We start from the raw sequence: 113,305 nt of genomic DNA on the forward strand, positions 1-113,305 counted from the left end.
CGGGTGAGCTGTATCTGGGAGGGGTGGGCTTGGCGCGCGGGTATCTGAACCGCCCGGGCCTGACCGCCGACCGCTTCATCGCCGACCCGGACGGGCAGGGCGGCAGGCTGTATCGCACGGGCGACTTGGTGCGCTGGATGGGGGAGGGGCACCTGGAGTATCTGGGCCGCCTGGATCATCAGGTGAAGATCCGTGGCTTGCGGATTGAATTGGGTGAGATCGAGGCCGCTCTCTTGTCACAGCCGGATGTGGAACAAGCGGCGGTGCTGGCGCAGGACGGTCCATCGGGCGCGCGGTTGGTCGCGTATGTCGCACCGGCGGCAGTGGATACCGCCGCGCTGCGAAGCGCATTGTCGGCAGCATTGCCCGATTACATGGTGCCCGCAGCCTTCGTCACATTGGATGCTCTGCCGGTCAACGCCAACGGCAAGCTGGATCACAAGGCCTTGCCCAAGGCAGAGTTCGCCGCCAGCCACGGCTACGAAGCGCCCGAGGGCGCGGTCGAAACTGCCCTTGCCGCCATCTGGTCGCAAGTACTGGGCGCGCCGCGGGTGGGCCGTCACGACAACTTCTTTGAACTGGGCGGCGACTCGATACTCAGCCTGCAAATCGTGGCGCGCTTGCGCCAGGCAGGGTGGCAGATCACGCCGCGCCAGGTGTTCGAGCGGCAGACCGTGGCCGATCTGGCCGCCGTAGCTGCGCAGATGCAGGACGTTTTGCCGCACAACGCGGTGCGTCACCGGACAGCGCAGTCACTGGCCGACTACCCAGATGCGCCGCCGATTGCCGAGCTGGGCTGGGATGCCGCCGACGTCGAAGACGTGTACCCGCTGTCGCCCACGCAGGAAGGGATGCTGTTCCATACGCTGGAGGCGCCAGGCACGGGGCTCTATGTGAACCAGTTGAGCGTGCGTATCGACGGAGTGGACGGTGATCGGTTGGCCGATGCGTGGCGGGCCATGGTGGCGCGCCACCCGGTGCTGCGCACGGCATTCCTGTGGCGCGCGGGCATGAAGCGCCCCTTGCAGGCGGTGCTGAAAGCGGCGCACCCCGACATCATCCGTGAAGATTGGCGCGACCCACTGGCCGCCGGTGATGCCGACGCCTATGCGGCCGCTGAACTGGCGCGCCAGATGGACTTTGCGCAAGCGCGCTTGGCGCGGGTGGTATTGATCCGGCTGGGGCCTGACGGCTATCAGCTGATATGGACCTATCACCATCTGCTGCTGGACGGATGGAGCGCGTCGCGCTTGATCGGTGAATGGCTGCGGACCTACGGCGGCGAGTCGCTGCCGGCGGCGGGCCCCGGCTATGGCGACTATGCCCGTTGGCTTGGCGAGCAAGACCGCCCTGTTAGCGAGCACTTCTGGAAAACCGAGTTGGCCGCGCTTGACGGCCCGACGCTGCTGGCACGGGCGGCGGAAAGTATCGTCGCGCCCGATGTGCGCGTCGAGACCGGAGACGGCCCCGCGACAACCCCGTACGCAAAGATCTACACCCGCCTGGACGCCTGCGCCACGCAGGCGTTGCGCGCCTTGGCGCAAGCGCAGCGCGTCACGCTGAACACCGTCATCCAGGCAGCGTGGGGCATCGTTTTGCAACGCTACACGCAGCAGGACACGGTGGTGTTCGGCGCAACCGTTGCCGGCCGTCCCGCCACGCTGGCGGGCGTCGAGGACATTCTGGGCCTCTTCATCAACACGCTGCCCGTGCCCGTCAGCCGGAACCCCGCGCAAACGGTGTCCGCGTATCTACAGGCCTTGCAGCGGACCAATCTGCGCCTGCGCGAACAGGAGCATGCCGCACTGTCGGATATCCAGCGCTGGGCGGGGTCGTCGGGCCGCCCCTTGTTCGACAGCATCGTGGTGTTCGAGAACTACCCGGTCGACGAGACCCTCAAGCGCAATGAACGCTATGGCCTGCGCTTCGGCCCGGTGGCGGGGTCTGGGCTGACGGGTTACGTCATGGACTTGCAGGTTGTGGCGAATCAGGAATTGGAGATCGAGTATTGCTACGCGCGCGCCGCGCTTGGCGATGCGATGGCGGAGGGTCTACGCGCACAACTGGAACATGTGCTGGCGCAAATGCAGGCGGCGCCATCGCGCCCGGTGGGCGAGCTGACCTGGTTGGACGCCGCACGGCAAACGGCCTTGGACCAGTGGTCCGTGGACCCGGATCAACCCGTTATCGCGGCGGGCCGGCACGGCTTTGTGCATGAGCAGATAGGCGCACATGCGCTGGCCCGTGGGCAGGCATGCGCGCTGGCGCTGGGCGAGGCGCGCATGCGCTATGCGGAATTGGACCTGCGCGCCAACCGTCTGGCCCAGCGCCTGGTCCGCCTTGGCGTGCGGCCCGAGTCGCGGGTGGGCGTGGCGATGCCGCGGTCACTGGATACCGTGGTGGCCTTCCTGGCCGTGCTCAAGGCAGGCGGCGCGTATGTGCCGTTGGACCTGCAGCATCCGGCCGAACGGCTGGCCTATGTGATCGATGACAGCGGCATGTCGCTGGTGATCACCGGCGCCGAGCCCCCTGGCCATCTGCCGCGCCGCGCGGGCGTACAGACGCTGGCCTACGAGGCGGCCGCCGTGGCGGACGAACCGCCGCTCGCCCCCCACGTGGCGCTGTCGCCCGACAACATGGCGTACGTCATCTACACATCGGGGTCAACGGGCAAGCCCAAGGGCGTAGCCGTCACGCACGGCCCGCTAGCCATGCATTGCCGGGCGACGGCGCGCATCTACGGCCTGACGCCCGATTCGCACGAGCTTCTGTTCATGTCGTTCTCGTTCGATGGCGCGCATGAACGCTGGTTGACCGCGTTGACCACGGGCGCCGAACTGGCGGTGCGTGGCCCTGACTTGTGGACGGCAGAGCAGGCGCTGGACGCGCTGCGGCGGCACCAGACAAGTCATGCCGCCTTTCCGCCGGCATATCTGAACCAGATGGCGGAATGGGCGGCCGTGCAAGGCGATGCGCCGCCGGTCGATTTGTACGTGTTCGGCGGCGAAGCCATGCCTCGCGCCGCCTACGAGCGCGTGCGGCTGAATCTGCGGCCCAACTGGCTGATCAATGGCTATGGCCCCACAGAAACCGTGGTGACGCCCTTGATCTGGAAGACGCCCGCCAACGCAAGTTTCGACTGCGCCTATGCGCCGATCGGCAAACCAGTGGGTGCGCGCGCCGTCTACGTGCTGGATGGCGATCTGCAACAAGTGCCTGTCGGCCACCTTGGCGAGCTTTACATCGGCGGTTACGGCGTGGCGCGGGGCTATCTGGGCCGGCCAGGGCTGACGGCGGATCGCTATGTGGCGAACCCGTTTGGCGAACCCGGCACGCGCATGTACCGCAGCGGCGACATCGTGCGCTGGATGGGCGATGGCAATATCGAATACGCGGGACGCGGCGATCATCAGGTGAAAATCCGCGGATTCCGGATCGAGCTGGGCGAAATCGAAGCGCGCATCCTGGCGTTGGACAGCGTGGCGGAGGCCGCGGTGCTGGTGCACGAAGACGCGGGCGGCAAAAAGTTGGCGGCCTATGTTGTGCCGGCGGCGGGCAAGGGCGCAGGCCTCGCGGCCGAGCTGCGTAGCCAGTTGGCCGCGCAACTGCCCGACTACATGGTGCCGGCGTCGTTCAGCGTGCTGACCGCCTTGCCGCGCCTGATCAGCGGCAAACTGGACCGCGCCGCCTTGCCCGCGCCACAGGCGGGCATGCAACGCGACTTCGTCGCGCCCTCGACCGAGCCGGCGCGCGTGCTGGCGAGCATCTGGCAGGACGTGCTTGGCGTGGACCGGGTGGGCCAGACCGACAACTTCTTCGAGCTGGGCGGCGATTCCCTGCTTAGCCTGAAGGTGCTGGCGCGGGTGCGGGCGTTGCGCCATCCCGAGCTGAGCTTCACGCTACGCGACCTGATGCAGCGGCCCAGCATTGGCCAACTGCTGCGCTTGCATACCGCCGAACCGGCGACGCTGTCCCTGCCCACACCGCTGAATGGCGGGCAGGGCGCGGGCGCGCCATTGTTCTGCGTCCATGCCGGCATGGGAACCTTGTTCGACTATCAACCGTTGGCCCGGCGCCTGAACGGCGTGCGGCCGGTCTATGGGCTGCCGTGCCGCATGCTGCACGATCCGGCGCATCGCGATGTGTCGCTGGAACGCATGGCAGACGATTACTGCGCGCAGATCCAGGCATTGCAGGACCAGGGGCCGTATCATCTGGCCGGCTGGTCCCTGGGCGGCACGCTGGCCGCGCTGGTCGCCGCGCGCCTGGAAGCGCAGGGGCAACAGGTGGCGTATGTGGGGCTGATCGATCCTTATGTGCCGGGTATCGGCACGGACGCGCTGCGGGATTGGCGCGACGACCTGCGCCACTTTACGGCGGTGGTCGCGCCCGGCGCGCAGGTGTCGCCCGAGAGCGCCGTAGCGCCTGCCGCCGGTCATCCCGACGAGCCGATCTCGTTGGCGGCCGTCCAGGCGCGTCTTGAGCAATATCTGGCCACGGCGGACTCCTTGCAAGGCTATGCGGGCATGGGCGCGGCCGAGCTGGCGCGCATCTTCCTGGTGGCGCGCGCATTGCAAGCCTTGTCGTTGCAGACGGCGACGGTGGACGCGGTGCGGGCGCCGGCGCGCTGCTGGTGGACGCCGGCACGCGACGTCGTGCAGCGGCAGACACTGGCCGCGCAGTTGGGCCAACCGGCGCTCGATAGCCAGGACATCGACACCGACCACTACGGCATCATCCGCGATGCGCGCATGCTGGATCAGATGTTGGCCCATCTGTCGGCGCTGGACATGGCAATCGCTGTATGAAGAAAGGGGTCACGGCCGTTGTCGCGGCCGTGACCCCTTTGGGGATGGCGTATCCAGAACGCCGGAACGTTTCGCGCGATCAGGCGCCGTCGGCAGCCTGCTTGAAGGCGGCAGCCAGCGCGCGGGCCAGATCAGCGCGCAGGACGGCCGTTTGTTCGACGATGTTCCCCAGCCGTGCGAAGTCATGCACCATGCCCGGATAGATATCCAGGCGCGTCGCAACGCCCGCCTGTTGCAGCCTGCGCGCGTACGCCGTCCCCTCGTCGACCAGCAGGTCGCATTCGGCCAACGCAATATGGGCGGGCGCCACACCGCGCAGGTCGGGGTGCGCCAGCGGCGCAAAGCGCCAATCGTCTGCATCTTCGGGGCGGCTCAGGGCGTTGGCGAACATCCAGTCCAAGGTCGCGGCCTCAAGCAGATGGCCGGTGGCATAGCGCTGTTTGGACGGGAAGTCGTTGCTGGCGCTGGTGCACGGATACAACAGCAGCTGCAACAGCGGCGCCACGCCACCGGCGTCGCGCGCATGCAGACTCAAGGCGGCGGCGAGCGAGCCGCCGACGCTGTCTCCGCCCACGGCAAGGCGGCCGGGCCGCCAGCCTAGCGGCGCGTCAGGCCCCAGCAGCCACGTCCAGGCATCCAGCGCGTCCAGGTAGGCGGTCGGAAAGCGGTGCTCTGGCGCGCGCCGGTAATCCAGCGCCAGCACCGCGCAGGGCGTCAGCGCCGCCAGATCGCGGCACAGGGAATCGTGGGATTCCAGGCCACCCAGGCAATAACCGCCGCCATGCAAGAACAGCAGAAGCGGCAAGTCGGAGCCGCCCGCCGCGCCGGGCCGGTACAGGCGCGCGGGCAGGCGTGCGCCGTCCCGGGCAGGCACCGCGAAGTCTTGCGCCAAGACACGCGGGTCGCCCGGCGCGTCCAGCATTGGCGTGGCCGCGTCATAGTCCGCGCGCGCCTGCGCGATGCCGACCTCGTGCATGGGCGGGTTGCCGGCCGCCGCCACCAGGTCCAGAAAGGCGGCCAGCTCGGGATGTGGCGCGCCCATCATCACCAGCGGTACGCCACCGAGGCGATCACCGTGCGTTCCAGGCCGTAGCGGCAGTTCACCGTGTTGTTGCGGCAGACCACCGTTTCCTTGTTGAACAGGTTCGTCGCGTCAACGGCGAAGCGCCAGTTGCGCAGTTGGTAGTGCAGGCCGGCATCGACCATGAACGACGAGCCGTTCTCGATGGTGTTGGCGACATCGGCGTAGGTCTTGCCCAGGTAGCGCACGCCGACTCCCATGCCCAGCCCTTGCAGCACGGTGTCGGGCAGCGTGTAGTTGACCCAGGCAGAGGCCATGTGGCGCGGCGTGACGATGGGCGTGTTGCCCACTTCGGCCGGGTTGTTGCTCTTGTTCACCTTCACGTCATTCAAGGTATACGACGCCACCACGTCCAGCCCGCGCATCAGATTGGCCTTGCCTTCCAATTCGATGCCACGCGACTCGATCTCGCCCGTCTGCACGCTGAAGTTCGTGTTGCGCGGGTCGGGCGTGAGCGCATTGCGTTGCGTCAGGTCAAACACCGACAGCGCGACCAGGCTGTTCGAGCCCGGCGGCTGGTACTTGATGCCGAACTCGTACTGCTCGCCCTTGGTGGGCTTGAACGGCGTGCTGTCCATGCTGACGCCGCTTTGCGGCAGGAACGACGTGGAATAGCTCACGTAGGGCGTGATGCCCGAATCGAACAGGTAGGCCAGCCCCATGCGCCCGGTGAAGGCGGTGTCCTGCTGGCGCACGGTGTTGTCGGTCAGCCGGTTGTTGCTGGAGCTGCGCGCCCAATCCTGGCGCGCGCCCAGCGTTACCACGACCTTGTCAACCCTGATCTGGTCCTGCAGGTACACGCCCAACTGCCGGTTCACATCCTTCTGGTCGATGATGGTGTTGGCGGCGGACGGGTAGGGGATGTCCTGGTCGTAGACCGGGTTGTCCAGATCCAGATTCGGCGCAAGGCCCTGGCGATACCATTGCTGACCGTCCTGGAACTTGTAGTCCAGGCCCGCCAGCACCGTGTGCGAGACACGACCCAGGTTGAATTTGTATTCAGCCTGGGTGTCGATGACGACGCCATCCATGCTTTCCTTGGACACCAGGGCATAGCGGCTGATGGTGTGGCCGTCGGCCAGCAGGCGCAGGTTGTAGAGGTCGCGCTGGTCCAGCTTGCCGTGCTGGTAGCGGGCATTCTGGCGAAGCGTCAGCGCGTTGTTGACACGGTGTTCAAGCAGGTAGCCGATGGCGTATTGCTTGCGGTCGTACTTGTTGAAGCCGTAGTCGCCCACGGGTACGTGCGTCGGGTAGACCGGGCGGGATTCTCCATCCGTCTGGTCATGCTGGTAGCTTGTCAGCAGCGTGAAGCTGGTGTCGGAATTTGGCCGCCACGTGAACGCCGGCGCGATGTAGCCCAGGTCGTCGGGGTAGCGATGATCGCTGTCGTACTTGACCTGCGTACCGCCGTTGCGAAGGATCCCGGTCAGGCGGTACAGGTACTTGCCTTCCTCATCGATCGGCCCGCCGAAGTCGACCGCGGCCTGGCGCCGGTCGAAGTTGCCGCCCTGCAGGACGACTTCACCAAAAGACTCAGCGGTGGGGCGCTTGGTGACACGGTTGACCAATCCGCCCGGGGCGATCTGGCCGTACAGCACGGACGACGGGCCACGGATGACCTCCACGCGTTCCAGCGCGTACGGATCGGTGCGCGCGCGGATCTGGTCGTACGGTATTTGGCTGAGGCCGTCGCGGAAATCGCCCGTGATCTTGGCGTCAAAGCCGCGCAGCACGATCCAGTCATTGCGAACCTCGGCGCCGCCGAAGTTGCTGATCTGTACGCCGGGCACATATTGAATTGCTTGCGACACCGTCTGCACGCCACGGTCCAGCATCTCTTGTGCGCCCACCACCGAGACGGACTGCGGAATCTCCCGCAGCGCGGTCGGCGTCTTGCTGCCCGTCAGTGTTTCTCTTGCCACATACCCGTTCACCGGGCCGGTGGCAGCGTCCAGCGCGTCAGCGCGGACGTTGATGGCGGGGAGGGTGGGCGTGGTGCTGTCGGAAGCCTGTTGCGCCTGGGCCGGCGCGCCGATGGCCAGCCCCAGCAGCAGGGGATAGCGCAGTTGGCGGAGCGCGCGCGCGCGCGGTGTGATGCGAGGTGTTTTCATGGTCTTCTGTGCAATGTCGGGCACGACGAGGAGCCCGTTGTTTTAGGTTTGACTGCGGTTGGTGCGAAAGATCGCTTCCCCTTGGGCATGCAGCGCGGCCCTGAGGGAAGCGGAAAAAATATCGAAGACGCGATCGATCTGGCGCGCGGTGATGATCAGCGGCGGCAGGAAGCGGACGACGCTGCCGTGGCGGCCGCCCAGTTCGATAATCAGGCCGCGGCGCAGGCACTCGGCCTGCACGGCGCTGGCCAATCCCGGCGCGGCGGGTTGGGGCATGCCGGCGGGAAGCGAAGGCTCCACCAGTTCCACGCCCAGCATCAGGCCACGGCCGCGCACATCCCCCAGTTCGGGGTGGTCGCGCTGCAATTGCAGAAGCAGGCCGGTCAGCCGTTCGCCCATGGCGTGGGCATGGTCGGCCAGGCCTTCCGAGCGCAGCACGTGCATGGTGGCGGACCCGGCCGCCATCGCCAGTTGGTTGCCGCGGAAGGTGCCGGCGTGCGTGCCGCTTTCCCACTGATCCAGGCTGTCGCGGTAGACCACCACCGCCATCGGCAGCCCGCCGCCGATGGCCTTGGACAGCACCACCACGTCCGGCTCGATGTCGGCGTGTTCGAAGGCGAACATGCGGCCGGTGCGGCCGAAGCCGGACTGGACCTCGTCCAGGATCATGGGCACGTCGGCTGCACGCGTCAGCTCACGCAGGCCTTGCAGCCATTCCAGCGGCGCCGGGATGACGCCGCCTTCGCCCTGGACGGCTTCCAGGATCATGCCGGCCGCAGGGGGCACACCGCCTTCCGGATCGTTCAGAACGGTGCTGATGTACCGCAGCCCGGCTTGCACGCCGGCGCCGCCCCGCAGCCCGAAGGGGCAGCGGTACTGGTAGGCGTAGGGCAGGAATTGCACGCCGGCCAGCGGCGACCGCAGCGACCGCTTGGGCCGCACGTTGCCCATCAATTGCAGCGCGCCTTGCGTCATGCCGTGATACGCACCCTGGAACGCAAGAATGTCCGCGCGGCCGGTTGCGGTCTTGACCAGCTTGAGGGCCGCTTCGATCGCGTCGGCGCCCGTCGGACCGCAGAACTGGATCTTGGCGTTGCGCGAGAAGTTCGCGGGCAGCAGGTCGAACAAGTCCCGCATGAAGCGGTCTTTCACGGGCGTGGTCAGGTCCAGCGTCAACAACGGCAGGTCCGCGTTCAGGGCCGCGCCGATGGCTTCGGTTACCGCTGGGTGGTTATGCCCCAGCGCCAGTGAACCGGCGCCGGCCAGGCAATCAATGAACACGCGGCCTTCAATGTCTTCGACGTAAATTCCCTTGGCCCGCTTGAGCGCCAGCGGGATGCGCCGGGGATAGCTGCGCGCATCGGACTCACGCTGCTCCTGGTATTGCAGCAACGTGTTTCCCGCGAGCGTGTAGGGGGCCGCAAGCGCATCGTGCTGACGCGCCAGATCCTGATCCGCCTGCGCGGCGGTGGGGAAGTAAGCCATGGTGATACGCCTTCAAAAAGGTCCGCGCGCAACGGGCGTGAACCGGTGAATGGGCAAGACGAAGCCGGGTCAGCCCGCCAGCGCGGCGCGACGTTCCCGTTGCGGCCTTTCCACTGCGTCGCCCGGGCTGCCCGCGCGCAAGGCATTGCCGATTTCCTGCGAACGGATGGCCAGGATGGACAGCAGACTGTCGCTGATGCCGTGCGTGGTTTCGCTGCCGCCTTGCACATAGATGGCGGGCTTTAACCGGGCGTCGGCGCGCAAGCGGTAGTGGCGATCGATGGCGTGGTCTTCCAGGTAGGGAGCCAGCGGGGCCAGCAGCTGTTTATGGTGGTCGCGGACGTAGCCTGTCGCCAAAATCACCGCGTCATACCTGACGACTTCGCTGCGGTGCGTATCGCGGTCGAACAAGGTCAGCGCAACGCTTTGCCCGTCGCCATCCACGCCGTCCACGACTTCCACGGCATCGACCTGGCAACGGCGGCGCAACTGATGGCGCGCCTGGCGGGTCACCTGTTGTTGGTAGAACACGTTGTAGATGCGTTCGATCAACTCGACGTCCGGCGCCGAATAGTTCGTATGCCAAGCCTCTGACAGCAACCCCGCGCGTTCGGCGGGCGGCCGGCTGTAGATGTAGTCGGTGTGCTCGGCGTTGAAGATCTCGTTCATGTAAGGGCTGTCGTCGGACGGGCGCAGCGCCCGCCCGCGCATCAGCAGATCGACCTGGGGCCGATCCGGGTGCTCGTGCAGGTTCATGAAGATTTCAGCGGCGCTCTGGCCCGCGCCCAGCACTGCGATCCGGCGCGGATGCGCGATCTTGCCGATGGCCGAAAGATACGAGCTGGTGTGAAAAATGCGTGGCTCGTCGCGCCAGGCCAGGAACGGTTCGGGAATGTGGGCCTTGCCGCCCACGCTCACGACCAGGTTGCGCGCCAGGCGTTCGCGGACCCGGCCTTGAGCGTCGCGTGAGCGCACCCGTAGCAGCGGCACCGTGTCGCCGACGGTTTCGGGCGCCACGTCGAACACGTCTTCGCCATAGGCGCAGCGGTCCGAGAAATGACCGGCCGCCCACGCCAGATAGTCGTTGAATTCGTGCCGGCTGGGGAAGAACGTCTTCAGGTTGATGAACTGCTGTAAGCGGCCCTGGCTGTGCAGGTAATTCAGGAACGTGAACGGGCTAGCCGGGTTGCGCAGCGTGACCAGGTCCTTCAAGAACGAGATCTGCATGTGCGTGCCGTCCAGCATCATGTGCGGATGCCAGGCAAAGCACGGCTGTTTCTCAAGGAACAGCGGCAACAGGCCCGAATCGCCGCCATAGCGTTCTTCCAGGGCGATGGCCAGGGCGATGTTGGACGGGCCGAAGCCAATGCCGATCAGATCGTGTACTTGCATGGACACCTTCACTGCGTCAGGGATTGGGCGGGGACGCGGCGTGCGTCATGCGCCTCGGGGTGCGCCAGCTTGCTGCCGTCGGGCGCGCGTGGCAGCCAGAACCGTTCGCCGAAGAATCGTTCACGCGACAACGTGCCCAGCATGGCGCGCTTGTGCGGAAAGTCGAATTCCTTTTCCAGCGCGTAGCCGCTGCGGGCCAGATTGCGGATCATCTTGACGTTGTCGGCGCGCGGTTCGATGACCAGGCGTTGGGTGCGCACATCGTCCAGCAGCAGGTAGTGCGAAATCGAAGGCAGCCAGGCGGGCACGAAGGCAGGGCCGCGGCAGGAGGCTTCGCCGATCAGCACATGCCAGCCACGGTCGAAGTCTGCCGCGTTGCAGAAGGGGGCAATACGGTCTTCGCGCGCCCAATAGGTTTCGAAATAGCCGAACGGCACGTTGTCCAGGCAGCCGATGAGCGCGAGCGTGTGCGGGTCGTCGGCCTGCTTGCGCAGATAAGCGCGGTGCTTGTCCAGGTCGCCTTCCTCTTGCCAGAACTCGGCGACGACGGGGTCGTTCATCCAGCGGTTCAGGCGCACCGCGTCCAATTCTTCCGTCGCCACCCGAAACGACAAGGTGGCTGACAGCCAGGGGATGGCCCGGCGGTAAACCACACCCGTCGGCTTCGGGGGACGGCGAGGGTGACGGCGTTCGCCCGTCATCACATAGTCCAGCGGATACGCGGGCGCTGCGCCTCGCGGCAGCCACGACGCGGCAAGCTGCCAGAACATGCTGGCCTGCACCGTCTGCGTGCCGTGCGCGTCCGGCACCAGCAGGCCGGCCTCTTGCAGGGCGCGGGCTTGCGGCAGCGGAGCGCGCAGGGTCAGGTGCGTGGCGAAGGGCAGTTGGGAGAACGCCGATTCGATGGCAGCCATCAGTTCGTTCGCGTCAGGATCGCCTGCGCACGGGCCCAGCCATTCAAGACGCGGCGGTTGCGCGTCCGCGCTGAGATTCCACCGGGCGATTGCCGCGGCGCGTTCATGGTTTTGAGTCATCGGCACGAACCTTCGTCGGAATGATTGGCCGCAGGCGCTTGCCTTGCGGTCCATGCTCTTATTTCTAGACGAATGAGAATCGGTGCTGTTTAGTCCCAACTGCAAAATTCCCGGTGGCCGGGGCGGATATGGCGAGGAAGGGGCGCTAGGCGCCGCGCGTCTCGCGGGTGGGCCGATTGGGTGCGGACAGCGGGCAAAGATCGCAATACCCGTGGCCGGGCAGCATGTAGTACAGGCAGCAGCGGCGAAGCAGGGCGCGCGCGCGCGGGCCTTGTGGCGTGTCGCGCAGCACCTCGCGCGGGGCGCGGTACATCGGGTTGGGTTCGCCACGCCACAGGGGCGCGTCGAGCAGCAAGGCGCGGTCTTGCGCCAGTTGGGAGTTGCCCGGCATCGCCTGCATTAACTGCGACAACGTCAGGTCCAGATAGCGCGCCACGTTTCCCCAGGTGATCTTCGGGGACAGCCGCGCGCATTGCGCCAGCCGCGTCGCCAGCGGTTCCAGGTGTTCATGCAGCAAAGGCGCATAGCGTGCGTGAGTGTCACGGCCTGGCTGCGCCTGGCCGTCATGCGGAATCAACAGGCGCAACACCGCGCCGTCGCCATCAAATTGCGGCTTGACCTGGCGCGCCGCCGTGGGCAAGACGCGCTGCAGCACGCTGGCCGCTGCGGCAACGGGCGGCAGCAGGCGCCAGAAATACGTCAGCGTCCATACCGAGGCGACCGGGGCCAGCGCCGCCGCACCGAAATGCCGCGCCTGCCGGGCCAGGATGAGAGGCAGGGCTTCGGCGTCTTCAAGCAGTTGCGCCACCGTGGGCTGTCCGCAAGCGTTCTCGCCCGCCAGCGCCACCCCATCGCCATGCGCCGCCCAGTCGCCGGGAAACAGGGGCGCCAGCACCGGGATCATTGTTGAATTCCCCCGGAGCGTGCCCGCGCACAGCGATCACGGTCCAGGCGCGAGGGCGGTGTGGCAGCGGGCAGGGTGAGGGCGCAGTCCATCCCATACAGACGAACCGGCTCGACAAAAATTTAGCCCTGCATGCAGCGCGGCATGGCGCCGCCTAAACATCCGCCAGGCTGCTTCGTCTTCATAAGTTGAGCGCAGGCATCTACGTCGAGGAATTCGGTTGATTACCCATCTGATCAGGCACTCCAAAAAACTCCTGGCGCTTGCATCGTTTACCTGCGTGTGCGCCGGCCTCTTCAGTGTGCTGCTGGTCATGCAGATCAACATCGCCCTGACGGCCGACGCCACCGAGCGTCCGCGCCTGGCCTGGATCTTTGCGCTGACGGCCGTGCTGGCGATGCTGGCGCGAATGGGCTCGGCGCTGCTGTTCGAACGGCTCAGCCAGCAAACGCATGCTGACTTGAGACGCTACATCACGGACCGCGCGATGCAGGCGGACTTTGCGCATCTGGAACGGGTGGGCGCCGACCGCATCCAGTCGGCGCTGACTGAGCACAGCGCCAACGTGGCCCAGTACTTCGTCAGCCTGCCCGCCATTCTGAACAATGCCGTCGTGGTCGCGGGTTGCTTGGTGTACATGGCGTTTCTGTCGTGGAAGGTGTTTCTTGTGGCGGTGCTGGTGGTCGGCCTGGGCTCGCTGGGCTATCACCTGGCGCATTTGCGCGCGATCAAGCATCTGGAGGTCGCGGCGCGCGAACAGGATCAGCTGTTTGGCTACTTTCGCGCGGTCAGCGCGGGCGCCAAAGAGCTGCGGCTGAACCGCGGCAAGCGTTCGGCGTTCCTGGCGGACATGCTCCATCATTCGATCGAGGCGGTGCGCCGCGCCCGCACGCGCGGCATGTCCATCTTCGTCGTATCCGCCAGCTGGAGCAATTTCCTGGTCTACGCGTTCATCGGGCTGGTGTTGTTCGGGCTGGCCGGCAACCAGCCCGGCCAGGAACGCGTGATGACGGGCTTTGCGTTGCTGTTCCTGTACATGGTGGCGCCGCTTGAGGCCTTGCTGTTGAACATTCCGCGCGCCAACCTGGCGAAGGTGTCCGCCGGCCGTATCCACGACATCGTAGGCGGCATGGTGGCCTCGGAGCCCGCCGCCGGCGAGCTTACGCCCGCCGCCGCGTCGCCCCGCATTTCGCTGCACGAGGTCACCCACAGCTACTACCACGAACAAAGCGACTACATCTTTCAGTTGGGGCCGATCAACCTGTCGTTCGAGCCGGGCGAAATCGTCTTCCTGGTGGGCGGCAACGGCAGCGGCAAGACCACGCTGGCCAAGCTGCTGGTGGGACTGTATCGCCCGGAATCAGGCGAGGTGAGGGTGGATGGGGAGCCGGTTGGTGACCACAACCGCGACCGCTACCGGCAGGCTTTCTCGGCGATCTTTGCCGACTTCCACCTGTTTGACCGCCTGCTGGAAAGCGGCCGCGACGATGTCGACGACGTCGGCAACCGCTGGCTTGAGCGGCTGCATCTGCAACACAAGGTGCAGGTGCGCGATGGCGCCTTCAGCACCAGCGCGTTGTCGCAGGGGCAGCGCAAGCGCCTGGCGCTGGTGGCGACCTACCTGGAAGACCGGCCCTTTGTGGTGTTTGACGAATGGGCGGCGGATCAAGACCCGCTGTTCAAGGAAGTCTTCTACCGGGACCTGCTGCCAGAGCTACGCAATCGCGGCAAGACGGTGTTGGTCATCTCGCACGACGACCGTTATTTCCCGCTAGCCGATCGCATCGTGTACATGGAAAGCGGCCGGCTGGTATCGGGCGCGGCGCTGGCTGCCTGAGTTGTTTATACGAATCGCATAATGTGCATTATGTAAAGTAAAAGATCTAAGCGCGAACCCAAGAACACGCAACCCGCGCCGCGCAGGCGTGGGTTGCGGGATCACTTCCCTGGTTGGCATCTATGAGTCAGGCGTCCAGCCTTTAGGAACGCGCGGCTTTTCAATCTGGGCGAAATGGCAGATGGCATCGGCAATGCCGGAAAAATCGATGCCGCCGAACTGGCCAGCCCGCGCCAGGCTGAAGGACTCGTGCACGGCGGCAGCCACTGGCATCGGCACCTTCGCGGCGTGCGCGGCGGCCACGATCAGCGACATGTCCTTGTGCGCCAGATCAATGGTGAACCCCGGTGCGGTGTCGCCCACCAGCACCTTGTTGGGGAAATTCATCCTTAACTGCCCGTTCGAGGCAGACGTGCCGTACAGCACTTGCAGCGTCTTGGTGATGTCCAGCCCGAAGCGCTGCGACAGCGCCAGCGCCTCCGCGTTCACCTGGCACAGCGTGACCGCCACGTAGTTGTTCACCAGCTTGGTGCGCCCGCCCGAGCCCACCGGGCCGCAATGGTAGGTGGTGGTGCCCATGGCGTCGAGCAGCGGTCGGACCCTGACGAAATCGGCCTCGCTTGCCCCCACCATGAACAGCGATTCGCCCCGGTCGGCGTGCTCGGCCAGGCGCCCCACTGGCGCGTCCACCACGGTCATCCCGACCGTCAACGCCTGCTCTTGAAGGCGATCGGTTGCCAGCGGGTCGATCGTGCTCATATCCAGCAGCAGGCTGCCTTGGGCGGCGTTGGCGAAAACCCCGTCGCTTCCGAGTGCCACCTGCTCGACTTCCTTGGACGAAGGCAGCATCGTCACGATGATGCCGCACTGCCCCGCTACGCCCGCCACGTTGGCGCCCGCCGTCGCGCCCGCCGTCACCAGCTCATCCACGGCCTTTTGGTTGATGTCCAGCACCACCAGTTGGAAGCCCGCGCGGCGCAGGTTCAGCGCCATGGGCTTGCCCATCCGTCCCAAGCCGATAAAACCGATCTTTTCCATGCCTGTCTCCTGCCGGCGCCTGTTGCGACGCCGGATCGTGCTGCGGTTAATGGATCAATAGCCGATGTAGGCGGTCTTGGTGGACGTGTAGAAGTCGACTGCGTAGCGCCCCTGCTCGCGCGGTCCGAAGCTGGAGGCCTTCACCCCGCCGAACGGCACGTGGTAGTCCAGGCCGGCGGTGGGAAGGTTCACCATCGTCAAGCCGCTGCGCACATTCAGCCGGAAATGGTTCGCCAGCTTGTGCGAGGTGGTGCAGATGCCCGACGACAGGCCAAAGGGCGTGTCGTTGGCGACCTGCAAAGCCTCGTCATAGCCGGACACGCGGATCACGGCGGCCACCGGGCCGAAGATCTCTTCGCGGTTGATCCGCATGGCGTTGTTGCTGTCGGTGAACAGGGTCGGCCGCAGGAAGTGGCCGGCGGTAGGCGTATCGACCCGCTTGCCGCCTTCGGCCAAGGTCGCGCCTTCGCCACGCCCGAGTTCGATGTAGCCCAGAATTTTGTCCAACTGCGGCGCGTTGATGACCGGGCCGATCTGGGTGGCGGGGTCTCGCGGGTCGCCCACCACAAGCTTGCGCATCCGCGCGGCCAGCGCCTCGACGAAACGGTCATGGATGCCCTCCGCGACGATCAGCCGGCTGCTGGCCGTGCAGCGCTGGCCCGCCGAATAGAAGGCGCCGTTCAGCGCGCACTCCACGGCCACGTCCAGGTCGGCATCGTCAAGCACCACCAGCGGATTCTTGCCCCCCATCTCCAACTGCACCCGGATCATGTGTTCGGATGCCACCGTGGCGATCTTGCGGCCGGTGGCGACGCTGCCCGTGAAGCTGACGGCATCCACGCCTTCGAGCAGCGCGCGTCCGGCCGCCGCCCCTTCGCCGTTGACCAGATTGGCCACGCCGCCAGGCAAGCCGGCGCGTTCAAGAATATTGAACAGTTCCCAAGCCGCGCCCGGTGTGTGCTCGGACGGCTTGAGCACCAACGTGTTGCCGAAGGCCAGCGCGGGCGCGATCTTCCAGGCGGGAATCGCGATTGGAAAATTCCATGGTGTGATCAGCGCCACAACCCCCACCGGGTGGCGGCTGATCTGTACGCCGATGTCCGGGCGCACGGACGGCAGGTTCTCGCCGCCATAGCGCACCGCCTCCCCGGCGAAAAACTGGAAGATCTGCCCGGCGCGTACGACCTCGCCCTGCCCCTCGGCCTGGGTCTTGCCCGCTTCGCGCGACACCAGAGCGCCCAGTTCCTCCTTGCGCGCCAGGATCTCGTTGGCGGCGCGAAACAGAATGTCGCTGCGTAACTGCGTCGTGCTGCGTTCCCAGGCGGGCGCGGCGGCGCGGGCCGCCGCTACCGCCTGCCGCATCTGCGCCTCGCTGGCGCAGGCGTATTGACCGATCACGTCCTGCGGGTCGGCGGGGTTCAGGTTCGCCAAGGTGGCGTCGCCCTCCACCCACGCGCCATCGATGAAATTCGCTTTTTGCATCACTGTCTGCTCCTTGTCATGAATCGTTGAAGGATCATGCATGGCCACCCTTGCCCTTGCCCAGCACCGCCTCGCGAAACCGCGAACGCAGGTAGGGACCGTCGCGCGGCGGCAGGCTGCTGGCCTCTGGCGCTGCCGCCACCTTCAGCACCACGCATTGCAAGCCTGGCTGATACAGGCCGGGAATTCTCTCGTCCAGCTCGCGCCCGTTGCGCAGCGTGACGCTATCGGCAATGCCGCACGCGCGGGCAATGCCGGCAATGTCCACGCCGCGTCCCGAATGGGCGGGCTGCATGCCGGTTTCGCCGTAATGTTCGTTGTCGATCACGATGATCTTCAGGTTCGACGGCGCGCGCACACCGATGGTCGCCAGCGATCCCATGCCCATCAGCATCTCGCCGTCGCCAACAAAGGCCAGCACCTGGCGTCGCGGCTGCGCCAGCGCCAGGCCCAGGGCCGCCATGCAGGCGCCGCCCATGGCACCCCACACGTAGAAATTCCTGTCGTCGTCGCCGGCCGCCGAGGTGTCGTAGGTGGGATTGCCCAGGCTGGCCACCACCAGGGCATCGCCGCGTTGCTCAAGTATGCGGGCCACGGCCGCCCGTCGGTTCATTGTCGCGCTCGCGTTCATATCGCTTGCCTCGTCCTACTTGTTGAAGTTCTTGATGCCAAGAATGCGTTGGGAGATCACGACAGCCACCGCCCGGTTCGAGTTGAACGCCAACAGGCTCGCGGCGCGAACGGTTTCGGGCACATCGTCGCCCTGCTCCACCCGCTGCACGAATACGCCGGCGCCGCGCAGCGCGGCCTCGGTGGATTGGCCCATGGGGCATTGCCATGGATTGAACTCGCCCCATTCGCCACGCATGGTGATGAGGCAAAGGAGCGGCATGCGGCATTCCTGAATCAACGCCAGCATGTTGATGCAGTTGCCCACCCCGCTGGACTGCAATAACAAGACGCCCTTGGCGCCGCCCAGCCAGGCGCCACCCAACATCGCCACGCCCTCTTCTTCCGTGGTCAGGGAAATTGCCTCCACGTCCGGATCCGCCTCGAACAGCTTGATCAACTGGCTATGCCCCGCGTCCGGCACATACGCCATCTGCGTGATGCCCGCCTCCTTCAGGTTCTGATAGACCATTTCGGGCCAACGCTCTGCCATGATTCGTTTCCTCTGGTGTGTGGATGAAGACCTGCTTGCGGGGCGAGCCGGTTGTGGCCGGCCCGCCGCCCGCCGCGCTCAGATTCTTGCGTTCAGCTTGCAGATGCCGGGCTGGGTGGGCGCATAGGCCTCCTCGCCTGGAATGGTGGCCACCTTCTTGTAGTAGTCCCATTCGCCCTTGGATGCCGAGGCCGACTTGACCTGCATCAGGTACATGTCGTGCACCATGGCGCCGTCGGCGCGGATATAGCCCTTGGTGAACATGTCGTCGATGGGCATGGACTTGAGCGCATTCATGACGGCGTCCGAGTCCGTCGTTCCGGCGCGCTCCACGGCTTTCAGGTACGTGGTGACAGCGGAATAGTCGCCCGCCTGGAAGGTGGTGGGCATCTTCTTGTTGCGCGCGTAGAAGCGCTGGCTGAATTCGCGTGAACGGTCGTTCAGGTCCCAGTACCAGCCGTCGGTCAGGTACATGCCGGCGGTGGTGTCCAGGCCCAGGCTGTGGATGTCGGTAATGAAGACCATCAGCCCGGCCAGCCGCATCTTGTCGCTTATCCCGAATTCCTTGGCGGTCTTGATCGAGTTGATCAGGTCTCCGCCGCCATTGGCCAGACCCAGCACCTGCGCCTTGGACGCCTGCGCCACCATCAGGTAGGAAGAGAAGTCCGACGTATTGAGCGGATGGCGCGTCGATCCCGTGACCGAACCGCCGCTGGCCCGCACCACATCCATGCTGGCTTTTTCCAGCGAATAGCCGAAGGCATAATCGGCGGTCAGCATGAACCAGCTCTTGCCGCCCTGCTGCACCATGGCCGCCGCCGTGCCGCGCGCCTGCGCGGACGTGGAATAGGTGTAGCGCACCGTGTAGGGCGTGCAGGCTTCTTCAGTGAGGCTGTCGGCCCCCGCGCCCGCGCTGATGAAGACCTTTTTCTTTTCGGCGGCAATCGTGCTGATCGCCAACGAGGCCGATGAATTCGAGCCGCCGATCACCAGGTCCACCTTGTCCTGGTCCCACCATTGGCGCGCGCGGTTCGACGCGATATCGGCCTTGTTCTGGTGGTCGGACGCAAGAACCTCGATAGGCTTGCCCAGCACCTTCCCGCCGAAATCCGCGACCGCCATGCGAATGGCGTCCAGCCCGCCCGCGCCGTCGAAATCGGAATAAGGTCCGCTCATGTCGGTGACGAAGCCGATCTTCACCTTATCGTCTTGAGCGCTTGCCCCCCCTGCCCCACACATGCCGACTACCGCCAACGCGACGGCACCTAACACTTTCGTACTGGTTTCCACGTCTTGTCTCCTCGCTATGTCGGCTTTGCCGCAGGATCGCCAAAGCCATCTCTTTTTTTAATAATATAGCTACACACAATCTATTATTAGCATATCGTTAACCCGTACCATGGGGCCCGACAGTGGCCCTGCCTCCCTATAATCCGGTTTTCTCACACTGCCCCCACACACCATGGATCTGCGCCAGATCGAGTGCTTTCTTTGCCTGTACCGCAACGGCGGCATGACGCGCGCCGCGGCCGAATTGGGAATTGTCCAATCCGCGCTGAGCACGCAACTGGCCAAGCTGGAAAAGACCTTGAAGGTCCAGTTGTTCGAACGCTCCAGCCGCGGCGTCACGCCCACGGCCGCGGGCGCCGACCTCTACAAGATGCTGTTGCCGCTGTCCAAAGAAGTCGAAAGCGTGCGGCAGCGCATGCTGGACCTGAGCGGCGACACGTCGGGGTTGATTCGCGTGGGGACGGTGCCGTCGCTGGGCGCCAGCATCGTGCCGCGCGCCCTTTCCGTTTACACCGCCGAAAACAAAGACGTCACCATCCGTTTGACGGAGGCCTACAGCGCGGGGCTGGTGGAGCGGCTGGATGCGGGCGAACTCGATGTCGCCATCGTCAATCTGATCCAGCCGGTGCGCAGCCTGGAGACCACACCGCTGGTCAGCGAGGAACTGGTGTTGGTCACGGCGTCGGACAGCGCGCTGCGCAACGTGGAATTCGCCGATCTTCCCATCGGCGCGCTGATCGTGCCGTCACTGGGCCAGGGCTTGCGCGCGATCATCGATCCGGTCTTGAAGAAGCGCAGCCTTGCTGCACGCCCGCGCCTGGAGATGGACGCTTTGACCCCCACGCTGGAACTGGTCAAGTCGGGCGCATGGGCCACCATCCTGCCCATCAGCGCCATCGCGCACGAACTCGACGCGGGCGCCCTGTCGGTGCGGCGCATTCATGCTGACATGCAACGCCAACTGGTGGTGGTGAACCATCCGCGCCGCCCGCTGAGCCTGGCCGCGCAACGCTTCGTGGCGGCACTCTCGGCCGAAGCGCACGACGCCGTATCGCGCGCGCAGCGCTTCATGAAATCGCTCAAGGGTCGAAAATAGGCGCGGCTGGGTCAGCGGGTCGGTGTCGACAACAGGGTGCGCACGTAGTCCAGCGCCGATGCGGCGCTGTCGGTTCGCAATGCATCCTGCCCGATGCGCGCAGACCAGTAGGATTCGGCGCCAGCAGCCCGACGCCATTCCCGAAGACGGCGCGTGTAGAGCTGCAGATCGTATTCCTCGGTAACGCCAATGGCCCCGTGGACGGCGTGCGCGATGTCGGCCACCATGACTGCCGCTGCGCTGGCACGTGCCTTGCCCACGGCAGCCAGCAAGGGGCTTGGCGCCCAGCTGTCGCTTTGAAACGCCAGTTGGGCCGCCATGCGCGTCGCCCAGATCTGTTCAACCAGAATGCTGAGTTGCTGCTGCACGGCCTGGAACCTTCCGATGGGCTTGCCGAATTGCGTTCGTTGGTTCGCGTAGTCCAGGGTCAGTTCAAGGATCCGTTCCATTGCGCCGCTTATCAGGCCGGTGTAGGCGAGCGCGGCCAGTTCGGGCAGACCAGGCAATGCACCACCATCAACCGTGTTTGGTGATATGGCTGACTGAGATGGCGCAGCCGATACCACGCTGCCGGCACCCGTCGGCCAGGACAGGTCCGCGCTCAAACTACCCTGACCGCCAGTCGGTATGACGCTGGCTTGGTCTACAGGCAGCAAGTGAATGCCACGCGCGTCCGCGGCCAGCATCCATTGCGCCACGCGGCCCCAAGGCGCCGCGGATAACGTCAGGCGGTCGTCCTGAGAACTCAATCCGAACGGCGCAAGGGCGATGGGTCCGTCCGGCGGGGCATGGCCGCCTTCCCGCAGCCAGGCGCGAGCCAGCACGGTATCGGCCAGCGGCGCGGGCACGGCGTGGCGTCCAGCCGCATGGATCACGGGCAGGATGTCTCCCAGTTGCAAACCCGCCCCGCCGTCTGCTTCGGCTACCAGCGCGTCCAGAAACCCCGCGTCGTGGCAGGCTTGCCACGCGGTCTGTGCCGACTGTCCGCGTTCGACTGCACGCACGACGGCGGGCGTGTAGTGCTGGGCAAACAGCCGTTCTGCGGCATCGCCAAAAAGATGGTCCACGTAATGCTCCTTATCTCAGGCCCAGGCCACGCGCGATGATGCCCCTCAGGATTTCCCGCGTTCCACCGCGCAGCGAAAAGGTGGGACTGACTTGTTCCAGATAGGCCAGGGTTCGCAGCAAACTTCCCGGCAGAGGGCATTCGGGCGCTTCTCCCAGCGCTTGTGCAATCAGTGCGGGAATGCGTTGTTCGAGTTCGGTGCCCAGATCTTTGACCAGCGCGGCTTCGGTCGCAGGGCTGCGGCCCTGTGCCAATTGGCCAGCGACCGCAAGCGACATTGCGCGAAGTACGGCGAGCTGCGACAGGATCTCGCCCATTGCGACATGGGTGGTTTTTTCCTGCCCGCCCTGTGCGCGGCAGTGCGCCAACCAACATTCCACCAGCGCCATGCTTGAGTACAGACGCTCGGGGCCGCTGCGCTCGAACGCCAATTCCGCATTCACTTGTTGCCAGCCCGCGCCTTCGTCGCCGATCAAGGCGTCAGGCGGAAGTGCCACGTTATCAAAAAACACTTCCGAGAAATGCGCGTCGCCCGCCAGATCCACGATGGGACGGATCGTCACGCCGGGCAGCGACAGGTCAACGATTAGCTGCGATAAACCCTGATGGCGATTGTCGGGCGTTCCAGAAGTGCGCACCAGCGCAATCATGTAGTGCGATCGGTCCGCATTGGTCGTCCAGATCTTGCTGCCATTCAGCCGCCAGCCGCCCTCCTTCAAGGGCTCGGCGCGCGTGCGGATGCTGGCCAGATCCGATCCAGAGCCGGGTTCGCTCATGCCGATGCAGAAGAACGCCTCGGCGCGGCAGATACGCGGCAGATAAAACTGGCGTTGTGCTTCCGTACCGTACTTCAGGATCAAGGGGGCACTCTGGCGATCAGCGATCCAGTGCGCGGATACCGGCGCGCCCGCGCCCAGCAGCTCTTCGGATAGCACGAAGCGTGCGAAATGCCCGCGCGCCTGTCCGCCGTATTCGCGCGGCAATGTCAAACCCAGCCAGCCACGCTCGGCCAGGCGCCGGCTGAAGGCGGCGTCGAAGCCCATCCACGAGCGCGCGCGCTTTTCGGGAGCCATGCCTTGCAGTTCCTGATCCAGGAATAGACGGATGTCGTGCCGCAAAGCCTCATCCTCCGCGGGCAAGTGGGTCAGTTCAAGCGTGTCAATCATGTTGCATCCCGTTGAGCGTCAGATGGGCTGTGCCGGTCAATCCAGCCGTACGTTGGCGGCCTTCACCACGTCCTTCCAACGGTTGATTTCGGCGCGAATGTAGTCGCTGTATTCGCTAGGGGTTGAGCCCAATGGTTGCGCGCCCTGGGCCTGCAACTGCTTGAGCAGCGCGGGTGATTGCAAGGCTTTGCGGATCTGTGTGTTGAGGGCATTGACAATATCGGTTGGCGTTCCGGCGGGTACCACCATGCCTTGCCACGCGCCCATTTCGAAATCAGGCACTACCGTTTCGGCCAAGGTGGGCGTATCCGGCAACTGCGGGCTACGAGCCTTGCTGCTGACCGCCAGCGCGTTGAGCTTGCCGTCGCGCACGAAGCCCAGCGAGTCGTTCAAGGTGTTCGTCATGAACTGCACTTGGCCACCGACCAGGTCTGTCATGGCGGGCGCGCTGCCGCGGTAAGGCACGTGTACCGCGTCAATACCCACCGAACGCAAGAACAACAGAGCGCCCAGGTGCGTGACGTTGCCAGCGCCGGCGGACCCGTAGGAAAGCTTGCCGGGGTGAGCCTTGGCGTAGCTGACGAACTCACTCACGTTCTTGACTGGCAGGGACGGATGCGCGAGCAGCACGAGGGGAATGATTGCGGTTGAGGAGACCGCTTCGAAATCCTTGACCGGATCAAAAGGCAGGTTTCGGTACAGATTGGGGCTCAGCGCGATTGATGAGGTGTTGTACAGCACCGTATAACCGTCAGGCTTGGCGGCCGCGACATATTGCATCCCGATGTTGCCGTTGGCGCCGCCCTTGTTTTCCACCACGAAGGTCTGCCCCGTCTGGTCCGCCAGTTGCTTGGCAAGCACGCGGGCCACCAAGTCGGTGGGGCCGCCAGGCGGGAAAGGCACGACGACAGTTACCGGGCGTTCCGGCCACGCGGCTTGCGCGATCGGAGCGACGCAGGCGCAGATAATGGCTGCCAAGGCAGCCGTTGTACGGATAATGGTTTTCATGTTGTCTCCTGGTGTTGTCGTTGTTTTGGGGTACTACTTGAGCGTCCGGACGTCAGGCCGGTCGGCCCGCCAACATCCGGGTGGCGGTGTACGTCATCACCCGCTTGTCGTGCTGGTTGTGCACGTCAATCGTTGAATTGACCACCGCGCGATTGTGCTGCGACGTGGGACGTATGCCGGTGACTTCCACTTCGGCCCAAATCGTGTCGCCAGCCACGACCGGCGCCAGCATCTTCTTGTGCACTTCCAGCAAGGCCAAGCCTGTGCCCTGCACCATGCCTTGCATTAGCAGACCCTCTATGAGGCCGTAAGTGAGCGCGCCAGGTGCGGGCCGGCCCTGAATGGCGCCGCGGTCATAGGTGGCGTCGATAAATATCGTTTCCAGCATGCCGGTGACACTGATGAAATTAACGATGTCGGTCTCTGTCACAGTGCGGCGAAACGTACGAAAACGCTGACCCAGCCTCAGGTCCTGCCAGTAGTAGCCTTGGCCCAACATGACGGGCAAAGTGGGATCGTTCATTACATGTTCTCCGGAGGGGAAAGGGACGCTGGCGCGGTGGCAGCGTCGTGGGCGGCGCCGCTGCTTAGCAGGCGTGCGATGTGATCGGGGTCCAAGCCTGCCTGGCGCAAGACCTGCCGCGTATGCTCGCCCAGCCGTGGGGGCATCGTTGGCGGCACGTGCGAATGTTGTAAACGCACAGGGTTGCGAACAAACTGATAGCGGTGGCCAGCCGCACTTTGCAGCGGTACAAAAAAATCCACGCTACGAAGGTGCGGGTCCTGTTCCAGGTCTTCCAGCCGATTGACCGGCGCCGCGGGAATTTCCAGGCGCTGGCACAGGGCCAACCAATATGCGTTGTCGTGGCGAATCACGATGCCACCTACCCGTTCGTACAGTTCATCGATATGGCGGGTGCGCGCGGCAATATCGGCAAAGCGCGCGTCCTGGGCCAGTTCGGGGTGGCCAGTTTCGTTGAAGAAGCGCTGCCAGTGCGCATCGGTATACGGCATCATGCAGAGGTGGGCGTCGGCGGTCTGGTAGGGGCGTCGCCACGGCGCCAACGCGCGCGGGTAGCCCGCGGGCCCTGGCTCATCGCACAGGTGGCGGCCATAGAAGTGCTCTACCAGCAGATAAGAGGTCATCGACTCGAACATGGGCACTTCCAGTTGTTGTCCGCGACCGGTGCGCTCACGCTGGAAAAGCGCGGCCAGGATGGCGTGCGCGCCAATCAACCCACAGGTTTTGTCAGCCGCGATGGTGGGCAGGTAGCGCGGCGTGCCGCCTTGCCGCTGCGTAATGTCGGCCACGCCCGCCAGCCCCTGCACGATGTCGTCGTAAGCCGGCATGCCCGCGTATGCCCCACCCTCGCCAAAACCGTAGAGACCCGCGTAGATCAATCGGGGATGACGGGCACACAGGGTTTGAGGATCCAGTCCCAGGCGCGCCATCTTGGCTGGCCGCATGCTGTGCATCAGCACGTCGGCGTGATCCAACATTTTCAACAGCGCATCGCGGGCGTCGGGCTGCTTCAAGTCCAGCACCACGCTGCGCTTGTTCCGATTGATGCCTAGGAAAATGGCGGCCAAACCGTCTTCCTGGCATGGGCCGGTGCGGCGGGTAGAGTCACCTCCGGGCGCCTCTATCTTGATCACATCGGCGCCGTAGTCGGCCAATATCTGAGAGGCATACGGGCCAAACACGACGGAGGTCAGGTCCAGCACACGCACACCGGCCAGTGCGCTGCGTTCGGAGTCAATTAGGCTAGTCATTCGTAAATCCTAATCACCCGAAACATAATCGTCTAATATCGCGTCGCTATAGTTCGATATAAGATTTGTTATGAGCCTGGACCTTCGACAGTTGCGCCAATTCATCTCCATCGCTGAACTTGGCAGCTATCGCCGCGCCTCTGAAGCGCTGCGCATCGCCCAGCCGGCCCTATCAGTGTCGATACAGAAACTGGAACACATTGTGGGTGTGCAGCTTCTTGAACGCGGTGCCAAGGGCGTGTCTTTGACTGCGGCTGGCGCCGCCTTGATGGAGGATGCGCGCCGTGCGCTGTTCCATGCGGACCAGGCGCGGCAATCGGCGCGGCGCGTGGCGCTGGGGGAATTGGGCCGGTTGCGCCTGGGATTCGTGGGCTCGGCAACTTATATGCTGCTGCCGCGCTACCTTCCGACCTTTCGCCACCGTTACCCCGACGTCGAATTGGAACTGCGCGAGGACAGTACCGTGCGCCTGGCGGAAATGCTGCGGGCCAATGAGATTGACGCCGCGCTGGTGCGTGGGCCATTGGCCGAAGACCCATCGCTGTCGGCCTGGGTCGTCGAGCGCGACAGTCTGATCTTGGCACTGCCAGCCGCCCATCCCTTGACCGGCGGGCGGGTGGCGCTGCAGTCTGTGCGTTCAGAGCCATTCGTGATGTACGCACCGGATAAGGTGCCCGGGCTGAACGGCGTGACGCAGGCACTATGCCGCAAAGCGGGTTTCTCGCCGCGCATCAGCCAGGAAGCCATCCAGGTGCAAACCGTGGTGAGTCTTGTCGCCAGTGGCCTGGGCGTGGCCCTGGTGCCAGGTGTGACGCGCGCTTATTCCACGCCACATGTCGAGTTTGTGGACCTAAGCGATGAAGACGCCTATGAAGCCCTGGCGATTTCGCTGGTGACTCACCACGATACCTCTTGTGCACCGGTGCTGAAATTGCGAGATGTGATGCTCTCGATGGACGAGGATTGCAGCTGACCCGGCCGTGCCGCATTCCAGTCTGAAAAAACTGACCCCCTACGCATTTGGCATATGTCGGAAAACAAATGTTTCCCGACGGGCATTTTCACCGCTTGAATGCCGCAATTGGGCAATCCCACCCCATGGCGAATATGGCAGCATCGCCAGACGGGTATGTAAACATCAATCACCTGCTAGCAGCAGCGACCCTAAACACCGCCCCAGCAGCCGGTTTCCCATTGACGCAGTGGTCAACATCGTCGCCGCCCTCACATTTTGCTGGATAAGCAGCTCGCCACCGAAGGCGACAAGATCGCTTGCGGGAGTTGCCAATCTATGGGCTCCATCGTCTGCATCGGCCCACGCATCCCCGAATATTACGAAGGGCGGCAAGTCGCGCTGGAAGGTGACTTGTGCGCTTGCCGGTGTCCTGGTCCTCCCAGACTGATACCCAGTCAGAGGGTGCGTTTTCAGAATATCGAAGGAAGTTATGCGACCGCTGTGGGCGGTAGCTTCGGAGGAATACCGGCATTTGCCTCTCCCGCAAGTTCGTCGAAAAAACCCATGAACCGTCGAGGCATGAGTTTTGTCGAGAGGTCTGCTGCGAAACTGAGGGGATGGCCGAGCCGCATCTTCATGCCAGGTGATTTGAAAGAAATGTTGGAAGCGTCAGATATCAAGCAACCGTACCGAGTCCAATCGCATGGCAGCAGGCCCTAACACCAAATACGTCGTCGGACTAACTGCCGCAGCGATCACAGTGATAGGTATCGCTACGGCAGCGCATTTCTTTAAGGAAAAATCCATGGACCGAAAGTTCGCATTTCGTACTACTGAACCCTTGTTGATTTCCGCACCCAACGATGAGACCAATCACCATTTATTGCCTGTCGGCACGGTGATATACCACCAGCAATCTTTCGCTGAAGGACACAGTACTTACCTTGTCGAGTTGAACTATAAAGGAACCCCTCCAGCGGAACGCATTGACAGTATGGCCGGCGCAGAAAGTGCGCTTTGGGCCTTCCCGATACCAAAAGCTGACCTGCAGAAACTTATCTCAGACTATCCACTGACGCGCGAAGAACTTGCGGCGTTATTGAAAGCCAGAAAAGTATCCCGTGACGAATTAGCTCAAATCGTTCGCGAGTGGAAGGACTAATTTCGGCGATGTAGCCCGAGCCGTTGTCGGTTAGCCACTCAATGGGGTGAGGCGGTTTCAAGGTGCCACCGAAGCGGCTTTCAACGGCGGCCAGCATCACATCGCGGACGATGTCGCCGCTGTGCCCCGCAGTGGTGGTCGCCCAGCTCAACGCTTCGCGATCGCAACAGTCCAGCGCAAAACCCGATAAATGCGTTTGGCATTCACGGCAGCCTCGCTTCACTGGTCGTCCTCTGGCAACGAGGGTGAGCGCGCAATCCACTTTCGGGATTTCATGACGTCGACCGCCTCCCGCAGGATTTCGTTCTCCATCGTCTTCTTGCCCAGCAATCGCTGCAGTTCACGGACCTGGGCCAGCGCCTCCGACAGTTCTGAAGCAGGCACCACCTCCTCTCCCGAACTGACCGCAGACAGGCTGCCGTTCTGGTACAGCTTGCGCCAGCCAAACAACTGATTCGGGTTGATGAAATCGCACGGCGTAATCCCCTCGCACAACCGCTGCTTGCCTCGGCTTTAGCCGCCTGCTACCATCGCAACGCTTTTCGGAGATGGCATTCCTCCGTTAACCGCCGCGTTCTGTTCACCGCGGCTGATGATGCCTACAGATCCCTGGTCTTGCCGGGGCTGTGGGCTTTTTTTGCGTCCTATGGCTGCGCGGATCAGGGGGTTTCTTGTCCCTCGACTCCTGATCTTATGCCGCGCTCAACCCGTCTGGAACAACTGGATCTCCTGCCTTATATCGGCAAGTGGCTGGTCCTGTCCTTCATCGTCGCCTGCCTGGCCGGCAGCGCCTCCGCCTTTTTCCTGCATGCACTGGATTGGGCGACTTCCACCCGCGAAGCAAACCCCTTGTTGATCTGGCTGTTGCCGTTTGCCGGCTTTGCCGTCGGTTGGTGCTATCTACGCATGGGCCGGCCCGTTGAGGCCGGCAACAACCTGATCATTGACGAGATCCACGACCCCAAAAAGGTCATTCCCCTGCGCATGGTGCCCATGGTGCTGGGCGGCACGGTGGTTTCGCATCTGTTCGGCGCCTCCGTCGGGCGCGAAGGAACCGCGGTACAGATGGGTGGCGCGCTTGCCGACCAACTCACGCATGTGTTGCGCATGCGTCCCGAAGACCGGCGCATCATTCTCATGGCGGGTATCGCCGCCGGTTTTTCCTCTGTCTTTGGCACGCCATTGGCCGGCGCCATCTTCGGGCTGGAGGTGCTGGCAATCGGCCGCATGCGTTACGACGCGCTGTTCCCGTGCGTGGTGGCCGCCATCGCGGCCGACCAGATCGGTCTGCTTCTAGGTGTGCACCACACGCATTACTCGGTGCTGGAGATTGCTCCCTTGGGCCTGGTAAGTGTTCTGAGCGTGGTGCTTGCCGGCATTCTGTTCGGCTTGATCGGCATGATCTTCGCCAACAGCGCCCACGCAATCGGCGGCTTCATGAAGCGGCATGTGTCCTACGCGCCGCTGCGGCCATTCATTGGCGGTGTCGTCGTGGCGGTGGCGGTGTGGGCGCTTGACGGCTACCGCTATATAGGCCTGGGCATTCCGTCCATTGTGCAGGCCTTCCAGCAACCGGTTGCGCCTTGGGATTTCCTGGGCAAGCTTCTGTTCACGGTGGCTTCGCTAGGCTCGGGCTTCAAGGGCGGGGAGGTCACCCCCCTCTTCTACATCGGCGCCGCGCTTGGCAATGCGCTGGCGCCTCTTTTGCATCTGCCCTTTTCGATGCTTGCGGGTCTGGGATTCGTCGCCGTGTTCGCGGGCGCCGCCAACACCCCAATCGCCACCATTGTCATGGCCATCGAGCTGTTCGGCCCGGACATCGCGCCATTTGCCGCCATCGCCTGCATCGCCGCGTACCTTTTTTCCGGTCACAGCGGCATCTACGCCGCGCAGCGTGTCGGCCATTCCAAGCACCGGGTGTTGCCCGAAGGGATGCGGCTATCGGAACTGGGGGCATACCGCAAGCAATTGCGGCAGAAAACCACGGCTAACGCTCCTGAAAAGTAAGCCTGTACATTCCGAACTTCGACCTGAGTCAATAAGGGTCCGCCGCCTTTCCGACCCGTCTGATCGCCAGCCGGATCTGCTTTTCGATTTCAAGTACGGCGAACAGCACGACGCCTATGCCGACAATCAGCGCCCCATCCCGTAGTGGCACGGGCTCGGTCTCGAAGATGGCCTGCAATGGCGGCAAGTAGGTCACGGCAAACTGCGCGGCGGTCACGGCGATGACCATTGTCCAGACCACCTTCGTGCCCGCCACCGCCTTCCATGTCAGGGATGTCCCGTAGATGTTCCGGATGAAGAACAGATGGAAGATTTCCATGACCACCAGCGTGTTGAACGCCATGGTGTGCGCCAGCGCCATCGAATGGCCCTGCAGGCTGGCATAGTGAAAAACCCCGAACACAGCCAGCAGGAACAAGGCGCTTACCAACACGATGTGCCAGGCCAGTTCGCCGCCAATCAACGGGGTGTCGCGGGCTCGGGGCGGGCGGCGCATGGTGTTTTCTTCGGTGGGTTCAAAGGCCAGCGCCAGGCCCAGCGTGACGCCGGTCACCAGGTTGATCCAAAGAATCTGAATAGGCGTCACGGGCAGGCTGGTGCCGGCCAGCAATGCCACGATCACCGTCAGGGCCTCGCCGGTATTGGTGGGCAGCGTCCAGCTAACCACCTTCTTGATGTTGTCGTAGACGGTACGCCCCTCTTGCACCGCGGCGACGATAGACGCGAAGTTCTCGTCCACCAACACCAGTTCCGCCGCTTCCTTGGCGGCTTCGCTGCCCTTCTCTCCCATCGCGATGCCTACGTCGGCGCGCCGCAGCGCCGGGGCGTCGTTGACGCCGTCGCCAGTCATCGCCACGATCATGCCTTGTGATTGCAGGGCCATGACCAAGCGCAATTTATGTTCGGGGCTGGTGCGGGCGAAGATGTCGCAATCTTGCGCCGCCTGGCGCAACGCGGCGTCGCTCAGGCCGTCCAGGTCGGCGCCGGTGAGCACCGTGCGGGCGTCTTGCAGGCCGATCTGTGCGCCGATGGCGGCGGCGGTCTTGGCGTGGTCGCCCGTAATCATCTTGACACCGATGCCGGCCGCGCGGCAGGCGCGCACCGCTTCGATGGCTTCGATTCTTGGTGGGTCGATCATTCCCACCATGCCCAGCAGCGTCAAGGTTCCGTCGACATCGCGGTTTTCAAGCACGGTGTGCGTGGGCTTCACGGCGCGCACCGCAACACCAAGCAGGCGCTGGCCGCTGGCGGCGATGCGGTCGGATTCGGCTTGCCAATAACGCGCGTCCAGGGGCTCCACCCCGCCCTCGGCCGCGCGCTGATTGGCGCACATGGCCAATATCCGTTCCGGCGCACCCTTTACATAGATGAAGGCTTGCCGTTCATGGTTGTGGCACAGCGTTGCCATGAAGCGCGTCTGGGAATCGAAGGCAATGGCGTCCGTGCGCGTCCAGCCTGCCCTGAGCTTCTGCACATCCGCCCCGGTTTTTTCTGCAAACGCCAGCAGCGCGCCCTCCATCGGGTCGCCCTCCACCGCCCAGTTGCCGCGGTGTTGCCGCAACGCCGCATCGTTGCACAAGACACTGGCGCGCGCCAGCTCCTGCAACACCCCATGGCCTTGCGCATCCACCTGCCTGCCGTCAAGCAGGATGCGCCCTTTCGGGTCGTAGCCCACGCCGTCAAGCGTCAGCACATGGCGCCGGGCCAGGACCGTGGCCACGACCATTTCATTGCGGGTCAAGGTGCCGGTCTTGTCCGTGCAGATGACAGACACCGCGCCGATGGTTTCGATGGCGGGCAGCCGCCGCACGATGGTGTTGCGCCGGGCCATGGCCTGCACGCCGATGGCCAACGTAATGGTCAGCACGGCCGGCAGCCCTTCGGGAATTGCCGCCACCGACAGTCCGACCACCGCCATGAACAGCTCGGTGAATTCGTAACCATGGACGAAATAGCCATGCACCAGCAGCAGCGCCGCGATGGTAAGAATCAAGGCGGTCAACCATTTGCCGAACACATCCATCTGCTTGACCAAGGGCGTGGCCAGCGCCTGAACCGTGGATAGCAGCGTGCTGATCCGCCCAATTTCCGTGCGCAAGCCCGTGGCCACCACGACGCCTCTGCCCTGCCCGGCCGCCACCAGCATGCCGCAGTAGGCCATGGCCGAGCGGTCGCCCAAGGCGGCATCCATGGCGACGGGGGCTACGTGCTTTGCCACCGGCACCGATTCACCGGTCAGCACGGCTTCCTGCACCCGCATGGAATGCGCGGACAGCAGGCGCAGGTCCGCGGGAACGCGGTCGCCGGCCTCCAGCAGCACGATGTCGCCTGGCACCACCGCGTCGCCCGCGATGCTGCGGCGCTCGCCGTCGCGCAGCACGTTCGCGCGCGGCGCCAGCATCTGGCGGATCGCTGTCATTGCCTTCTCCGCCTTGCCTTCCTGCAGAAAGCCGATGATGGCGTTGGCCACGACCACGGCCAGAATGACGCCGGTGTCGACGCCATGCCCAAGCAGCGCGGTGATGGCGGCGGATCCCAGCAACACGTAGATGAGCACGTTGTGGAACTGCGCCAGAAAGCGGCTGACCATGCTGCGCTGGCGGGCAAGCGGCAGCCGGTTGGGGCCGAAGGTGGCCAGGCGGGACTCGGCTTCGGCCTGGTCCAGCCCGTTTGGGGTGGCCTTGAATGCGTCCAACACCGTGGCGCCCGCCTGGGCGTGCCAAGGTTGGGCGGGGTGGGGTTCCTTCAAGGTGTCTTGCATGGCTGGGTTTCCTGTGCCGGGCGGCATGCCAAGCATCGCACGGCCTGTTTGAAAAAGTTTGATGTGGATCAACACCTTGCTTCGGCGCTGCGTCATGCTGGCAGCAGGCGGGTAGACCTGTCACCCGCCGCCTACTGTGCCCTTTGGAGACACCATGAAGAACGTACTCATCCCCGTCGACGGTTCGGAAAATTCCCTGCGGGCCGTGCGCTACATGATTGATCACGTACGCGACTATGGTCCCTGCACCATCCATTTGCTGAATGTGCAGCTTCCCATCGTGTCCGGCACGGTACTGACCTTCATTTCGGCGGCCGATCTCCAGGATTACTACGAAGACGAATCCAAGACCGCGCTGGCGAAGGCCAAGGACGCCCTGGATACCGCTGGCGTCATGTATCAGGCCGAGCTTCGGGTGGGCAACGTGGCCGACACCATCAAGGCTTACGCCACCGAACAGCATTGCGACCATATCGTCATGGGCTCACGCGGGCTGGGCGCGGCTGGCAGCCTGCTGCTGGGCTCGGTGGCGATGAAAGTGCTGCACACCATTCACATCCCGGTGGTGCTCGTCAACTGACAGGCGGCCAGTCCGCGCGCCCTCTTCCCCTTCTGCTGCTTTGGGAGATTCATCATGTACGAACGTATCCTGGTGCCCATCGATGGAAGCGCCACCTCTCAGGTGGGCTTGAAGGAAGCCATACGATTGGCGCAATTGACGCAGGCCAGCCTGCGCGTGATTCACGTCGTTGACGAGCTTTCTTTTGCGTTGACCGCGGACGCCTATCGCTATCACGCGGGTGAACTGCTGGATGTGACACGCAAAAACGGCGCCAAGCTGCTCGAGGCCGCGGTGGGCGCGGCGCGCGCGGCGGGTATCGATGCCGACAGTGTGCTGTACGAGAACCTGGACCGGACGGTGCACCAGCGCGTGCTGGACGAAGCCGACAACTGGGACGCGGAGCTGATCGTGATGGGCACCCACGGGCGGCGCGGCGTGCGTCGGGCGGTACTGGGCAGCAGCGCCGAGGCCATCGCACGCGGCGCGACGGCGCCCGTGCTGCTGGTGCGTGCCCCGGATGGAACGTCCTGAGCAGCCTGCCCCTAGTCCAGTTCCACGGCCTCACCCTGCTCCACGGCGCGGCATCGCCAGCCCAGCTCGTCCTTGATGCGCAGGCGCAGCGCGTCCGCCGCCGCCGGTTCGCCATGCACGATGTAGGTTTCTTTGGGGGGCCGGGTGAAGCCGCGCAGCCAGCGCAGGATCTCGTCGGTGTCGGCATGGGCGGACAGCATCGACAGGTTGTCCAGCTCTGCCCGAACCGGTACGTATTCACCATGTATCTTGACACTGCGGGCGCCATCCAGCATGGCCGCCCCACGGGTTCCCACCGCCTGGAAGCCCGCAAACAGAATGGTGTTGCGCGGATCGCTCACGAAGTGCTTCAGGTGATGAATGACACGCCCGCCCGTAGCCATGCCGCTGGCCGACACAATGATCTTCGGCATGGGGGAACGGTCCAGCGCCTTGGACGCTTCCACATCGCTGACGCAGGTGGCCACGCGATACGCAGCCTGGGCGTCGGCGGGCGGCAGGCGTTGGTCGGCGCTGTGCTGCAGATAGGTTTCCACGGCGGCGCTGGCCATCGGGCTGTCAAGGTAGACGGGCAGGTTTGCCGGGATGCGGCCGCTGGTTTTCAGGCGGTGCAGGTGCAGCAGCAATAGCTGCGCACGGCCCACGGCGAACGAGGGAATGATGATCGTGCCCCCGCGCGCGATGGTGCGGCCGATGATGTCCGCCAACGCATCCAGCACGTCTTGCGTGCCATGCAGCCGGTTGCCATAGGTGGATTCCAGCACCAGGTAATCCGCCTCTTGCACTGGGTGGGGCGGCGGCATCAGCGGGTCGTCGTAGCGGCCCAGGTCGCCGGAATACACCAGCCTGCCGCCGTCGTAGTCCACCTGCACTACTGCCGCGCCCAGGATGTGGCCCGCGCGCGTCAAGGTAAAGCGCAACCCCGCCGGCAAGGCCTGGGGCGTATCAAAGTCCACCGGGCGCAGGGCGGCAATGGCGCGGTGCGCGTCGGCAATCGTGTACAGAGGCAGCGCGGGCTGGTGCCGGGACAGGCCGTGCCGGTTGAGATAGTCGGCATCCGCCTCCTGCAGATGCGCGCTGTCCAGCAGCAGGATGCGACATAGGGCAAGCGTGGCCTCCGAGCAATAGATGGGCCCACGAAACCCTTCGCGCATCAGCCGGGGCAAGTAGCCGGAATGGTCCAGGTGCGCATGCGACAGCACAAGCGCTTCAATGTTGCCCGGCGGTACGGGAAACGGCGCCCAGTTGCGCAGGCGCAAGGGTTTGACGCCCTGGAACAGGCCGCAATCCAGCAGCACCTGCCGCCCCTGCACCTCAAGCAGGTGCCGCGAACCGGTGACGGTGCCGGCAGCGCCCAGAAAACGCAATCTTGGCTTGGGTGGCATGGTTTTTCCTGATGAGGATGGCCCGTGCAGCGTCGCACGCGGTGGGCGGGTCCGGGTGCAAACATGCGCCATTGCTTGACCAAAATCAAGATGGGCCGCGCCCGCCGGATCAAGATGGAACCATAGAGCCGGACGCCGGAACGCGGATTCCGGCACCCAGGAGAAACATCATGCTGGCTAGCGATCTGATGACCCGAGACCCCTTCTGCGTCAGCGCAAAAACCCCGGTATCCACCATTATTCGGGCCATGCTGGACAAGAACATCAGCGCCGTCATGATCACCGGCGACAACGGCCAGTTGATCGGCCTGGTCAGCGAAGGCGATCTGGTGCGCCGCCAAGACAGCGAGCATCAAAAGAAATGGGACCACTGGCTGTCGCTGCTGGCCGAAGGCGAGGCGCTGAACCTGGAATTCCTGCACAGCCTGCAACTGGGCGAGCGCACCGCCGCAACCGTCATGAGCAGCCCGGTCATCACCCTGGACCACACGGCGCACCTGTCCGAGATTGCCGACGTCATGCTCAAAGCCGGCATCAAGCGGGTGCCCATTACCCGCGACGGCAAGCTGGTCGGGGTGGTCAGTCGGCGCGACATCCTCCGCGCCCTGCTGGCGCAGGAAGCCTGAGCATGCTCCATGAACAAGGAACCGCCATGTCGTCGCGCACAGGCATCGTTTTCTATTCGCGTTCGGGAACCGGGCGGTCGGTAGCGCAACGGCTGGCCAGTTTGTCCGGGTGGCCCGCTTGGGAAATCCGCGACGCCCAGCCCCGGCTTGGCTTGCGCGGCGACCTGCGCTGCGTGGTCGACAGCGTGTTCAAGCGTAGCCCGGCGTTCCGCTATGACGGCCCGCCGCTGGACGCGCTTGACCATGTCATTCTGATCGCGCCGGTATGGATGCGGTCGCTGGCGGCGCCCATGCGCGCTTTTCTGCAAGACCAGGCTGCGTTGCTGCCGGCCTATTCCGTGATTTGTGTCATGTCGGGCTTTGGGGGCTTTCGGGCGGTGGACGACATCGCCACCCTGACCGCCAAGCAACCACAGTCCGTCCTGCTGCTGAAGCAATACGATGTGCTGGCCGAGGAATGCGATGCGTCCCTTTGCCGCTTCAGGGAACAGATCATCGCCCTGTAGATTCCCTGGCAAATGTGTGCTGCAATAATCGGCAGTTGTTCCACGCAGCCACGGCACAGGGCAACCCAATGCGATGAGAAATTCGTCCAGCGCTCCCCCGCTAGTCGACATTATTCAGTCCGCCACCGAGCCGATCATCACGGTCGATGAACAGCAGCGCATCGTGGTGTTCAACGCAGCCGCTGAGCGCGTGTTCCTACGCGACGCCGCCTGCCTCATCGGCGCCAGCCTGGACATCCTGATTCCCGTGCGGTTCCGCGCGCTGCACGCCAAGCACGTCAGCCGCTTTCAGGACACCGGCATCTCTGACCGCCAGATGGGCCTGGGCGCGCCGCTCTGGGGTTTGCGGGCAAACGGCGAAGAGTTTCCCATGGAAGCGTCGATTTCTCAGGCCCGCACGGAATCCGGCGTATTTCTTTCCATTTTCCTGCGAGACATCACCGAACGGCAACGCATCGATCAGGCGTTGCGCGCGTCGCGCGATGAACTTACCCGCCTGTCCAACGCCTTGCTGCATGTGCGTGAGCAGGAAAAGAAGCACATCGCCCGTGAACTGCACGACGACCTTGGCCAGAGCCTGACGGCGCTGACCATGGAACTGTCGCAGTTGGAATCCAGCTTCGGCACGAACGACTCGCCCGCCCGCGAGCGCGTGCGCGTCATGCGCGGCCTGGTCAAGAGCACGTTCACATCGCTGCGGCGCATTGCATCCGATCTGCGGCCCGTCATGCTGGACGACCTGGGCCTGGCCGCCGCCGTCGAATGGCTGGTGGCGAATTTTGTCTCGCGCTATGGGATTGACACCGAAGCGCATATCGACGTCGACCCCAACGAGCCTTCAAAGCGGGTGGCCACCACCCTCTTTCGGGTCGTGCAAGAAGCCCTGACCAACATCGCCAAACATGCGCAAGCCACAAAAGTACTGGTGCGCCTGTCCTGTACCCAGAACCATTGCACGCTGACCGTGCAGGACAACGGCGTCGGCACCACCCCCGACAGCATTTCCAAGAAGCTGCCCATGTCGCTGGGCTTGCAAGGCATACGCGAGCGCGTGCGCTTGCTGAATGGCGAGGTCACCATCACCACGCGTAAACAGGGCGGGTTCCGTCTGGAGGCCAGGATGCCCATCCATCATCCGGATCTGCCAGGGGAAATGAATTGATCACCTTGATGCTTGCCGATGATCACACCTTGCTGCGGGAAGGCCTGCGGCGTCTGCTTGAACAGGCGGGCGACATCCAGGTGGCGGGCGAAGCGCGTGATGGCTCGGAAGCGCTGCGGCAACTTGCCGTGCGGTCCTGGGATCTGCTGGTGCTGGACATGTCGATGCCGGGCCGCGACGGGGTGGGCCTGATCCGCCAGATAAAAACCGAGTTCCCGGCCGTGCCGATCCTGGTGCTGACGATGCACGGTGAACAGCAGTACGCGGTGCAGGCGATCAAGGCCGGCGCGGCGGGCTACCTGACCAAGGACAGCGCCGCCGACGAACTGGTGCAGGCGGTGCGCCAGGTGGCCGCTGGCGGGCGCTACCTGAGCCGCTCGCTTGCCGAGAGCATTGTCTTCGAACGGCATGGCGACATCAGCGGCCAGCCCCATCTTTCCTTGTCGGACCGGGAGTTGTCCGTGTTCCGATACCTGGCCTCGGGGCTGAATAATTCGGACATCGCGCGCTTATTGTTTTTGAGCATCAAGACGGTCAGCACGTACAAAGGCAGGATCCTGGTCAAGATGCAATTACGCAACCAGGCCGACCTGGTGCGCTACGCCATCAAGCACCGCCTGTTCGACGAGCAGGACGGCCCGGGCCCCCTGTAGGAATGCGCCTACAGCCGTAGGCGATTTCGCGCCGAATCTGGCGGGCTGCGCTGATAGTGCCGGCCTGGATGATCGGGCACACTCGGCGTTGAAGCGTGCGCGATGGCCCGCAACGCCTTCTTTCTGACCCGCAGCCATCTTCATCGGAAGTGAGGTGCAGGCATGGAACATTCCCCTATTCCCCGCAGCGGCGTCGACACGTCGCGCAACGCCAACCATGACGGCCCCGTGCGCGCACCGGGCGATTGCGACGCATGTGGCATGGTCCGGATCTGCCGCGCCGGTCCGGCTAACGGCGCCTGGTCGCTGCATCACTCGCCGACTTACGCGTCGCCGCTGCATCAAGCCACGCGCAACTGGCGGCTGGTGCACCGGGGCGAACCCGTTTACCGCGCGGGCGATCCCTTGACGAATCTGTACTACTTGCGTGCCGGGTCCGCGAAGATCCGTGTGACCAACCCATCAGGCTCCGAGCAGATTGCCGCGTTTCCGATCTCGGGCACCTTGCTTGGGCTGGACGCCATCGCCACCGGCACCCACGAATGCGACGCCATCGCCTTGGAAGATTCGCTGGTGTGCGTGCTGCCGTTCAACGAACTGATGTCGCAGTGCAGCTACGACCTGGCGGCCACCAAGGAACTCAACCGGCTCATTGCCCAAGAGGTCAATCAGTTTCGGCGCCTGCTGACGGCCTTGGGCTGCATGACGACCGAGGGCCGGGTGGCGCGCTTTCTTGTGAACCTGTCCGAACAGATGGCCGCCAACGGTTATTCGGCGCGCGAGTTCACGCTGAAAATGAGCCGCGAAGACATCGCCAACCATCTTGGCATGACGATCGAAACCGTATGCAGAACGTTCGGACGGATGCGCACGGCCTCGCTGCTCACCGTGAAAGGACGCAACCTGCAGATACGCAATCTGGAAGCCTTGAAGAAAGTCGGCAGCGTTTAGCGTCATCCGCGCCGGCGGTTCAGCTCAGCCGGATCGCCAGCGCGGCCAGCGTCACGGCAAGCACTGGCAACGTCAGCACAATGCCCACCTTGAAGTAGTAGCCCCAGGAAATCGTCATGCCCTTGCGTTCCAGCACATGCAGCCAAAGCAAGGTGGCCAGGCTGCCGATTGGCGTGATCTTCGGACCCAGGTCGCTGCCGATCACATTGGCGTAGATCATCGCTTCCTTCACCACGCCGCTTGCCTGGCTGGCGTCGATGGACAACGCACCCACCAGCACCGTGGGCATATTGTTCATGATGGACGACAGCAGCGCCGCCATGAACCCCGCGCCAAACGTGGCCGTCCAGATGCCCTGCTCCGCCAAGCGCGTCAGTAGGTCTGCCAGGTACTGGGTCAGACCGGCGTTGCGCAAGCCATACACCACCAGATACATCCCCAGGGAAAAAATCACGATCTGCCATGGCGCCTCGCGGATGACCTTGCGCGTGCTGATCCGATGGCCGCGTCCGGCCACCAGCAGCAGAATCGCCGCGCCCAGGGCCGCCACCGCGCTGACCGGCACGCCCACCGGCTCCAGGCCAAAGAAGCCGACCAGCAGCAATGCCAGCACCGCCCAGCCCGACCGGAACGTATTCAGGTCATGAATGGCCGCGGCGGGCGGCTTGAGCTGGCTTTCGTCATACCGTCGCGGAATGCGCGTGCGAAAGTACAGAAACAAGACGGCCAGCGATGCCAGCACGGCCACCAGGTTCACCGGCACCATCACTGCCGCGTACCGGTTGAAACCGATATCGAAGAAATCGGCCGACACGATGTTCACCAGGTTCGACACAATCAGCGGCAGGCTGGCGGCGTCGGCAATGAAACCCGCCGCCATCACAAAGGCCAGGGTGGCGCCGGGGCTGAAGCCCAGGGCCAGCAGCATGGCCATCACGATCGGGGTCAGGATGAGCGCGGCGCCGTCGTTGGCGAACAGCGCCGCCACCGCCGCCCCAAGCAGCACGATCAACGCGAACAAGGCGCGGCCGTTGCCCCTGCCCCACCGCGCCACGTGCAGCGCCGCCCATTCAAAGAAACCGGCCTCGTCCAGCAGCAGGCTGATGATGATGACGGCGATGAACGTGGCCGTGGCGTTCCAGACAATATTCCACACCACGGGAATGTCAGACACCTGCACCACGCCCGCGACCAGGGCAAGCACCGCGCCCAGGCTGGCGCTCCAGCCGATGCCCAGGCCGCGAGGCTGCCAGATGACCAGGATCAGGGTCAGGATGAAGATCGATAGCGCTGCGAACATGGGGGCGTCTCGTCAGGCCGCGGGCGTATCGGCGCCGATCTGCTTCAGCTCCCGGTGTATGGCGGCCTTGTCCAGCGTGGCCAGGGGCAAGTTGGCAAAGATGCTGATACGCGCCGAGATCTGGCGGAAGACCTTTTCAAAGACGCGGCGGCGTTCGTCTTCCGTTCCCACGGCCGCTGCCGGGTCCTCGAAACCCCAATGCGCCGAAATGGGTTGGCCGGGCCACACGGGGCAAACCTCGCCAGCGGCGTTGTCGCATACCGTGATGATGAAATCCATTTGCGGCGCATCAGGCAGGGCGAACTCATCCCAGCCTTTGCTGCGCAGGGTGTCCGTCGGATAGTCCAGCACACTGACTTTTTCGATCGCCAGCGGATTGACGGTCCCACCGGGATGGCTGCCCGCGCTGTAAGCGCGAAAGCGGCCCTTGCCCACCGTGTTGAGAAGCGCCTCGGCCATGATGCTGCGTGCGGAATTGCCGGTGCAGAGAAACAGTACGTTGTAGACCTTGTCAGTCATGATTCGGGCTCATTGGTTGAAGTGGCGTTACTGGCGGTGGGCAGGTCGAAGGCAACACGCCTTGTCCGGGATGGACAGGGGTTGCCGCCGCCGTCTTCGGCCAGGCACGCCAGCATAAAGCGAAAATTTCAATAGTTCAACAATTGTTGTAGTATTCGCCACATGGATAAAAACACTGCGGTCATCGTCTTCGAATCGCTCGCTTCGGGCGTGCGGCTGGACATCTTCCGGCTGCTCGTGCGGGCGGCGCCCGGCGGCTGCGTGGCCGGCCAGATCGCCACCGAACTCAGCTTGCCGCCCACCAACCTGTCGTTCCACCTGAAGGCGCTGACGCAGGCCGGCCTGCTGACGGTTGAGCAGGAAGGCCGTTACCTGCGCTACCGCGCAAACACCACGCTGATGTACGGACTGGTCGATTACCTGACCGCCGAGTGCTGCGCCGGAGTCGCTTGCGCGGAACCGCCCATGGATGAGGGGCGCGCGCGCGTCATGACATTGGCCTCGTCTGCTAGCCGGGCCGATGTGCTGATCGTGGGCGCTGGGCAAAGCGCGTTGGCGCTGGCCTATTTCCTGAAGCGAAGCAAGCTGGATGTGGTCTTGCTGGACGCCAACCCGCAACCCGGTGGCGCCTGGATCCATGGCTGGAACTCGTTGCGGCTGTTTTCCCCCGCGCAATGGAGTTCCTTGCCGGGCTGGCCTATGCCGGCCATGCCTGGATATCCCGGCCGAGACGAGGTCGTCGATTACCTGTCGCGATATGAAAGCCGTTATGGCTTCAATGTGCACCGCCCTGTGCGGGTGAACCGGGTACGCAAGGAGGCATCCGAATTTGTCGTTGAAACCGACCAGGGCGTTTGGCGCAGCCGTGCCGTCGTCAGCGCGACGGGCACCTGGAGCAAGCCCTACGTGCCCTCGTTCGAGGGGGCTTCCGATTTCCAAGGCACGCAGGTGCATTCCGCGCAATATCGGTCCCCGGCGCCCTTCGCCGGTCAGCGGGTGTTGATCGTGGGCGGTGGCAATTCCGGCGCGCAGATTCTGGCCGAGGTGTCCAGCGTGGCGGAAACCACCTGGGTGACGCAGAGCAAGCCTTTATTCTTGCCCGATGACGTGGACGGCCGCGTCCTTTTCGAACGGGCCACTGCGCGCTGGCAGGCGCTGCAGCAGGGCAAGCAAGCCGACGACCTGCCCGGTGGTTTTGGCGACGTCGTCATGGTTGCGTCCGTGCGCGAGGCCCGAGAACGCGGCGTGCTGCACTCGGTTCGGCCGTTCTTGCGATTTACGCCCCAAGGCGTCGTCTGGCCGGACGGGACCGAGTCCAAGGTTGACGCCGTCATCTGGTGTACGGGCTTCCGGCCGGCCCTGGATCATCTGGCGCCGTTGCACGTCATCAACGCCGAAGGCAAGGTTGCGCTGGCCGGAACCCAGGCGTCGGCAATGCCGGGCTTGTGGCTGCTTGGGTATGGCGAGTGGACGGGGTTTGCGTCCGCCACGCTTGTCGGCATCATGCGCACGGCCAAATCCACGGCGCTTGAAGTGGCCGCGTATGTTGAGGCCAACCCGCGCACGCCATCCCCCTTGGTTCCCTCCTCTACTGAATCCTCTTCTTCACTTCCGACTTAACAGGACACCATGAGCTCCGTCACCATCTATCACAACCCCAAGTGCGGCACCTCGCGCAACACCTTGGCGCTGATCCGCAATGCCGGCGTGGAACCGCAAGTGATCGAATACCTGCAAACCCCGCCCGACCGCGCAACCCTGGTTGACCTGATCTCGCGCGCTGGGCTGTCGGTACGCGACGCCATCCGCCAAAAGGGCACGCCCTATCTGGAACTGGGCCTGGACGACGCCTCGCTCACCGACGACGCCCTGATCGACGCCATGCTTGAACACCCCATTCTGATCAACCGCCCTTTTGTGGTGACGGCCAAGGGAGTGCGGCTGTGCCGGCCGTCTGAATTGGTGCTGGACATTCTGGAACAAGCGCAGCGCGGCGCCTTCGTCAAGGAAGACGGCGAAGCGGTGATCGACGAGAACGGACAGCGCCTGCGCTAGAAAATGCGATGGCCCACCGCCCGATGTCCCAGCAAGCCGCCTCCCCCGACAAAGCGCATGGTTTGGTGACGGCGCTGGGCATCGGGCAAATCTGTTCTTGGGGCTCGCTGTATTACAGCTTTCCCCTGATCGCCGAAGCGATGGGCGCCGAACTTGGTTGGAGCAAACCCGATCTCTACGGCGCGGCAACGCTGGGGCTGATGCTGGCGGCGCTGGCGGCGTACCCGGTGGGCGTGGCGGTGGATCGGGGTTACGGCCGCTGGGTGATGGGCTTGTCTTCCCTGGCGGCGGGCGGTTTGCTGCTGCTTTGGTCACAGGTGACCTCGCTGCTGGCCTTTTACGTGCTGGTGGGCGGCATCGGTGCACTGCAGGCCGCCACGCTGTACGAACCCGCGTTTGCCGTCGTCGCCCGCCGCGTTGGCCCCGGCCATTCACGCGCCGGCATCACCGCGTTGACGCTGTGGGGCGGCTTTGCCAGCACGGTGTTCATTCCGCTGGTGCAATGGCTGCTGAACCATTGGGGCTGGCGCGATGCGCTGATGGTCTTGGCGGCGGTCAACGTCTTCATCTGCGGCAGCGCCTATCTGCTGTGCATCTCACCCACGCGTGACGCCAAGCCCGCTGGCGACGCCACGGCGGACGAACAACGCGCGCGTAACCGACTGGCGGTGCGAGACGCGCTGCACCGCCCCGTCTTCTGGGCCTTGCTGGTGTCGTTGACGGCGTATGCGGCGGTTTTTTCCGCCTTTACCTTTCATATGTATCCGCTGCTGCGCGAACGCGGCATCGATACGGCTTCGGTGGTGCAAGCCATTGCGTTGATCGGGCCGGCTCAGGTGGCGGGGCGGATCGTGATCAGCCTGTTCGCGGCACGGGCCTCGATGCGCGCGGTCGGCACGGCGGTGGTCACGATTTTTCCGCTGGCTTTCGGCGCACTGGCTTTCCTGCGGGCCGACTTCCTGACCGTGGCGGCGGTGTGCGTGGTGTACGGCGGGGCCAACGGCATTTTCACGATCGTGCGCGGCATGGTGGTGCCTGAAATGCTGAGCCGCCACGCCTATGGCGCAATCAACGGCTTGCTGACCGTGCCCATGACTTTCGCGCGGGCCGCCGCGCCGGTGGGCGCCGCCGCCTTGTGGGCGCTTGGGTCTTCTTACGACACGGTGCTTGGCGCCATCGTGGCGGTGGCGTTTGTGCTGGCCGCGAGCTTCTGGCTGGCCGCCTGGATCAGCCGCCCCAGGCTTCAATTGATTTAAGTTATTTGAGTAGAGAACATTGCCATGACGACGTATTCCCCCCCTTCACCCCCCTCCCCTGCGGAATGGGATCTGCCCAGCCTGGACGATGCCTTGCTGGATGTGCCCAGCCATGAAAAGCTGGCGCTGGAAAACGGCGCCACGCATCCGCCGCGCATTCTGCTGCTGTACGGCTCGCTGCGCGAGCGCTCGTATAGCCGCCTGCTGACGGAAGAAGCCGCCCGCATCCTGACCCGGCTGGGCGCTGAAACCCGCATCTTCGACCCCCGCGGCCTGCCGCTGCCCGACGGCGCGCCCGCCGATCATCCCAAGGTGGCCGAACTGCGTGCGCTGTCGCTGTGGTCCGAAGGCCAAGTCTGGTGCAGCCCGGAACGGCACGGCACGCTGACCGGCGTATTCAAGAGCCAGATCGATTGGCTGCCGCTGGAAACCGGCAGCGTGCGCCCCACGCAGGGCCGCACGCTGGCCGTCATGCAGGTGTCGGGCGGATCGCAATCCTTCAACGCGGTCAACGCGCTGCGCGTGCTGGGCCGCTGGATGCGGATGGTGACCATACCCAACCAATCGTCGGTAGCCAAGGCGTTTCAGGAATTCGACGAGGCCGGGCGCATGAAGCCGTCTTCCTACTACGACCGGGTGGTGGACGTGATGGAAGAGCTGATCAAGTTCACCCTGCTGGTGCGCGACCGCAGCGACTACCTGACCAATCGGTACAGCGAACGCAAGGGCATGGCGGAAGAGGCCGCGCGCCTGGCGCGCGCGGCGATGGACCACGAGGCGGTGGCGCCGTAGCCGCTGCCCGGGGCTATCCGGCGCGTGGCGTGCCTGCTTCTGGCAGGATGTGTTGCGGCTTGGCGCCTTCCCGATTCAAGCGCGAAACCGCCGCCGACCGGGGTCCGGCCGAGGCACGGCGGCGATCAGGTCGCGGGTATAGCCGTGCGCGGGCGCCTCGAATATCTGATCGCACTCACCTTCTTCAACCAGCTCTCCCGCGGCCATGATCGCAACCCGGTCGGCAATGTGCCGGACCACGCCCAGGTCATGCGAAATGAACAGATACGTCAGGCCGGTTTCGGCTTGCAGGTCGGCCAGCAGGTCCAGAACCTGCGCCTTCACGGACACGTCCAGCGCCGACACGGCTTCGTCCGCGACGATGAAGCGCGGCTCCAGCGCCAACGCGCGGGCGATGGCGATGCGCTGGCGCTGCCCGCCCGAAAACTGATGCGGAAAGCGCTTGGCGTGGTCAGGCTGCAGGCCCACGCGCGCAAGCAGGGCAAGCATCCGCGCATGCCGTTCTTCGGGCGTGTAGAGCTTGTGGATGACCAAGCCGTCCATGATCGCGTCGCCCACGGTGCGGCGCGGATTCAGGCTGGAGTACGGATCCTGGAAGATTGTTTGCACCTGGCGCCGAAACGACAGCAGCGACGCCCCTGACAGTTGCTGCACGTCGTGCCCGGCCACCCGGATCTTGCCGGACGATGGCCGGACCAGGCCTGCAATGCAACGCCCCAGCGTGCTCTTTCCCGAACCCGATTCTCCCACCAGCGCCAGCGTGGTGCCGGGCGCGATCGACAGGCTTACGCCACGCACCGCCTGCACCACGCGTGTCGGTTTACCCAGGAGCGAGCGACCCACGACGTAGTCTTTCGTGACGCCTTCGGCGTGCAGGATAGGGTTGTTCATCGTGGCGCTCCTTCAATGACGGGGCGAGGCGGCCCCAGGCGCCGCGTCGGGTCGCGCGGGGCGTCCACATTGGGTACCGCCGCCAGCAAGGCCTGCGTGTAAGGATGGCTGGGATGACGAAAAATCTGCAAGACAGCGCCCTCTTCCACCACCCTGCCGGCCTGCATGACGACCACCCGATCGGCAATCTCGGCCACCACGCCCAGATCGTGCGTAATGAACAGCACCGCCGCGCCCGTTTCTGCCTGCATGGAGAACAGCAGTTGCAGCACCTGCGCCTGCACCGTCACGTCCAGGGCGGTGGTGGGTTCGTCGGCGATGATCAGCTTGGGCGTTAGCGCGCAAGCGATGGCAATCATGATGCGCTGGCGCATGCCGCCCGACAGTTCGTGCGGATACGCCTTTGCCCGCTGCGCCGGGTCGCGAATGCCCACACGGTCCATCAAGGCCACCGCCAGGTTCCAGGCTTGCTTACGGCCCATGCCCGCTTCATGGATGCGAAGCACTTCGGCAATCTGGTCGGCCACGCAGCGTCCGGGGTTCAGCGCGGTCATCGGTTCCTGGAACACCATGGCCATGTCCTTGCCGCGCAACGCGTCCATGTCCGACTCCGATGCGCGCAACAAGTCGTGGCCGTCAAACCGCAGCTCGTCCGCGGCCACCCGGCCGGGCGGGTCCACCAGCCCCATCAACGAAAAGCCCGTGACCGACTTGCCGGAGCCGGACTCACCAACCAGGCAGACGACTTCACCGCGCCGCACGGTCAGGTCCACGCCCCGGACCGCGGCGACCACGCCTTGGGCAGTATCGAAGTTGACGCTCAGGTTGCGAACCCTCAGCAGGGCTTCGGCATCACGGTTCATCGTTGCAGCTCCGGGTTCAGCACGTCTTGCAGCCAGTCGCCCAGCACATTGACGGCCAGCACGGTAAAGAACAGGGCCAGAGCCGGTACCAGCACGGGCCACGGGTTGGTGTAGAGATAGTCCTTCAGCGACCCGACCATCTGCCCCCACGACGGCACGGGCGGCCTGACGCCCAGGCCCAGGAAGCTCAAGCCCGCTTCCAGCAGCATGGCAAACGAAAACGTGAAGGACGCCTGCACCGCGATGATCGAACGCATGTTGGGCAGCACTTCGTGCCAGATGATCCAGCGGCTGCCCGCGCCCAACGAACTCGCGGCCAGCACGTGTTCGCGCGCTCGGATGCCGCGCGCCACGCCCCAGGTGACCCGGGCGAATTGCGGAGCGTAGAGCACGCCGATGGTGGCGACCAGTGTCGGCAAGTTGCCGCCAATGAACGCCAGCACCACCAGCGCCACGAAAATCTCGGGGAGTGACACGAAGACGTCCACCACGCGGATGGCCGCGGCTTCCATGCGCCGGCCCAGGAACGCCACGCCCACGCCGATCGTCACGCCCAGGACGCCCGCCAGCAGCACGGCGGCGCCCGCCACCGTCAATGAAACCCGAGCGCCGTACACGGCCCGCGACAGCAGGTCGCGCCCCAGTTCATCGGTGCCCAACCAGTGTTTCCACGATGGCGAGGCCAGCAGGTTGGCAGCATCGATCTGATACGGGTCCGCCAGGCCCAACATGGGGCCGAAAGCGGCGCCCATCACCAGCACGATCAAAAACCCAAGCGCCAGGCGGACGGACCCGCCACCGGAATACGTTCTTAGCAATGCAATCATGTGGATGGCCTGCGGATGCGGGGGTCAACCAACCCCTGCGCCAGGTCGATGACCAGGCTGATCAGGATGAAGATGGCAAAAATGGCCAGCAAACACCCCTGGATCACGGGGTAGTCGCGCGAAAATGCGGCGCTGACCAGCAAGGAACTGAGTCCGGGCCAATCAAACAGCGCTTCGATAATGACCGTGCCGCCCAGCAAGTTGCCCGCCCGGATGCCCACAATGGCAATCACGGGCACCAGCGCGTTGGGCAGTGCGTGCCGGAAGATGGCCTTGCCGCGCGGCAACCCTTTGGCGCGAGCCAGCTTGACGTAGTCGCGGCCCATCACGTCCGACAGGCTGGCGCGGGTCATGCGGGCAACGACGCCCATGAAGTTCAAGCCGATGGTCAAGGCTGGCAGGATCAGCGCCAGGCAATGCTGCAGCGGATCGTCGGCGAACGACACGAAGCCCGACGAGGGCAACCAGCCCAGCCCCAGACTGAACACCAGCACCAGCAGAATGCCCAGCACGAATACCGGCGCCGAGAATCCAGCCACGGCCAGCACTGATGCCATCACCCCCGCCAGCCGGCCCCGGGCGCGCGCCGCGATGATCCCCAGGGGCACGCCCAGCAGCACGGCCACCAGCAGGCCGACGCCGATCAATTCCAGGCTGCGTGGAATGCGCCGCGCCAGCTCGTTGGCCACGGGTTCACCAGTGCGTAGCGACACGCCCAGGTCGCCGTGCGCCAAGGCTCCCGCCCAGTGCGTGAACTGCGTGGCCAGAGGCAGGTCCAGGCCTAGCTGAGCCCGCACGCGGGCCACGGCTTCCGGGTCGCTGCCGGCCTGGTCGCCCAGCATGATGGCGACCGGGTCGCCGGGCAGCAGATGGATGGCGATGAACACCACGCCTGTCGCCAGCGCCAGTGTGATCAGCGCTGAAGACAGCCGTCTTAGCAGGAAAGGCAGCATGCCGATGCGCTCAGTTCAGCCACATGGTGGGCAGCGAGATGCCCGGGCTGCTTTCGCTCAGCGCTCCGCCCAATTGCGTATACCCGCGCACCTTGCGCAGATAGCCTTGCGCCTGTTCACGCCAGTTCACGAAGGCCCAGGGGCTGGTGTCGAGAATGCGCTTTTCCACTTGCGCATAGACCGGCTGGCGCGCCTTCGGGTCCGTCAGCGCGCGGCCTTCCGCCAGCAGCTTTTCCAGTTCGGGGTCACGGTAGCCGATGGGCTTGGCCCAGTAGCTGGAATCGCCGCCCAGGTAATAGGCATAGGCGTCGGGGTCAGGCAGTTTGACCGACACGCCGTAGATCATGGATTCATAGTCGCCGCGATTCTTGCGTTCTACCAGCGTGGCCCATTCCACCGGTTCCAGCTTGAGATTGATGCCGGCTTCTTTCAAATTGGCCTGCACCACCTGGGCCATCGTCGTATAGATGCCCAAGCCTTGAAAGACCACCATCGAGGCGTCCAGTCCGTTGCCGTAGCCGGCCTCGGCCAGCAGCGCCCTGGCCTGCTTGACATCGCGCTTGTAGGTGCCGTCCAGCGCCTTGTTGTAGTAAGGCGAGTCGGTGGGCGTGGGCGCGCCATGGATGGGTTGGCCGTGGCCGAAGAAAGCGGCCTTGGACACGGCCTCGCGGTCGATGGCGTAGGACACCGCGCGCCGCACGCGGGCGTCGTCGAACGGTTTTTTGCTGGTGTTGAACCAGACGCTCATGAAGGCGCCTCCCGCCATGTCGATCTTCATGCCAGCGTTGCGCCGCAACGCGTCGATGTCCTTCCAGGGCACGAAATCAATCATGTCCAGCGATCCGCTGCGCAGCGCGTTGACGCGGGCATCGTCGCTTTTGATCATGCGGAAGTCGACGGCGTCCAGATACGGCTGCCCCGCCACAAAGTAAGCGGGGTTGCGAGCCAGGCTGGCTCGCACGGCGGGCTCGTAGGCCTTGAGCTGGAAGGGGCCGGTGCCGTTGGCGGCAAGCTTCAGATTGGCGCCGCCTTCCACCCATTTGCGCGAGACGATGGCCGCTTCGGGCAACGCCAGTACGCCCAGCAGCGTGGCGTCGGGCGACGGCTTTTCAACCTTGACGGTGGCCGGGTCTACGACGGTAACTTTCATGCCCAACAGGTTGGCGCGCAGCGTTGCGCCCGTGGCCGGGTCCAGGATGCGGTCCAGCGAGAACTTCACGTCGTCCGCCGTGAGCGGCGTGCCGTCCTGGAATTTCACGTTCGGGCGCAGGTGGAAGATGATGCTGCGCGCATCGGGCTGTTCCCAGCGTTCGGCCAGACGCGGCACGACGGCGCCCGTTTTGTCGTAGCCGGCCAAGGGGCTGTAGAGCGATTCGATCAACACCTTCCAGGCGCTGCCGCCGTAGACATGTGGGTCCAGCGACACCACTTCGGACACCGTGCCGTAGCGCAGCGTACCGCCCTGCTTTGGCGTGTCGGCGGCCTGTGCCCCGGCCATGTATCCCAGCAGCGCGCAAGCGCCCACGCGCAGCGCCATCCGGCGCCAGGTTTGTTGCATCGTCATTGTTTTCCCCTTGCTCATGATGGTTCGGTTTGCCGGATGCGCGCCCCGATCAGGGCAGTGCCTCGACCAGCCGATCGATTTCACTGGAATCGTTGTAATACGAAGGCGAAATACGCAGGTTGCCGCCGCGCACCGCCAGGTCCACGCCCGCGTCGCGCAGCCGCATCGATAGTTCTTGCGCATCATGGCCCGCATGCTTGAAAGACAAATTGCCCGACGCTTCGCCCGGGGCGCGCGAACTGACAATTTGATAGCCCTTTTTCTGCAAGGCCTCGCTGGCGTAGTCGGTCAGCCCCAGAATGTGCGCTTCGATGCGGGCCGGCGTCAGCGCCAGTTGGATGCGCACCGCGGCGTCCAGGCCCCAGATACCGGTGAAATTCGCCAGCGCTTCTTCGAAACGGCCGGCATTGGGCCGATATTCCAGCAGGTAATGCATGTGGTCTTCGGTGCTGTCCACGCTGTGATAGCCCACGCTGGGCGGGTCCAGCAGTCCCAGCACGCTCTTGCGGCAGTAGAAGTAACCGGTGCCTATCGGCGCCAACATCCATTTGTGGCCGCCTACCGCCAGGAAGTGGATGCCCAGCTTTTCCACATCCAGCTCCAAGGAACCGGCCCACTGGATGGCGTCCAGGTTCAGGTACACGCCGCGTTCATGGCACAAGTTGGACGTGGCCTCAAGGTCTTGCCGAAAGCCGTTGGAAAATTGCACCGCGCTGATCGAAACCAGCCGTGTACGGTCATCCATGAGCTTGCGGATGTCGTCCACCAGGATGCGGCCGTTGCGGTTCTTTACCCAGCGTATCGTCACGCCGCGCGCTGCCAGTTTCATCCAGCAGTACACATTGGAGGGGTACTCGATATCGGCCAGGATCAGGTTGTCGCCGTCGCGCCAGGGAAAGCCATTGGCCACGTTGACCAGGCCTTCGGTGGTGTTTTTGACATAGGCGATTTCGTCGCGGTGGGCCCCGATCAGGCGGCCGATGCGCGTTTTGATGGTCTCTTCGGCAAAGCGGCACCAGTCGGGATAGGCGTTGCGTCCGTTGTCGCGCACGTCTTCCATGAAGCGGTTCACGGCGGCGACCACCGGCAGGCTCAGCGCGCCAATCGAGGCATTGTTCAGATACGCCCGCCGCTGCTTGATGGGAAACGCGTGCCCCACGTTGCTCCAGTCCAGCTGTTCGATGCCATTGCGGTCGCCGGGAAACAGGGCGGCGGGTTCGCCCAGGGAAACCGCCTTATCTAGGATGTTCACGCCGTGCCTCTTTCATTGAAGGTGGGATGATCCTAAGATTGCCGGAATCCATGCGTCAATTTCGTTTGCGGTATCGATGCATGCGCTTTTGTAATGGGTTATACCCTTGTCGCCAGCCTGCCCTATGGAAGACGCGGGCGGGCCGGGTTGGCGTCCCTGCGTGTGTTCTCCTCTCTTTCGGGTTTCTCCCTATGCGATTGAACCGTTTGCAAGCCCTGCGCGCCGTCCTGGAAACCGGAAGCGTGACCGAGGCCTCGCGCCGCGTCCACCGAACCCAGCCGCAGATCAGCCGGCTGATATCGGCGCTGGAAGAGGAAGTGGGTTTTTCGCTGTTCCTACGCCAGGGACGCGGCCTGATTCCCACGCAGGAGTGCCTGCGCTTCTACGAAGGCAGCCGGCATATCCTGGCGGGTTTTGATGAGGTGTCGCGCATTGCCGATTCCATCCGCAATCAGCAAGACGCCTGGTTGCGCATCCTGACGCAGCCCTACTTCGCCTATAGCGTGACGCCCCGCGCCATTGCGGAGTTCTCGCGCAGCCACCCGCGCGTTCGGATATCGCTGGAAGTGCGCTCGCGCGTGGATGTGGGCTTGTGGATGTCGGGACAGCAATTCGACCTGGGGCTGGCGGCGCTGCCCATCGACTTTCCGGGTATCCGCTCGCGCCCCTTCGCCGACGTGCGGCTGGTGATCGCCATGCCGCAAGGCCATCGCCTGGCCGCCAACGCCGTGCTGACGCCGGAAGACATCAAGGACGAACCCTTTATTGCGCTGCGCCCGTTTACCCTGCTGCGGCAGCGTACCGACGATTTGATGGAGAAATACCGCTTGCCTTTGCGCTTGGTGATGGAGACGTCATCGGGGCAGTCCGCGTGCCAGTTGGCGGCGTTGGGCGTGGGGATTGCGTTGGCGGATCCGATTCTGGCGGCCAATGTGCCGGGTATTGTGCTGCGAGACTTTGAACCCCGGCTAAGCATTCCTTACGGGTTTTTACTGCCCAGCAGCTATGCGCCGTCGGAACAGGCGCGCGAATTCGCGCGCCTGTTCGTCCGCATTGTTAAAGAGACCGCGCCGGACAGGGTGCAATTGCTTGCGTCGTCACTCGCGGATGACGACGATGGGCTGCTGGACTGAAGCCGTCGGAGGCCGGTCCCACGCGCCTGTCCGCCGCCAGGCGCTTCTTAATCAATCGCCGCGCCCGCGGTTTTCACGACCTTGCCCAGGCGGGTGTATTCCTCGGCGCCAAAGTCCTTCAAGGTCTGGCGCGTGGTGGGCGACGGGATGGCGCCGCGCGACTCCAGCGTCTTCTTCACATCGGGCCGTTGCAGGGCCTTGTTGACGGCGGCGTTCAGCTTGTCCAGCACGGCGGGCGGTGTGCCCTTCGGCGCGTACAGGCCGTCCCAGGCGAAGAACTCGTAACCCTTCACGCCGGCTTCGTTCATCGTGGGTATGTCGGGGTTGGACGCCACGCGCTCGGGCGTGGTGACGGCCAGCGCGCGCAGTTTGCCGGCGGCGATCTGGCCCGACACATTGGGCATGACATCGATCAGGAACGAGATGCGTCCGCCCAACAGGTCGGTCATGGCCGCGCCGCCGCCCTTGTAGGGGATGTGCATGACCTGGATGCCCGCCATCTGCTTCAGCAATTCACAGGCCAGATGCGACGACGTGCCATTGCCGGCAGAGCCGCAGGTCAGTTCGCCGGGGTGGGATTTGGCGTAGGCCAGCAGTTGGTCCAGCGACTTGAAGCGGTCGTCGGTGCCGTTCACGACCAGGGCCGCGGCAATGACGGTAAAGCGCGAAATCGGCTCGAAGTCGCTGGGTTTGTAGCCGGGTGATTTATACAGCCAGTGGTTGGTGGCCTGCGTGCCGTTGGTGCCATAAGACAGTGTGTAGCCGTCCGGGTTGGCGCGCGCCGCAATGGACGTGCCGATGTTGCCGCCCGCGCCGGGGCGGTTTTCCACGATGATGGATTGGCCCAGTTCGCGCGACAGGGGCTCGGCCATCAGCCGCGCCAGCGTATCGCCGCCGCCGCCCGCCGCAAACGGCACCACCAGCGTGATGGCGTGGGTGGGCCAGTCGGCTTGTTGCGCCAGCACGCCAGCGGATGGCAGCGCGGCGCTGGCGGCAGTGGCCAGGCAAATCAAGGTCTTGGATAGTTTCATGCTTGTCTCCTGTGGGGATAGTGTGCGCGCGCCCGCTTGGGTTGTAGGTGTATCGGGCGCGTGTTTTTTTTGCGAGCGTTGGGGGTCGTGGATGTGCGAGGTCAGGGTTCGGGATTCGGGTCGCGGTTGGGGGAATCAGACGAAGCGGCAGCTCACCGAGCCCAGTGGGCCGTAGTCCACGTGGAAGGTGTCGCCGGCCTGGGCAAAGACGGGCCGGGTGAACGAGCCGCCCAGAATGATCTGGCCGGCTTCCAGGGTCACGTCGTGTTCCGCCAGCTTGTTGGCCAGCCACACGACACCGTTCGCCGGGTGGTTCAGCACGCCCGCCGCCAGGCCGGTTTCTTCGATGACGGCGTTGCGCGACATCATCGCGCCCACCCAGCGCAGATCCATATCGCCCACGCGCACCGGGCGCCCGCCCATCACCACGCCGGCATTGGCGGCGTTGTCGGCAATGGTGTCGAACACCTTGCGCGGGCGTTTGGACTCGGGGTCGATCTGGTGCGAGCGGGCGTCGATGATTTCAAGCGCGGGAATCACGTAGCGCACGGCGTCCAGCACGTCAAAGAGCGTCACGCCGGGGCCGCGCAGCGGGCGGTCCAGGATGAAGGCCAGCTCGACTTCCACGCGCGGCACGATGAAGCGATCACGCGGGATCTCGGCGCCGTCGGCAAACAGCATGTCGTCCAGCAGCGCGCCGTAATCGGGTTCATCGATCTGTGACGACAACTGCATGGCGCGCGAGGTCAGCCCGATCTTATGGCCCACCAGGCGGCGGCCCGACGCAATCTTGTGCGCGACCCAGGCGCGCTGGATGGCGTAGGCGTCGGCGATGGTGATGTCGGGATGGTCCAGCGACAGTTGCCGCACCTGCGTGCGGCGCTGCTCGGCCTCATCCAGCCGCAGCGCCAGTGTTTTTATGGTGGTGGCGTCCATTGATGTCTCCTTGGGGGTGAGTTTTTTGTGTTTCCGGTGGGCGTTGCCGGTCACTCGGGCGGCAGATGGCGGCGGCTGCTTTTGTCGGCCAGGCGCCAACCGTCTTGCGTGGCGACCAACACGTCGCGGCATTCGCGGATGGAAACCAGGCGGGGCGCCCCACCCTGCTCGTGCGGCACGCTGTCGTAGGCGGTCAGGAAATAGCCGACCGTGGCGCGAGATGGGTTGCCGTTTGGCCTGCGCTCCGTGTCGCCCGCAGGGCCGCTCGCTTGCTCGACCGCCTCCAGGCGCAGGTTGGTGATGACATGGCAGGTGCTGCGTTCAGGCGCGCGTGCGTTCAGCGCGGCCAGCACTTCTTGCGGGCCGCATAGCCGCTTGCCCTGGCGCATCCAGACGCCCTCCGGCGCCATCAGGGCGGCGGCGGCGGCGTGCCGGCGGGTGTCCAGCGCATGAAAAAACGTCAGCACCACCGCTTCGCAAGCGGCCTTGGTCTGGTCGGCGTACAGGGCTTCTGAAGCATGTTCCATGGTTGTGTCGTGCCTCCTTAATTGATTTGGGCCTTGGCCAGCGGCACGTCTGGCCGCTCTAGCAATGCCGGGTCCACCACCGCGCGTTGCGCGATCCATTTGCGCAGTTGACGCAAGTCTCGCGCGGCGTTGACGGCCACACCGGCCACGACGCGCCCGCTGGCGTCCAGCGCCACCGACAGCAAGGCACGGGCATCCGCCTGCGGACGCAGCACTTCGCTGGCCGCCAGCGCGGGAAAGCCCACGATCTGCACCATGGCGTCGTACTGCTCGGACCAGACCGCGCCGCTGGGCAGATACGGCGTCGTCTCGCCCAGCGCGCACAGCGCCGCCGCCGTGCCCTGGTCTTGCGCGTTCTGCCACGATTCCAGGCGCACCGCGCCGCCGGCGTCGGCATGCACCGACACGGCGACGTCGCCCGCGGCATACACGTCCGGCGCGGACGTGCGGCAAAACTCATCGACCAGCACGCCGCGCTGGCAGGCAATGCCCGCCTCGCGCGCCAGCGTGTCGTTGGCTTGCAGGCCCACGCCCAGCACCACGGCATGCGCCGCGATCCGGGTGCCGTCGGCCAGCTCGGCCACGGGCCGCCCGTCTTCTTGCGCATGGACCGCAAGCAGGCTGGCGCCCAGTCTTAGCTCCACCCCCGCCGCCGCATGCAGGGCAGCCAGGTGCGCGGATACGCCGGGTAGCACGCTACGGGCGCACAGCCGGTCGGCCTGTTCCAGCACGGTGACCCGGGTGCCGGCCTGGCGCGCGGTGGCGGCCACTTCCAACCCGATCCAGCCGCCGCCCACAATCAGCACATGCTTGTCCGGACCCAACTGGGCGCGCAGGCGCAATGCGTCGTCGCGGGTACGCAGCACGTAGACACCGGCGTGGTCGATGCCCGGCAACGGCGGCACGACCGGGCGGCCACCCATGCACAGAATCAGTTTGTCGTAGGCGATTGACGCGCCATCGGACGTGTCCACCTTTTTGTCGGCCAATCGCAAGCGCGTGGCCGCCACGCCTGGATGAAACGTCACGTTCAACGACGCCAGCCGCTCGGCCGAAAACAGTTCGGTGCTTTCCGGCGGCGCGTGGCCGCCTAGCACGGCCTTGCTCAAGGGCGGGCGTTCATAGGGCGCGTGCGGCTCGTCGCCCAGCAGCACCACGCGGCCGGCGTAGCCGCGTTCGCGCAGGGTGGCGGCGGCCCAGCCGCCCGCCTGCCCCGCGCCCACGATGACGATCGCGTCCGAGTTCACGCGGCTTCCGCCTTCAGGTAGATGGTGTCGGTCTCGACCCGCACCTCGTAGCGGCGCAGGTCGGTCGTGACCGGCGGGCATTGCGGCTTGCCGGTGCGGATGTCGAACACGCCCTGGTGCAAGGGGCATTCGATGGTGCCGTCTTCCAGGTAGCCATCGGCCAGGCTGGCGTTGCCGTGCGGGCAGCGGTCCTGGGTGGCGCAGATGTCGTCGGGCAGCTTGTACAGGCAGACGGCCTCGCCTTCATGCACGACGCGCAGCGTGCCGGTGTCGGGTGAAATGTCCGCCACCAGCGCAACGGGTTTCCAGGTGTCCATGATTACAACCCCATCGCCTTGCGGTAATAGTCATAGAACGACCGGATCAGCACTTCGGTCACCATGTAGTCGGCCGGTTCGGTGTCGCGGCCGCCCATTTCCACGATGCCGCGCGCCTCGGGGTAGCCGGTCACGCCGATCTGCACCTGGTTCAGCATTTCGCTGTCGTCCATCGACACGAAGCCGGCCGGGCCCAGCAGGTTGGCGTGCTTCAAGCGCAGCCGGGTCATTTCTTCATCGTCGTCCTCGTAGCCGTAATAGGTAAAGACCAGTTCGTGCTCGGTGGGGCTGCGCGGAATGACGTGGCGGGTTTTCAGGGAATTGGCCTGGATGCCGAACTGCGCGGCCGGGAAGACCCAGGCGCCACCCACGCGGCCCCGGTTGAACTCGGCGCGCGGGGTCACGGTTTCCAGATCCAGCAATTCCAAGTCGTCACGGAAGCGGCTCATTTCCGTGGTGGCCTCGGTCTTCTTCTTGCCTTCGTTGTGCGAGACCATCACGCTGTGCGCGCCGCCGCCCGTGGGAATGCATTCCGACTTCGAATCCGCGCGCCACAGGCCGAAGGTGATGTAGAAGGTGTGCAGCAAGGTGGCGTGGTACGGGTCCTTCAGGTTTTCCAGGTACATCTTCCAGTTGCTGGGGATCAACTGGCGGCTGTAGCCCAGCAGCTTGAGCGGCTTGCCCGGCAGCATGTGATCAATTTCGGCCAGCACTTCCGGGCCGCAATAGTCTTCAAAGCTGGGCGCTTCTTCGGAAAACGTGGCCCAGATGGAGCCGCCCCGGTTCACGCTGCGCAGCTTGCGGATGCCGTTCTGCTTGGGATCGAAATCGCGCGGCATGCCGCCCTTGCCCATGGCGCCGCGCCGAAACGGCACGCCTTGCAGGTTGCCGTGCAGGTCGTAATTCCATTGGTGATACGGGCAGGTGAAGTCGGTGACGCGGCCGGTGTTCTGCCAGCAGATCTGCGCGCCGCGATGCGCGCAGCGGTTTTCCAGCACGTTCACGTCGCCGGTTTCGGTGCGCACCATGATGACCGGGCGGTTGCCGATCCAGTTGCGCTTGTAGCTGCCGGTTTCGGGCACTTCGCATTCCAGGCCCACGTAGTTCCAGGTCTGGCCGGCGAAGAACACGTCCATTTCCTTTTGGAAGATGGCGGGGTCGGTGTAGACCCAGTTGGGGATGCGCGTATAGCCCTCTTTGGGCCAGCGGCGTTCAAGATGGATGGGGGCCGTGGCGGGCGTGTCCAGCACGGCGGAATCGGAACAGGTCATGGCTTTTCCTTCAAGCAGATTCAGATGGGCACGATCAGCGACGTGCGCACGCGGTAGTTGTCGTACACGCAGTCGCGGCGGCTGATGGCCAGGCCGTCGGGGGTGACGCGCAGCACGTCCAGATAGCGGCCCACCATGTTCAGGCTGGGCTCGCGGTCGGACAGCGACTCCATGATGGCGAAGTTGGCTTGCGACACGATGTGGTCGCCCTGCACTTCCATCACGCGCACGCCGCTGATGAAGTGGCGCAGCGAACGCGGTTCGAACATGGTGGTTTCGCGCAGCGCGGTCACGCGGTCGCGCACCATGTTCTTGTTCATGCAATAGATCAGGCCCAGCGGCAGGCCGGCGTCGTGGTTCTCGCGGGACAGCACGCGGTAGTGGCAGTCTTCGGTGAAGAAGTCGGGCCACTCTTCCAGCCGCCCCTCGTCCAGGCAAAAGGCGTAGTCGTCGTAGAAGTCGCGCAGTTGCGCGCGCAGGGCCGGGGCGTCGGTCAGGTCGGTCAAGGTCATGGTGGGTCCGGAGTTCGTTTCGGGTATCGGCGCGGCTTGCTTCAGGACGCGGCCGCCAACTGCGCGCGGTTGCTTTCAAAACCGCTCTGGCTGCCCAGCGCCAGAATGGGTTCCTGCATGCGCTCCTGCCAGATCAGCGATTCCATGGCGATTTGCAGCGGGTGGTCTTGCACCGTCAGCGCGGACGTGGTTTCAGTGCCGGAATGGTGCGAATGCATGGCCCAGCCGGGCGCGGACAGGATCAGGTCGCCTGCCTTCCAGTCCAACCGCACGCCGTTGACCTTGCTGTAGCCGTTGCCGCGCAGGTAATAGTTGATGGCCGACGAGCTGTGCCGGTGCGGCACGTGGTGGTTGTCCGGCGGCGACGACGAAATGGTGGCGAAGAAGCTGTGGGTGGTGCCGATGCGGCGTTCGGTGGCCGGGTTGTACAGCACGAACAGGCGGCGGCCGTTGTAGCCGCGCGCCATGTCTTCCACGGTGGGCAGGTAGCGCGACACCGCCTGCCAGGGCCAATGCAGCGCCTTGGATTCCAGCACGTCAATGTCGATCAGCCATTCATAGCCCATCAGCCACGCGCCCTCGGGCGTGATCTGTTCGCGCAGCGCCAGGTCGCGCGAACGCGCGGCGTCGGGCGCGCGCGGCGGCACGGGCTTGGTGTTGGCGTCGGCGGGCGGCACGTCGCCGTCGAACTCTTCCACGTAATGGATTTCCAGCTTTTCCAGCAAGGGCGCGTTCGAATACGACAAGCGCACCCAGGGCGTCTTGCCTTCGTTGCGGTACGAATGCACCTGCATGGCGGGGGTGTTCCAGACGTCCCAATGGCCCACGCGGATGTCGCGGCCGGCCACGGTGGCCACGCCCTCGCCGCTGATACAGATCTCCAGCATGTTGGAGTTCTTGCGCAGGTTGTAGGTGCGTTCGCCGGGGTTGACCACGTTGATGGTCACGTCGGTGCCCGGCGCCAGGCCCAACCCGGGCGCGGTGGCTTCGGGGTGCGTGATGAGCGAGGCGCGGCGGCCGTTGTCGGGCCGGGGCGCGTCAATCAGCCGCGCGATTTCCAGATCGATGTCCTCTTTCGGGATCACGATGGACGGCCATTTGTTTTGTTCGCGGGGGCTGGCCCCGCTGACGTCGACGAACATGCTTGTCTCCTCTTGCTTCCGGCGCTTGCCGAATGTCTTGTTGAACGTTGTTTGGACTCAGTGATCTGGCTTCAGACTTCAGGGCTGCGACAGCAGCAGGTTTTCGCGGGTCTGCGGCGGCAGCGCCACGCCCAGCCCGTGGTCGCGGGCGTGCTCGTACACCACGCGCGCCATCGCCAGGTCAGACAGGCCCATGCCCATGCCCTTGAAGATCGTCAGCCGGGCGTCGTCCGGGCGCGATTCGCCGGCCGCCAGCAATTGGCCCAGCACCGACACGCCCTGCCACGGCGCGCCATCGGCGCCATAGCGTTCACGCAATTCGCGCGAGCCCTTGCGAGCGTTTTCCAGGTCGTCCACCACCACGCGGTCGGCCAGGCTGAATACGTCTTGCGCGAATTCCGCCTTGGCGGGCAGGATGGCGCCCACGGCGTTCAGGTGCCGACAGTTGGCCAGCATGGCCGCGTCCACGAAGGGTTCGACGGCGCGCGTGATCAGCGTGACGATCTCGGCGTCGGCCAGTGCGTGTTCCAGGCTGGGAGACGCCTGGATATCAAAGGCGTACTTGCCCGCCACGCTGGCCACGAAGGCCTGGCGCTTTTCCGGCGTGGGGCTGTAGACCCGCACCTGGCGCAAGGGGCGCACCGCCGCCAGCGCCGCCAGTTGCGTGACGGCTTGCGGGCCCGTGCCGATCAATGCGGCGCGGGTGGCGTCGGCCGGCGCCAGGGTGCGCGTGGCCACGCCGCTGATCGCCGCCGTGCGCAACATGCCCAGCGCGCGCGCTTCGATAATGGCGCGCAGCGTGCCCGTTGCCCCATCAAACAGGCTGAACAGCGACCCGCCGCCCGCCTTGGTGTGCACCCAGGTCTTGAAACCCGCGTAGCCGCCCGGCCCCGTCTGCACGGAACCCAATGCATGCATTGAGCTGCCGTCGCCCCAGGTGGCCAGCGTCTTGGGCAGGTTGCGCGCTTCTTCGCGCGCCTGCGCCACCAGCATGTCTTGCAGCGCGTCGATGGCGCGCTGGATGTTCAGTGCCGAGACCACGTCCCGTTCCGTCAGATACCGCAGCGCCTCAGCCATGCGCGTCTCCTTGTTGGCGGGCGGGTTCGTCCGCCACCGTATTGACCAGCGTGCCGATGCCGGGGATGTCGACTTCCAGCGTGTCGCCCGCCACCATGAAGCGCGGCGGCTTGCGGCTGGACCCCACGCCTTCGGGGGTGCCGGTGGCGATGATGTCGCCCGGCGACAGCGGCGTGAACGCGCTGATGTAGGCGATGAGTTCGGGAATGGGAAAGATCAGGTCGGACACGTCGCCCTGCTGCATCAGCTCGCCATTCAGGCGCGAGATGACCTGCAGGCGCGCGGGGTCGCCCACTTCGTCAGCGGTGACCAGCCAGGGGCCAATGGCGCCGCTGCGCTCGAAGTTCTTGCCGGGCGTGACTTGCGCGTTGTGCTTTTGGAAGTCGCGCACCGAGTTTTCGGCCATACAGGTGTAGCCCGCCACGTGCGCCAGTGCGTCTTGCGCGGCAATGTGGCGCCCGCCCCGGCCGATCACCACCGCCAGTTCGCCTTCGTAGTCGAAACGGTCTGACGCGCGCGGCTTCCAGACGGCTTCGCGATGGCCCACCACGCTGTCGGCAAAGCGCGCAAACAGCGATGGGTGCGCCGGCAGGTCGCGGCCGGCCTCGGCCACGTGCCGACCGTAGTTCAGGCCCACGCAAAGGATCTTGCGCGGCGCTGGCACGGGCGGCAGCCATTGCAGGCCGGCCAAGGGCCTACAGGGCATGCCGTCGGCGCGGGCCGCGCCGGCGATCTCGTCCACGCCCGCTTCCAGGCCGGCGATGACGTCGGGCCATACGTGGGTCAACACCACGACGTCGCTGTCTCGCACGACGCCCCAGGCGTTACGCCCGGCTTCCACGAAGCTGATCAGCTTCATTCCTGTCTCCTGTGCTTGCGGCCATAAAGCATGCATCTGGTGATTCCGTTGCATGCATTCGGGGGCTTATTTGCCTTCCTACCGCTGTTTTTCCGAATTATTGCATGCAATTTTGATCAATCGCAAGGCCCGTTCGTGTTTTTATTGACCGATTGCATGCAATTTTCTAGGTACACTGGAGCCCCTTTCAGACACGTTTCAGCCGACGCCCTGCTATGGCCGCACAGATCGATAAAGTGATTTCCGAACTTCGGGACATGGTGCTTTCGGGCGTTTTGCAACCGGGGGAACGGGTCGTGGAACTGCAGTTTTCGGCCCGCCTGGGCGTGTCGCGCACGCCGCTGCGCATTGCGCTGACCGAATTGGAAAAGGAAGGCCTGCTGGAACGCCTGCCGTCGCGCGGGTTCCGGGTGCGGGCGTTCACCGTGGATGAAATTGGCGATGCGGTGGATGTGCGCGGCGTGCTGGAAGGCATGGCGGCGCGGCTGCTGGCCGAGCGCGGCGCCACACCCGAGGTGTTGGAACAACTGTCGCAAGCCGTGGAAGAAGGACGCACGTTGTTGGCGCCCGCGCGGCGCGACCCGAACACCACGGTGGATGCGCGTGCCTGGGGCCAGATCAACCGCCGGTTTCATGAAATTCTGTGCGAAGCGGCGGGCAACCGCGCGCTGCTGTCCGCGCTGGAACACAACAACAAGACCCCGCTGGCGGGGCCCGCCGCGCTGACGCTGCCGTCTACCCCTTCTCTCCTGGAAACGCCCTTTGTGCTGCGCGCGCAGGCCGATCACGAAGACCTGCTGCGCGCCATCACCCGGCGTGAAGCGGTGCGCGCGGAAAACCTGATGCGCGAACACGCTTACCGCAGCCGCGAAAACAAGCGGGTGTTGCTGGAATCGCTGCGCGGAAAGCTGTCGGCGCAACCGCTGTTGGCTGACCACAGCGCCTAGCAATAAGACGTCCGAACGGGTCCAAAACCGCCCGGGCACGGCGGTTGCTGCGTGCTGGCTGACGCCGCACGTTGGCGGCACCTTCCAAGGTTGCCAAGATGCCCGACATTGCCGAAATTTTTGCGTTGCAGGCCGGATTTGCCGAGATGTTCATCCGCGGCACCACCATGTACTGGGTGCTGTACGCGCTGCTGCGCCTGGCGGGCAGGCGCGATCTGGGTTCGTTGGGAGTCGCCGACCTGTTGGTGCTGGTCTTGGTGGCCGACGCGGGCGGCAATGCCATGTCGGGTGACTCGTATTCGATGGGCGACGGCATCATCGTGGTCACCACCATCGTGGGATGGAGCTTCCTGCTGGACCGGGTGGTGTATTACGTGCCCGCATTGCAGCGGTTTCTGGAGCCGCAACGCATCTGCCTGGTACGTAATGGCCGCATCATCGTGTCAGGCTTGAGAAGCGAACACATCAGCCGTGGCGAATTGATGGAACAGCTGCGGCTCAAGGGCGTGGGAAACCTGGCTAAGGTGAAACGCGCGTACCTGGAATCCACGGGCGAATTCAGCATCATCAGCGCCGACGAAGATATCCCCCCTGCCCATTCCACGTTGGAAGAAGACAAGGACCCCGACCCCTGCTGAGCTCGGCGGCATCTTCCTAGGAACGCGGATTGCTGGGGTATGCGTGGATCAAAGCTATCCATGTGTAATCAACGGCGCACCGCGCCACTCTTGGGAGACGTACATGAAAACTCGCACCCTGACTGCCGCCCTGCTTTCGGTGTCCGTGCTTGGCGCCGGCAATTTCGCCGTGGCGCAACAAACCGCTCCGACCACAACTCCTTCCACGGGCGCACCCGCTTCGCCCACTACGCCCGCCCCCGGCGCGCCCGCCGGCCAGATGGCGGCCGAGTCCAAGCTGGACAGCAACGACCGCGACTTTATTGAAAATGCCGCGCAGTCCGGGCATATGGAAGTCGAAGGCAGCAAGATGGCCTTGGAAAAGTCGCAGAACGCCGAGGTGAAGAAGTTCGCGCAGCAGATGATCGACGACCACACCAAGGCCGGCCAACGATTGGCGAGCCTGGCCAAGAGCAAGGGCGTTGAAGCCCCCACCGAACCGTCGTTGATGCAGAAAGCCAAGCTGAAGACGCTGGGCCTGCGCGATGAGGGGTTTGACGAGGCCTATGCCGAAGGCGTGGGCGTGTCGGCCCACGAAGATGCCGTGAAGCTGTTTGAACAAGCGTCAAACGAGGTCAAGGACCCCGAGTTGAAGCAGTTCGCCACGGAAACGCTGCCCAAGCTGCGGCAGCACTTGGAGATGGCCAAGACGCTGGAGCAAAGCGTAAAGAACGCCAAGCCGAAGTAAGCATTGGCGGCAAGCAAAGGCTGGACGGCCCGCACTAGCCGCAGGCCGCCACCAGAAAGACCGGCACGGTCTGCCAGATGACCGCCAGGGCCGACAGCAAGCACAGCGCAGCGGTCAGCCAGACGTGGAAGCCGTCCAGGCCCCACTCCCTGACCCGCCTGGCTTGCCGCGCGGCGATAAGGGCCATGGCGGCCAAGGCCAGCGCCGTGCCGGCAAGTATCAACCACGATGACAGCGGCAGGCCCAATGCGGCCATGGCCAACGTAGAGCGTGGCCGCGCGCAGCCCAAGGCATTGACGATGTAGATGGCCAGGAAGTGCACCATCCAGATGGCCGGGCCGGCGATCAGGAACAAGAGATCGGTTCCGAATGGCGTCTTCTTCGTCTTCGTGGTGTTTCCGGTGTCCCCGGTGTTTGTGGCGTCGACCGCTTTGATGTTTTTCATGGCGCTACCCCGTCATCCGGGGAAAGGCGTGTACCAACCCCAGCCCCAACAAACCCTGCGCAACGGTGTAATGCCACATCATCATGGTGGTGTCGTAGCAGGCGCGCCGGGTATAAGACAGCCTGCCCGCCACCGAGCGCGACACGGTGAATACGCCCATGGTGCCGGCGATCAGCGCAAAGAAACCCTGCAAGCCGGCGATGGCGTAGACGGCAGCCGTATAAGCCGACGCCTGAGGCCGCAAGCCCTGGGTCCAGTGCCCGTGCAATTGCACCGCGGACGCCGCCATCAACAACGCCACGCCAAGCAAGATGCCGACCCGAACACGGCCCTGCTGCCCGTGGCGCAACCAGTTGCCGCAGCAGGCAATCAGCACACTGGCTCCCAGCAATAGACCGGCCGACAGCACGGCGCCACCGGGCGCGGCAAGGTCGGCCACCCGGGGCCAGACCTCGGGCGACGTCGTCCACAAAAACAGATACGCGAAACACAGCGAACCAAAGATGCTGGTGCAGACGATCACCAACAGCACCATGGCCCAGCCGTAATGGGACGCCATGCCGGAACACGCCATGGGCAGGCGCAGCCCCGCCCCGATGTCAACGGGCGAATGGTCGGGGCCGGTGTCGGCGTCCCACAGCCATCGCCATATCGACACTACCGCCAGCACCCCGCAGGCGCCCGCCAGCGCATGCATCTTGAAGGTCAGCAACAGGAAAAAGCCCGCCGTGCCCAAGGCCGCCAACAGCGGCGCCCAGCCCGGACCGGGCAGCGGCAACACATAGTCAGGCTGCGCTTGCGTGGCGCTGGTCACCAGCGTAGAACGCTGGCCCGCCGGGGCGTTGGGCAGGAAGTAGCGGCCAGCGGCGACGTCGCGCGCCAGCCCGGGTTGGTCCCACAAGGGTTCCCGTGAACTTACCCAGGGAATGCTGCGCAGGCCGTAGCGGCCATTGGGCAGCCATTCCAGCGTGCCCGCGTTCCACACGTTGCCAACGCCCTGGCCGCTGCCGGGCCGGAAGTTGCGCGCCAGGTCCCACAAAAACACCAGCACGCCGGCCGCGATCAGGTAGGAACCCACGGTGGACACCATGTTCAACAGTCCCCAGCCCTGGCTTTCGGCATAGGTGTATACGCGCCGGGGCATGCCGGCCAGGCCGGTGAAATGCATGGGAAAGAACGCCACGTTGAAGCCCACGAACATCAGCCAGAACGCCCAGCGCCCCAGCCGTTCGGACAAGGCGCGCCTGCTGATCAGCGGCGCCCAGTAATAGAACGCCGCGAACAGCGGGAACACCATGCCGCCGAACAGCACGTAATGCAGGTGGGCCACGATGAAGTACGTGTCGTGCGCCTGCAAGTCGAACGGAATGACGGCCACCATCACGCCGGTCAGCCCGCCCAGCACAAAGATGAAGAAGAAGCCAAGAATGAACAGCATGGGCGATTTCAAGGGGCGCAGGCGCACTGCCGCCGCAATGGTGGCGATCCACGCGAAGACCTGGATGGCGGTGGGTACCGACACCGCCATGCTGGCCGCCGACGCAAAGCTCAAGGACAAGGACGGAATGCCGGTGGCGAACATGTGATGCACCCACAGGCCAAAGCTCAGGAACGCGGTGCCCACCACGGCCATCACCACCAGGCGGTAACCCACCAGCGGCACGCCCGTCATGGCGGGAATCATCATGGACACCATGCCGGCGGCCGGCAGGAAGATGATGTAGACCTCGGGGTGGCCAAAGAACCAGAACAGGTGCTGCCACAGCAAGGGGTCACCGCCGCGCTGCGTGATGAAGAACGGCATGTCGAAGGCGCGTTCCAGCTCCAGCAAGGCGGTGGCGACGATGACGGCGGGAAAGGCAATGATGACCATGCCGCAGAACACCAACATGACCCAGGCGAATATCGGCATCTTGTCCAACGTCATGCCGGGCGCGCGGGTGCGCAGGATGCCCACGGCAAGCTCGATGGCGCCCGCGATGGCGGAAATTTCGATGAAACCGATGCCCAGCAGCCACAGGTCGGCATTCATGGCGGGCGAAAACTGCGTACTGGTCAGCGGCGGATACATGAACCAGCCGCCGTCGGGCGCGAGCCCCACGAAGATGCTGCAGAAGAACACCAGCCCGCCCACCGCGTACGCCCAATAGGCATAGGCCGACAGCCGGGGAAACGGCAGGTCGCGCGCGCCCAGCATGTTGGGCAGCAGCAGCACGGCCACGGCTTCCACTGCCGGCACGGCAAACAGAAACATCATCACCGTGCCGTGCATGGTGAATAGCTGGTTGTAAAGCGCGTGGCCGATCAAGTGGCTGTCGGGCGCGGCCAACTGCGTGCGCATCAGCAGCGCCAGGACGCCCGCCAGAAGAAAAAACAGAAAGGCGGTGCCGATGTACAGCAGTCCGATGGAGGTGTTGTTGACCACCGTCAGCGCGCGCCAGCCGGTCGGCGCCTTCCACACGCGTTGTAGTTCGTCGAATTCGCTGTCGGGACGCGGCGCCGGGTTGGGCAGCTTGGGCGACAGCAGCACGCCCGGCTCGGGCGCGGGGGGCGTGGCGGTGCCGGGGGACGTGACGTCGTCGCTCACTTCAGGCTTTCCAGGTAGTGGGCCACGGCGCGCAGATCCTCGCCCGGCAGTTGATCAAAGGACGGCATGGGGTTGCCGGGCTTGATGTGCTGGCTGCCGGCGATCCAGCCCGCCAGCGCGCCGACATTGTTGGGCAGCACGCCCGCCGCCAGGGACAAGCGGCTGCCTACGTGCGTCAGGTCCGGTCCCTGCGTGCCGGCCGCCGACGTGCCGCGCACGGTGTGGCATTGGGCGCAAGCCTGCTGGAACAGACGCGCGCCCTGGCGCAGCGTGGGGCCGGCGTCGGACAGCGCGGGCGCGGCCGGCTGCGCTTGCGCGCTCCGCCAGGCCTGGAATGCGTCAGGCGCCATGGCCTGCACGTCGAACTTCATATTGGCGTGCTGCGCGCCGCAATACTCCGCGCATTGACCGGTGTACCTGCCCGCCCCCAGCGCGCGCACGCGCAGGCGGTTGACGTGGCCGGGAATCATGTCCAGCTTGCCGCCCAGTTCGGGTATCCAGAAACTGTGAATGACGTTGTCAGACTTCAGCACGAATTCCACCCATTCCCCGGCCGGTATGCGGATGTCGTTGGCGGTTTCGAACACGGGCTTGCCCGCTGCATCCAGATAGCGCACCCGCCACCACCAGAGCTCGCCGGTGACCTCGATGCGGGTAGCCGCCGTCGCCCCCGCGCGCGCCATGGACGACGCCGTGCTCAACACGTACACCAGCAACGCGGTCAGGGCCACCACGGGAAAGGCGATGCCCGCGCCCACGATCAGCGACGGACGCGACAAGCGCCGTCGCAACGACATGGGGCCGAACAGGGCCACGGCGATCAACGCGGCCACGGCCAGGAATATCACCGTAGCGCCAATGAACAGCACGCTGCTGATGTCGGCCACACCGCTCGCGCCCTCGCCTGCTGGCGGGGCGGGCAGGATGGCAGGCGCACGTTCGGCCGAAGCCGGCAGCACGGCGGCAAGCGCGTAGGAAGGAGTGGCGGCCATGTCGGCCGTCAGCATGTGGCGTGCCTGAAAGACGGTGCCCGGAGCACTGGGCGGCCAGGCATGACAGGAACATAGAACAAAGAGCAAAAAGCAGATCGCTGGGAACCTGGAACAGGAATTAAAGACCAGGGAACAAGACTTGCTGAGCCGCCCGGTCTGGAGGTGAAACCCCGTGCGTACCGCTGCCCGACCCGTTTTCATGCTGTTTGGCGCCGCCACGCTGTCATTGCTGGCCGCGTGTGGCGACGAGCGGCCGGCGCTTGCGCCGAACCTGACGGCCGCCGCCCTGCCCGAGCGGGCCGACGCTGTCCGAGGCAGGCAGTGGATTTCGGAATATGGCTGCCTGGCCTGCCACGCCGTGCCCTCGATACGGGGGCCGGCTTCGTCGGTTGGGCCGCCCCTGGGCAATGTGGGGCGGCAAGCCTATCTGACTGGCCTGCTGCCCAACACCCCCCAAAATCTGGTCCGCTGGCTGATGGACCCGCCCGCCATCAATGCGCGCACCGCCATGCCAAACGTGGGCTTGAGCCAAGCCGAGGCCGAGGACATCGCCGCTTTTCTGTTGTCCCTGCCCGAGTCGCCGGAGCCATCATGAGACGTTGGAAACGTATCGCCGCGTGGTTGCTTGCCGCCCTGGCCGCGTCCGGCGCGGCGCTGGGCACGGCGGTCATTTATTTCGGGTGGTACGACGTCAGCGCCACTGGCCCGCATACCGTGCCGGTTCATGTGTTGCTGGACGTGGCGCTGACACGGTCGGTCAAGGTGCGCTCGGCCGACATCGACGTGCCAGATCTGGACGACGCTTCGCGCATTCAGCGCGGCAACGCCTTGTACCGCGCCCATTGCGTGCAATGCCATGGCGCGCCTGGCCTGGCGCCGGAACCCTACGCGCTGGGCCTGAACCCGGCGCCCGCAGCGCTGGTGGGCACGGCCCGAGAGCGCCCCGCGGCCGAGATATTCTGGATTACCCGGCACGGCATCAAAATGACAGGCATGCCCGCCTGGCAGTACCGGCTGACGGACGCGCAGATCTGGGACGTGGTGGCCTTCATGCGGGTGCTGCCCACGCTGTCCCCCGAGCAATATCGCGAGGGGGGAAACGACGCGCCGCGCGCGGCTCCATCCGAGGCTCAGTCAGAAGGGCCTTCCGAGGCTCCCTCCGAAGCCATGCGCTTGGGCGACGCCATGGCCGGGCGGGACGCGCTGCAGCAGTACCTGTGCGTGACCTGTCACGCCATTCCCGGCGTGCCCGGCGCCCGCCACCACGTCGGCCCGTCGCTGGCCGGCATGGCGGATCGTTCCCGCATCGCCGGCGTAGTGCCCAACACGCCCGACAACATGCAGAAATGGCTGCTGGACCCGAGGCAGATCAAGCCGGGCTCGGCCATGCCCAACTTGGGGCTGCGCGAACAAGACGCGCGCGACATCGCCGCCTTCTTGCAGACGCTTTCGAACCTTGACTAGGCCACATCCGTCGCCAGTGAGCTAGCCCAGGCCAGCGCCGCCGGGCCTGGGCATGCATGGGCCAGCGCCACGGCACTAGGCATGGGCCAACGCGTCGGCAGCGCTGGCAGGCAGCGCGTCCAGCCCCACTTGCAGCAGCTTGCGGTCGCGCAGCCGCAAGGCCGTCAGCACGCCGCCCGTGACGCAGCCGGTGTCCAGACAGGCCACATCCCGGCGCACCAACAAGCCCAGGGTGGCCCAATGCCCGAACAGGATGGGCGTGTCCGTGCAGCGCCGTTCGGGCACGTCGAACCAGGGCAAGGTGCCTTGCGGCCAGTGACCGGGCGTGGCGCGGGCGCCCAGCGCCATGGCGCCATCGCGTGTGCACAGCCGCATGCGGGTAAAGGCGCCCACGATGAAACGCAGCCGCTGCGCGTCATGCAGCTTGGCGCTCCAGGCGCGCGGCGAACCGCCGTGCAAGGCGTGCATCGTGTCGCGCCAATGTTCGCCGCGCAATGCGTGCTCGGCCTCTTGCGCCAGGGACTTGGCGGTGGCGGTATCCCATTGGGGGTGGATGCCGGCATGCGTCAGCACATGGCCAGCCTCGATATGCATCAACGGCTGCCTGCGCAGCCAGTCCAGAAGATCGTCCACATCGGGCGAGTTGAACAGATCGCCAAGCGTGTCCCGCCTGCCGGGGCGCATGCTGCCCGCCGCGATTGCCAGCGCCCGCAGATCGTGATTGCCCAGCACCACGGTGGCGCGAGTACCCAACGCCCTAACGCGGCGCAGCGTCGCGGCGGACGCCGGGCCACGGTTGATCAGGTCCCCGACGAACCACAAACGGCATTCAGGTTCGTCCGCGATCTCGGGACGCGCCAGCAGCGCGTCCAGAAAATCCGCGCAACCATGCACGTCGCCAATCGCCCAGATTGACGGGGCGCGCGGTGATGGTGGCTGATCCATGTGTGGCCCCTGCTTCGTGTCATATCAGGCGAAATCGCCCTCGCCCGGCATGATGGGGCCGTCCGCGGGCTTGGAGGCGGCGCTCATGGCGTACCGGCTATTCCCGACCGCCGCCAATGGCGGTGTTGCCGGCCTGTGGCGTGCTGGATCCCTTGCCCGCAACCCGGATGCGATTGTCCACGTCCTGTACGCCCGCGCAGGCATCGGTGCAGTCTTCGATGCGATGCTTGGTGCGGCGGTCGGGCGCGGTGCCTTCCAGCGTTACCCGGCCGTCGGCCACGCTGACCGACACGTCGCTGACGTCCAGGCCGCTGTGCGCCAGGTATTCGCAGACGTTTTCACGCACGCGTTCGTCGGACCGCGTATAGCCCTTGGGGTCCGTCCGCACCGAGCCCCGGTCGCGCCAGGCGGTAGGCCCGCGGTTGTAGCCGCCGCGTTCCGCGGTTTCAAACGACATGCCAAGTTCGTCGCCCCCTCGTGGGCGGTCGCCGTAATAGCCTCCTTCTTCGTCGCCGTAGGACGTGGGGCCGGAATAGGACGGGTTGCGCGAACCATAAACTTGTTCGCGCTGATAGGACGGGTCTTCGTTGCGAAAACCGCCATAGCTGCTTTGGCCGGGGTCGGCGCTGCGGCTGCGCAGGCCGCCCCGGGTTTCGCGCGTGCCGGGGCCCGGGCGATTGCCTTCCCCTTGGTAGCCGAAGGACGGCGCGGGATCGTGCCAGGGTTCCTGGTCGCCCATGTTGCGGGCTTGGCGCCGTTCGGAATCGGCATCGCGATGGGAGGCGTCCCGATAAGGGTCGCGGGAGGGATCGCGATAGAAATTGCCGCCGGCGCGTCCGCGTTGATGGGCCTGCCGATGCGGGTCACCCCGCCCGGCGTCGCCGCCGGGATCACGTTCAAAGTCGTCGTCGTAGCGGGGCGAGTACCTGGGGTCACGGTTCATTGCGTGTCTCCTGTGTAGAGTGGACCTGCCTTGTACGCAGCAAGTCGTGTGCCGCCGATGCGGGCCGGGCCATGAACGGGATGCATGGGCGCGCGGCGGGCAACGTCCGGCACTTCTTACAACGGCGGTAATAAGTAGCAGGTCGCCCCGCCAGCCGTGCATCGTAGGATGGGTGAAGCGCGAGATACCCAGAAAAAGAACCCATGCATAGTTCGCGCGCAACCCATCAAGCAGCCGCGAATGCCACGCAAACCCAGTCACTACGCCAAGGGACCACGTCCTTTTCCATGGGGGCTGATGGGTTACGCGCGATACCCACCTTTTCCTGGCCACGGCCATCCTCGCGCTGCACCCACCCTACGGAGTGTTGGCAATTGCGCCCAATAGCACCACGCTGCCTTCCACACATGCGGCCAGGGCTTGGCCGTCTTCACGTCCTGCCTCGACACTGACCGCGTAGCCGCCCGTGAATGCCGAAAACGCGGGCAGGACGGTCATGCCGGGTCGCAACCAGAATGCGGGCCAATGGCGCGGCACGCCGCGCAGCCGGGTTGTGGGGTGCACGTGTCCGGCAATGACGTGGCGGCCCTGCGGATCGGGCTGCGGCAGATGGCGGAATACAAAGGGGCCATCGACATGCGCTTCGCCCAGTTGTTGCATACCCAGCGCCGCCCCCTCCAGCGCGCGGTCGTGGTTGCCCGCCAGCACCGCCACATGCAGCGCGCCATGGGCATGCCGCCATGCCGCCCAATCCTCACGCCAGCCCGCTTGCGACATGGGGCCATGCAGCACGTCGCCCACCACCCATAGCTCGCGCGCGCCCGTGTCATCCACCAGGCGCGTCAGACGGTCCAGGTCGGCCTGGGTGGCGCCGCGCGGCACGGCGATGCCCGCCTGGCGGAATACATGGCTCTTGCCCAAATGCAGGTCGGCAATGATCAAGCGCGCGCGCGCCGGCCAATACAAGGCGCGCTGGCCCAGCAGCAGCACGGTCTCTCCCGCCAGGCGGACGGCCAGGGTGTCGTCACCCAATCCGGGCATAGCGCTGCTCCAATTGCGCGGCCGCGCGCTTGACCCGCGCCTGCCAGCTTTCCGTGCTGAGTTGCCCGCGCAGGCTTTCGGTCCATAGCGGAAACGACAAGGGCGTCAGTGCGCGGGGCTGGCACAGGTCCAGCGCGCGCGATTCGCAATCCTGCAAGGCCGCCAGCAGGCGCGGCGCTTCCAACTGCTGGTCGAACACTTCGCGCTCGGCTTGCGCCAGCAGCAGGTGGCCGGGGTCGTAGCGGCGCAGCACGTCGTAGAGCAGGCCGCTGGACGCCTGCACCTGGCGCAGCGAACGCGCCGCCCTGCCCGGCAGCGACGGCGTGAGCAAGCCCGCGACGCGCGCAATTTCGCGAAACTGCCTGCGCGCGAGCTCGCCCAGGTTGACGCCATCGCGCAAGTCGGCGGCCATGTTCTCGGGGCTGAGCAGTTGACGCAGCAGTGCGTCGTGCAGATCAGCCGGTTCGGCCAGGGTCAGCATCAAGCCGTAATCATTGACCGTATAGGAAAAGGTATTGGCCTGAAGCCGGCCCCAGCGCAGCGCGACCATGGCGGCCATGCCTTCATGGACGGCGCGGCCCGCGAACGGGAACAGGAATACGTGCATGCCCCGGCGGGTGGCGATGCGTTCGGCCAGCAGCCGGCCGGGCGCCGGCAGCGCGCTGGCTTCGCGTTGAATGCGCAGCAAGGGTTCGACCGCGCGCATTTCAGGGTGGCTGCCGGGTTCCGCATACAGGCTTTGCACTTCGCGCGCCAACTGCGTGGACAGCGGCATGCGCCCACCCTGCCACGTTGCCACGGGCCCATCGCCCCCCTTGGCCCGCCGCACATAGGCCGTCATGCCTTCCAGGCGCACCAGTTCCAACGTGCGTCCGGAAAACTGGAAGCGGTCGCCCGGCCGCAGCCGCGCCAAGAACCCTTCTTCGACCGAGCCCAGCCCGCCGCCCCGCAGATATTTGACCGACACCGCACCGTCAGCCGTGATGGTGCCGATGGACAAGCGATGGCGCAGCGCGATGCGGCGGTCGTGCACGCGGTAGCAGCCGTCATCGTCTTTTTCAACACGGCGGAATTCCGGATAGTTGGACAGGGCGCGGCCGCCCTGCACGATGAAGTCCAGCACCGCCTGCCAGGTGGCCGCGTCCAGCTCGGCATAGGCATGGGTGCCGCGCACCTCGTCAAACAGCGCGTCGGCCTTGAAGCCGCCACCCAGCGCCAGCGTCACGGCGTGCTGCGCCAGCACGTCCAGACTGCCACGCGGCGGCGGCCGCGATTCGATTTCGCCGCGCGCGATGGCCTGGCGCGCGGCGGCGTATTCGATCAGTTCCAGCGCCTGCGCGGGCACGCACAGCGCATGGCCGGATTCGCCCGGACGGTGTTTGGCCCGCCCTGCCCGCTGCAACAGCCGCGCCACGCCTTTGGGACTGCCCACCTGCAGCACCTGGTCCACCGCCGGAAAGTCCACACCCAGGTCCAGGCTGGACGTTGCCACCACGCAGCGGATGCTGCCATCGCGCAGGCCTTGTTCGGCGCGGGTGCGCAGCGCCGGATCCAGAGAACCGTGGTGCAGCGCCAGCGTGGCCAGGTCTTCGGGCCAGATCGATTCCAGCGCGCGGTGCCAAAGCTCGGCCTGCGCGCGGGTGTTGGTGAACAGCAGGCTTGCGCGCACGTCGAACAGCCGCTTGTACACGCGCGGTAACTGAGACAGGCCCAGGTGCCCGGCCCAGGGCAGCCCGCCGCTGCGCTCGGGCAGCAAGGTCGACAGGGTCACCTTACGCGGCCGCGCACCCGCCACCAGTGCGCTTTGCGGCCGATGCGGCAGCAACACATCTCGGGCTTCGTCCAGATTGCCCAGGGTGGCCGACAGGCCCCAGGTGCGCAAGGCGGGCGACAAATGGCGCAGCCGGGCCAGGCACAGTTGCAGCAGCACGCCGCGCTTGTTACCCAGCAGCTCATGCCATTCATCCACCACCACCGCGCGCAGCGCCCGAAAGCGCGACGAGGCATCCGCGTACGACAACAGCAGCGCCAGCGATTCCGGCGTGATGACCAGCACGTCTGCCTTGCCCTGGCGCGCCAGCCGCTTGTCGCGCGCGCTGGCGTCACCCGTGCGCAAGGCCACCGTCCAGCCCAGGCCCAAATCACTTGCCGTCTGGGCCAAGGCACGGCCGGTGTCGGTGGCCAGGGCGCGCAACGGTGTCACCCAGAGCACCCGGGGGCCTGCACCGTTTGTGGGCCGCGCCATGTCCGGGTTGGACAAGGCTTCCAACACCGGCCCGCCGAAGGCCGCCAAGGTCTTGCCGCTGCCGGTGGGCGTGTGCAGCAAGCCGGATTCGCCCGACAGATAGCGTTGCCAGGTCTCGCGCTGAAACGCCGCCGCCCGCCAGCCGCGCGCCTTGAACCAGGCCGCCAACGGCCCGTCCCAGCGGCGCGCGGGCCGGATTGTTGTGGGGGCCATCGCCGACTTGCTGTCGGGTTTGCTTGCAGGTTTGATCGCGGTGCTCATCGCGCCAGCGCCTTCAGCGTGTCCAACTGGTCGGCTTCGGCGGCGGGCTTGTCGCGCCGCCATCTGAGGATGCGCGGAAAACGCACGGCCACGCCGGACTTGTGGCGCTTGGACAGATTGACGCCTTCGAAGCCCAGCTCGAACACCTGCACCGGCTCCACCGAGCGCACGGGGCCGAAGCGCTCGCGCGTGTGGGCGCGCAACCAGCGGTCGAGTTCCAGGATTTCCTTGTCGTCCAGCCCGGAATACGCCTTGGCGATGGGCACCAGCGCATCGCCTTGCCACAGGCCGAAGGTGTAGTCGGTGTACAGCGTGCTGCGGCGGCCATGGCCGGACTGCGCATACAGCAGCACGGCGTCGATCGTCAGGGGGTCGATCTTCCATTTCCACCAATCACCACGCCTCCGCCCACTTTGGTAGCTGGCGACGGCGCGCTTGAGCATGAAGCCTTCCACGTCGCGCTCGCGCGATTCCATGCGCAATTCAGCGGCGGCTTCCCAACTGCCTGGCGCCAGCGCGGGCGACAGCGACAGGCGCGGGTCGGGATGGCGGCGCAGCAGTGCTTCCAGCATGGCGCGGCGTTCGGCCTGGGGCCGGTCGCGCAGGTCGGCGCCGTTCAGTTCCAGCAGGTCATAGGCCAGCATGCGCACGGGCGCATCGGCCAGCCATTTGGGGCCGGGCTTGAGCCGCTGGATACGGGTTTGCAAGGCGGAAAACGGCATGGGTCCCAAGGCGTCTTCCTGCCAGGCCAGCAGCTCGCCGTCGAACACAGCGTCCACATCCAGCGCCTGGGCGGCGGCCTCGACTTCCGGGAACCGGCCGTCCAGCCGTTCTTCGCCGCGCGACCACAGCGCCACTTCGCCATGGCGACGGATCAACTGGGCACGGATCCCGTCCCATTTCCATTCAATCAACCAATCGTCAATCGGCCCCAGCTTGGCCGGCTCCCCTTCCAGCGGCGAGGCCAGGAAGAACGGGTAAGGCTGCTGGCGGTCGCCGGGCAGCGCTTCGGTGCTGAGCAGATCGCGCAAAAAGGCGGGGCTGGGCGTCCACGCGCCCAGCATGCGCTGCGCGATGCGGGCAATGGGCACGCCCGACATCTCGGCCAGCGCCTGCTGCACCATGCGCTGAGACACACCCACCCGCAGCGCTCCCGTCAGCATCTTGTTGAACACCAGGCGCTGGTCGAACGGCAGGCTGCGCCAGGCCGTCACGATGATGTCGCGGCGCTCGGCTTCATCGCGGTTAGCGGTGGGCAGCAACACTTCTTCGATCCAGTCCGCCAGGCCGCGCTCGGGGGGTGTTTCATCGACGCGAGGATTCAGGTCCGGCATCAGCAAGGCCAAGGTTTCGGCCAAGTCGCCCACCTGGTCATAGCTGGCGTCCACCAGCCATGGCGGCGTGCCGGACGCGGCGGCGGCCCAGGCGCGCAGCTCGGCCACGCCCGCGATCTTGCGGCGCGCGCCGCTGATTTTTCCGCCCGCCAACAGATACAGCGCCCAGACCGCGTCGCGCGGCGGCGCATCGCGAAAGTACGCCACCAGCGCCGCGCGCTTGTCCAAGGTGGCGGTGCTACGGTCCAGGTCCTGGTACAGCGCCGCGAATCGCTTCATGCTGGGCTTGGCCTCCGTGTCAATCGTCTTCGCCGTATTGGGTGGCCAGCGTTTCGGCCGTGGTCCCCGCCTCGTTCAGCGTGCGGACCAGGGCGTCGGTATCGCCATGCGTGGCGATGACGCGGCGCGCGCCCGTGTCGCGAATGGTGTGCAGCAGGGCTGGCCAATCGGCATGGTCCGACACGACAAAGCCCCGGTCCATGTTGCGACGCCGACGGTTGCCCCGCAAACGCATCCAGCCCGACGCAAAGCCATGCTGCGCCTGGCGGAATCGCCTGAGCCATGCGCTGCCCGCGGCCGAGGGCGGCGCCAGGATCAGTTCACCGGCGAAGCCCGATCCGGACGCGGTCGGCGCGCCGTCGGCGTCGATGACCAACTGCGTGTCGGCCATGTGGATGCCCGCCTGCCGGTAGACGTCGACACCGGCTGCGATGGCGCCGTGCAAATAAACGGGCCGGTCTATCCAGGGCGCCAGTTCCGCCAACACCCGTTGCGCCTTGCCCAGCGCGTAGCAGTACAGAATGGCGGCCTCGCCCCGGGCGGCGCACCGGTCGCGCCATTGCACGATGTCGCGCGCCACCTCGGCGGTGTCGGGCCAGCGGTAGATGGGCAAGCCAAAGGTGGCTTCGGTGATGAAGGTGTCGCATGGCACCACTTCAAAGGGGCTGCAAGTGGGGTCCGGCTGGCGCTTGTAGTCGCCCGACACCACCCAGACCTGCCCCTCGGCTTCAATGCGCACCTGCGCCGACCCCAGCACATGGCCGGCCGGATGCAAGGACACCCGGGCGTGGCCCAGCGTGAAGGCCTCGCCGTAGCCGTGCACGCGGTAATCCTGCTGGCCCAGGCGCCACTGCAAGATGGGCAGCCCTTCGGCGCTGGTGTGATAGCAGCCCATGCCGACGCGGGCGTGATCGCCATGGCCATGGGTGAGCACGGCGGTGGCCACCGGGCGCCAGGGGTCGATGTAGAACTGGCCGGCCGGGCAGTACAGGCCTTCAGGCCGCCATTGCACGACGTCGCGCATCGAAAGCTCCTTGGGCACGAGTTGTGCTGATCTGTCTGTTTTCGGGCATTTTCACGATACTTCAAGAGGTCTTATGCGAACCAAGCACATTCTGACGATCCTGGTATTGGTAGTGGCGGTTGCGGTGATCATGTCGATGGCGCCGTGGTGATGGTTCCAGCGCGAAGCGCGGTCAGATGATGGCTGGCAGATGATGGCTGGGAGATTCGGGCTGGCCGCGTCATGAATTGGCCACCTTCCAGGCGCCGCGCAGGGCGCTGGCAAAGCCGCCCTCCACGCGGGAATGCGGACGGGCGCTGGTGGTCACGCGTGGCAGGCAAGACCACGCAATTCGCGCCCCACTCTGCTCAAGCTTGTCCACCAGCGCCTGGTCTTCGCTGCACGGCAGCGCTTCAAAACCGCCTATGCGGCAATACGCACCCGCTTCGATACCCAGATTGGCGCCATGCACATGCCGGTGTCCGTCGCAATCCTGGTATTGCCGGGTGAATGTCTGACGCGCCTTGGCCGCACGGGCGCCATGCTCGCGCCAGCCCGCCACACCGACCGTGCCGCAAACGACCTCGGCATTCAAGGACAACTGATCCACCAGCCAGCGCGGCGATACGCGGGTGTCGGCGTCGGTGAACGCTAGCCAGCGGGCGCCAGCTTGCAGCAGGTCGTGGGCGCCCTGCGCGCGGGCCACCCCGACATTACGCGCGCCAATCGCCAGGCTATGCACGGGCCACGCCCCGATCAACTGCGCCGTGCGGTCCACGCAATGGTCCAGCACCACCACCACGCGCACCGGCTCGGCGCGCAACTTGGGGTGACGCGCCGCCCGCAGCACGGAACGCAGGCAGGCGGTGATGTGGCGTTCTTCGTTGTGGGCCGGAATACAGATGCCGATCATGGCTCACCCTTGATGTTGTCTACGCCACCCATCCAGCGCAAAGGCGCTTTCCTGGTGCTTGAAAATCGGTACGAGTCCATGCAGGGCCCCTAGCGCGTCATGCAAGGCATCGGTGGCTTGCAGGCGGTCGTCGAAGTCCGGCCGGAAGTGGCAGGCCACCAGTTCGCCATCGTTGGCCAGGCTGCGGTCCACGCCTTGCAGGAACTGGGCCAATGCGGCGTCGTCCAGGTAATACGCCAGTTCCGACACGATGATCAGGTCAAACCCGCCATGGGGCACGGGCGGCCAGTCGTACGGCAGCGCGAGCGTCAGTGTGTCGACGTGGCCGATGCCGTGGTCTGCCAGCCGCGCGCGACAGCGGCTGAGCGCGGTGCCAGCGACATCCACCGCGCAGACACGCCCGCAGCGGGCGGCCAAGGGCAGGCTCAGATCACCGTTGCCGCAGCCCGGTTCGAAGGCGTGGCGGTAATGTTCCCTACCCAGCGCCGCCAACAGCAGCGCGCGCTTGCGTCTTTCGTACCAGGCGCTGCCCACGCGCCAGGGGTCGGCGTGCTGGCGGTACAGCGTTTCGAAGTGGTCCACGCCTACAACTGCCACGGCGGTTCCTCCTGGCTGCGGACCAACTGTCCCAACGCAGCCTGATCACGTTCCGCGTGGCTTTGCCGGAGGAAGACAGGCAGATCGGCCATGACCTGCGCGAAGCCGGCATCGCGGCACAGCGGCCCCGCGCCCAGCGCCCGCCCTGCCCGCGCGACCACCTCGCCAGCGGCGGCCTCGACAGCCAGCCTGGCCCGGGCGCAAGCCAGTGCGCTGGCATCCGCCGGATTCGCGTCGATGATGGCCGCGGTGTCGCGCAACACGGCGCGCGCCTGCGCCATGGCCACGTCGACGGCGCCCAGGTGGGCCAAGCGATGCGGGTTTGCGCTCTCTGGGTTTGCTGCCTCTGCTGGCGTCGCCGCCCGCAGCGTCGCCGCAATGCGCGTCAAGCCGCCGTACCAGCACGCCGCCACGCCCGCACCGCCATGCTGAAAGCCCGGCCGGTTCACGTAGGCGCCGGGTGCACCGACTGGCTGGCACACCGCGTCATCGAACACCACGTTGACGCTGGCCGACGCGCGCATGCCGACCGCGTGCCAACCTTCGTTGGTGATCGCAACGCCAGGCTGATCCAAGGCCACCGCCGCCAGACAGGGTTCGCCCGCGGAGTTCCAGGCGCTGACCAGTGCATGGCTGACCGTGGCAGCGCCGGAACACCAAGCCTTCACACCGCGCAAACGGCCGCTGCCGTCCGCCTGCGGGACCAGCGCCACGCGGTATGCCGGTGCTTCGGCGCACCAGACGCCCCAGCGGCTGCCCGCGGGCGCGTCAGGGCTCAGGCCAAGTTCGGCAAATATCGCCAAGGCATCCGTGTGCCCTTCATACAGTTTGACCAGGCTCAGGTCCACGGCGGCCACGCACGCCAGCGCCCGCCAGCGGGCCAAGGTGGCGCCGGAACCTGGTAGCGGCAAGCGGTCACACGCGGCATCCACCAGTTGGCGCAACGCCATCCCGGGATCGGGCGGCTCGGCCCCCTTTCCCAACACGCGCCGGATGGCCGCCAGCGGCGCGGTCGGCAACAGAATCGCGGGGCGGCTGGTCATGACTTCCCGGGCTTGAAATCCAGCGCGTCCATGGCCGGCCCCAGCGCTTGCGGCGCATAGCCGTCCCAGGGGGCGTTGCCCGCGTCCAGGCGCTCGTGGATATTGCTGATGGTCCAATGCGCGCCGCTAGTCAGCTTGTCGAGTTCGTCCCACGCCACTGGCACCGACACGCCCATGCCGGGCCGCGCCCGCGCCGACCACGCAGACACCGTCGTGGCGCCAAAGCCATTGCGCAGATAGTCGGCAAAGATCTTGCCCACGCGATTCTTGGGGCCGCTTTTGGCGACGAAAATCTGCGGCAAGGTCTGGGCCAGATGCGCCACAACGGTATGCGCAAAAGACTTGATGGTGTCCCAATCGTACTGACGGCGCAGCGGCACGACCACATGCAAGCCCTTGCCGCCGCTGGTTTTCAGCCACGAATCCAGGCCCAGTTCGTCCAGCATGGTGTGGACCAGGCGCGCGGCCTGCTGCATCGTCGCCCATTTGACGCCTTCGCCGGGGTCCAGGTCGAACAGCATGCGGTCGGGTTTGGAGATGGCCGTTTTCACGGCGTTCCAGGTGTGGAATTCCACCACGTTCATCTGCACCGCCGACATGATGGCCTGGGCCGTGGGCACCTCCAGCAGCGGCGGGTGATCGGGGTCCAACCGTGTGGGCAAGGGCTTGACGCCCGGCATGGCGGCTTCCAGGTGCTTCTGAAAAAAAAGCTGGCCGTCGATGCCCGAGGGGGCGCGCAGGAAGGACACGGGACGGCCTTTCAGGTGTTCCAGCATCAAGGGCGCAACCAGGCCGTAGTAGCGGGCCAGGTCCAGCTTGGTCAGTTTGGTGGAGGGGTCGATGACGCGCTCGGGGTGTGTCAGCCGCGCGGGCTTGGCGCGGGTCGGCGCGGCGGCCCGGGGCTTGGGGCTGGCCGCGGCTTGAGACCGGGGCGCGGTCGCTGGCGTGTTTTTCGGTTTTTCGCGCGTAATCTGGCTGGGCGGCTTGTCTTGCCGCAAGCCGCGAAACACCGAATGGCGAATGTGCCCGCCGCTGGTCCATTCCCCAAAGGACACCTCGGCCACCCGTTCCGGCTTGACCCACTGCACGCCCTTCGCCTGCCCGCCGCTGACAGGTTTTTTGTCGGTGTGGATGGCCGATAAAGTCTTATGCAACGCAATCAGCCCCTGGCGGTCGAAGCCGGTGCCGACCTTGCCCGCATAGCGCAAGGCGCCGTCGTCTTCATGCACGGCCAGCAGCAAGGCACCCAGGCCTTCGCGCGCGCCTTGCGGGGCGGTATAGCCCACGATGACGAATTCCTGCCGCTTGGCGCACTTGATCTTCAACCAGCTATCGCTGCGCCGCGACACATACGGCGCCGACTGGCGCTTGGCCATGAGGCCTTCCAGGCCCATCTTGCAGGCCGACGCGACCAGGTTCGCGGGCGCTTCCTTGAACGCTTCGCTAAAGCGCAGGCAGTCGTCTTGAGAGGCATCCATCAATTGCGCCAGCAGTTCACGGCGCACGGTCAACGGCTCTTCGCGCAGGTCGCGGCAGCCGATGAACGGCAGGTCGAAGGCGTAGAACACGATGTCGCCGGTGCGGTCATTGTCAAAGGCGTTTTGCAGCGCCTGGAAGTTGGGCACGCCCTGATCGTTCAGCACCACTACCTCGCCATCCACCCATGCCCATTTGGCGGGCAGTTTTGCAAAGGCCTGGACAATGTGCGGCAGCTTGGCGCTCCAGTCGTGGCCGTTGCGGGTGTACAGCTTGACCGAGTCGCCTTCGATGCGCACCAGCAGCCGGTAGCCATCGAACTTCAATTCATACAGCCAGTCTTGCGCGTGGGGCGGCAGGCCATCGACCAGGGTGGCAAGTTGGGGCTTGAAAGAAGCAGGCAGATCGGCAGGCCGGCCGGGCAGTTTGGCGGGCGGCGGTTGCTTGGGGTGGGCAGTTTCGCGGGCACTTTGGGGGGCGGTTTCGCGGCTGTTTCGGGCCGGCGTTGCCTCGCGCAGCGGCACCACACTGTCCGGCATCTCGTCCACCACGCTGAATTCCCGTTCCGGCCGCGCATAGGCGTCGCGGTCCTTGATCAGCAACCAAGGCGGCTGCTTGTCGCCTTCCTTGCCCTTCATGCGCACCAGCGCCCAGCGGCCCTGCATCTTCCTGCCTTGCAGGTCGAACTTCAGGTGCCCATCGCGATAGCCCTTGCGCGGATCGCTCACCGGCGTCCAGACGCCTTCGTCCCAGATGATGACTTTGCCGGCGCCGTATTGGCCTGCCGGAATCTGCCCTTCAAACTGGTTGTAGGCGATGGGATGGTCTTCCACCTGCACCGCCATGCGTTTGACCGATGGGTCGAAACTGGGCCCTTTGGGCACCGCCCAGCTTTTCATTGCGCCATCCAGCTCCAGCCGAAAGTCGTAATGCAGCCGGCTGGCCCAGTGTTTCTGGATGACGAAGGCGCGCGCGGACTCGTTTGGCTGGCCGCCCGCTTCCGGTTCCGCGGTCACCTTGAAATTGCGCTTTTGCCGATAGGTTTTAAGACTGTCGGCCATGTCACGCCGCCTTGCGCGAAGACGAAGGTGTCCTGGTCTGCTTTGCCGCCTTGCGCGGGGCCTTTGTCGAGGTCTTCGCCGTGGCCTGTTTGGCCATCGATTTAGCCGCCGTTTTGGCCGTCGTTTTGGCCGTCTTTTTTGCGGTCTTGGCCGACTTCCTGGCAGGCGTCTTTTCCTTGGCGGTCTTGCCGCCCTTCAGGCTGCGTTGCAGCAATTCGGTCAGGTCGATCACGTTGTCGGCATAGGCGGGAGCCTCTTCCTGCGGCTCGACCACCGTCTCCGTCTTGCCGGCCTTCACCTTGCGGGCCACCAGATCCATCACGGCCGCTTTGAATTCATCCTTGAATTCCTCAGGGTCCCACTTGCCCGACATGTCTTCGACCAGCATCTTGGCCATCTTCAATTCGCTGGCGCTGGGCGCCATGCCCTTGGCGCCAACCTTGGGCAGGTCCAGCCCTTCCAGCGGCTTGACCTCATCGCCCCAGCGCATCAGGTTAAGCACCAGCGCATCGCCCGACGGAATCAGCGCGGCCAGATGCTGCTTGGTCTGGATCACCACCTTGGCGATGCCGATCTTGCCGGTCTTGGCCAGCGTGTCGCGCAACAAGGCGTAAACCTTTTGGCCTTTGTTGATGGGCGCCACGTAGTACGGGCGTTCAAGGTAGACAAAAGAGACGTCGTCGGCATCCACAAACTGCTGTATCTCTATGGTTTGCGTGGTGCGGGGGTAGGCGTCGGCAATCTCTTCCGGGGAAATGATCACGTACTGGCCGTCTTCGTATTCCACGCCTTTGACGATGTTGTCCTTGTCGATTTCCTTGCCGGTGCGCTTGTTGATGCGCTTGTACCCCACCGGGTCCATCGAGCGTTTGTCCAGCCAGTCGAAGTCCACGCCCGATTCCGTGGTGGCCGTATGCAGGCCAACCGGAATGTGAACGAGGCCAAAGGAAATAGCCCCTTTCCAGATGGTTCTTGTTGCCATGATCCGCTCCTTTCAGTCGGCCGGACATTCAGCAAATTATGTTCCCGAACACCGGCATCCCGCGGTTTACGCAGCGTTGCATAGTTAAGAAATCACTTTAACTATTTCACTTTAGATTCATAGCTAAATCCTGGTTTATCAATTGATTGCGGTGTAATTTCAATGTGATTTCTACCCCTGGATTTTGCATTAACCAGCCCTCGCCTTCTGTTCAAAAGGGAAAACCCGAAGAAACTTTTCCAGTTGGGCGGCAGTCGCACATCGTTCAGTTGCGTGTCAGACAATCAGCAGACCGAAGCAAGCACGAAGCCAGGCCCAAGCACGACCCAGGCAGGCCCATTCGCGGCCTATCTCCCCTTTTCGAGAGATCCGATGATGCCTTCACGCACGCGAGCCGCTGCGGCACCGCCCAGTTTTACCCAAACTTCGGCGCAGACCCCGCACGCCGGCCTGTCGGTCATGGACGCCACCGTGGTGCTGGTGGGCGTGGTGATCGGTATCGGCATCTTCGGCTTTCCGCCGCTGGTGGCCCAACATGCCACGTCTGAAGTCATGTACATCGCACTGTGGTGCGCGGGCGGCCTGGTCATGCTGGTGGGCGCGCTTTGTTATGCGGAACTGGGCTCGGCCTACCCCGGCGCGGGCGGTGAATACCTGTACCTGACGCGCGCCTGGGGTGCGCGCGTGGGCTTGCTGTTTGCGTGGGCGCGCTGCACGGTGATTCAGACAGGCGCCATCGCGGTGGTGGCCTACATCTACGGCGACTACGCGCAGCGTCTGATGCCACTGGGCATCTATGGGCCGGCCTTGCACGCGGCGATATCGGTGGTGGCGCTGACGGCGCTGAACGTGGTGGGCACCCGCCATTCCAAGCGGCTGCAATGGGTATTCACGCTGTTGACGCTGACGGCCCTGGGGGCAGTCCTGGTGGCCAGCCTGTCTACGTCGGCGGGCGATGGCCAGCCCCCCATGGCGCCCGCGGCGCTTGCCGGCAACCCGGCCGGCTTGATGGGCATGGGCATGGTGTTCGTGCTGCTGACCTACGGCGGGTGGAACGAAGCCGCCTACCTTAGCGGTGAACTGCGCGAACCCGGGCGCAACATGAGCCGCGTGCTGCTCATTGGCACGGCGGTGGTAACCGGCGCCTATCTGCTGACGAATCTGGCCTTGCTGGAGATATTTGGCTTGCAGGGCTTGCGCGACACCCCGGCGCTGGGCGCCGAAGTCATGCAATTGGCGGCCGGCCCTTACGCGGCCGCGCTGCTCAGCCTGATGATCTGCGCCACGGCGCTCAGCACGATCAACGGCACCATCATCACCGGCGCCCGCGTGTACTACGCGCTGGGGCGCGACGTGCCCAAGCTGCGCGCCCTGTCTGGCTGGAGCGCCCGCAATGAAACGCCGGTGGCTGCCCTGCTGGTGCAGGGCGCCATCACGCTTGGGCTGGTGGGGCTGGGCGCCTTCAGCCAGAACAGCGTGCAGACGCTGGTGGCCTACACCGCGCCGGTGTTCTGGATCTTCATGTTGCTGGTGGCGGCGTCCGTCTGGCGCCTGCGGCAGTTGGACCCCGACCGCCCCCGGCCGTTTCGGGCGCCGTTCTACCCGTTGCCGCCCTTGCTGCTGGGCCTGACTTGCGCGGGCCTGGTCTATTCCAGCGCCGTGTACGCGGGCGCCGGGGCCTTGATCGGGCTGGCGGTGCTGGCGGCTGGCATACCGATGCTGCGTTTGCTGAAACCCGCCCGATTGCCGGACTGACTTTTCGCGCGCCGCCATTCCCGCTTTGTTCCTGTTGTTCGACCTACAAGGAGCCATCATGCAAGCCTCGACTCAGCCTCTCGTTTCCGATTACCGCCAGGCAGGCGCCGGCCTGCGGCGCGCCCGCTTCATTGCTGTCGCCGCGGCGATGGCGCTGTCCCTGGCAATGGGTGCCGCCGCCACCGCGCAGCCCGCGGCCAACGACGATTACAAGCCGGATGTCGGCCAGGCCGGCAAGGACGTCATCTGGGTGCCCACGCCGCAAACGCTGGTGGACAAGATGCTGGACATGGCCAAGGTCAGCCCGCAGGACCGGTTGATGGATCTGGGGTCGGGCGACGGCCGCACGGTGATCACCGCCGCGCAGCGCGGCTTGACGGCTCAGGGCATTGAGTACAACCCGGACCTGGTGGAGCTGTCGCGCCGCAACGCGCAGCGCGCGGGCGTGGCCGACCGCGCCACCTTCGTGGCGGCGGATCTGTTCCAGACGGACCTGTCCAAGGCGGACGTCATCACCATGTTCCTGCTGTCCACCATCAACGAAAAGCTGCGTCCCACCCTGCTGCAATTGGCGCCCGGCACGCGAGTGGTGTCGAACACGTTCCGCATGGGCGACTGGGAGCCGGATGCGTCCGAAACCGTCACCAAGGACTGCTCTACCTACTGCACCGCGTTGCTGTGGATCGTGCCCGCGAAAGTGGAAGGCAAATGGGAAGTGGACGGCCAGACCCTGCAATTGACCCAGCGCTACCAGATGCTGTCCGGCAAGTTCGGGTCGGCCGACATTTCAGATGCGCGCATGCGCGGCACGACTATCGAGTTCACGGCCAACGGCGTGCGCTACACGGGCGAAGTCAACGGCAAGACCATGAGCGGCACGGCGGATGGCCGGGGCAAGTGGACGGCAAAACGGGCGTAGAAACACGGGCATAGGAACGCGGGCGATGGCGGGTAAAAGACGGCAGGTTTGACCGGCCCGCGTCTCATGCAATAGCATGCGTTGCATGAGAAGAGACAGCAAACTTTCCGGCGTGCTTCACGTTCTGCTTCATATGGCGGAAGCGCCCGGCCCCATGACTTCCGAAGACCTGGGCCGGGTCATGCAGACCAACCCCGTGGTCATTCGCCGCATCATGGCGGGCTTGCGCGACCAGCAGTTGGTCAGCTCTGAAAAAGGCCATGGCGGGGGCTGGACAATTTCCTGCGACTTCAACGCGGTGACGCTGCGCGACATCTATCAAGCGCTGGGTGCGCCGGAAATCTTCGCCATGGGCAACCGCAGCGAAACGCCGGGCTGCCTGGTGGAAGCCGCCGTGAACCGGGCGCTGGACGGCGCCTTCGAAGACGCCGAAGCCTTGCTGATGGAGCGTTTCGGCGGCGTCACTCTTGCAGCGTTGAGCAAGGACTTTCACGACGCCATGGTCAAACAGGGCCGCCGTATTGATCTGGGCGCTGTGCACGAGCGCTGACGGGGCGATCCCGGTCCCAGCGCAACGCCGCGCCATCCAGCTCAGCCCAGCCCAGCCCCGCCCCGCCCCGCCCTAGCCCAGCCCCGCAGAAGATCATCAGGCTGGGGTCCGCCACGCCGCCAGCGTCGATTCCACCAGGGCAATCTCGTCCTGCCCCATGCCCGCGGCCTCGTAATACCGGCGGCGTCGTGCCACCACGCTGCGCACCGCGTCCACGATCGAGCGCGCGGCCGCCTCTGACCGCAGGCCGAAGCGGCGGTATTCCGTCAGGCAATTCTCAAACGTGCTGTCGCGCCCCGCCGTGCCGATATGCAGGTAGTGGCGGGCCGACCCTTCCTGCGTCACCACGTCGAACAGCGGCGCCAGCCGGTAGGTATGGGCGCCCGGGTCCTTCAGAAACCCCACGTTCTTGAGATGGTCGTCGGTGTTGTGCACGGCCACGTTCAGCACCATGCGCGCATACAGCTCTTTCAGGTCTTGCACCGGATTCGACGAAATGCGGCGCGTTACGTCGGCCAGTCGCGCATAGGAATACGTGGCCTTGCCCTGGGGGCCGTCCAGGTCGCGCTTGCCGATGCGCAGCGACGGGCTGATCAGCGATGCGCCGCTTAGAAAATGGCGCCGCGCCACCACCGGAGCCGCGCCTTCGGGCGCCGGCAGCAGTTCGCGGTCAAAGCGGTGGGTCAGCAGCACCGCGCCCAGATGCGTTTCGGTCAACCGGATGTCGGGTACGGTCAGGCCGATGGCGCGCGCCATCCGCAAGTTGGCGAACTCAATGCGCTGGCGGTCATAGGAATCGCCCTTTCGGGGAAACTTGGCAATCCACATTTCGCCCTGTTCGTCGCGCACGATGGTCTTGGGGCGCGCGCCGCCGATGTCCCACGAACTACCCAGGATGTCGCGGTACAGCCCCTTGGGCTTTATGCCCTGGTCAATGTCGCCAAGCAGGTCGGCCAAGGACTCCAGTTGGCTGACTTCGGGCAAGCGGTAGGTTTTGCGCATGTTTGGCGTCAACAGGCGCGCGCTGAAAAACAGAGCGCCCACGCCCATGCCCCGACCGCGCAGCAGCACTTCGTCTTCCGTGACGCGGGCCCCCTCCTTGTCCACCCGCATGACGTTGCGGCCCCAGGCGTCCGGCGCGGCGTCAAAGATGGCGCCCAGCGTTTCGTAGCGGCTTTCGGTGCGAAACGTGGTTTTGGCGTCGATCAGCGGCAGGTTCAGCGGGTCCAGCGCAAAGGCGCGCGGGTCGCGCACATAGGACTGTACGTAGGTGAATTCGGCGAAGAATCGGCTTTCGTCGGTATCGTCCAGCGTCAGCACGCCGGCCAGGACCGCTTCGCCACGAATGTCCACGTAGACGAACAGTTCGCTTTCAACGGATTTAAGCTTGCGGGTGCGCGCCATGGCGATCCGGCCTACAGCTTGGAAGGGTCGACGCGGTGCGCGTGTGACGCGGCGCCACTGCCCCGGCGGGGCCGGCGCATGGCGTCAAGCCGCTTGCCCACGCCGTCTTGTTCGGGGTCGCCCAGTGCAAACACCTGCTCGCCATAGCCATATTGCAGCAAGGCCTCGATGGCCAGGGCCAGCGACACGCCGCCATCGCCCCGTTCCAGCCGGGCTATGGTGGCGCGCGAAACACCCATGCGGCTGGCCAGCACGCTCTCGGACTCCCCGCGGCGCAAGCGAGCCGTGCGTACGTTGGCGCCAAGGCGAATCAGTGCTTCGGCGGCGTCAAAACTGGGCGCAAGCTTCTTTTTCATGACGCAATAATAGATCCATCGTGACGGAAGTGCACGATTAATGAATCATGTGGTTTTTTTGTATTGACTCATTAATAAGTCAATCATTGCGCCTATGAACTATAAATAGGCCAAATATCGTGTATGTGGATGATGCATTAGATCACCACGGCCTGATCCAGCCGCAAGCCGCCCCGCCTGGTGTCCAAAGTGACTTGCGCACCCAGCGGCAGCGTCAAATTCGGGTCGCCATGGCCGCTGGGCCAGCCTGCCAATATCGGGACGCCGCGCGCCCGAAACTGGTCGAGTATCAGCGGATACAGCAGGCCTTGGGCTTCCGCGTCGTCCATCTGACCACGCAGCCGCGTAAAGTTGCCCACCAGCACCCCCCTTACCCCGTCGAACTTGCCCGCGGCCGCCAGTTGGCCCAGCAAGCGGTCGACTCGGGGAACGGCTTCGTTCACGTCTTCCAGGAACAGGATGGCGTCGCGCGTGTCGATCTCGTTGGGCGTGCCGATCAATGCGGCGACCAGCGCCAGGTTGCCGCCCACCAGCCGCCCGCTGGCCACGCCAGGCACCAATTCGGTGGCCAGGGCATCCAGCGGAGGCGCAATCCAGGCGCCCGGGCCCAACTGCCCGCTGATCATCGCCAGCACACTGGATTCCGTGGGCTCGCGCTTGCCGGCCAGCAGATCCTGGGCAAGCATCGGGCCGTGGAACGTCACAAACCCCACATGCCGCTGCATGGCCAGGTGCAGGGCCGTAATGTCGCTATAGCCGATGAAAGGCTTGGGGTGCCGGCGCAGCAAGGCGTAGTCAAGCTGATCCAACAAACGCCAAGAGCCAAAACCGCCTTGCAGGCACCACACTGCCCCGACGTCGGGGTCGGCAAACGCGGCGTGCAAGTCCGCCAGGCGGTCGGCATCGCTGCCGGCCAGATAGTCGTAGGGGGGGGTCAGGCGGGTGCGGCTGGCGGGCATGACCTGGGCGACGTAGCCCCGCGCTTCCAGCCATTGCGCCGCGTCGTCGCTGGCGTTGAGCGCGGCCGAAGCCGGTGCCACGATCGCGATCCTGGCGCCCGGACGCAAGGCAGGCACTGGCGCGGCGCCTTTGCCATTTGGGGGCGGCGGCGGCGTGGGTTGATGAGTCTGGCCTATCGTCGGCCGGGCCGCCGCGCCAGGGCCGCTACCCGGCGCGCGGCTGGCGCACCCGCCCAGCGCCAGCGCAGACAGGCACAACGCCCCGCCCTGCTTCAGGAAGCCTCTGCGGCCAGTCTGAAGAGCCAGGGCGTGTTGGGAAGGCGGGATCATGGGGCGTGGGGTTGCGTGATTGCGGGTCGATTTGCGTTCTCAGAGCCGGGCTTAGAAGCGCTCGTAGTCCAGCCGGTACCGCCATTGGCCCACGGCCAGCCCCGCCATGGGCAGCCGCCCGATGCGGATGCGGCGCAGGGCCTGAAGCTGCAGGCCGGCGGTGTCGCACACATATTCAATGAAGCCCGGCAGTGGAGTTTTCAGGGCAAAGCGCAGATGGGTTTCGTTCTGCCAACTGACCTTCATGGGGGTCGCGGCGCGCCCTTCAAACGCCATGCCGCGTTGCAGGCGCGCCAGATCGCCTTCGCTGAGCTTACCGGTGACCTGGGCCACGTACTCTTGCTCAACCAACTTCCCTTCTTCCATCAGCTTGCGCGATATGGCGAATTCTTGCGTGTACACCACCAGTCCGCTGGCCGCGCGCTCCAGCGGGGTAACCAGCTTCAAGCCATGGAACATACGCTTCAGATAGCGCCGGCCCGAGCGGTCGCCAGGCATCAGGTTCTTGGGAATGATCAGGTCCAGGGCGGAACCCGGCTCGTTGTCGGCATAGGTGCCCGCGGGTTTGTGCACCAGCACCGTTACAGGTTTGATGTCTTCCAGCTTGGCGCCGGGCAGCAGCGCCACGGTTTGCCGGGGGGCAACCCGGGCGCCGGGCTCTTCCACGGTCTTGCCGTCCACGGCGACCCAGCCGCCTTCTATATAGCGTTCGGCATCGCCGCGCGAGCAAGAAAGGTCTTCGGCCAGTCGTTTGGCCAGGCGTACGCTGTCGTTCATTGGGCCTCCGCCTGTGCGACGGGCGTAGCCGGGGCAAATTGAAATTCGGGCGCGCTGTTTGCCAGCGCAATCGGGTGCATCGTCATGGGGAGTTGCCGGGGTGTTGCAAAAAAGCGGGCTGTGCGCCCGCGGTCTCAGGCAGATGTTACGCCTTTTCAACGGGGGAGCCCGGCGGCGTGTCAAGGGTGGATGCGATCGGCGCGTCGTTGGCCGCGTCGGCAATCCGTGGCGTCGTCGCGGGCGGAGGCACCTCGTCGATCCAGGCTTTCAGCAAGGTGGAGGTCACGGCCAGGATCACCGGGCCGATGAACAGGCCAACGATGCCGAAGGCAAACATGCCGCCCAGCACGCCCGACAAAATCAGCAGCAGCGACAGGTTGACGCCACGCTTGATCAGCATGGGGCGCAGCAGGTTGTCCAGCGTGGCCACCACCAGTGCCCAGACCAGCAGCACAATGGCCGCCAGTTTCATGTCGTTCTGAAACAGCCAGATCACCCCGCCCAGCATGGGCAGGAACGGACCCAGTTGCGCCAGGCACAGCATCACCATCAGGGCCGTCAAAATGCCCGCGGCCGGCACTCCGGCAATCCACAGGCCAACACCGCCCAGCACGGACTGCACCACCGCCGTCACCACAATGCCCAGGGCCACGGCGCGCACGGCGGCCCCCGCCAGCCGAACTGCCGCCACGCCGCGTTCGCCCGCCAGCCGGTTTGAGAAGCGCTTCACGAAATCCGCCGCCGCGTCGCCCTGGCTATACAGGATGCCGGCGATGATGATGGTGATCAGCATGTGCATGACGAACACGCCCACGATGGCGGCGTGGCTCAGCAACCAACGGGCAGCCATGGTCAGGTAGGGTTCCAGCCGGGCCAGCAGCCCGCCCGCGCCCGCGTCCGACAGCGTCTGCCATTCCTGCGCAACACGGGGCCCCGCCACGGGAATGCTGCTGATCCAGCTGGGCGGCGCCAGCAAGGTGTAGTCGGGCAAACTCTTGACCGCCGCCATGATGGCGCCGCTATGCAGCGCCAGGGTCGAAATCACCTGGTAAAGCGGCAAGACAATCACGAACAGCAGAATCAGCAGCATGACGATGGTGGCCGCCCAGCGGCGTTCACCGCAGCGCCGCTGCACCGCCAGCAGCACCGGCCAGGTCGCCACCACGATGGTGGTCGCCCAGATCAGCCCGGGCAGAAATGGACGCAGCACGTAAAGGCTGCCGACCATCAGCGCGGCAAGAATGACGATCAGAAGCAGAATGCGGGCCAGATCAACCGTGGTACGTGGATTCACCCGCAGCTCCCGGCAAGGGCAAAGCGCCCTGCATGATGGCGCATCGCGGCCGAGGGGCGGTTGCCCGTATAGGCATCGAGGATGCGATCAATTCGAAATTTATACGAAATTTGCTGGCGCTTATAGAGAAAACGATACCGGGAAGGCCGGCGTGTGCAGGACTACGGGGCAGCGGGCGGCGGGCTTTGCGTGACGGCCTGCGCCGCCGCCATCAGGTGTCGCGTCAGCGCGGCCAATTGTTCGTCTTTCTGCTGCAACTGGGCCAACAGCGCGGAAGACTGCGTGTCGGCCGCGGCCAGGCGGGCCAGTAACGCCTGCTCGTTGCCACGCGCCGCCGCCAGTGCATTCTGGGCTGACGCCACCGCCTCTTGCGCGGCGTTCAGCGCAGCGTCGTGCCGTACTTGTGCCGCCACATTGTCAGCGCGTGCGGCCTGCGCGGCAATATCGGCTTCACGCTTGGCGTCCTCAGCCTGGGCCAGGGCGGTCTGTAGTTGGCTTATCTGCTGTTGGCTGGCCGTGTGCGCCTGGTCCAGCCGCGTTTGCAATTTTTTGACCGAGCCGCGTTCGGCGTCCAGTTCGTTCAGCCAACGCCTTTCGTGCGCCCCGTGGCGGGTTTCCAGCGCCTCCAGCGCTTGTGCGTGCAGGCCGCGCATTTTTTCTGCCTCGGTCAGCAGGGTCTGCACGGCGGCCTGGGCGTCTTCCAACTGGCCCTGGCTTTGCTTGAGTTGTTCGTCGCGCTGGCGCAGTTGCCGTTCCGCCGCTTGCAGCCGTTCTTCCGTGGCCGCCAGTTGCGCCGTGGCAACCCGCAGGCTCTCCTGCAGGTCCTGTTCCCGCTTCGCCAACTGTATTTCCCGCTGCTGAAGCTGCTCGGCCTGCTCGGCCAACTGTTCACCCTCTTCCGCCAGTTCTTCCCAGCGCTGCCGATAGCCCTCTGCCTGTTCGGCGCGCGCTTCGGTCAGCGCGGCTTCCCAAAAGTGCGTGGCAGCTTGGGTAATCGGGTCGGGAATGGCGGGTGGCGCGGCGAACGCGCCCGGATCCTTGATGCGCCCGCCCAGCGCCCGAAACCACGTTTCCAGGTGCGGGCTGACCGTGTTGGGCGACCCTCGCCCTATCTTCTGGCGGACCCGCTCGATGGTGGGGCGCGCGCCTTCCAGCAGCAAGGCGTCGGCGGCGGTCCAAACGTCGTTTTCGGTAATTCCCGTGGCCATCACCCGCTTCCTTTTTTGACTGGATAAAATGCTGAATTAGTCACGATAATGGAACCTTATCGTGACTTAACAGAAATATATGTTAGATATCATACAGCATACGTATGTTTATTTATTAAATACACAAGATCCGCCTTCGACTGCCGCTGTTCGGTCGAACCCGCGGAATTTGCACCGTTCTCAGTCACTCCCTGCCCAATGCCATTGAAATTGCTGGATGCCCTGCCCCTGCTGGACCCGAATGCGCTGGATACGCAGGCGGATGCCGCCGTGCGCGGCTTGATGCGCGAAGGCAGTTCGGCCAATACCGCGGCCAGCTACCGCGCCGCCATCCGCTACTGGACGGCCTGGTTTGAATTGCGCTACGGCCAGCGTTTCGCCCTGCCCTTGCCCGAAGCCGCCGTCATTCAGTTCGTGGTCGACCATGCGCAGCGCGCGACCGATCAGGGCCTGAAATGGGAGCTTCCGCTGGCCCTGGACCAGGAACTGGTCCGCCTGAAGGCCAAGGGCCGGCTGGGGCCGCCCAGCCTGAACACGCTGCTGCAACGCTTATCCGTGCTGTCCAAGGCGCACGAGCTGCACGGCTATCCCAACCCTTGCCGCGCGGCGCCGGTACGAGAACTGCTGGCCAAGACGCGCCGCGCCTACGCCCGGCGCGGCATGGCGCCGGCCAAGAAGGAAGCGCTGACCCGTGAACCCCTGCAAGCCCTGCTGGCCACCTGCGACGATACGCTGCGCGGCGTCCGCGACCGCGCGCTGCTGCTGTTTGCCTGGGCCAGCGGTGGCCGCCGCCGCTCCGAGGTGGTGCGTGCCACGCTTGAAAACACCCGCCGCACGGCCGACGGCTTTCTCTATACGCTGACCCAGTCCAAGACGAACCAGGCGGGCGCCCAACGCCCAGGCGACCAGAAGCCCATCGTGGGCTTGGCGGCCCAGGCGCTTGCGGCCTGGCTTGCGGCGAGCGGTATCCGCCAAGGCCCGATCTTTCGCCGGGTGCGGCGCGGCGATGTCGTCGGCGAGCCGCTGGCCCCCGCCGCCGTGCGCGCCATCGTGCTCGAGCGCTGCAAACTGGCGGGCCTGGAAGGCGAGTTTTCGGCGCACAGCCTGCGTTCCGGGTTCGTCACGGAAGCCGGCCGTCAAAACGTCCCCTTGGGCGACACCATGGCCATGACCGGGCACGCAAGCGTGGCCACGGTCATGGGCTACTTCCGCGCCGGCGCGGCCGTGCAGTCGCCAGCCGCCCACCTGCTGGACGACCCTGACACCAAACCCCTATAGATACGCGCCGCATTTGCCGTTAACCTCGCGTCGCTTTGTCGTCCTTTCCAGATAGCCCGCCGTCCATACCCCATGCGAATCAACTTACGCGGGCTTGTGCTTGCGCTTACCGTCCTTAGCGCCATTGCCGCCACGGCCAACGCGCTCTACGCCAGCTACCTGGTGCAACGCGACCAGCTCATTGCCAATACGCTGGAATCCAACCGGGTCTACGCGGCCAAGTTGGCGGAAAGCACCGGCCATTTCCTGAAGTCCGCGCAGCAGCAACTGGCCTACAGCGCTCGCCATCTTGCCAGCCAGGTCAACGCGCCCGCCGTGCTGGCCGCCGAGGTCGCGCGCTTGCGGGAACAGGCAAATGACTTCAATTCGGTGGGCGTCATCAGCGCCGACGGAGTCATCCTGGCCACCACACAAACCTTCGCCAGTTTCGTGGGCACGCGGGTGGATAGCCCGGGCAGCCGCGCGGCGTTGCAGGCGCGTCAACCGCTGATCAGCAAACCCTATGTGTCGATCGCGGGCAACATGCTCGTCAATTTGTCGCACCCGATCCACTCAAACGACGGCCGCTACCTGGGTTATATCGCCGGCACCATCTATTTGCGCCACGAAAGCGCGCTGCAGGAACTGTTGGGCAAGCACCATTATCAGGACGGTTCTTCCCTGTACGTGGTCGACCGCGATGGCCAATTGATCTATCACGTGGAAACCGCCCGCATTGGCGAAAATGTCATGCACAACCCAGTCGTGGCAGCCGTGACGCGCGGTCAGTCCGGCGCGCAGCGCGTGGCCAACACGCGGGGCGTGGACATGTTGGCGGGCTACGCGGCCGAACCGCTAAGCGGGTGGGGCATCATCGCGCAACGTCCGGCGCACATCACCCTGGAACCGATCTATGAATTGACCTGGGCGTTGATCCGCTACGCGGCGCCGTTGGCGCTGGCGTTTCTGTTGGCCATCTGGTGGTGCGCGCGCCTGATTTCATTGCCACTATCGCAATTGGCCACCAATGTTGAACACCATGACGTGGCCGTCGCCATGCAGCGGGTGCAGTCGGTCAAGGCCTGGTACTTCGAGGCTGAACGCTTGAAGCGCGCGGTGATGAGCAGCTTTTCCACCCTGCAGGACAAGATCGGCAAACTGAACCAGGCCAACATGACCGACCCGCTCACGGGCTTGCGCAATCGGCGTGGCACGCAGGAGGCCGTGGAGCAATGGCAAACCGGGGGCACGCCGTTTGCCGTCGTGGCGCTGGACATTGACCACTTCAAGCGCGTGAATGACACGCACGGTCATCCCAAGGGCGATGACGTGATCCGGGGCATGGCGGAGCTGATGCAGGAATGCTCGCGCCCGTCCGACGTGCTGTGCCGCAGTGGCGGCGAAGAGTTTCTGATGCTTCTGCCCAACGTTGGCATGAAGGAAGCCGCCCAGGTTGCCGAACGCTTGCGCCTGCACACCGCTGACCGGCCCCTGCATGGAGTGGCCGGCATCACCGTGTCGGCGGGCGTTGCGCAGTGGCCATCTTGCGGCGCCGAGATCGATGGGGTCTTCCAGGCGGCCGACGCGGCCCTGTATGCCGCCAAGGAGCAAGGGCGCAATCGGGTTGTGATGCACATCGCATAGCCCTTTCGGGGCTGGCGCCGCGCCGCTATCTTGCCGGCTACGCCGCTCCCACGGGGTTAATCCGTCCTATAGCGGCGGATTAGCGCCGGACTGGTGTTTACCACCACTCATATTCGTAGTCGTCTTATTTGATTAGGCGGCAACACTCACCATAATGCGCCCATGTTGATTGCGATGTTAATTACTAATCGCCAACAGGCCCGGCCGGCCGTCGCTCTTTAGAGGTGGTTCCTTAGACGTCGCTTCTTGGCGGTCCGCTTAAATCGGCTTGCCTCGAGCGGTCCGCTTTGGCTGTCCCACTTTGGGTGTCCCACTTTGGGTGTCCCACATTGGGTGTCCCACTTCGGACGCCTCGTTCGCTCGCCGTTCTTTCCACCGCTTCAATCGCGGTCCTTTTCGCCGTTATCCATCCTCCTTTTCCACCCTCCTTTGCGACCCGCCTTCTGGCTGGCCGTCGGGGATCCTTTTGTCCAACGCAACACAACCATCACATGGGGTAATCATGAAAGCAGCTAGCATCAAGCGCGGCGCGCTGGTCATCGCCTTGGCGGCCTTGTCCGGCGGCGCCGTCCATGCGGCCACCAACAGCGTCACGCTGTATGGCGTCCTCGACACGGGGCTGGCCTTCGAGCGGCGGCACAACAACGCAGACGACTCGTCCCATTCGCAGGTTGGCATGCGCGATGGCACGCAGTCCGGCTCCCGCTGGGGCCTGCGCGGCGTCGAAGATCTGGGCAACGGCTACAGCGCGGTGTTCCGCCTGGAAAGCGGCTTTCATCCGTCGAACGGCACGCAGGGCCAGGGCCGTCTGTTCGGGCGCTGGGCCTATCTTGGGCTGGTTGGCGGTTTTGGTGAACTGCGCGCCGGACGCCAACAGCTGTTGAGCGATAGCTGGGGCGACATTTCATCCCCCTTCGGCGCCTCTTGGGGCGGCGCCGCGTCTTCAGTCACATCCGGCTATAACGATGGTGACTTTGGTAAAGGCGGTCGCGTCAACAATGCCTTTATCTATCGCACGCCGGTCTGGAACGGATGGCAGGCGGGGCTGGGCTACAGCTTCGAGGCCCACGACAACGATCAATTCGCCACCGCCGACCACGACCGTGTGTGGACGGCCGGTTTGCGTTACCGCGCCGGGCCACTATCCACCGCCCTGACTTATGAACGCCTGAACCCGGACGCCAGCGTGCCGGGCAAGTTGAACTCCCGCAACCTTCAACTGGGCGCGGCCTATGACTTTGAATGGATCAAAGTGCATGGGGGTTACGGCAATTTGCGCAATCCCAACGAAGGGCCGTCGGCCGGCGTCAGGCGTGTGAACTCGTTCGTGGGTGGCGTCAGCGTGCCGCTCAATGGCAGCAGCAAAGTGTTGGCCGCCTATCAACGCGCCACCAGTTCGCACATCAAGGGATGGGGCCTGGGCTATGAATACGACCTGTCCAAGCGCACCAACTTTTACGCCCTGCTCGACCGCGTAGACGAGCGCCAGGCGCACACGCTGCAATCCGTGGTGGGCGTGCGCCACCGCTTCTAACGCTTCTAGCGCTTTTAACGTCATGCCCCGGCTGCGATGGCGGCTGGGGCATGGCGCCGTGTATTGCTCTACACCAGCATGGGCCAATAGGTGGGCGCCAGGCACAACCACATCTCGGCGCTCATGGCGTCGGGCTTGCGCTTGGGCAGGCGGGTGCGGCGCTTGAGCGTTTCGCCCCGGCAAGCAAACACAATGCTGTGCGCGCAAGACGTGTCGCTGACTTCAATGACCGAACCGCAAAACTGCTTTTTGATACGGCCCAGGTAGGTGCTGAACTGAAAGTTGGACGCGTGAAAGTTGCACACCATCATGCCGCCTGGCGCCAGGGCATTGAAGCAACTGTCGTAGAACCCCTCGCTGGCCAACTGTTCGGGCAGCCCGTTGATGTCGTAACCATCTACCAGAACCGCGTCATAGTGGTCTTGATATTGCTTGATCAGCACCGCGCCGTCGCCTTCCAAGACACGGAAACGGTGATCGTCCCTGGGCACATGAAAGGAATCGCGCAGGGCAATAACGTGTGGGTTGATTTCATACACATCGATGCATGTGGATGGCAGATGCTGGTAGCAGAATTTGGCCAGCGACCCCCCGCCCAAGCCCACCATGGCGATGCGCCGCGGCGTCGGATTGAACATCAGAAACGCCATCATGATGCGGGTGTATTCCAGATTCAGCGCCGACGGGTCTTTCGTCCACATGCGGCTCTGGATTTCTGCGTGCGAGAACATCAACGACCGAGACGTTGTCGTGGCGTAGACGAAAGGCCTAACTTGGTGATTGCTTGCTGTGTTTTCAGGCATTCCAAAAGCTCACTGGCTAAAGCATGGCGATGCGCGCAAAAATGGCGCGCAAAAAAAACGGCGCGCACAAGGCGCGCCATTCGAGCAGCTAAGAAGCAGATCCGGGGTGACGCCCGGATCTGCCAGCAGCGTGATTCATGCCCGCGAAGGCGGGGCCGCTGCCAGGGTTATTTGGATGACCGCGATTTGTCGCTGTCTTTAGAAGCGTCGGAATCTGCGGCGACGGCGTCGATGTCAGAGTCCTGATTCGCGTCAGGGGCTTTCCAGTCAAGGGGCGGAACTTCGAAGCGCCACTTTTTACCGACCAGTTGATGCGACATGAGCGTTCTCCTATGCGTGGTGCTTGGCTACCCCCGCCAAAGCGATGCACCGCCGGTTCAAGCGTGCCAGAAATGCCCGATGCATTGCGGGGGGCGGGCATTCCAAGAAGTCAGGCGGCAGATCAAATAGTTGTTTTAATTTTGCCGTCAATTAAAAGATCTTAACATATTTATGACTGAAATAGCAAGCAGATGCCTCTGATCCAAGCAGATTCTTGACGCGGGAGAATGATCGTTCTATCATATGGCCATCTCATGAAGAACGATCGTTCTCCCGCTATGAACACTGCAACGCCAGATGCCCTGACCCCCACGCAGGAACGCCTGCTTCGGGCCACCGAACACCTGATCTATCAGGGCGGCATCCATGCCACCGGCATGGACCTGATTGTGAAGACCTCGGGCGTGGCGCGCAAAAGCCTGTACAAGCACTATCCGAACAAAGACGCACTGGTGGCGGCCGCCTTGCAAGCGCGCGACGAACGGTGGATGCAATGGTTCATCGCCGCCACCACGCGGGCCGCCACGCCCCGCGAGCGCTTGCTGTCCGTCTTTGACGCCTTGCAGGAATGGTTTGAGTCCGACGGTTTTCGCGGGTGCGCGTTCATCAACGCGGCAGGCGAAATCAGCGACCCGGCGCACCCCATCCGCGCGGTGTCCCGCCTGCACAAAGCCCGCTTGCTGGAACACGTACTGCATTTGGCGCAAGAGGCCAGGCTGCCCGATCCTGACGAGGCCGCGCGCCAGTTGCTGGTGCTGATCGACGGCGCGATCGCGGTGGCGCTGGTCTCGGGCGATGTGTCCATCACCGCCAGCGCGCAACGCGCCGCCGCCGCGCTCTTTCCAGCCAACCCCTGACTTCCCTCCCCTCGACAAGGCCCTGACGATGACACAGCAACCCGAAACCCGCCCCCCGCTGCCGCCCTTCACCCTCCAGAGCGCCGTGCAGAAAGTCCGCCTGGCCGAAGACGGCTGGAACAGCCGCGATCCCGACAAGGTGGCGTTGGCCTACAGCCTGGATACGCAGTGGCGCAACCGCGCCGAATTCGTCAAGAATCGCGAAGAAGCGCGTGCTTTTCTGGCGCGCAAATGGGCCAAGGAGCTGGACTACCGGCTGATCAAGGAACTGTGGGCGTACACCGACAACCGCATCGCCGTGCGTTATGCCTATGAATGGCATGACGATTCCGGCAATTGGTTCCGTTCCTACGGCAACGAAAACTGGGAGTTCAGCGAAGGTGGTCTGATGGTCAATCGCTACGCCTGCATCAACGACCTGCCCATCAAGGAAGCCGACCGAAAATTCCGCTGGCCGCTGGGCCGTCGCCCCGATGAGCACCCGGGCTTGTCGGAATTGGGCTTGTGAAGGCCAGCCTGACAATGCGTCAGGCCTCGTTATTCATGGGCCTCGTTATCCATGAGCCTCGCTATTCATAGGCCTTCAACAATTTTCCAAGCAGGCGGCTCAATTGTTCTTGCTCGGCCGCGGTCAACGGCGACAGCACTTCTGCTTGATTGCGCAGGTGCGCCACTACAGCCTCGTCGATCAGCCTGATGCCCGCCTTGGTCAGCATCACCAGCGTGGCCCGGCCGTCGTCGGGGCTGGGCGTTCGCACGACCCACCCCGCTTTTTCCAGGCGGTCGATCCGGTTGGTCATGCTGCCCGACGAAATCATGGCGTCTTCGTACAGCGCAGTGGGCGTCAACGCATAAGGTTTGCCGCTGCGGCGCAAGGTAGCCAGCACGTCGAATTCACCAGGCTGCAAGCCGAATTCCGCAAAAAGCGGATTGATGCGGTCGCGGGTAATGACCAAGGCACATTCGCCCAAACGCCCCAACACACGCATCGTTGATACGTCCAGCTCGGGGCGTTCGCGGTTCCATTGCGCTACGGCGCGACTTGCTCTGTCCACGGGACTCTCTCCTTTTATCTTGACGTCAAGATAAAATCAAAATATCTTGACGCCAAGATAGTCTACCGGAACGCTTCGCATGGCGCGACGCGTCCGGCTTTGGAGCCACCGTGTCACCTTCTTGTTTGAACGCCTGGCGCATTGCCGCCATCATCCTGGTGGGGCTGAACCTGCGCCCCGTCCTGGCGTCCGTGCCCCCCTTGCTGGACGCGCTGCAAGCCGCCACCCGCATGTCAGACACTGCAGCGGGGTTGTTGACCGCCCTGCCCGTTTTCGTGATGGGCCTGGGCGCCCTGAGCGTGGCGCCCCTGCGCCGCATGGCCGCTGAGCACCATGGCATTGCGGCCGGCGTTGCCTTGATCGTGGCTGCCACCGCGTGCCGCTTGTGGGCCGACAACACCATCTTGATGCTGCTGACGGGCGTGATTGCCGGACTGGGTATCGCCGTCACGCAGGCACTGCTTCCGCTGTATATCAAAACCCGGTTTTCATCGGGCATCAGCCCCATCATGGGCATCTATTCGACCGCCATCATGGGCGGTGCGGCCGTCGCCAGCGTGGCCTCGCCCGTGCTGGCGCAACGCTTCGGTGGCTTCGAAGCGTTGGCGACCTGGGCCTTGCCCGCGGCCCTGGCGCTGCTTTGCTGGGGGTTGGTCAACCGGGGCGACGCGGCGCGCGGCGCCGGAGCGACGATAGCGCACAGCCTGTCCACCGCACGCGCGCGACGCTGGTTGCTGGCCGGGTTCTTTGGTCTGGGCACGGGCGCCTACACCTTGGTACTGGCATGGCTTCCCCCCTACTACACGGCGCTGGGCTGGACCCCGGTGGCATCAGGGCAATTGCTGGGCGCAGTGACGGTGGCCGAGATTGCGGCGGGGCTGTTGGTGTCCTTGGTGATTGGCCGGATGCCAGATCGCCGGCCCGCGTTGCTAGCCGCGATCGGCGCGCTCTTGCTGGGCTTGGTGGGCCTGATTGCGTCGCCCGTCGCGCTGGCTTGGCCTGCCGCCGTGCTGGCCGGCCTGGGCATCGGCGCCTTGTTCCCGCTGTCCTTGATCGTAACGATGGACCACGCAACAACGCCGGTCGAGGCCGGCCGCCTGGCGTCGTTCGTGCAGGGCGTGGGTTACCTGATCGCCGCGCTCTTCCCTTTTGCGGCCGGGCTGATCCGCCAGCATCTGGCCGACCTGAAGCCCGCCTGGATGATGATGGCGGCGCTTTGCGTACTGTTATTTGCCATGGCGGCCCGGTTTCGTCCCACACCCATGCGCGGCGCGGCTTGACCGCATGGGGCACGGCGCAAGCCGTGCCAGGTTCGGGCCTACGCGTTCAGATGTCGGGCGCGGCCAGCGGACCAGCCACGTGGCCATCGATATGGCCCAGCGACCGGCTAGGGTCCAAGCGGTCGCGCACGCGCTGTTTCAGGACTTTGGCTTCCGGAAAACCGCCGTCGCTCTTGCGGTCCCAGATCAGGTCGCCGTTGTAGGTGATCTGGAATATGCCGCCCGTGCCAGGTTGCAACACCACTTCACCCAGGTCGGTGGAAAACGTGGACAGCAGCTCTTGCGCCATCCAGCCGGCGCGCAGCAACCACTGGCACTGCGTGCAGTAGAGGATGACGATGCGGGGACGAAAGGCTGGTGTATTCATGGGGAAAGATTCTACTGTGCGTGTCGATTCTGTCACGACGCTCATGCTGGCGCGTTGCTGCGTTCGTGGATAATGTCGGGTTTTCCCGGATGCGAATCGCACCCAAAGCCTGCCATGACGTCTGCCGCTTCTCCCCCTTACCAACGTTGGCTGATCGGTCTCTTGATGGGGCTGGTCACGCTGACTCCGATGGGTATCGATATCTACCTGCCGTCGTTGCCCGCCATGGCGGCGGGGTTTGGCGAACCCGTCACCGCGCTGCAGGCCAGCATCACGCTGTTCATCTTCGCGGTGGGTTTGGGACAGATGTTGATCGGCCCCTTGGCAGACCGTTACGGACGTCGGCCGGTGGCCCTGGGCGGGGCCATGGCGTATCTGGCGGGTTCGGCGCTGGGCGCCGCCGCGTCCACGCTTGAGGTGTTTTATGTCGCGCGTGTCATACAGGGCTTGGGCGCGTGTTCGGCGTCGCTGGTGGCGTTTGCCGCCGTGCGCGACAAGTTCAGCCCCGCCGTGGGTGCGCGGGTCTACAGCTATTTGAATGGCGCCTTGTGCTCCGTGCCCGCGTTGGCGCCCATGCTCGGTGGCGCGCTGGCCGTACATGCCGGCTGGCGCGCCACCTTTGTCTTCATGGTGGTGTTCGCCTTAGCCTTGATAGTGTTGTTGGCGCGGCGTTTTGAAGAAACCCGCGCGGCGCCAACCACGCCAACCGCGCCTCGAGCCCCGCTCTACAGCCTGCCTCGGTATCTGCCCATCGTGGCCAGCGGGCGGTTTCTGTACTTCGCCCTGTTTGGCATGGCAGGCATGGCGATGATTCTGGTGTTCGTGTCGGCGGCGCCTGTGGTGCTGGTGCAGCAACTCGGCTACAACGAGCTGGGCTTTTCGGCTTGGTTCGGCGGCAACGCCGCCATCAACATTGCGGCTTTCTTTCTGGCGCCCACGTTCATTGCCCGGTTCGGGCGCCACACGATGGTACGGGTCGGCATGGCCGCATTGCTGCTGGCGTCGGCCATGCATGCTGCCGCGTGGTGGTGGGTGCCGCTGTCGGCCTGGATATTCATGCTGCCCGTTGCCGTGCTGACAGTAGGGTTTTCGCTGGCCTTGGGTTCCGGCCTGAGCCTGGCGCTGGAGCCCTTCGCCGATCGCGCCGGCACGGCCGCCGCGGTGTACGGCTTGTTCCAGATGAGCGGTTCGGCCGTGGTGGCAACGGTGTTGCTCGACAGTGGCATGGCGCCCCAAGCCGCGATGGCGCTGATCGGCCTGGTGATCGTGGCGCCGCTCTTGTGCCTGTCGCCTGGCATGGCGCGGCGGCTCCGCGGCTGAACTGCGCGGATCCGCTTGCGCTAGTATCCAGGAAACCCTTTTCTGGAGACGACATGGCCCCGGATTCCGATTCCTTGAATAACAAAGCACCGCTGGAGCCGTTGCTGCTGCGCACTTCGGCAGGCGGCGCCGTGACGCTGCGCTTGAACCGGCCCTCGCAGTTCAACGCACTGTCCGAAGGTCTGTTGGCCGCCTTGCAACAAGAAATTGATGCCTTGGCCCGTGACCCCGATGTGCGTTGCGTGGTGCTGGAGTCCGCGGGCCGGGCATTTTGCGCGGGCCATGACCTGCGCGAAATGCGCAGCCAGCCTTCCCTGGACTACTACCGCGCCCTGTTCCGCCAATGCGGCAGGGTCATGCAAGGTTTGCAAGCCCTGCCCGTGCCCGTCATCGCCAAGGTCCACGGTATTGCGACGGCGGCGGGCTGCCAACTGGTGGCCAGTTGCGATCTGGCCGTTGCCGCGGACACGGCGCGCTTTGCCGTGTCGGGGATCAACGTGGGCTTGTTTTGCTCGACGCCCGCCGTGGCGCTCAGCCGCAACGTGTCTGCCAAGCGTGCCTTCGAAATGCTGGTCACCGCGCGCTTTATCGACGCGGCGCAGGCGCGGGACTGGGGCCTGATCAACGACGCCGTGCCCGAGGCCGAACTGGATGCGCGGGTCAACGCGTTGGCGGCGGACATCCTGGCCAAGAGCCCTGCCGCCATCCGCTACGGCAAACGCATGTTCTACCAGCAGCGCCAGATGGCGTTGGCGGATGCCTACGACTATGCCGGCGACGTGATGGCCCGCAACATGATGGAAGCCGACGCCTGCGAAGGCATCGACGCCTTCCTGCAAAAGCGCGCGCCGCGCTGGCAGTCCTAGGCGAAGAAGGCCAGCGCCCATCCGCCGGCGGCCGCCAGCAGCACCACCCACACGGCCGACCAGCGGGCATAGACCAGCAAGGCGAAAAGCAGCAAGGCAAGGCCGAAATCGGTCTTGTTCAAGATGGCGCTGGTCCAGACTGGGTCGTACAGTGCCGCCAACAAGATGCCGACCACGCTGGCGTTCACGCCCGCGATCATGTTGCGTACGGCAGGACGCCGCCGCAGGCTTTCCCAGAACGGCAAGGCGCCCGCCACCAGCAAGGCGCCGGGCAAGAAAATCACGCCCAACAGCGCCAGCCCGCCCATCCAGCCCGACAGCGGGCGGGACGACAAGGCGCCCAGGAAAGCCGCAAAGGCGAACAGCGGCCCCGGCATCGCTTGCGCCGCGCCGTAACCGGCCAGGAAGTCGGCGCTGGAAACCATGCCGCCCGATACCGCCGTGGCGTCCAGCAAAGGCAGCACCACATGGCCGCCGCCAAACACCAGGGCGCCCGCCCGATAGAAGCCGGCAATCTGGCTGGCCGCCGCCGTGTTCGACACGGCCGCCCAGAGGGGCAGGCCCACCAGCAACACCACGAAAAGCACCAGCGCGACATAGGCCGCACCACGCGATACGCCCTGAGTATGGCTGGCCATGATAGGCCGGGGCGGCAGTTGCAGTGCCACGGCCCCCACCACGGCGCCCAGCAAGATGGCGCTTATCTGGCCCCAGGCCGTGGGCAGAACAAGGGTGATCAGGGCGGCCGCCACGGCCAGGCCGGCCCGCGGGTGGTCGGGGCACAGCGTGCGACCCATGCCCCACACGGCCTGGGCCACGATCGCCACGGCGGCGATTTTCAGGCCATGGATAACGGCCGACCCGGATAGCCAGCCGAAGTGGGCCAGGCCCATCGCAAAACCCATCAGCGCCAGGGCCGTGGGCAGCGTGAACGCCAGCCAGGCAGCCAGCATGCCGGCCCATCCGGCGCGGCGCAGGCCGATCGCCATGCCGACCTGGCTACTGGCAGGGCCTGGCAAAAACTGGCACAAGGCAACCAGATCTGAATAAGCATAGTCATCCAACCACTGGCGTCGGTCGACGAATTCGGTGCGGAAGTACGCCAGGTGCGCCACCGGACCGCCGAATGAAGTCAGGCCCAGGCGCAGGAATACCAGGAAGACTTCAAGACAGGATCCGCGCGCCGGCTGCGCCTGTTCGTGGGTGGCGGGCTTGCTGGCGACGTGTTCGTCGTGGGAGGGGGGGTGCGGCATGGGACGTGGGCTTCGTGGTCGGTCGGAGCGCTGGAACTTCGCCCCTGCTCCAAGCTTATAGCCGGGGCGCGCGCCGCTTTCAAGCACCGCTTTGAAGCGCCGTTGCCCCGAGTCATGGCCTAGAACTAAACCATATTCATGGCACTTCTGAACTGGGCCAATCTGCCGCATCCTACGGCTTGCTGATTACTTCGCCCTTTCAACAACAGCGTTTCCAAAAAAGGTAGACCCATGACCCAGCGGTTGGATTACTTCCAGGTGTCGGCGCCCTTGTCCAAGCACTACATGGACTTCAGCGCGGCCATGAAAAACGTACCCGTCATCAAGGAATTCGGCGACCTGGTCGACATCCGCGCCTCGCAGATCAACGGTTGCGGCTTTTGCCTGGACATGCACGTCAAGCAGGCCAGGATGCGCGGCGAACGCGAATTGCGTTTGCATCATGTGGCCATCTGGCGTGAATCAACATTGTTTTCGGCCCGCGAACGCGCCGCATTGGCCTGGACCGAGGCGCTGACCACCCTGCCCGCCCATGGCGTGCCCGACGACGTATATGAAGCCGTGCGCGCGCAATTGTCCGAAGCGGAAATCTCGGACCTGACGTTCCGCGTGGTCGCCATCAACGGCTGGAACCGCTTGAACGTGGCGTTTCGCACGGTGCCCGGTTCCGCCGACGCCGCCTTCGGCCTGGACAAGGCCGGTTTAACCTAAGCGCCAGCCGCTACATCAACGCCCGGATCCGCAAACCGAAATCGTAAGCCTGCTCTTGGGACGCAATGTTGGTGAACCCCAGCAGCAGGCCTGAGGGCGGATCGGGCAACGTCGACCATCGGGACAAGGGATGCGCGTAAAGACCTTGTTCCAGCATGCGCGCCGCCAATGCTTGGTCGCCCGGCTTGCCGTCCATACGCGCCACCAGATGCATGCCGCCTGGTTGCGGGTCAATCCGCAGTTGCGTGCCCAGCGCGGCCTTCAAGCCCGCCGCGGTGGCCTCGCGACGTTCGCTATACAACCGGCGCATCCGCTGGATGTGCCGTCCAAAATGCCCTTCGCTGATGAAGGCGGAGAGGATCGCCTGCGTAATGGCCGGCGCGCCACCCGACAGCAGTCGGCTGATGCGGTCAAAGCGCGCCACTTGCGCGTCGGGCACCACCAGATACGCCAGCCGCATGCCGGGAAACAGCACCTTGCTGAACGAACCCGCATACAGCACGCGCCCCTGCGTATCCAGGCTCTTCAACGCGGGCAGCGGGCGGCTCACATAGCGGTATTCTCCGTCATAGTCATCTTCCACAATCCAGGCCTGCTTGCGCTCGGCCCAATCCAGCAAGGCCTGCCTGCGCGGTAGCGACAAGGACATGGACAGCGGGCTTTGGTGGGCCGGGGTCACCACCGCTGCCGTGGCCTGCCCCGCGTGCGCCTCGCCTTGCGCCACCATCAAGCCATCCGCATCCACCGGCACCGGCACGGCATCCAGCCGGGCTTGCGCCAGCAGCGCGCGCGTGGGCGGATAGCCGGGGTCTTCCACCCAGACGCGGTCGCCGGGCGCAAGCAAGGCCTGGATGATCAACTGCATCGTGTAGTTGTAGCCAGACGTGATGTAGACCTGCGCGGGCTGGCAATGTATGCCGCGCGCCACCCGCAGATAAGCCGCCACCGCGGTACGCAGGTCTGGCAACCCATCCGACGGCGGATACGACAGGTCGGGCGCCTGCACGCTGCGTAATTGGCGCGCACCCAGGCGGGCCCAAAGCTTGCGCGGAAAAGCGTCCAGGGCCGGTATGCCCATCTGGAACGGCAGAATGCGGGGCGGACGAGGCCAGCCGTGCTCGTCGTCAGCCGCTTCGACAGGCGTGACGACAGCGGGTGCGGCGGCCTGCGGTTGCAGGTCCGGCGCGACGATAGTGCCGGCTTGCCCGCGCGCCTGGATATAGCCTTCGGCGGCCAGCAGGGAATACGCCACTTCGATCGTGCCGCGCGCCACCCCCATGTCCTTGGCCAGCGCGCGGGCTGACGGAATGCGGTCGCCGGGTTTCAGCGTGCCTTCCGCGATGGCGCCGCGAAACCGCTCATAGACCTGGCGGTAAAGCGGGTCGGTGCTGTCCGGGGCAAGCGGTCGCTGGGCCTCGGGGCGGCGGCTGATCATGGCATAGTCCAAAGTTCAATTTATGGCTCTTTAAATTATGGCATGCCAAACCTACGATGGCGGCTGAATCAACCCCTATGACATCAGCCCCTATGCAAACCGCCATGGCCGACCCTGCCCTGCGCCACATCGAAACCGAAGACGAATTACGCGCCTGCCTGCCGCTGATGCGTGAGCTTCGGCCCCACCTTGTGGACACCGACGACTTCACCGCCCGCATCCGCCGCATGCGCGATCAACGCTACCACCTGCTGGCGGGCATTGATGGCGATACGCCCGTGGCCCTGGCCGGCTACCGCTACCAGGAAAATCTGCTCTACGGCCGCTTCATGTATGTGGACGACCTGGTGGTGGACGCCTCGCGGCGCGGCGGCCGCTGGGGGGCGCGCCTGTTGCAAGCGCTGGACTGCCTTGCACGCCATGCGGGCTGCGCAAAATTGGTGTTGGACACCGGTCTGGCCAATTCGCTGGCCCAACGCTTCTACTTCCGGCAAGGACTCTTGAGCAAGGGCCTGCACTTCAGCAAAAACCTGGACACGACGACCGCATGAACATTCTTCACCTCACCTGCAGCCCGCGCGGCCGCGCCTCCGAAAGCCGGCGCCTGTCGCAACGCATCATTCAAGGCCTGGTCGACGCCGCTGACGGCGCCACGCCCGCCATCGTGGAAATCGACGCCACCCGCCTGCCCCCTGTGGACCACGAGTATGCCCTGGCGTTAAGCGCGCCGGCAGACCCGGCGGACGAGGTCCTGGCCCGGGGCGCGCTGCAACGATCCAGCGAACTGATCCAGGCCCTGCAAGACGCCACGCACATCGTCATCGCCACGCCCATGCATAACTTCACGGTGCCGTCGGCGTTGAAAGTCTGGATTGATCATGTGGTGCGGGTGCGCAGCACGTTTCGCATCACCGCCGAAGGCAAGGTCGGTAATCTGCGGGATCGCCCGGTGTACGTGGCCGTGTCGTCGGGCGGTGAATTCCTGGGCGACGCGGCACGCCAGCCTGATTTCCTGACGCCGTATTTGAAGCATGTGCTGGGCACGATCGGCCTGCACAACGTGACCTTTTTTTCGGTGCAAGGCACGGCTCGCGGCGACGCGGCATTGCAGGCGGCGCGCGCCGTGGCGGAAGCTGATATTGCCGCGCATCCGCTCGCGCTGGCATCCGTCATCTGATCGCGGCCAGGCCTGGTAATTCTTCATAAGTGCTTGTTTACCAGGCCTTTCAGCCACGTCCGCTTATTAAATCGGGTCGCATTGACACCGCGGAAACGCGCACACTACGCTAGGCCGCAAGCAAGAGGCGCCAGACCCTGATCATGGCTTCTTAACGAAGCACCATCACGCATACGGCGTACTTCGCCCGACCGATTCGTTTTATTGGAGACGTGCGATGACCCGGTGCCAGCCACTCCTGTTCATGACCGTCCTGTTTGCGTTAAGCGCTGGGTTTTCGGCGCCGTCGCAGGCCGCTTGCAGCGATCAGAAAATTATGACGATGGCCGACGATGGCAAATCGGTAAAAGCCATCGCCAAAGCCTGCAACATGACGGTGGCCAAGGTGCGCGCCGCCATGCAAAGCAAGGACGACGATGGCGACGGCCTTGCCGCCGCCGCGCCAGCCGCCCCGGCGCCCAAGAAATTGCCGTCCGGCGCCGGCCTGGCCAGTTGCGACTGCCAGGGCACCGTGCCCTATGGCGACAAAGCGCCCGAACAGCGCTGCGAAAGCGGTATGTCGATGGCGACGCCGTGCGCCGGCTATTGCCCGCCGCGCGGCATCGCGCCGTGGCGCCGCGTGTGCAGCTAGGCGGCGGGCCTCTTTCCAGGCCTTGTCCAGCTTGCTTCTTACATCGCAGGCGCCATTTCCGGGCGGGCATGCACTTGATGAATACGCAGGCCATCGCGGCGCGTCACCTCGAAATTCCATTCGTGCAGGCGAATCGTGTCGCCGGCGTCGGGTAGCCGGCCCACCGCGCGCAGCAGGCAGCCCGCCAGCGTGGCGTCCGGGTAATCGTCGACCAGGCCAGGAATGTCCAGCAAGCGTGCGGTCTCGCCCACCGACAAACCGCCTTCCAGCAACCAGGAACCGTCAGACAACGGCAACGCTTCGGGCTGGTCTTCGCTGTGTTCAGGCAATTCTCCCCCCACGGCGGTCAGCACATCCATCGGCGTGACCAGACCTTCGCAGACGCCGTGCTCGTCCACCACAATCAACATGTGGTCGCGCGTGGCGCGCAGTTCTTCCAGCACCTTCAGCACCGGCATCGTCTCCATGACGTAGCGCGGTTCGCGCGCCAGGTCCACCAGGTCGATGGGCCCGGGGTTGCGCAGCAGCGGCAGCACGTCCTTGAAGTGCAGCACTCCCAAGACGTTGGACGCATCGCCCGCGCAAAGCGGCAAGCGCGAATGGCCGCTTGCGAACTTGCGCACAATGGTTTCCGATGAGTCGGCCACATCCAGCCAGACCATGTCGCCGCGCGGCACCATGATGGAACGCACATCGTGCGCACCCACGGAAAGCACGCGCTCGATCATGGAACTTTCTTCGGGCGCGAAAGCGGGTTCATCGCCCGCGCTGTCCACCAGCGCCACCATCTCGTCGGCCTGTTGGCCCGGCTGACCGGCGCGGCCAGTATGCAGCAGCCGCAACACGGCCTGCGCCGTGCGTTGGCGGCGGCCAAGCGCATGCGTACCCTTGGCGCGGTTACGCCGGGCCAATTGGTTGCACAGCTCGATCAGGATGGAAAAACCAATGGCGGCGTACAGGTAACCCTTGGGCACATGGAAGCCCAGACCTTCGGCCACCAGGCTGAAGCCGATCATCAGCAACAGGCCCAGGCACAGGATCACCACGGTGGGATGGCGGCCCACGAACGCCATCAACGGACGGCTGGCCACCATCATGACGGCCATCGCCAGCACCACGGCAATCATCATGATGCTGAGTTCCTGCACCATGCCGACGGCGGTAATGACCGAATCCAGCGAGAACACGGCGTCCAGCACCACGATCTGCAGGATGACCTGCCAGAAGATCGCGTGCTGCGGCTTCTGCCCGGCCTCGTGGCCGGCGCTGCCTTCCACGCGCTCGTGCAATTCCATCGTTCCCTTGAAGAGCAGGAACAGGCCGCCCAGGATCAGGATCAGGTCGCGTCCGGAAATCTCGCTGCCCCATACGGTGAAGAGCGGCGCCGTCAACGTCACTACCCACGCAATGCTGGCCAGCAGGCCCAGGCGCATCAGCAAGGCCAGGCTCAGGCCGATCAGCCGCGCGCGGTTGCGCTGCTCGGGCGGCAGCTTGTCCGCAAGAATGGCGATGAACACCAGGTTGTCGATGCCCAGAACAATTTCAAGAATCACCAGCGTCGCCAGGCCAAGCCAGGCGGTGGGGTCGTTCATCCAGTCAAAAATCATTGTTGGTCCGCGGGTATCGGGCGTGCGCGCGCAATGGCGCCGCCTTGCTGTAGGTGGAAAGCGTGGGTAAGCAGAGAGGAGTTTGGCAGGCCGCGAAGGCGGCTGGGGTTTGCACCCGGTGGTGCGCGGCACGCGACGGGCGGCGCGGCGGCAACACGGATTGGTACGGGGCGCCGTGTCGATACGGCAGCCTGTCGGCGTAGAGAAAGCAAAGGCGGGCGCCGGGGCGCCCTGCCAGGAGGAGGTTCTTGAGTCATTGAAGGCGGTGTTCACGGGGTTGCTTTTGCAAGCAATGGGCGTAACACCGCTGGGCTCTCGTTCTTACTGGAAGCTGAATAATACCTGAAAGGCGTTTCGCCTTCTGTCGGTGCAAGCCCGGGCCTCAGCGCGTATCCGCCGAGCCTCACGATCCGGGCGATACGCCAGAACCCGACATGCCCTTGCTATCCGGCGCGCCCGCCTAGCTGCCGCCGCTGGACTGGCGCCCGCCTTGACCGCTGTGTTGGCCACCGCGCTTGCCGCCATCCGGGGCATCCTCGCCGCGCCTGGGCGCCGCGTTTGAATCGTTGGATTTCGGCTGGGGCGTTCCGGTCGTTTCTTCAGGAGTGGGCATTTTCTTCTTGCCCTGGCTTTCCACTCCCGGAACCGGCTCGCGGATGGCGTTGGCGGGCGCCATCTTTTCGTCGGCCGTAGGCATGGGCATGGAGGGCGGCGGCGCGGCCTGTGCCACCAACGTGGTCTGGCTCGTCTGCGCCGTGCCGGCCTGCCAGGGCAATAGCGCCAGCAGGGCGGACACGAATAGCAGTTTGTGGCTTTTCATCGTTGTCTCCCAATTAATGACAGTGACAAACGCAATGCCAACGGATAAGGAGTGGGTGAGGAATTGTTTTCGAGTACGCCGCAAGTCGCGTGCCTGCGCCAACACGACAGCGCGTCAGGGGCTGAGCATGTCCGACAAGGCGTCGCCCAGTTCCTTGACCGCGCCGGTCACGCCTTGGGCGGCGCCCTCCGCGCCCACGCCGATGGCGCGGCCGAAGCCCTGCGCCACTTGCGCGGCAAAACCGCGCGTGACGGAAAACTTGGGGTTGTCCAGGCTGCCACGCAAGGCGAACTGGAATCGCAAGGCGCCGGTGTTGTCTTTCATGGCGGCCAGAACGGCTTTGCGCGGCAGCGAAAAAATCGATCCGTCGCCGCTGAATTTCATGTCGCGCAGCGCCACGGCGCCCGATGCCCGCAAATTCTGTTTGACGATGGCCGTGGTCATGTCCAGGTCCAACGCCCCGCCAGTCAAGGTGCCGGCGCCGTTTTCCGCCAGGTACGGCGCGGCGTGGCGGATATCCATATTGCGCACCGCGATTTTCATCTCTGAATCGGTGCCGCCAATGGCCACCCAGCCTTGCGCGCGCACGGTCGATTCGCCATTGCGGTTGTCTTCCACGTCGCCGGCGAATTCGATGTTGCTGTGCGCGCCCTCTCCCGGAATCACCACGGGACTCAGCCGCGCCTGCACATTCTTGAACGCAATACGATGGGCGGGCTTGGCCATGGCGGCGTCCAGGAAATCCAGCCGCCCGTCGCGCAGCACCAGTTGCGTGATTTCGATGGGCATGCGGGCGCGCGTGCGGCCCTCGCCCCCCTGCAGCGCCGTCTTCAAGGCAGGCGCAATCTGCATATCGCCATCGGCGGTACGCACGACGGCAAAATCGAAGCCCTCGATGATGACGGCGTCGAACACCGCTTCGTGCCGCAAGAACCCGGACCAACGGGGCTCAAGCACCACCCGCTTGGCGCGCGCCTCAGCCTGCCCTGACGCGCCTGGCACCAAGACGTCGGTCAATACCACCTGCCGGAGACGGACCTGAACATCGCCCACCTGGCTGCGCGGTCCCAGCAAGCTTGAAACGCGCTGTTCGACGATACGTACAGCGGCAAAGGCCAGAATGGCCGCCAGCGCAATCAGCATCAGCAGCACCGCCAGGGTGGTACCCAAGGCGGAGCGCTGGCGCGATGCGGGGGCAAGCGGGTTCATGAGCAATCCTGGATAAAGCCAACGAGAGGATGGTCGAACGAAAGCAGGGTCAGAAAGGCTGGATCAAAGAGGCTGAGTCAAAGAGGCTGAGTCAGAAAGACAGGGGCAAACAGGCATGGTCAAAGAGGCATGGTCAAAGATAAGGCAACATATTTCAATGGCCGAAAAGGATGATGGCGGCAAACCGTCCCCCCCAAGCAAATGGCCCCGGCCGCGCCTGTCAGAGGGCGTGGACGGGGCCGTCGGGATACGCGCTGCCGGTATGCGGTCTCAAGGCGCGATCAAAACGCTAGCGTTGCGTCTTGTTTTGCTGACCCGGGTTCTGGCCCTGCTGGCCTTGCCCCTTGTCGATCTGCTGGCCAGGC

General features: G+C 64.9%; 104 protein-coding genes, 2 pseudogenes and 1 riboswitch (1 of these 107 cut by a window edge). Of the genes and pseudogenes, 39 read left to right on the forward strand and 67 right to left on the reverse strand.

What is annotated here, in order from left to right; genetic code table 11:
* A partial coding sequence (locus WBR68_RS23295) for a non-ribosomal peptide synthetase (protein ID WP_230695380.1) occupies positions 1-4,808 on the forward strand: 4,808 nt, incomplete at its 5' end.
* Between the two features lie 79 nt (positions 4,809-4,887).
* On the opposite strand, the gene WBR68_RS23300 is transcribed toward WBR68_RS23295, so the two are convergent.
* The 6 genes from WBR68_RS23300 to fhuF all read right to left on the reverse strand — a co-directional run bounded on the left by WBR68_RS23300 (position 4,888) and on the right by fhuF (position 12,815).
* Positions 4,888-5,850: an alpha/beta hydrolase gene (locus WBR68_RS23300; protein ID WP_370641276.1), complete on the reverse strand. Its 963-nt coding sequence runs from the start codon at positions 5,848-5,850 to the stop codon at positions 4,888-4,890.
* A 2-nt stretch (positions 5,851-5,852) separates the two neighbouring features.
* Positions 5,853-8,000 (reverse strand): TonB-dependent siderophore receptor, encoded by a 2,148-nt coding sequence (locus tag WBR68_RS23305; RefSeq protein WP_230695382.1) that lies wholly within the window; start codon positions 7,998-8,000, stop codon positions 5,853-5,855.
* A 42-nt stretch (positions 8,001-8,042) separates the two neighbouring features.
* A complete protein-coding gene (locus WBR68_RS23310; RefSeq protein ID WP_230695383.1) occupies positions 8,043-9,485 on the reverse strand; it encodes a diaminobutyrate--2-oxoglutarate transaminase in 1,443 nt (480 codons plus the stop codon).
* A 69-nt stretch (positions 9,486-9,554) separates the two neighbouring features.
* Positions 9,555-10,877: a lysine N(6)-hydroxylase/L-ornithine N(5)-oxygenase family protein gene (locus tag WBR68_RS23315; protein WP_050444995.1), complete on the reverse strand. Its 1,323-nt coding sequence runs from the start codon at positions 10,875-10,877 to the stop codon at positions 9,555-9,557.
* Between the two features lie 8 nt (positions 10,878-10,885).
* A complete protein-coding gene (locus WBR68_RS23320) occupies positions 10,886-11,911 on the reverse strand; it encodes a GNAT family N-acetyltransferase (RefSeq protein ID WP_050444819.1) in 1,026 nt (341 codons plus the stop codon).
* A gap of 145 nt (positions 11,912-12,056) precedes the next feature.
* Positions 12,057-12,815 (reverse strand): siderophore-iron reductase FhuF, encoded by a 759-nt coding sequence (gene fhuF / locus WBR68_RS23325; RefSeq protein WP_050444818.1) that lies wholly within the window; start codon positions 12,813-12,815, stop codon positions 12,057-12,059.
* A 220-nt stretch (positions 12,816-13,035) separates the two neighbouring features.
* On the opposite strand from fhuF, the gene WBR68_RS23330 reads away from it, so the two are divergent.
* Positions 13,036-14,652 carry a cyclic peptide export ABC transporter gene (locus WBR68_RS23330; protein WP_050444817.1) on the forward strand — a complete coding sequence of 539 codons (1,617 nt, stop codon included), beginning with the start codon at positions 13,036-13,038 and terminating at the stop codon, positions 14,650-14,652.
* Positions 14,653-14,772: 120 nt separating this feature from the next.
* Here WBR68_RS23330 and WBR68_RS23335 read toward each other — a convergent pair whose 3' ends face one another.
* The 5 genes from WBR68_RS23335 to WBR68_RS23355 all read right to left on the reverse strand — a co-directional run bounded on the left by WBR68_RS23335 (position 14,773) and on the right by WBR68_RS23355 (position 19,573).
* Positions 14,773-15,741, reverse strand: a complete 969-nt coding sequence (locus WBR68_RS23335; RefSeq protein WP_342490518.1) for an NAD(P)-dependent oxidoreductase — start codon at positions 15,739-15,741, stop codon at positions 14,773-14,775.
* Between the two features lie 3 nt (positions 15,742-15,744).
* Positions 15,745-17,172: an aldehyde dehydrogenase family protein gene (locus tag WBR68_RS23340; protein WP_230695385.1), complete on the reverse strand. Its 1,428-nt coding sequence runs from the start codon at positions 17,170-17,172 to the stop codon at positions 15,745-15,747.
* Positions 17,173-17,206: 34 nt separating this feature from the next.
* A complete protein-coding gene (locus WBR68_RS23345; protein ID WP_230695386.1) occupies positions 17,207-17,785 on the reverse strand; it encodes a thiamine pyrophosphate-dependent enzyme in 579 nt (192 codons plus the stop codon).
* 33 nt (positions 17,786-17,818) lie between these two features.
* Positions 17,819-18,334: a thiamine pyrophosphate-binding protein gene (locus WBR68_RS23350; protein WP_230695387.1), complete on the reverse strand. Its 516-nt coding sequence runs from the start codon at positions 18,332-18,334 to the stop codon at positions 17,819-17,821.
* A gap of 78 nt (positions 18,335-18,412) precedes the next feature.
* Complete coding sequence (locus WBR68_RS23355; RefSeq protein WP_050444994.1) at positions 18,413-19,573, reverse strand: ABC transporter substrate-binding protein; 1,161 nt, start codon at positions 19,571-19,573, stop codon at positions 18,413-18,415.
* Between the two features lie 223 nt (positions 19,574-19,796).
* On the opposite strand from WBR68_RS23355, the gene WBR68_RS23360 reads away from it, so the two are divergent.
* Positions 19,797-20,720, forward strand: coding sequence for a LysR family transcriptional regulator (locus WBR68_RS23360; protein ID WP_127184581.1), 924 nt, complete (start codon positions 19,797-19,799; stop codon positions 20,718-20,720).
* Positions 20,721-20,731: 11 nt separating this feature from the next.
* On the opposite strand, the gene WBR68_RS23365 is transcribed toward WBR68_RS23360, so the two are convergent.
* From WBR68_RS23365 to WBR68_RS23385, 5 genes are read right to left on the reverse strand one after another with little or no spacing between them, the layout of a single operon-like run.
* Positions 20,732-21,787: an acyl-CoA dehydrogenase family protein gene (locus WBR68_RS23365; RefSeq protein ID WP_230695388.1), complete on the reverse strand. Its 1,056-nt coding sequence runs from the start codon at positions 21,785-21,787 to the stop codon at positions 20,732-20,734.
* Between the two features lie 10 nt (positions 21,788-21,797).
* Positions 21,798-22,952: an acyl-CoA dehydrogenase family protein gene (locus WBR68_RS23370; protein WP_230695389.1), complete on the reverse strand. Its 1,155-nt coding sequence runs from the start codon at positions 22,950-22,952 to the stop codon at positions 21,798-21,800.
* Between the two features lie 36 nt (positions 22,953-22,988).
* A complete protein-coding gene (locus tag WBR68_RS23375; protein WP_050444809.1) occupies positions 22,989-23,960 on the reverse strand; it encodes a Bug family tripartite tricarboxylate transporter substrate binding protein in 972 nt (323 codons plus the stop codon).
* Between the two features lie 52 nt (positions 23,961-24,012).
* Positions 24,013-24,483, reverse strand: a complete 471-nt coding sequence (locus WBR68_RS23380; RefSeq protein ID WP_050444808.1) for a MaoC family dehydratase — start codon at positions 24,481-24,483, stop codon at positions 24,013-24,015.
* On the reverse strand, positions 24,483-25,733 hold the full coding sequence (locus WBR68_RS23385; RefSeq protein ID WP_230695390.1) for a CaiB/BaiF CoA transferase family protein: 1,251 nt from the start codon (positions 25,731-25,733) through the stop codon (positions 24,483-24,485). The genes WBR68_RS23380 and WBR68_RS23385 overlap by 1 nt, the downstream gene beginning before the upstream one ends.
* A gap of 70 nt (positions 25,734-25,803) precedes the next feature.
* Between WBR68_RS23385 and WBR68_RS23390 the strand changes: the two genes are divergently transcribed.
* Together WBR68_RS23390 and WBR68_RS23395 are read left to right on the forward strand one after the other, a co-directional pair.
* The gene (locus tag WBR68_RS23390) at positions 25,804-26,706 is read left to right on the forward strand and encodes a LysR family transcriptional regulator (protein WP_230695391.1); all 903 of its coding nucleotides are present in this window, start codon (positions 25,804-25,806) and stop codon (positions 26,704-26,706) included.
* Between the two features lie 685 nt (positions 26,707-27,391).
* Positions 27,392-27,850: a hypothetical protein gene (locus tag WBR68_RS23395; RefSeq protein WP_198158117.1), complete on the forward strand. Its 459-nt coding sequence runs from the start codon at positions 27,392-27,394 to the stop codon at positions 27,848-27,850.
* A 1-nt stretch (position 27,851) separates the two neighbouring features.
* On the opposite strand, the pseudogene WBR68_RS23400 reads toward WBR68_RS23395, so the two are convergent.
* Positions 27,852-28,315 (reverse strand): annotated as a pseudogene (locus WBR68_RS23400) (hypothetical protein); the annotation flags it as partial.
* 70 nt (positions 28,316-28,385) lie between these two features.
* Positions 28,386-28,459: riboswitch (Fluoride riboswitch) on the forward strand.
* Positions 28,460-28,543: 84 nt separating this feature from the next.
* Here WBR68_RS23400 and WBR68_RS23405 point away from each other — a divergent pair.
* Positions 28,544-29,857, forward strand: a complete 1,314-nt coding sequence (locus WBR68_RS23405; RefSeq protein WP_230695392.1) for a voltage-gated chloride channel family protein — start codon at positions 28,544-28,546, stop codon at positions 29,855-29,857.
* A 28-nt stretch (positions 29,858-29,885) separates the two neighbouring features.
* On the opposite strand, the gene WBR68_RS23410 is transcribed toward WBR68_RS23405, so the two are convergent.
* Complete coding sequence (locus tag WBR68_RS23410; protein ID WP_230695393.1) at positions 29,886-32,618, reverse strand: cation-transporting P-type ATPase; 2,733 nt, start codon at positions 32,616-32,618, stop codon at positions 29,886-29,888.
* A 154-nt stretch (positions 32,619-32,772) separates the two neighbouring features.
* Between WBR68_RS23410 and WBR68_RS23415 the strand changes: the two genes are divergently transcribed.
* Both WBR68_RS23415 and WBR68_RS23420 read left to right on the forward strand, forming a co-directional pair.
* Entirely contained in the window at positions 32,773-33,198 is a 426-nt protein-coding gene (locus WBR68_RS23415) for a universal stress protein (protein WP_230695394.1), read from the forward strand.
* 54 nt (positions 33,199-33,252) lie between these two features.
* Positions 33,253-33,711, forward strand: coding sequence for a universal stress protein (locus WBR68_RS23420; protein ID WP_050444800.1), 459 nt, complete (start codon positions 33,253-33,255; stop codon positions 33,709-33,711).
* Positions 33,712-33,722: 11 nt separating this feature from the next.
* On the opposite strand, the gene WBR68_RS23425 is transcribed toward WBR68_RS23420, so the two are convergent.
* Positions 33,723-35,096, reverse strand: a complete 1,374-nt coding sequence (locus WBR68_RS23425) for an MBL fold metallo-hydrolase RNA specificity domain-containing protein (protein ID WP_230695395.1) — start codon at positions 35,094-35,096, stop codon at positions 33,723-33,725.
* Between the two features lie 170 nt (positions 35,097-35,266).
* Here WBR68_RS23425 and WBR68_RS23430 point away from each other — a divergent pair, with 170 nt between their 5' ends.
* The 5 genes from WBR68_RS23430 (at position 35,267) to WBR68_RS23450 (ending at position 38,994) form a co-directional block, all read left to right on the forward strand.
* A complete protein-coding gene (locus WBR68_RS23430; protein ID WP_050444798.1) occupies positions 35,267-35,722 on the forward strand; it encodes a CBS domain-containing protein in 456 nt (151 codons plus the stop codon).
* Positions 35,723-35,748: 26 nt separating this feature from the next.
* On the forward strand, positions 35,749-36,228 hold the full coding sequence (locus WBR68_RS23435; RefSeq protein ID WP_127184588.1) for a hypothetical protein: 480 nt from the start codon (positions 35,749-35,751) through the stop codon (positions 36,226-36,228).
* 73 nt (positions 36,229-36,301) lie between these two features.
* Positions 36,302-37,390 carry a PAS domain-containing sensor histidine kinase gene (locus WBR68_RS23440; protein ID WP_050444796.1) on the forward strand — a complete coding sequence of 363 codons (1,089 nt, stop codon included), beginning with the start codon at positions 36,302-36,304 and terminating at the stop codon, positions 37,388-37,390.
* Positions 37,387-38,043, forward strand: coding sequence for a response regulator (locus WBR68_RS23445; RefSeq protein WP_050444795.1), 657 nt, complete (start codon positions 37,387-37,389; stop codon positions 38,041-38,043). The genes WBR68_RS23440 and WBR68_RS23445 overlap by 4 nt, the downstream gene beginning before the upstream one ends.
* Positions 38,044-38,205: 162 nt before the next feature.
* Positions 38,206-38,994, forward strand: a complete 789-nt coding sequence (locus tag WBR68_RS23450) for a helix-turn-helix domain-containing protein (protein ID WP_230695396.1) — start codon at positions 38,206-38,208, stop codon at positions 38,992-38,994.
* A 19-nt stretch (positions 38,995-39,013) separates the two neighbouring features.
* Here WBR68_RS23450 and WBR68_RS23455 read toward each other — a convergent pair whose 3' ends face one another.
* Both WBR68_RS23455 and WBR68_RS23460 read right to left on the reverse strand, forming a co-directional pair.
* Positions 39,014-40,294: an arsenic transporter gene (locus tag WBR68_RS23455; protein ID WP_230695397.1), complete on the reverse strand. Its 1,281-nt coding sequence runs from the start codon at positions 40,292-40,294 to the stop codon at positions 39,014-39,016.
* A gap of 12 nt (positions 40,295-40,306) precedes the next feature.
* A complete protein-coding gene (locus WBR68_RS23460) occupies positions 40,307-40,813 on the reverse strand; it encodes an arsenate reductase ArsC (protein ID WP_050444793.1) in 507 nt (168 codons plus the stop codon).
* Between the two features lie 162 nt (positions 40,814-40,975).
* Here WBR68_RS23460 and WBR68_RS23465 point away from each other — a divergent pair.
* From WBR68_RS23465 to arsH, 5 genes and pseudogenes are all read left to right on the forward strand, one after another.
* Positions 40,976-41,158: pseudogene (locus WBR68_RS23465) on the forward strand (helix-turn-helix domain-containing protein); the annotation flags it as partial.
* Between the two features lie 144 nt (positions 41,159-41,302).
* A complete protein-coding gene (locus WBR68_RS23470) occupies positions 41,303-42,433 on the forward strand; it encodes an ArsO family NAD(P)H-dependent flavin-containing monooxygenase (RefSeq protein WP_230695440.1) in 1,131 nt (376 codons plus the stop codon).
* Between the two features lie 9 nt (positions 42,434-42,442).
* Complete coding sequence (gene arsC / locus WBR68_RS23475) at positions 42,443-42,868, forward strand: arsenate reductase (glutaredoxin) (protein ID WP_127184591.1); 426 nt, start codon at positions 42,443-42,445, stop codon at positions 42,866-42,868.
* A gap of 8 nt (positions 42,869-42,876) precedes the next feature.
* Complete coding sequence (locus tag WBR68_RS23480; protein WP_230695398.1) at positions 42,877-44,124, forward strand: MFS transporter; 1,248 nt, start codon at positions 42,877-42,879, stop codon at positions 44,122-44,124.
* 24 nt (positions 44,125-44,148) lie between these two features.
* Complete coding sequence (gene arsH, locus WBR68_RS23485) at positions 44,149-44,916, forward strand: arsenical resistance protein ArsH (protein ID WP_050444789.1); 768 nt, start codon at positions 44,149-44,151, stop codon at positions 44,914-44,916.
* 75 nt (positions 44,917-44,991) lie between these two features.
* On the opposite strand, the gene WBR68_RS23490 is transcribed toward arsH, so the two are convergent.
* Genes WBR68_RS23490 through WBR68_RS23515 form a run of 6 tightly spaced genes read right to left on the reverse strand, consistent with a single transcriptional unit; the run spans position 44,992 to position 51,266 of the window.
* A complete protein-coding gene (locus WBR68_RS23490) occupies positions 44,992-45,807 on the reverse strand; it encodes an ABC transporter ATP-binding protein (protein ID WP_050444788.1) in 816 nt (271 codons plus the stop codon).
* A complete protein-coding gene (locus WBR68_RS23495) occupies positions 45,804-46,670 on the reverse strand; it encodes an ABC transporter ATP-binding protein (RefSeq protein WP_230695399.1) in 867 nt (288 codons plus the stop codon). The genes WBR68_RS23490 and WBR68_RS23495 overlap by 4 nt, the downstream gene beginning before the upstream one ends.
* Positions 46,667-47,497 carry an ABC transporter permease gene (locus WBR68_RS23500; protein ID WP_050444786.1) on the reverse strand — a complete coding sequence of 277 codons (831 nt, stop codon included), beginning with the start codon at positions 47,495-47,497 and terminating at the stop codon, positions 46,667-46,669. Before WBR68_RS23500 ends, WBR68_RS23495 begins: the two co-directional genes overlap by 4 nt.
* A complete protein-coding gene (locus WBR68_RS23505; protein WP_230695400.1) occupies positions 47,494-48,450 on the reverse strand; it encodes an ABC transporter permease in 957 nt (318 codons plus the stop codon). Before WBR68_RS23505 ends, WBR68_RS23500 begins: the two co-directional genes overlap by 4 nt.
* Positions 48,451-48,460: 10 nt before the next feature.
* Complete coding sequence (locus WBR68_RS23510; protein ID WP_050444784.1) at positions 48,461-50,014, reverse strand: ABC transporter substrate-binding protein; 1,554 nt, start codon at positions 50,012-50,014, stop codon at positions 48,461-48,463.
* Between the two features lie 49 nt (positions 50,015-50,063).
* A complete protein-coding gene (locus WBR68_RS23515; protein ID WP_127184597.1) occupies positions 50,064-51,266 on the reverse strand; it encodes an aminotransferase class V-fold PLP-dependent enzyme in 1,203 nt (400 codons plus the stop codon).
* Positions 51,267-51,457: 191 nt separating this feature from the next.
* Here WBR68_RS23515 and WBR68_RS23520 point away from each other — a divergent pair, with 191 nt between their 5' ends.
* Positions 51,458-52,399: a LysR family transcriptional regulator gene (locus WBR68_RS23520; protein ID WP_050444782.1), complete on the forward strand. Its 942-nt coding sequence runs from the start codon at positions 51,458-51,460 to the stop codon at positions 52,397-52,399.
* A gap of 47 nt (positions 52,400-52,446) precedes the next feature.
* Here WBR68_RS23520 and WBR68_RS23525 read toward each other — a convergent pair whose 3' ends face one another.
* From WBR68_RS23525 to WBR68_RS23570, 10 genes are all read right to left on the reverse strand, one after another.
* Complete coding sequence (locus WBR68_RS23525; RefSeq protein WP_230695401.1) at positions 52,447-53,430, reverse strand: Bug family tripartite tricarboxylate transporter substrate binding protein; 984 nt, start codon at positions 53,428-53,430, stop codon at positions 52,447-52,449.
* Positions 53,431-53,565: 135 nt separating this feature from the next.
* Positions 53,566-54,366 carry a 2-oxo-hept-4-ene-1,7-dioate hydratase gene (hpaH, locus tag WBR68_RS23530; RefSeq protein ID WP_050444780.1) on the reverse strand — a complete coding sequence of 267 codons (801 nt, stop codon included), beginning with the start codon at positions 54,364-54,366 and terminating at the stop codon, positions 53,566-53,568.
* Positions 54,367-54,416: 50 nt separating this feature from the next.
* Positions 54,417-54,893: a nuclear transport factor 2 family protein gene (locus WBR68_RS23535; RefSeq protein ID WP_230695402.1), complete on the reverse strand. Its 477-nt coding sequence runs from the start codon at positions 54,891-54,893 to the stop codon at positions 54,417-54,419.
* Positions 54,894-54,910: 17 nt separating this feature from the next.
* Complete coding sequence (locus WBR68_RS23540) at positions 54,911-56,140, reverse strand: NAD(P)/FAD-dependent oxidoreductase (protein ID WP_230695403.1); 1,230 nt, start codon at positions 56,138-56,140, stop codon at positions 54,911-54,913.
* Entirely contained in the window at positions 56,137-56,457 is a 321-nt protein-coding gene (locus WBR68_RS23545) for a non-heme iron oxygenase ferredoxin subunit (RefSeq protein WP_230695404.1), read from the reverse strand. Before WBR68_RS23545 ends, WBR68_RS23540 begins: the two co-directional genes overlap by 4 nt.
* A 2-nt stretch (positions 56,458-56,459) precedes the next feature.
* Entirely contained in the window at positions 56,460-57,728 is a 1,269-nt protein-coding gene (locus WBR68_RS23550; RefSeq protein WP_050444776.1) for an aromatic ring-hydroxylating dioxygenase subunit alpha, read from the reverse strand.
* A 20-nt stretch (positions 57,729-57,748) separates the two neighbouring features.
* Complete coding sequence (locus tag WBR68_RS23555; protein WP_050444775.1) at positions 57,749-58,240, reverse strand: aromatic-ring-hydroxylating dioxygenase subunit beta; 492 nt, start codon at positions 58,238-58,240, stop codon at positions 57,749-57,751.
* Between the two features lie 41 nt (positions 58,241-58,281).
* Positions 58,282-59,382 (reverse strand): cupin domain-containing protein, encoded by a 1,101-nt coding sequence (locus WBR68_RS23560; protein ID WP_127184602.1) that lies wholly within the window; start codon positions 59,380-59,382, stop codon positions 58,282-58,284.
* A 78-nt stretch (positions 59,383-59,460) separates the two neighbouring features.
* A complete protein-coding gene (locus WBR68_RS23565; protein ID WP_230695405.1) occupies positions 59,461-60,459 on the reverse strand; it encodes an ornithine cyclodeaminase family protein in 999 nt (332 codons plus the stop codon).
* Complete coding sequence (locus tag WBR68_RS23570) at positions 60,452-61,318, reverse strand: fumarylacetoacetate hydrolase family protein (protein WP_050444772.1); 867 nt, start codon at positions 61,316-61,318, stop codon at positions 60,452-60,454. Before WBR68_RS23570 ends, WBR68_RS23565 begins: the two co-directional genes overlap by 8 nt.
* 215 nt (positions 61,319-61,533) lie before the next feature.
* Between WBR68_RS23570 and WBR68_RS23575 the strand changes: the two genes are divergently transcribed.
* From WBR68_RS23575 to WBR68_RS23585, 3 genes are all read left to right on the forward strand, one after another.
* Positions 61,534-62,265 carry a GntR family transcriptional regulator gene (locus tag WBR68_RS23575; protein ID WP_230695406.1) on the forward strand — a complete coding sequence of 244 codons (732 nt, stop codon included), beginning with the start codon at positions 61,534-61,536 and terminating at the stop codon, positions 62,263-62,265.
* A gap of 98 nt (positions 62,266-62,363) precedes the next feature.
* Positions 62,364-62,903 (forward strand): DUF421 domain-containing protein, encoded by a 540-nt coding sequence (locus WBR68_RS23580; protein WP_050444770.1) that lies wholly within the window; start codon positions 62,364-62,366, stop codon positions 62,901-62,903.
* Between the two features lie 103 nt (positions 62,904-63,006).
* Positions 63,007-63,630: a DUF4142 domain-containing protein gene (locus tag WBR68_RS23585; protein WP_230695407.1), complete on the forward strand. Its 624-nt coding sequence runs from the start codon at positions 63,007-63,009 to the stop codon at positions 63,628-63,630.
* A gap of 34 nt (positions 63,631-63,664) precedes the next feature.
* Here WBR68_RS23585 and WBR68_RS23590 read toward each other — a convergent pair whose 3' ends face one another.
* The 3 genes from WBR68_RS23590 to WBR68_RS23600 are packed head-to-tail and all read right to left on the reverse strand — an operon-like array spanning position 63,665 to position 67,669.
* A complete protein-coding gene (locus tag WBR68_RS23590; protein WP_050444768.1) occupies positions 63,665-64,075 on the reverse strand; it encodes a hypothetical protein in 411 nt (136 codons plus the stop codon).
* A gap of 4 nt (positions 64,076-64,079) precedes the next feature.
* The gene (locus WBR68_RS23595; protein ID WP_230695441.1) at positions 64,080-66,605 is read right to left on the reverse strand and encodes a cbb3-type cytochrome c oxidase subunit I; all 2,526 of its coding nucleotides are present in this window, start codon (positions 66,603-66,605) and stop codon (positions 64,080-64,082) included.
* Between the two features lie 53 nt (positions 66,606-66,658).
* Entirely contained in the window at positions 66,659-67,669 is a 1,011-nt protein-coding gene (locus WBR68_RS23600) for a cytochrome c oxidase subunit II (protein ID WP_230695408.1), read from the reverse strand.
* A 157-nt stretch (positions 67,670-67,826) separates the two neighbouring features.
* On the opposite strand from WBR68_RS23600, the gene WBR68_RS23605 reads away from it, so the two are divergent.
* Positions 67,827-68,249, forward strand: a complete 423-nt coding sequence (locus tag WBR68_RS23605) for a c-type cytochrome (protein WP_230695409.1) — start codon at positions 67,827-67,829, stop codon at positions 68,247-68,249.
* Positions 68,246-69,118, forward strand: coding sequence for a c-type cytochrome (locus WBR68_RS23610; protein ID WP_230695410.1), 873 nt, complete (start codon positions 68,246-68,248; stop codon positions 69,116-69,118). Before WBR68_RS23605 ends, WBR68_RS23610 begins: the two co-directional genes overlap by 4 nt.
* Before the next feature lie 75 nt (positions 69,119-69,193).
* On the opposite strand, the gene WBR68_RS23615 is transcribed toward WBR68_RS23610, so the two are convergent.
* From WBR68_RS23615 to ku, 11 genes are all read right to left on the reverse strand, one after another.
* Positions 69,194-70,063, reverse strand: a complete 870-nt coding sequence (locus WBR68_RS23615; RefSeq protein ID WP_050444765.1) for a symmetrical bis(5'-nucleosyl)-tetraphosphatase — start codon at positions 70,061-70,063, stop codon at positions 69,194-69,196.
* Positions 70,064-70,160: 97 nt separating this feature from the next.
* A complete protein-coding gene (locus tag WBR68_RS23620; RefSeq protein WP_050444764.1) occupies positions 70,161-71,006 on the reverse strand; it encodes a BON domain-containing protein in 846 nt (281 codons plus the stop codon).
* Between the two features lie 357 nt (positions 71,007-71,363).
* Entirely contained in the window at positions 71,364-72,047 is a 684-nt protein-coding gene (pdeM, locus tag WBR68_RS23625; RefSeq protein ID WP_230695411.1) for a ligase-associated DNA damage response endonuclease PdeM, read from the reverse strand.
* Positions 72,031-74,553 carry a ligase-associated DNA damage response DEXH box helicase gene (locus tag WBR68_RS23630; RefSeq protein ID WP_230695412.1) on the reverse strand — a complete coding sequence of 841 codons (2,523 nt, stop codon included), beginning with the start codon at positions 74,551-74,553 and terminating at the stop codon, positions 72,031-72,033. The genes pdeM and WBR68_RS23630 overlap by 17 nt, the downstream gene beginning before the upstream one ends.
* On the reverse strand, positions 74,550-76,166 hold the full coding sequence (locus WBR68_RS23635) for an ATP-dependent DNA ligase (protein ID WP_230695413.1): 1,617 nt from the start codon (positions 76,164-76,166) through the stop codon (positions 74,550-74,552). Before WBR68_RS23635 ends, WBR68_RS23630 begins: the two co-directional genes overlap by 4 nt.
* 19 nt (positions 76,167-76,185) lie before the next feature.
* Positions 76,186-77,190, reverse strand: a complete 1,005-nt coding sequence (locus WBR68_RS23640; protein ID WP_230695414.1) for a ligase-associated DNA damage response exonuclease — start codon at positions 77,188-77,190, stop codon at positions 76,186-76,188.
* A gap of 220 nt (positions 77,191-77,410) precedes the next feature.
* Positions 77,411-78,082 carry a glycosyltransferase gene (locus tag WBR68_RS23645; protein WP_050444760.1) on the reverse strand — a complete coding sequence of 224 codons (672 nt, stop codon included), beginning with the start codon at positions 78,080-78,082 and terminating at the stop codon, positions 77,411-77,413.
* A 3-nt stretch (positions 78,083-78,085) separates the two neighbouring features.
* Entirely contained in the window at positions 78,086-78,679 is a 594-nt protein-coding gene (locus tag WBR68_RS23650; protein WP_230695415.1) for a class I SAM-dependent DNA methyltransferase, read from the reverse strand.
* Entirely contained in the window at positions 78,667-79,722 is a 1,056-nt protein-coding gene (locus tag WBR68_RS23655) for an acyl-CoA dehydrogenase (RefSeq protein WP_230695416.1), read from the reverse strand. Before WBR68_RS23655 ends, WBR68_RS23650 begins: the two co-directional genes overlap by 13 nt.
* Positions 79,719-82,259, reverse strand: coding sequence for a DNA ligase D (gene ligD, locus WBR68_RS23660; protein WP_230695417.1), 2,541 nt, complete (start codon positions 82,257-82,259; stop codon positions 79,719-79,721). The genes WBR68_RS23655 and ligD overlap by 4 nt, the downstream gene beginning before the upstream one ends.
* A 1-nt stretch (position 82,260) precedes the next feature.
* A complete protein-coding gene (ku, locus tag WBR68_RS23665; RefSeq protein WP_230695418.1) occupies positions 82,261-83,241 on the reverse strand; it encodes a non-homologous end joining protein Ku in 981 nt (326 codons plus the stop codon).
* A gap of 459 nt (positions 83,242-83,700) precedes the next feature.
* On the opposite strand from ku, the gene WBR68_RS23670 reads away from it, so the two are divergent.
* From WBR68_RS23670 to WBR68_RS23680, 3 genes are all read left to right on the forward strand, one after another.
* On the forward strand, positions 83,701-84,996 hold the full coding sequence (locus WBR68_RS23670; protein ID WP_230695442.1) for an APC family permease: 1,296 nt from the start codon (positions 83,701-83,703) through the stop codon (positions 84,994-84,996).
* Positions 84,997-85,054: 58 nt separating this feature from the next.
* Positions 85,055-85,915, forward strand: a complete 861-nt coding sequence (locus WBR68_RS23675) for an SAM-dependent methyltransferase (protein ID WP_127184617.1) — start codon at positions 85,055-85,057, stop codon at positions 85,913-85,915.
* A gap of 85 nt (positions 85,916-86,000) precedes the next feature.
* Positions 86,001-86,465, forward strand: a complete 465-nt coding sequence (locus WBR68_RS23680) for an Rrf2 family transcriptional regulator (RefSeq protein WP_050444986.1) — start codon at positions 86,001-86,003, stop codon at positions 86,463-86,465.
* A 96-nt stretch (positions 86,466-86,561) separates the two neighbouring features.
* Here WBR68_RS23680 and WBR68_RS23685 read toward each other — a convergent pair whose 3' ends face one another.
* The 6 genes from WBR68_RS23685 to WBR68_RS23710 form a co-directional block, all read right to left on the reverse strand.
* On the reverse strand, positions 86,562-87,869 hold the full coding sequence (locus WBR68_RS23685; RefSeq protein WP_050444755.1) for a type II toxin-antitoxin system HipA family toxin: 1,308 nt from the start codon (positions 87,867-87,869) through the stop codon (positions 86,562-86,564).
* Between the two features lie 11 nt (positions 87,870-87,880).
* Entirely contained in the window at positions 87,881-88,225 is a 345-nt protein-coding gene (locus WBR68_RS23690; RefSeq protein ID WP_050444754.1) for a helix-turn-helix transcriptional regulator, read from the reverse strand.
* 137 nt (positions 88,226-88,362) lie between these two features.
* Positions 88,363-89,301, reverse strand: coding sequence for a S66 peptidase family protein (locus tag WBR68_RS23695; RefSeq protein ID WP_230695443.1), 939 nt, complete (start codon positions 89,299-89,301; stop codon positions 88,363-88,365).
* Positions 89,302-89,565: 264 nt separating this feature from the next.
* A complete protein-coding gene (locus WBR68_RS23700; RefSeq protein WP_050444752.1) occupies positions 89,566-90,291 on the reverse strand; it encodes an RNA pseudouridine synthase in 726 nt (241 codons plus the stop codon).
* A 145-nt stretch (positions 90,292-90,436) separates the two neighbouring features.
* On the reverse strand, positions 90,437-91,591 hold the full coding sequence (ydiK, locus tag WBR68_RS23705; protein WP_127184619.1) for an AI-2E family transporter YdiK: 1,155 nt from the start codon (positions 91,589-91,591) through the stop codon (positions 90,437-90,439).
* Between the two features lie 155 nt (positions 91,592-91,746).
* On the reverse strand, positions 91,747-92,793 hold the full coding sequence (locus WBR68_RS23710) for a DNA-binding protein (RefSeq protein ID WP_050444751.1): 1,047 nt from the start codon (positions 92,791-92,793) through the stop codon (positions 91,747-91,749).
* A 198-nt stretch (positions 92,794-92,991) separates the two neighbouring features.
* On the opposite strand from WBR68_RS23710, the gene WBR68_RS23715 reads away from it, so the two are divergent.
* From WBR68_RS23715 to WBR68_RS23725, 3 genes are all read left to right on the forward strand, one after another.
* The gene (locus tag WBR68_RS23715; RefSeq protein WP_230695419.1) at positions 92,992-94,071 is read left to right on the forward strand and encodes a site-specific integrase; all 1,080 of its coding nucleotides are present in this window, start codon (positions 92,992-92,994) and stop codon (positions 94,069-94,071) included.
* Positions 94,072-94,143: 72 nt separating this feature from the next.
* Entirely contained in the window at positions 94,144-95,694 is a 1,551-nt protein-coding gene (locus tag WBR68_RS23720; RefSeq protein WP_127184622.1) for a sensor domain-containing diguanylate cyclase, read from the forward strand.
* Between the two features lie 502 nt (positions 95,695-96,196).
* On the forward strand, positions 96,197-97,228 hold the full coding sequence (locus WBR68_RS23725) for a porin (protein WP_127184623.1): 1,032 nt from the start codon (positions 96,197-96,199) through the stop codon (positions 97,226-97,228).
* 68 nt (positions 97,229-97,296) lie between these two features.
* Here the strand turns inward: WBR68_RS23725 and WBR68_RS23730 are convergent, their stop codons facing one another.
* Together WBR68_RS23730 and WBR68_RS23735 are read right to left on the reverse strand one after the other, a co-directional pair.
* Positions 97,297-97,959, reverse strand: coding sequence for a spermine/spermidine synthase domain-containing protein (locus WBR68_RS23730; protein ID WP_230695420.1), 663 nt, complete (start codon positions 97,957-97,959; stop codon positions 97,297-97,299).
* 239 nt (positions 97,960-98,198) lie between these two features.
* A complete protein-coding gene (locus WBR68_RS23735) occupies positions 98,199-98,351 on the reverse strand; it encodes a hypothetical protein (RefSeq protein WP_164741256.1) in 153 nt (50 codons plus the stop codon).
* 279 nt (positions 98,352-98,630) lie between these two features.
* Between WBR68_RS23735 and WBR68_RS23740 the strand changes: the two genes are divergently transcribed.
* Entirely contained in the window at positions 98,631-99,209 is a 579-nt protein-coding gene (locus WBR68_RS23740) for a TetR/AcrR family transcriptional regulator (protein WP_230695421.1), read from the forward strand.
* 28 nt (positions 99,210-99,237) lie between these two features.
* Positions 99,238-99,717, forward strand: coding sequence for a nuclear transport factor 2 family protein (locus tag WBR68_RS23745; RefSeq protein WP_230695422.1), 480 nt, complete (start codon positions 99,238-99,240; stop codon positions 99,715-99,717).
* Positions 99,718-99,778: 61 nt separating this feature from the next.
* Here the strand turns inward: WBR68_RS23745 and WBR68_RS23750 are convergent, their stop codons facing one another.
* Entirely contained in the window at positions 99,779-100,264 is a 486-nt protein-coding gene (locus tag WBR68_RS23750) for a MarR family winged helix-turn-helix transcriptional regulator (RefSeq protein WP_050444744.1), read from the reverse strand.
* Positions 100,265-100,374: 110 nt separating this feature from the next.
* Here WBR68_RS23750 and WBR68_RS23755 point away from each other — a divergent pair, with 110 nt between their 5' ends.
* Positions 100,375-101,544 (forward strand): MFS transporter, encoded by a 1,170-nt coding sequence (locus WBR68_RS23755; protein ID WP_230695423.1) that lies wholly within the window; start codon positions 100,375-100,377, stop codon positions 101,542-101,544.
* Between the two features lie 46 nt (positions 101,545-101,590).
* Here WBR68_RS23755 and WBR68_RS23760 read toward each other — a convergent pair whose 3' ends face one another.
* The gene (locus WBR68_RS23760; RefSeq protein ID WP_050444742.1) at positions 101,591-101,911 is read right to left on the reverse strand and encodes a SelT/SelW/SelH family protein; all 321 of its coding nucleotides are present in this window, start codon (positions 101,909-101,911) and stop codon (positions 101,591-101,593) included.
* Between the two features lie 114 nt (positions 101,912-102,025).
* Between WBR68_RS23760 and WBR68_RS23765 the strand changes: the two genes are divergently transcribed.
* Both WBR68_RS23765 and WBR68_RS23770 read left to right on the forward strand, forming a co-directional pair.
* Entirely contained in the window at positions 102,026-103,231 is a 1,206-nt protein-coding gene (locus WBR68_RS23765) for a multidrug effflux MFS transporter (protein ID WP_230695424.1), read from the forward strand.
* 53 nt (positions 103,232-103,284) lie between these two features.
* Positions 103,285-104,097, forward strand: a complete 813-nt coding sequence (locus WBR68_RS23770) for an enoyl-CoA hydratase (protein WP_230695425.1) — start codon at positions 103,285-103,287, stop codon at positions 104,095-104,097.
* Here the strand turns inward: WBR68_RS23770 and chrA are convergent.
* A complete protein-coding gene (gene chrA / locus WBR68_RS23775) occupies positions 104,094-105,350 on the reverse strand; it encodes a chromate efflux transporter (RefSeq protein ID WP_230695426.1) in 1,257 nt (418 codons plus the stop codon). The genes WBR68_RS23770 and chrA overlap by 4 nt on opposite strands.
* Positions 105,351-105,581: 231 nt before the next feature.
* On the opposite strand from chrA, the gene WBR68_RS23780 reads away from it, so the two are divergent.
* Complete coding sequence (locus tag WBR68_RS23780) at positions 105,582-106,061, forward strand: carboxymuconolactone decarboxylase family protein (protein ID WP_230695427.1); 480 nt, start codon at positions 105,582-105,584, stop codon at positions 106,059-106,061.
* A gap of 10 nt (positions 106,062-106,071) precedes the next feature.
* Here WBR68_RS23780 and pdxR read toward each other — a convergent pair whose 3' ends face one another.
* The gene (gene pdxR, locus WBR68_RS23785) at positions 106,072-107,496 is read right to left on the reverse strand and encodes a MocR-like pyridoxine biosynthesis transcription factor PdxR (protein ID WP_230695428.1); all 1,425 of its coding nucleotides are present in this window, start codon (positions 107,494-107,496) and stop codon (positions 106,072-106,074) included.
* A gap of 104 nt (positions 107,497-107,600) precedes the next feature.
* On the opposite strand from pdxR, the gene WBR68_RS23790 reads away from it, so the two are divergent.
* The 3 genes from WBR68_RS23790 to WBR68_RS23800 all read left to right on the forward strand — a co-directional run bounded on the left by WBR68_RS23790 (position 107,601) and on the right by WBR68_RS23800 (position 109,304).
* Positions 107,601-108,047, forward strand: coding sequence for a GNAT family N-acetyltransferase (locus tag WBR68_RS23790; RefSeq protein WP_230695444.1), 447 nt, complete (start codon positions 107,601-107,603; stop codon positions 108,045-108,047).
* On the forward strand, positions 108,044-108,673 hold the full coding sequence (locus WBR68_RS23795) for an FMN-dependent NADH-azoreductase (RefSeq protein WP_127184632.1): 630 nt from the start codon (positions 108,044-108,046) through the stop codon (positions 108,671-108,673). Before WBR68_RS23790 ends, WBR68_RS23795 begins: the two co-directional genes overlap by 4 nt.
* Positions 108,674-108,989: 316 nt before the next feature.
* Positions 108,990-109,304, forward strand: coding sequence for a hypothetical protein (locus tag WBR68_RS23800; RefSeq protein ID WP_230695429.1), 315 nt, complete (start codon positions 108,990-108,992; stop codon positions 109,302-109,304).
* Between the two features lie 38 nt (positions 109,305-109,342).
* Here the strand turns inward: WBR68_RS23800 and WBR68_RS23805 are convergent, their stop codons facing one another.
* The 4 genes from WBR68_RS23805 to WBR68_RS23820 all read right to left on the reverse strand — a co-directional run.
* Complete coding sequence (locus WBR68_RS23805) at positions 109,343-110,911, reverse strand: TerC family protein (protein ID WP_127184633.1); 1,569 nt, start codon at positions 110,909-110,911, stop codon at positions 109,343-109,345.
* A 460-nt stretch (positions 110,912-111,371) separates the two neighbouring features.
* Positions 111,372-111,731, reverse strand: a complete 360-nt coding sequence (locus WBR68_RS23810; RefSeq protein WP_230695430.1) for a hypothetical protein — start codon at positions 111,729-111,731, stop codon at positions 111,372-111,374.
* 114 nt (positions 111,732-111,845) lie between these two features.
* Entirely contained in the window at positions 111,846-112,940 is a 1,095-nt protein-coding gene (locus WBR68_RS23815) for a DUF748 domain-containing protein (RefSeq protein ID WP_230695431.1), read from the reverse strand.
* A gap of 289 nt (positions 112,941-113,229) precedes the next feature.
* Positions 113,230-113,305 carry the 3' portion of a hypothetical protein gene (locus WBR68_RS23820; RefSeq protein ID WP_050444732.1) on the reverse strand. The gene runs 119 nt beyond the window's last position, so 76 of the gene's 195 nt are visible here — the last part of the coding sequence; the start codon falls outside the window, past its right edge; it ends in the stop codon at positions 113,230-113,232.

The sequence above is a fragment of the Achromobacter sp. JD-1 genome, assembly GCF_038594925.1.
GTDB classification, from domain to species: Bacteria; Pseudomonadota; Gammaproteobacteria; order Burkholderiales; family Burkholderiaceae_B; genus Achromobacter; species Achromobacter spanius_C.

Excerpts from the sequence above, each read along its gene's own strand:
- WBR68_RS23300 (WP_370641276.1), bottom strand. The coding sequence starts at position 5,850 with ATGGGCGCGCCACATCCCGAGCTGGCCGCCTTTCTGGACCTGGTGGCG.
- WBR68_RS23305 (WP_230695382.1), bottom strand. The coding sequence starts at position 8,000 with ATGAAAACACCTCGCATCACACCGCGCGCGCGCGCGCTCCGCCAACTG.
- WBR68_RS23310 (WP_230695383.1), bottom strand. The coding sequence starts at position 9,485 with ATGGCTTACTTCCCCACCGCCGCGCAGGCGGATCAGGATCTGGCGCGT.
- WBR68_RS23315 (WP_050444995.1), bottom strand. The coding sequence starts at position 10,877 with ATGCAAGTACACGATCTGATCGGCATTGGCTTCGGCCCGTCCAACATC.
- WBR68_RS23320 (WP_050444819.1), bottom strand. The coding sequence starts at position 11,911 with ATGACTCAAAACCATGAACGCGCCGCGGCAATCGCCCGGTGGAATCTC.
- fhuF (WP_050444818.1), bottom strand. The coding sequence starts at position 12,815 with ATGATCCCGGTGCTGGCGCCCCTGTTTCCCGGCGACTGGGCGGCGCAT.
- WBR68_RS23340 (WP_230695385.1), bottom strand. The coding sequence starts at position 17,172 with ATGCAAAAAGCGAATTTCATCGATGGCGCGTGGGTGGAGGGCGACGCC.
- WBR68_RS23345 (WP_230695386.1), bottom strand. The coding sequence starts at position 17,785 with ATGAACCGACGGGCGGCCGTGGCCCGCATACTTGAGCAACGCGGCGAT.
- WBR68_RS23350 (WP_230695387.1), bottom strand. The coding sequence starts at position 18,334 with ATGGCAGAGCGTTGGCCCGAAATGGTCTATCAGAACCTGAAGGAGGCG.
- WBR68_RS23355 (WP_050444994.1), bottom strand. The coding sequence starts at position 19,573 with ATGTGTGGGGCAGGGGGGGCAAGCGCTCAAGACGATAAGGTGAAGATC.
- WBR68_RS23360 (WP_127184581.1), top strand. The coding sequence starts at position 19,797 with ATGGATCTGCGCCAGATCGAGTGCTTTCTTTGCCTGTACCGCAACGGC.
- WBR68_RS23370 (WP_230695389.1), bottom strand. The coding sequence starts at position 22,952 with ATGATTGACACGCTTGAACTGACCCACTTGCCCGCGGAGGATGAGGCT.
- WBR68_RS23375 (WP_050444809.1), bottom strand. The coding sequence starts at position 23,960 with ATGAAAACCATTATCCGTACAACGGCTGCCTTGGCAGCCATTATCTGC.
- WBR68_RS23380 (WP_050444808.1), bottom strand. The coding sequence starts at position 24,483 with ATGAACGATCCCACTTTGCCCGTCATGTTGGGCCAAGGCTACTACTGG.
- WBR68_RS23385 (WP_230695390.1), bottom strand. The coding sequence starts at position 25,733 with ATGACTAGCCTAATTGACTCCGAACGCAGCGCACTGGCCGGTGTGCGT.
- WBR68_RS23390 (WP_230695391.1), top strand. The coding sequence starts at position 25,804 with ATGAGCCTGGACCTTCGACAGTTGCGCCAATTCATCTCCATCGCTGAA.
- WBR68_RS23395 (WP_198158117.1), top strand. The coding sequence starts at position 27,392 with ATGGCAGCAGGCCCTAACACCAAATACGTCGTCGGACTAACTGCCGCA.
- WBR68_RS23405 (WP_230695392.1), top strand. The coding sequence starts at position 28,544 with ATGCCGCGCTCAACCCGTCTGGAACAACTGGATCTCCTGCCTTATATC.
- WBR68_RS23410 (WP_230695393.1), bottom strand. The coding sequence starts at position 32,618 with ATGCAAGACACCTTGAAGGAACCCCACCCCGCCCAACCTTGGCACGCC.
- WBR68_RS23415 (WP_230695394.1), top strand. The coding sequence starts at position 32,773 with ATGAAGAACGTACTCATCCCCGTCGACGGTTCGGAAAATTCCCTGCGG.
- WBR68_RS23420 (WP_050444800.1), top strand. The coding sequence starts at position 33,253 with ATGTACGAACGTATCCTGGTGCCCATCGATGGAAGCGCCACCTCTCAG.
- WBR68_RS23425 (WP_230695395.1), bottom strand. The coding sequence starts at position 35,096 with ATGCCACCCAAGCCAAGATTGCGTTTTCTGGGCGCTGCCGGCACCGTC.
- WBR68_RS23430 (WP_050444798.1), top strand. The coding sequence starts at position 35,267 with ATGCTGGCTAGCGATCTGATGACCCGAGACCCCTTCTGCGTCAGCGCA.
- WBR68_RS23435 (WP_127184588.1), top strand. The coding sequence starts at position 35,749 with ATGTCGTCGCGCACAGGCATCGTTTTCTATTCGCGTTCGGGAACCGGG.
- WBR68_RS23440 (WP_050444796.1), top strand. The coding sequence starts at position 36,302 with ATGAGAAATTCGTCCAGCGCTCCCCCGCTAGTCGACATTATTCAGTCC.
- WBR68_RS23450 (WP_230695396.1), top strand. The coding sequence starts at position 38,206 with ATGGAACATTCCCCTATTCCCCGCAGCGGCGTCGACACGTCGCGCAAC.
- WBR68_RS23455 (WP_230695397.1), bottom strand. The coding sequence starts at position 40,294 with ATGTTCGCAGCGCTATCGATCTTCATCCTGACCCTGATCCTGGTCATC.
- WBR68_RS23460 (WP_050444793.1), bottom strand. The coding sequence starts at position 40,813 with ATGACTGACAAGGTCTACAACGTACTGTTTCTCTGCACCGGCAATTCC.
- WBR68_RS23470 (WP_230695440.1), top strand. The coding sequence starts at position 41,303 with ATGACATTGGCCTCGTCTGCTAGCCGGGCCGATGTGCTGATCGTGGGC.
- arsC (WP_127184591.1), top strand. The coding sequence starts at position 42,443 with ATGAGCTCCGTCACCATCTATCACAACCCCAAGTGCGGCACCTCGCGC.
- WBR68_RS23480 (WP_230695398.1), top strand. The coding sequence starts at position 42,877 with ATGGCCCACCGCCCGATGTCCCAGCAAGCCGCCTCCCCCGACAAAGCG.
- arsH (WP_050444789.1), top strand. The coding sequence starts at position 44,149 with ATGACGACGTATTCCCCCCCTTCACCCCCCTCCCCTGCGGAATGGGAT.
- WBR68_RS23490 (WP_050444788.1), bottom strand. The coding sequence starts at position 45,807 with ATGAACAACCCTATCCTGCACGCCGAAGGCGTCACGAAAGACTACGTC.
- WBR68_RS23495 (WP_230695399.1), bottom strand. The coding sequence starts at position 46,670 with ATGAACCGTGATGCCGAAGCCCTGCTGAGGGTTCGCAACCTGAGCGTC.
- WBR68_RS23500 (WP_050444786.1), bottom strand. The coding sequence starts at position 47,497 with ATGATTGCATTGCTAAGAACGTATTCCGGTGGCGGGTCCGTCCGCCTG.
- WBR68_RS23505 (WP_230695400.1), bottom strand. The coding sequence starts at position 48,450 with ATGCTGCCTTTCCTGCTAAGACGGCTGTCTTCAGCGCTGATCACACTG.
- WBR68_RS23510 (WP_050444784.1), bottom strand. The coding sequence starts at position 50,014 with ATGACGATGCAACAAACCTGGCGCCGGATGGCGCTGCGCGTGGGCGCT.
- WBR68_RS23520 (WP_050444782.1), top strand. The coding sequence starts at position 51,458 with ATGCGATTGAACCGTTTGCAAGCCCTGCGCGCCGTCCTGGAAACCGGA.
- WBR68_RS23525 (WP_230695401.1), bottom strand. The coding sequence starts at position 53,430 with ATGAAACTATCCAAGACCTTGATTTGCCTGGCCACTGCCGCCAGCGCC.
- hpaH (WP_050444780.1), bottom strand. The coding sequence starts at position 54,366 with ATGGACGCCACCACCATAAAAACACTGGCGCTGCGGCTGGATGAGGCC.
- WBR68_RS23535 (WP_230695402.1), bottom strand. The coding sequence starts at position 54,893 with ATGGAACATGCTTCAGAAGCCCTGTACGCCGACCAGACCAAGGCCGCT.
- WBR68_RS23545 (WP_230695404.1), bottom strand. The coding sequence starts at position 56,457 with ATGGACACCTGGAAACCCGTTGCGCTGGTGGCGGACATTTCACCCGAC.
- WBR68_RS23550 (WP_050444776.1), bottom strand. The coding sequence starts at position 57,728 with ATGACCTGTTCCGATTCCGCCGTGCTGGACACGCCCGCCACGGCCCCC.
- WBR68_RS23555 (WP_050444775.1), bottom strand. The coding sequence starts at position 58,240 with ATGACCTTGACCGACCTGACCGACGCCCCGGCCCTGCGCGCGCAACTG.
- WBR68_RS23560 (WP_127184602.1), bottom strand. The coding sequence starts at position 59,382 with ATGTTCGTCGACGTCAGCGGGGCCAGCCCCCGCGAACAAAACAAATGG.
- WBR68_RS23565 (WP_230695405.1), bottom strand. The coding sequence starts at position 60,459 with ATGGCTGAGGCGCTGCGGTATCTGACGGAACGGGACGTGGTCTCGGCA.
- WBR68_RS23570 (WP_050444772.1), bottom strand. The coding sequence starts at position 61,318 with ATGAAGCTGATCAGCTTCGTGGAAGCCGGGCGTAACGCCTGGGGCGTC.
- WBR68_RS23575 (WP_230695406.1), top strand. The coding sequence starts at position 61,534 with ATGGCCGCACAGATCGATAAAGTGATTTCCGAACTTCGGGACATGGTG.
- WBR68_RS23580 (WP_050444770.1), top strand. The coding sequence starts at position 62,364 with ATGCCCGACATTGCCGAAATTTTTGCGTTGCAGGCCGGATTTGCCGAG.
- WBR68_RS23585 (WP_230695407.1), top strand. The coding sequence starts at position 63,007 with ATGAAAACTCGCACCCTGACTGCCGCCCTGCTTTCGGTGTCCGTGCTT.
- WBR68_RS23590 (WP_050444768.1), bottom strand. The coding sequence starts at position 64,075 with ATGAAAAACATCAAAGCGGTCGACGCCACAAACACCGGGGACACCGGA.
- WBR68_RS23600 (WP_230695408.1), bottom strand. The coding sequence starts at position 67,669 with ATGCTGACGGCCGACATGGCCGCCACTCCTTCCTACGCGCTTGCCGCC.
- WBR68_RS23610 (WP_230695410.1), top strand. The coding sequence starts at position 68,246 with ATGAGACGTTGGAAACGTATCGCCGCGTGGTTGCTTGCCGCCCTGGCC.
- WBR68_RS23615 (WP_050444765.1), bottom strand. The coding sequence starts at position 70,063 with ATGGATCAGCCACCATCACCGCGCGCCCCGTCAATCTGGGCGATTGGC.
- WBR68_RS23620 (WP_050444764.1), bottom strand. The coding sequence starts at position 71,006 with ATGAACCGTGACCCCAGGTACTCGCCCCGCTACGACGACGACTTTGAA.
- pdeM (WP_230695411.1), bottom strand. The coding sequence starts at position 72,047 with ATGCCCGGATTGGGTGACGACACCCTGGCCGTCCGCCTGGCGGGAGAG.
- WBR68_RS23630 (WP_230695412.1), bottom strand. The coding sequence starts at position 74,553 with ATGAGCACCGCGATCAAACCTGCAAGCAAACCCGACAGCAAGTCGGCG.
- WBR68_RS23635 (WP_230695413.1), bottom strand. The coding sequence starts at position 76,166 with ATGAAGCGATTCGCGGCGCTGTACCAGGACCTGGACCGTAGCACCGCC.
- WBR68_RS23640 (WP_230695414.1), bottom strand. The coding sequence starts at position 77,190 with ATGCGCGACGTCGTGCAATGGCGGCCTGAAGGCCTGTACTGCCCGGCC.
- WBR68_RS23645 (WP_050444760.1), bottom strand. The coding sequence starts at position 78,082 with ATGATCGGCATCTGTATTCCGGCCCACAACGAAGAACGCCACATCACC.
- WBR68_RS23655 (WP_230695416.1), bottom strand. The coding sequence starts at position 79,722 with ATGACCAGCCGCCCCGCGATTCTGTTGCCGACCGCGCCGCTGGCGGCC.
- ligD (WP_230695417.1), bottom strand. The coding sequence starts at position 82,259 with ATGGCCGACAGTCTTAAAACCTATCGGCAAAAGCGCAATTTCAAGGTG.
- ku (WP_230695418.1), bottom strand. The coding sequence starts at position 83,241 with ATGGCAACAAGAACCATCTGGAAAGGGGCTATTTCCTTTGGCCTCGTT.
- WBR68_RS23670 (WP_230695442.1), top strand. The coding sequence starts at position 83,701 with ATGGACGCCACCGTGGTGCTGGTGGGCGTGGTGATCGGTATCGGCATC.
- WBR68_RS23675 (WP_127184617.1), top strand. The coding sequence starts at position 85,055 with ATGCAAGCCTCGACTCAGCCTCTCGTTTCCGATTACCGCCAGGCAGGC.
- WBR68_RS23680 (WP_050444986.1), top strand. The coding sequence starts at position 86,001 with ATGAGAAGAGACAGCAAACTTTCCGGCGTGCTTCACGTTCTGCTTCAT.
- WBR68_RS23685 (WP_050444755.1), bottom strand. The coding sequence starts at position 87,869 with ATGGCGCGCACCCGCAAGCTTAAATCCGTTGAAAGCGAACTGTTCGTC.
- WBR68_RS23690 (WP_050444754.1), bottom strand. The coding sequence starts at position 88,225 with ATGAAAAAGAAGCTTGCGCCCAGTTTTGACGCCGCCGAAGCACTGATT.
- WBR68_RS23700 (WP_050444752.1), bottom strand. The coding sequence starts at position 90,291 with ATGAACGACAGCGTACGCCTGGCCAAACGACTGGCCGAAGACCTTTCT.
- WBR68_RS23710 (WP_050444751.1), bottom strand. The coding sequence starts at position 92,793 with ATGGCCACGGGAATTACCGAAAACGACGTTTGGACCGCCGCCGACGCC.
- WBR68_RS23715 (WP_230695419.1), top strand. The coding sequence starts at position 92,992 with ATGCCATTGAAATTGCTGGATGCCCTGCCCCTGCTGGACCCGAATGCG.
- WBR68_RS23720 (WP_127184622.1), top strand. The coding sequence starts at position 94,144 with ATGCGAATCAACTTACGCGGGCTTGTGCTTGCGCTTACCGTCCTTAGC.
- WBR68_RS23725 (WP_127184623.1), top strand. The coding sequence starts at position 96,197 with ATGAAAGCAGCTAGCATCAAGCGCGGCGCGCTGGTCATCGCCTTGGCG.
- WBR68_RS23730 (WP_230695420.1), bottom strand. The coding sequence starts at position 97,959 with ATGTTCTCGCACGCAGAAATCCAGAGCCGCATGTGGACGAAAGACCCG.
- WBR68_RS23735 (WP_164741256.1), bottom strand. The coding sequence starts at position 98,351 with ATGTCGCATCAACTGGTCGGTAAAAAGTGGCGCTTCGAAGTTCCGCCC.
- WBR68_RS23740 (WP_230695421.1), top strand. The coding sequence starts at position 98,631 with ATGAACACTGCAACGCCAGATGCCCTGACCCCCACGCAGGAACGCCTG.
- WBR68_RS23745 (WP_230695422.1), top strand. The coding sequence starts at position 99,238 with ATGACACAGCAACCCGAAACCCGCCCCCCGCTGCCGCCCTTCACCCTC.
- WBR68_RS23760 (WP_050444742.1), bottom strand. The coding sequence starts at position 101,911 with ATGAATACACCAGCCTTTCGTCCCCGCATCGTCATCCTCTACTGCACG.
- WBR68_RS23765 (WP_230695424.1), top strand. The coding sequence starts at position 102,026 with ATGACGTCTGCCGCTTCTCCCCCTTACCAACGTTGGCTGATCGGTCTC.
- WBR68_RS23770 (WP_230695425.1), top strand. The coding sequence starts at position 103,285 with ATGGCCCCGGATTCCGATTCCTTGAATAACAAAGCACCGCTGGAGCCG.
- chrA (WP_230695426.1), bottom strand. The coding sequence starts at position 105,350 with ATGCCGCACCCCCCCTCCCACGACGAACACGTCGCCAGCAAGCCCGCC.
- WBR68_RS23780 (WP_230695427.1), top strand. The coding sequence starts at position 105,582 with ATGACCCAGCGGTTGGATTACTTCCAGGTGTCGGCGCCCTTGTCCAAG.
- pdxR (WP_230695428.1), bottom strand. The coding sequence starts at position 107,496 with ATGATCAGCCGCCGCCCCGAGGCCCAGCGACCGCTTGCCCCGGACAGC.
- WBR68_RS23790 (WP_230695444.1), top strand. The coding sequence starts at position 107,601 with ATGGCCGACCCTGCCCTGCGCCACATCGAAACCGAAGACGAATTACGC.
- WBR68_RS23795 (WP_127184632.1), top strand. The coding sequence starts at position 108,044 with ATGAACATTCTTCACCTCACCTGCAGCCCGCGCGGCCGCGCCTCCGAA.
- WBR68_RS23800 (WP_230695429.1), top strand. The coding sequence starts at position 108,990 with ATGACGATGGCCGACGATGGCAAATCGGTAAAAGCCATCGCCAAAGCC.
- WBR68_RS23805 (WP_127184633.1), bottom strand. The coding sequence starts at position 110,911 with ATGATTTTTGACTGGATGAACGACCCCACCGCCTGGCTTGGCCTGGCG.
- WBR68_RS23810 (WP_230695430.1), bottom strand. The coding sequence starts at position 111,731 with ATGAAAAGCCACAAACTGCTATTCGTGTCCGCCCTGCTGGCGCTATTG.
- WBR68_RS23815 (WP_230695431.1), bottom strand. The coding sequence starts at position 112,940 with ATGAACCCGCTTGCCCCCGCATCGCGCCAGCGCTCCGCCTTGGGTACC.